The organism is SAR86 cluster bacterium (genome assembly GCA_029268615.1).
In the GTDB taxonomy this organism is placed as follows: Bacteria; Pseudomonadota; Gammaproteobacteria; order Magnimaribacterales; family Magnimaribacteraceae; genus JAQWNM01.
Genome location: JAQWNM010000009.1, coordinates 1 through 115,343, shown reverse-complemented (window position 1 = coordinate 115,343; position 115,343 = coordinate 1). Strand labels below are relative to the sequence as shown.

Sequence of the window (115,343 nt, the reverse complement as noted above, 5' to 3'; positions counted from 1 at the left end):
TAAATTCATCCGCACTGACCATAAAGACACCTTAAGTTATATTTTGTATAATAATCATACAACATATACTATATAATTGCGATACTCAAAGTTTCGTATTATAATTTCAATATATCCTAGAGTTAAGCAGATCTTTCTCTAATTTTGAATATTGGAGGCATTAAATTAAGCACAATATCATGAGTAAAGGAATAACAAAAGAAGAGCCAAAATCCAGAGGTAAGCTTGGAAGGCCTCGTGACATAACAAGAGATGAAGTTATTATAAACATTACTCTCAATCACTTGACTGAGTTCGGTTATTCTAATTTAAGCACTACAAAAATAGCTCAAGAGGCGAAAGTTAGTAAAGCAACAATATATAGACGCTGGTCATCGAAGAAATATTTAGTTATAGATGCTTTTAAGACTCTTGAAGAATTAATCATACCAAATACTGGTAATTTGGAAGGGGATTTAAGAGACTTAATATCTCAGTTACTTTTTTTGTTTACTAAAACAAATGTTCTACCGGTTCTTCAGATTTTAACTGGTGAAATGGTCAATGATAAAGAACTCTCAGAAGAACTATCTGAATGGATTCAGCAGCGTTACTATCCTGCAAGGGCAGTCCTAGAAAAGGCTATTCAGAGAGGAGAATTACCTAAAGCCACAAATTTAGAAATTGCTGAGATGGTTGTAGTGGGTCCTCTCTTAGCTTCAGTTTTTTACTCAAAAACGAAGATCACTCCTGCCTTCATAGATCAATTTGTTGAAAAAGCACTGAGAGGCTTATTAGGCAAATAAACTAAGCCTAGTAATCTAATGGATTTAGACTTTAACCAAGACCAAGTTTTACTAAGAGATTCGGTGAGTGCGATGTGTGCTCAATTCTCTAATTTACTAGAGATAAGATCTGTAGAAGGAAAAGAGCCAGGTTATTCTGAATCATTTTGGCAGCAGTTAATAGATCTTGGAATAACAGGAATGAATATTCAAGAAGAGCATGGAGGACTAGGAATGAATCTTTTTGAATCTTTAATTGTTTATGAAGAATTTGGAAGAAACTTGTCTTTTTCCCCTCATTTTATTAGTTGTTGTCATGGAGCTACCCTAGTCTCTAAATTAGGAAATGATTTACAAAAAGATGAAATACTTCCATTAATCGCTACTGGGGACTCTATCTTGACTGTTGCTTGGCTAGAAAAGGGTTCAAGTTTTGCTAAAGAAGGAATAAATATGGAGGTTCAGTCAAAAGATGATTATTTTTTTATAACTGGAAAAAAACAAATGGTTCCTTATGCAAGTTCAGCTAATAAAATGGTGTTGCTTTGTAAAAATAGCAATAGCAACCTATCAGCCTTTTTGATAGATACGAACTTAGAAGGTATTTCTTTAAATTATCAACCTAATCATGCAGGAGAAAATTTGCACGAAGTAAATTTTGATAGAGTAAAACTTGATAAATCCATGATGTTGGCTGAAGGCCAAGCTTTAATAGATGCATGGAATTCAACTGTGAATGATTGCCTTATCTTACTGGCTGCTCAGGCAAGTGGAGGCTCTGAGCAGGCTTTGCATCTGGCCGTGGAATATTCTAAAGAACGAGAGCTTTTTGGTCAACTTCTTGGAGGTTTTCAATCAATAGCACATTATTTAGCTGATGCCTTAGTTGAGGTAGAAGCTAATAAATTACTCTGTTATCAGGCCGCTTGGGCTAAAGATGAAAATATGGATATAGAAAGATTATCGGCTATGGCTAAGATGCAAACATGTCAAACTTTTAGAGATGTTTCAGCTACTACAATTCAGATCTATGGCGGACTTGGATTTACTTCTGAAGCAGATCCTCAATTATTTTTTAGAAGGGCTAAACATCTTCAGAATTCATTATGGGATAGGCGATACCTTGAAGAAAGAATTTCAAATATTTTATTAGATTAATGGGGATTTAATTAAGCGATTTAGCATGAATTTACTAGATAAAAAAATAGCGATAGTTACGGGAGGAGGAAGGGGAATAGGAAGAGGTCACTGTTTACACCTAGCTAAGTCAGGTGCTTCAGTATTAATAAATGATATAGATTTAGAAGAAGCAAAGAAAGTTGCTGAGGAGATAAATGATTTAGGAGGTATAGCTAAAACAAGTGCACAGGACATCTCTTCAAGAAAAGGTGCAGAGAGTTTAATTAATGAATGTGTTTCCCACTTCAAGTCCCTTGATGTTTTGGTAAATAATGCTGGAATCTTGAGAGATAAGACTTTTCTAAAGATGAGTGATGAAGATTTTGATTCAGTTTGGAATATTCATGTAAAAGGAACTTTTTGGTGCTCTCAAGCAGCTTCTATCATAATGAAGAATCACGGCAAAGGAGGATCTATAGTAAATACAACGTCGGGTGCACATTTTGGTAATTTTGGGCAAACAAATTACTCTGCAGCAAAAGGTGCAATTGCTTCTATGACTTATACATGGGCTATAGAATTAGCTAAATATGGAATAAGAGTAAATGCGATAGGTCCTTTAGGGACAACAAGAATGTCTGATACTTTTAGTAAAAGTGCAAATGCTGATGGTGATTATTCCTATATAGATCCAACTTTAAATGGTCCTTTAGTTGCATTTCTTTCGAGTGACAAAGCTTTCGCAGTTAGCGGACAAATATTTGGATGTGGAGGACAAAGGTTAGCTTTAATGATACAACCGCATTATGGGAAAACTCTTATGAAGGAGGAAGGTTGGTCTGTAGAAGATATAGAAGAAAGTCTATTGAGAGAATTATTACCAGAATTTGGGAATTTGGGTATGCTTTCCAAGCCTTATCCTTTCCATGCGGGCATTAAACCGCCCGAATGAATTAATTAACACTTACGGGGATCATATGGACTTAAAAACAATTCAGTATCAAGTTAAAGATAACGTGGCTTTAATTACTCTGTCTAGACCTCAGCAATATAATGCAGTTAATAGCGTTATGTCTCAGGAATTACCAAAAGTATGGCATAAGTTTGATAATGATTCTGATGCAGTGGTAGCAATTATAACCGGATCAGGAGAAAAATCTTTTTGTACCGGTGCTGATTTAGCAGATCTTCCAACTATGGATGATGAGCATGGAAAGGCAAGCTTAGATTCCATAAAATGGACTTCTTTGCAAAATGATATTTGGAAACCAGTTATATGTGCGGTTAATGGAATGACTTGCGGGGGGGGACTTCATTTTATTGCTGATAGCGATATTATATTATGCTCTAGTAACTCCACGTTTTTTGATACTCATGTGAAGGTAGGTTTGGTGGCGGGACTAGAGCCAGTAGGTCTAAGCAGAAAAGTACCTTTAGAGTCAGTTCTCAGAATGTCTTTGGTAGGAGGCAACGAAAGAATGAATGCAGAAAAAGCTCTTGCAATAGGTCTGGTTGGGGAAGTTGTAGATCAGGGGCTATTGATGGATAGAGCTTTTGAAATAGCTGATATGATTAAAGGAAACTCTCCATCTGCTTTAGAGAAAACAAAGAAAGCAATATGGAATTCTAAAGAGATGGGGATGTCAGAAGCTCTAAATAGAGCATGGGATTTAATTTCAGAACAGAATTTGCATCCAGACTTTGAAGAAGGAGGGAAGGCTTTTATTGAGAAAAGAAAACCTAACTGGAAATCTGTTAAGTAACTTCGTTAATTATGTACAAAGAAATCTCATATACCACAGTAAGAAGTTTAGCAATTATTACATTAAATAAACCTGAGAAACTAAATGCTTATACTCCTGACATGGGGGATGAAATTATAGATGCTTATCGTAAATCTATTTTAGACCCTAATATTAAATCCATTGCAATAACAGGCAACGGAAGAGGGTTTTGTGCGGGTGCAGACAAAGATTATTTAGTTAATGAAAAGGTAAGTGAAAAAGGTATTAAACTTGGAGAAGATGAATTCATTGCAGAGTTTGCTAAGGAGCTTGCAGATTCCTCGAAGGTCTTGATAGCTGCTATCAATGGTTTAGCAGTTGGTATTGGAGTAACAATGGTTTTACCTTTTGATTTTAGAATAGCTTCTAACAAAGCTAGTTTTAGCTTTCCTTTTACGCAGTTGGGTATCCTTCCAGGTCTTGGTAGTAGTCATTTCTTAACAAATATTCTTGGTTTAGCTAAGGCCAAAGAGCTTGTCTTCACTGGAGCTAAAATTGATGCAAATGAAGCCTATTCTTTAGGACTTATAAACAAGTTATCATCTGAAGAAGGTCTAATAGAAGATTTAATTGAGATTGCAGATAAAATAGATAAAAGTTCTTTAACGGCACTCTCTTTTGCTAAAGAATCACTAAACTTTGGGTATAAAGCTTCCATTGATAATGCTATCAAAAATGAAAGAGAACTAATTAACAAACTTACTAACTTAAGTTAACTAGGAGAAATAAATGGAAATCAAATCTTTAGGTTATATAGGAATAGGATCAAAAGACCCTCTAGCATGGTTAAAATTTGGCACTGAGATTCTTGGGATGATGCCCGCAAGAGCCGTGCCAGGTGAGAGTTGGGGCATGCCTGGAGGCATGGATCCAGACTTTAAGATTGCAAGTGGTGGAAAAGGAATTGCAGATGATGGTTCCGTTTATTTGAAGATGGATGATCATCAATGGAGATTAGGAATTCATCCAAATCAAGATAATGAAGGAATTTTATACATGGGTTTCGAGGTTGAAAGTGAGACTAAACTTATAGAAGCAATTGAAGATTTAAAGAGGCACAAAATATCAGTAGAGTTAGGAACAGAAGAAGAGGCTAATCTGAGAGGTGTTACAGGTCTGGCAAAGTGCAAAGATCCATCTGGTAATCTAGTAGAGATTTTTTTTGAACCTACAATAGATTATAACTTTACTTCACCTGTGCCTAATCAGCAGTTTATTGCTGGAAGGTTGGGCTTTGGACATGTCATGATGTATGCAGCTGATCGAATTGGTACTTACGATTTTTATACCAAAATATTTGGATTTAAATTAACTGATTATATTAGTTATATGGGAGGAAATGGAGCTTGGTTTATGAGGTGTAATCCAAGACATCACAGTGTTGCTTTAGCTAGGTATGGCGATGTGAATGGCATGCATCATTTAATGTTTGAGGTTGAATCTATAGACCAAGTTGGCATCACTTATGATAGGGCAGTGGCTTCAGGCATAGCTATATCGGCTAGCATAGGACGTCATATTAATGATGGAGCTTTTAGTTTTTATATGAAAAGTCCAAATGGTTGGGATGTAGAAATAGGAACCGAGGTAATAAAGATAATTGATGATAATAAATGGACTCCGAATCAGTTTGTTGAAGGTGATACTTGGGGTCATCATGGAATTATGGAATCAGTTGAAGAAGTAAGCGCTGATTTAGAAAAAGAATCTTAGAGGTTAAATATGAAAGTAGAATTAAGTAAAGAGGCTTTAGATATCGGATTAGTGACACATAATGAAATGCCTATGTTGAGTTTTTATTCTCAGGTTTTAGGTTTTGAAAAGGTTGGAGAAGTTCCATTTCCTAGTTTAGGTGTGGTGAATAAATTTAAATGTGGATTGAGCCAAATTAAAATTCTTGTATTAGAAAACTCTCCTAAGAATGAAAGTCCAAAGGGAGATTTTACTATATCCTCAGGTTATAGGTATTGCACTCTTAATATAAAAAATTTATTAGAAATAGTAGAAAACTGTACTAATAATAATCATACTGTGCAGACTGCACCAAGAGAGATTAGAGAGGGAGTAACCGTTGCTATAATAGAGGATCCCGATGGTAATCTGGTAGAGTTAATGCAAGATGATAATTTATGAATGAGATAAATAAACATTATAAACTTGAAGATCGTTTTCTACTAAATGAAGGAAGAGTATTCCTAACTGGAACGCAAGCCTTAGTTAGACTACCTTTGATGCAACGTCAAATTGATTTATCAAATAATTTGAATACTGCAGGCTATATCTCAGGTTATACCGGCTCTCCTTTGGGTGGTTATGATCATGCATTAAATAGTGTTAGTGATTTATTGAAAGAAAATCACATTGTTTTTCAGCCAGGAATAAATGAAGATTTAGCAGCTACCGCCGTTCATGGGTCTCAACAAAGCAATCTTGTAGAGAATCCAAAATATGATGGTGTGTTTGGGATTTGGTATGGTAAAGGTCCAGGGGTTGATAGATCAGGAGATGCTCTTAAGCATGCTAATTATGCAGGATCTTCTAAATTCGGGGGTGTTCTTGCTTTAGCTGGAGATGATCATGGGGCAAAGTCATCAACAACAGCTCATCAAAGTGATCACGCATTTATTCATTTTGGGATGCCTGTCCTAAATCCAGCTACAGTTCAAGATTACTTAGATTTTGGTATTTTGGGTTGGGCAATGTCTAGGTATGCAGGATGCTGGGTTGGAATGAAATGTATAACTGATACTGTAGAAAGTGCTGCTTCGGTAGATGTAGATCAAAAAAGATTTAAGATCATAATCCCTCAAGATCATAAATTACCAGAAGAAAATATTCATATTCAGTGGGGTTTTATGCCCGCAGCATCTGAACCTCGCCTTTTTCAAGTTAGATTACCAGCAGCACAAGCATTTGTGCGTAATAATAATATAGATAAAGTTATTTTTTCTAAAAAGAAAAGGTTAGCAATAGTCACAACTGGCAAGGCTTATTTAGATGTAAGACAAGCTTTAGAAGAACTGGGCCTTGATGAGCAACTTGCCCAAGAAAAAGGTATTTCTCTTTATAAGGTAGGGATGGTATGGCCTTTAGAGCCAAAAAAAATTAGTTCATTCATAGAGGGACATGAAGAGGTGCTCGTTATAGAAGAGAAAAGGTCAATAATAGAAGACCAGATAGCTAAAATACTTTTTAACAATAGTAATAGACCGCGATTAGTGGGTAAGAATGATGAGTATGGCGTTCCTTTAATTTCAAGCGAAGGAGAACTTTCTCCAAATTCCGTTGCGTTAGTTATAGGTCAAAGGTTACTTAATTTAGGAAAAGATCTGTCAATTGAAACAAAGATTTCAGAAATAGTCTCCCTTATGGATTCTTTAAAAAGTTCAGGTAATTCTCATTTATTTAGACTGCCTAGTTTTTGTGCTGGATGCCCTCATAACACTTCTACTAAAGTTCCAGATGGAAGTATAGCTTTTGGAGGAATAGGTTGTCATGGTATGGCTACGTTTATGCCAGAAAGAAATACGCAAACTTTAAGTCAAATGGGAGGAGAAGGTGTTATGTGGACTGGCATAGCGCCATTCACTGACACAGAACACTTATTTCAAAACTTGGGAGATGGAACCTACTATCATTCAGGAACTCTAGCAGTTAGATCTGCAGTAGCTTCTGGAGCAAATATTACTTATAAGATACTTGTAAATGATGCTATAGCAATGACAGGCGGGCAGGAAATAACCGGTAAAGTTCGTGTTGATAAATTGAGTTGGCAGGTCCATGCTGAGGGAGCTAATAAAGTTGTAGTCGTATCAGATTATCCAGATAAATACCCAAGCAATAGCTTCTTTGCTCCAGGTGTAACTATCCATCATCGAGACGAAATGGATTCAATTCAAAATGAACTCAAATTAATTCCCGGAGTTTCAGTCATAATTTATGATCAATACTGTGCTACTGAGCTAAGAAGAAGAAGAAAGAGAGGCCTAGCAGAAGAGCCTGATAAAAAGATATTTATTAATCCTCTAGTTTGCGAGGGTTGCGGGGATTGTAGCGTTCAATCTAACTGCATAGCCATAGAGCCGTTAGAAACTGAATTTGGAAGAAAGAGACGTATTAATCAATCCTCTTGTAATAAAGATTTTTCTTGTAAGAAAGGATATTGCCCAAGTTTTATTACTGTAATTGGAGGTAATCTTCGTAAGAAAGGAGAAGAATCTTCTACTAGCGATGAAAATTTTAATATAAGTGACTATGTTCAAGGTATTCCTGTTCCTGAAGTCGTAAACCCTTTGAAGCCATATAATATTCTGATTACAGGTATTGGCGGATCGGGCGTAATAACTTTGGGAGCTCTTCTAGGTACTGCAGCTCATCTTGAAGGAAAAGGGGCTTCTACTTTAGATGTAGCAGGTCTTGCTCAAAGAAATGGTCCAGTAACTAGTCACCTGAGGGTATCTAAAGATCCTGAAGACATTCATGCAACTCGTATCGCTTCTGGTTCAGCTGACCTTATTCTAGGATGCGATATAGTAGTTACTACAGGATTGGAATCAATATCAAAGATAAATCCATTAACTACAAATATTATGGTGAATAGTCATGTTGCACCTACTAGTGCTTTTGCAAGCGATCCTAATCTAGATTTATCTGCAGCAAGAATGAAGAAATCCTTAAAGGACGTATCTAATAATAAGCTATTAGATTTTGTTGACGCAACAAAATTAGCTTCTTCATTAATGGGAAATGCAATTTCAGCTAATCTATTTTTGATTGGTTATGCTTTGCAAAAAGGTTTGATGCCCATCTCATTACCCGCTATAGAAAAAGCCATTGAACTTAATGGTATTGCAATTGAGATGAATAAGGATAGCTTATCTTGGGGGAGATTAGCTGCCGTTAACATAGAACTAGTTAAAGAAAAGGCTTCCTCTGGAAATAATGAAATTGAAGAAGATAAATTACCAAATTTAAATGATTTAATTGAAATTCGAAAAGACTTTCTGACAGAATATCAAGATTCTAAATACGCAAATCGTTATGAAGAATTTGTAAGAAAAGTACATGCAACGGAGCAAAGATTTTCTAAGGGAAAGGAAGATTTATCTATCGCTGCGGCTAAGTATTATTTTAAAGTTTTAGCTTATAAAGATGAATATGAAGTTGCAAGACTTCATACTAGTGAGACATTTCGTAAAACTATAGAAGATCAGTTTGAAGGAGATTTTAAACTGGAATATAGTCTAGCTCCCCCAATTTTTGGTGGAAAAGATCCTAAAACTGGCAGGTACCCTAAGAGACAGTTACCAGCTTCTACTTATTATTTGTTTAAAGTACTTAAACTTTTTAAGTTTTTGAGAGGAACTCCTTTCGACTTTATGGGAATCTCTCAACATAGGAAATTAGAAAGAAAAATAATTTCGGATTATGAAAAAACATTGGATCTTCTTATGAGTAAACTCAATAAGGATAATTATTCTTTAGCCATAGAAATAGCCTCAATCCCTGAATTAATAAGGGGATTTGACGTAGTTAAAGAAAAGAATTTAGAAATAGCTTTAAAAGAACAAAACCAACTCCTTGATCGATTCTTGTCTAATAAAATACCTGCATCAGAAATTGTTTATGATAAACATGTCTCGATTAATGATAAGGTTGAATCTAACTAAAATATAACTATGATTTTTAATTATGAATAACTTAACAAGTGAATTTCTAGAACTTGATTACGGTAAGATGCATTATGTAGAAACTGGAGAAGGCGATCCTATTTTGTTTATTCATGGTTCTGGTCCAGGGGTGTCGGGATTAGCTAATTTTGAAGATAATTTACCAACTTTTTCTAATCATTTTAGATGTATAGTCATTGATTTACCTGGATACGGTAAAAGCGATCCAATAGAAGGAGACCCTATAGGATCCTCTGTTGGAAGTATTATTAGTTTTCTAGATAAGATGAATATAGAAAGTGCCCATATTATAGGTAATTCTCTAGGGGGTATGCTTGGAGCTTTAATAGCTGCAAACAATGGAGGTAGAGTTAAAAGTTTTGTATCTATTGGAGGTTTAGGGATGAATGTTTTTTCTCCCTTTCCTGGAGAGGGAATAAATTTACTCTCTGCGTTTGTTGAAGAACCTTCAAAACCAAGAATTAAGCAGTGGCTAGAATCAATGGTTTTTGATAAAGATCTTGTGACAGATGAATTAATAGAGTCTAGATATAATCAAGCAATAGATCCAATTCAGCTCGAAACTTCAAAGAAAATATATGCTAAATCTAGCTTGGATGCTATGGCAGAAAATTTTAGAGGACCTGAAGCTGCCAATAGAATTGCTCACCTTTCTTCAATTCAGGCACCAACATTATTAATTTGTGGAAGGGATGATAGAGTAACTCCTCTGGATCAAATATTGATTCCAATGAGATTGATACCAAATTGTGAATCTCATATTCTCCCAAATTGTGGTCATTGGGCAATGATAGAAAAAAAGGACGAATTTGAGAGTACGGTTTTAGCTTTTCTGCTTAGATAGTTTCTTATATGAAAACAAAAGTAGCTATTATAGGTTCGGGTAACATAGGTACAGATCTTATGTTTAAAATCTTAGATACTTCTAACTCCCTCGAGTTAGTTTCTGTCGTAGGTATTGATCCAAATTCAGAAGGTCTCAAAATAGCTAGAGATAGAGGCGTACAAACAACTTCAAAAGGAATTTCTGGTTTTATTGAATTGGAATCATATGAAGATGTAAAAATGGTATTTGACGCAACTTCAGCTTCTTCTCATGCAGAACATGATCAGGTTTTGAGAAAAGATGGTAAACAACTTATAGATTTAACTCCAGCAGCTATTGGCCCTTATACAGTGCCTGTTGTTAATATGGAAGAGCACCTAAATGAACCAAATGTCAATTTAGTTACCTGTGGCGGCCAAGCCACAATACCCATTGTTTCAGCTATTAATGAAATATCTACCGTTAGATATGCTGAGATTGTATCCTCTGTTTCTTCTAGGTCCGCTGGACCAGGAACTAGAGCTAATATTGACGAATTTACCCAAACTACTGCTAAAGGCATTGAAACAGTAGGCGGAGCTAGGAAAGGGAAAGCTATTATTATTTTAAACCCTGCTGAGCCGCCAATGCTAATGAGAAACACTGTTTTTTGCCTCTCCGATATAACTGACGAAGACTTAATTATAGATTCAGTTAAGTCCATGGTGATGAAGGTTCAAGAATATGTTCCCGGATATAAATTAAAACAAGAAATTCAATTTGAAAGATTTGGATCAAATAATCCCTGTAAGATTCCTGGTTATGGTCAATTTGAGGGCATTAAGAGTTCAGTATTTTTGGAGGTGACCGGAGCGGGACACTATTTACCTGAATATGCAGGAAATCTTGATATTATGACTTCAGCTGCATTGGGTACAGCAGAGAAAATTTCTGCGTTAAAGTTAAATTAACAGAAATGGACCCGATTAAAGACAAGATTTATATACAAGATGTGACTCTAAGAGATGGTATGCATGCCATTAAGCATTCTTATAGTATTGAGCAATGTTGTGAAATAGCAAGGGCCTTAGATGAGGCTGGGGTAGATGCAATAGAGATAGCTCATGGAGATGGCTTATCAGGGTCTAGTTTTAATTATGGTTTTGGAGCTCATACAGACGAAGAATGGATAGTAGCTGTCGCTAATACGGTAAAGAGAGCTAAATTGACTACTTTAATTTTGCCCGGGATTGCTACAGTTGATAATTTACAATGGGCTAAGGATGTTGGAGTGCATACTGTAAGAGTGGCAACTCATTGCACCGAGGCAGATGTGTCCAAACAGCACATTGAATATGCTAGGAAAATAGGGCTAGATACGGTGGGTTTTCTTATGATGTCTCACATGATTGGCCCAGATGAATTAGCTCAGCAAGCTAAAATGATGGAAGACTATGGAGCACAAACAGTTTATGTTGTTGATTCAGGTGGCGCATTAAATATGAAAGATGTTGAATCTAGATTCATTGCATTTAAAGAGGTTCTTTCATCCGATACTGCTTTAGGAATGCATGCCCATCATAACTTATCTTTAGGTGTGGCTAACTCTATGATTGCAGTGGAGAATGGAGCAAAGCGTGTTGATGCCTCTTTGGCAGGAATGGGAGCTGGAGCTGGTAATGCTCCTTTAGAGGTCTTTATAGCAGCTATTGACAGAATGGGTTGGCAACATGGTTGTGACTTGTATGCTCTTATGGATGCTGCCGAAAATCTAGTTAGACCTTTACAAGATAGACCTGTAAGAGTCGATAGAGAAACTCTATCTTTAGGATATGCAGGAGTTTATTCAAGTTTTCTACGTCATGCTGAGACTGCGGCAGAAAATTATGGATTAGATGCCAGAGAAATCCTTGTAGAACTAGGAAGAAGAAAAATGGTCGGAGGTCAAGAGGATATGATCGTAGACGTTGCATTAGATTTATTAAAACAAAAAGATGCCTCTTGACTTAAAAAAATTAGATTTAGTCGATTCTCTTCCTTCACAGATGAAAGAAGATGCTTCAAATTATGAATCTGGATGGTACAAAGTTGGTTCATCAAAAAATTTTTATGAAGGCAATCTTTTTTCAATTGAAAATTTCCCATCAAAATTAGTAATTTGGAGATCTTCATCTAACAAGATAGTAGCTTTAGATGCTTATTGTTTACATATGGGGGCAGATCTATCTTGTGGCAAATTATCAGAAAAGGGAGTGACTTGTCCGTTTCATGGTTGGAGATGGGGAGAAGATGGAAAATGTAATGAAATACCATATTCTAAAGATATTCCGAATGATGCAGAAGCAAAAAGCTGGGCGAGCAAAGAAGATAGTGGTTTTGTTTATATTTGGTATGATAAGGACGGAAAAAGTCCTATTAATGAAGCAAGTCTACTAGAAATTTAGAATGAATACGAAGATGAATTCTTTACCTTTAAGATATGCAAGGGGTTGGTATGTGATAGGCCATGCTAGGGATTTTCTTCTAAATGAACCTAAATCTATTCCATGTTTTGGCTCACATATAAATATTCTACGGACCGAACATAAGATAATTTCTGAATTAGATGGAATAGAATTACCTACCTGTGAAGAGAATAAACTTATATTTACTTGGTATGATCATGAAAAAAAATCTCCTGATTATCAGATATCACCCTTGGCAGAATGTAAAGATGACACTTGGTCTGATTGGGGAATGGAACAATATCATATAAAAAATAATTGCAGAGAACTCATTGATAATATGGCTGATAGAGGGCATTTTGGACCAGTCCATGGTTGTCCAGCAGTTGAATTTTCAAATGAAGCTAAAGGAGTTAATTATACTCAAATTATGACAGGGGAGTCTGAGGTCTTAGGCGGAGGACTCTGGTCTGAAGCCATATATACAGGTCCAGCTTATATGGTCACAATGATGAAAACAGAGGTAGCAACAAGTAGATTATTAGTCTCCCATCTACCAATTAATCATTCTAATTTCTTAATTCAATTTGGCGTTATGGTTAAAAAAGATCCCAAAGCCTCTGAAGAAGAGAATTTAGCAATTGTCCAAGCTTATGTAGATGCAAACCTATTGGCATTTGGACAAGATGTAGATATATGGCACAACAAAGTTTATGTTGAGAATCCCTTGATGTGTTCAGGAGATGGGCCCCTTCATAGATTACGTAAATGGTATAATCAATTTTATCTTGATCGTTCAGAAGTTCCTTCAGGTCTTGATATGGCAAAACGACAATTTTAAGTCAAATACTAAGTGTCTCTCATGAAACCTTTTGAGGCACAATCCCTTCCGGAACTTGTCACATTGGCATCATCATTTTATGGCAATAAAGAGGCTATAGAAGATAACGACGTTTCTGTAACATATATTGAACTTGAAGAAATTTGTAAGAAGTCAGCAGAATCACTTTTGGCTTTAAAAGTGGAACCTGGCGATAGGATTTGTATTTGGGCACCAAATAGAACTGAGTGGATAATAGCAGCTATAGCGGTTCAAATGGTTAAGGCTATATTAGTTCCTATAAACACTCGTTTCAAAGGTGTTGAAGCAAGCTATATACTGAAAAAGACTAAAGCTAAGGTTTTATTTACGGTGAATAATTTTCTAGGGGTTGATTATTCTTTGATGATAAGAGATGAGAATCTGCCCGATCTTCAGTATATAATTTTCCTAGATGAGGAGTCTGGGAAAGATTCATGGAATGAATTTAAGCAACTTAATCTTCCTAAAAATAAATCTCTAGATCTAGAGAATGATGGTTCTTTGGTTGCTGATATAATTTTCACTTCAGGAACTACAGGCAGTCCAAAAGGGGTGATGGTAACTCAAAAGCAGAATCTTAAAGTTTTTGAAAATTGGAGTAGACATGTAGGCCTTAATTCAGAAGACAGATACCTCATTGTTAATCCTTTTTTTCATACTTTTGGCTATAAAGCTGGATGGCTTGCTTGTTTAATGCGTGGTGCCCTCATTTTACCCCATCAAGTTTTTGATCCTCAATCTGTTTTAGAAAGAATAGAAAAAGATAAAGTTAGCGTGATGCCAGGACCTCCTTCTCTTTATCAGTCCATTATGGATGCAGAGAATTTTAAGTCTTTTGATATTTCATCTTTAAGATTAGCAGTAACAGGAGCTGCCACAATACCTATTCAGTTGATCAATGATATGAGAGAAGTAATGAAAATAGATACAGTCTTAACTGCCTATGGATTAACTGAATCCACTGGGGTAGTAAGTATGTGTAATCCTGGAGATACTCCAGAATTAATAGCTAATACATCAGGGGTACCAATTGATGGGGTTGAGGTTAAATGTATCACAAATGAAGGAAAAGTTTCGCCTTTAGGCCAACCTGGAGATATTTATGTCAAGGGCTATAACGTTATGAAGGGGTATTATGAAGAACCAAAACAAACTATGGATACAGTAGACGAGGAAGGTTGGCTTCATACAGGCGATATAGGCGTTATTAATGCACAAGGTTATCTGAGTATCACAGATAGAAGTAAGGACATGTTTATCGTTGGAGGATTTAATACTTATCCAGCTGAAATAGAGAATATCCTTGCATCTCATGCTGATATTTCATCATCTGCCATAATTGGTATTCCAGATAAAAGGCTTGGAGAGGTAGCAAAAGCATTTGTAGTTTTAAAAGAAGGATGTTTCTTAGAAGCTGTTGATTTAATAAAATGGTGCAGAATTCATATGGCTAATTATAAAGTTCCAAGAAAAATAACTTTTGTTTCAACTTTGCCATTAAATGCATCTGGTAAAGTGATGAAATATAAGTTACGTAAACTTTAATAAATCATGAAAGTTTGTATTAGTGAATTTATCTACAATGAATCAGGATCTTTTTTTGATCAGCTGCTTTCTGAGCATGAAATCTTATTAATTGATTCTAATGGATTATTAAGTCAAGGAGAAGGAAAGCCCCAAGTTACTTTTGTATCTTATGACGTCATGGCAAAGTGTATTAGGAATCCTGAATACAGTAAAAATTTCTTACCCTCAATGCAAGGTTGTGATTTTATACAAGGAAGTTGGGCAGGTGTAGAAAGCGAGGTAGCTCAGAAATTAATTAAATATTCAAATAATTTTTCTTATGCAGGAGGAGTGCATGCAATACCTATAGCATCTTATGTCTTTGCTCAAATGCTTAGGTGGGTTAAAGGTTTAGATCAACATAATAAGCAACAACATGATTTACTTTGGAAGCCTCTTCTTTTGACAGGCGAGTTAACAGATTTAACTATTGGGATAACTGGATTTGGGGGTATAGGCAAGGAAATCGCGAGATTAGCAAAAGCTTTTAGAATGACTGTTTACGCTACCAAACGTACAAACACAGAATCAGCTGATTTAGATAAATTATATGACCCCTCTGAAATAAACGAAATGCTGAAATTAAGTGATTTTATTGTAAATTGTTTGCCAGACAGTCCTGAGACCAATAAAATTTTTTCAAAAGATAAATTTAAGTTAATGAAACCAAGTTCAATGTTTATCAATGTAGGAAGAGGAGAGAGTGTAAATGAGGAGGACCTCGCCCAGGCTTTAATTAAAGGACAAATAGCCGCTGCATCAATAGATGTTACTTACCCTGAACCTTTAAGCAAAGAATCCCCTCTTTGGAAGATAGATAATTGCTATATAACCCCTCATGACTCAGCATGGGCTCCAAAAGGTTCTCAAAGGTTATTAGATTTATTTGCAAATAATTTTAAGAGATATTTAGAGGATAAAGATTTACTAAATTTAGCTTAAAAAAAACCGCCTTACAGCGGTTTTTTATTTAACTAGTATAGCCAATGACAGCTTTTGTTTCTAAGAATTCCTCAAATCCAAAAGGGCCCCATTCTTTTCCATTTCCAGATTGCTTATAGCCACCAAATGGAGTAGCCATGTCTGATTGAGCTCCATTTATAGCTACACTACCACTTCTTATCTTATTTGCTACCTCCTTGGCGTGCTCTAATTCTCCAGAAACATAACCATATAAGCCATAATCAGTATCATTAGCTATCTTGATTGCTTCATGTTCATTTTTGTAAGGAAGTATAGAAAGTACTGGTCCGAATATTTCTTCTCTTGCTATGGTCATATCATTATTAACATTAGCAAAAACAGTTGGCCTAACATAATACCCTGAATTTAACCCGTCAGGTTTACCTGTACCTCCTGAGACTAATTCAGCACCTTCAGCAATTCCTTTCTCAATTAGACCCTGAATTTTATTGAATTGTGTATCACTGACTACTGGGCCTATAGATGTATCTTCTCCGAAAGGATCACCTACTTTAGTATTTTCAGCTGCAGTTTTAGCTAATTCTTTTGCTTCTTCGTGACGAGCTTCTGGAACTAACATTCGAGTTGGTGCATTACAAGATTGACCACTATTTAAGAAACAGTGATTTACCCCGCCAGTTACTGAAGCAGCAAAATCTGCATCATCTAGAATGATATTTGGAGACTTACCTCCTAACTCTTGGGAAACTCTTTTGACTGTGTCTGCTGCTCCTTTTGCAACACTGATTCCTGCTCTAGTAGAACCTGTAAAAGACATCATATCAATTTCTGGATGACAAGACATAGCTTCTCCAACTGTCGGGCCATCTCCATTAATGAGATTAAAGACTCCAGCTGGCACTCCTGCTTCATCAAGAACTTCAGCAAATAAAATTGCGTTTAAAGGAGCAATTTCTGTAGGCTTTAGAACCATAGTACATCCAGCAGCTAATGCAGGAGCAACCTTGCAGGATATTTGATTTATAGGCCAATTCCATGGAGTTATCATTCCTACTACTCCTATGGGTTCTTTTCTAATAACAGTTTTTCCTCGAGTCTCCTCCCAATTGAAACCTTGTAAAATCTCTATAGCTTGAGCAAAATGACCTAGGCCTGTAGCAGCTTGAGCTGCTTTAGAAAGAGAAAGAGGAGCGCCCATTTCTTGAGATATTGTTTCAGCAATTTCGTCATATCTTGATTGATAAACTTCAAGAATTTTACCTAGTAATGCAAGTCTTTCTTCTACAGAAGTTTCACTAAAACCTTCAAAAGCTTGTCTTGCTGCGTTAACAGCTAGATCTACATCTTTTGCTGAACCCAATGAAATTTGACCAATAACATCTTCATTAGATGGATTAATGACATCAAGTGACTTGACTCCTTCTGAAGGATCTACCCACTTACCATTTATGTAAAATTGATGATGTGTTTTCATGTATTTCTCCTAAATGCTGAATTGAGATAAAGATTATATATAGCTAATATATTTCTGTCTCTAAAATAAACTTAAATATATTTCTTGAAAATTAATTTTATAACTTTAGCGTAATAATTTATTAAGAAGCAGCATTTAATGCTTGTTCAATATCAGAGATAATATCTTCCACATTTTCTATACCAATTGATAATCTAACATATCCTGGAGTTACTCCAGCTTCAAGCTGTTCTTCAGGTGATAACTGGCTATGAGTTGTGGTAGCAGGATGAATTGCTAAGGATCTTGCGTCTCCAATATTCGCAACATGATATAAAAGTTTTAAAGAATCAATGAATTTTTTTCCTGACTCTACCCCTCCAGGAAGTTCAAATCCAACTAAAGCTCCATAGCCTCCAGATAAATAACTATCTGCTAATTCTCTACTTCTACCATCCATAAGGCCTGGATAGGTAACAGAAGCAACATTATTATTTGTTGACAAGAACTCTGCAACTTTTAATGCATTCTTAGTATGTTCTCGCATTCTTAAAGGCAGCGTTTCTAGACCTTGAATGAACATCCAAGCATTAAAAGGACTCATGGCTCCTCCAAGATCTCTAAGTAGTGTTGTTCTAGCTTTCATAATGTAAGCTATTGGACCTAAAGGTTTAATAGCCTCTGTCCAAACAACTCCATTGTAACAAGCATCAGGAGTATTAAGATTAGGCTGTCTATCAGATCCAGCTTTTTCCCAATCAAAATTTCCTCCATCTACTATTAGCCCTCCAATAGATGTTCCATGACCGCCTATATACTTTGTAGTTGAATAAGTTATAACAGAGGCTCCATGGTCAAAAGGTCTACAAATTATAGGAGCGGCAGTATTATCTACAATTAGAGGGATACCGAGAGGCCTTCCTATATCAGCTATTTCTTTTATTGGTAAAACTTGTAATTTTGGGTTTGGTAAAGTCTCTCCAAAGTATGCTCTAGTTTTATCATCCGTTGCTCTTGAAAAGTTTTCAGGATCTGTTGGATCAACAAATCTTACTTCAATACCCATAGCCGAGAGGTTATTTTTAAATTGATTATAAGTTCCTCCATATAGATGAGAAGAAGATACAATATTATCTCCCACAGAAGCTAAATTTTGAATTGCATAAGCTGAAGCTGTTTGTCCAGATGCCGTGGCAAGGCTGGCCGCACCTCCTTCTATAGCTGCTACTCTTTCTTCAAGAACCGCAGTAGTTGGGTTCATGATTCTAGTATAGATATTACCCAGTTCTGACAAAGCAAATAGATTTGCAGCCTTTTCTGTGCTTTCAAATTGATAACTTGTTGTTTGGTGAATAGGGACAGCAACAGATCCTGTATTTTCATCAGCTCTCCATCCCGCATGTAGAGCGATAGTTTCAATATTCTTTCCTTCGTAAGCCATAATAATCTCCTTAAATAAAAAAAACCTGCAGCTTTCACTAAACAGGTTTATCAAAGAGAACTCTATTTAGCTGTATTTATAAAGCACCCGCAAGCTGATTCAAATCGGTGCTGAGAAAATTATAAGATAATAAATATTTTTTATCAACTCAGAATAAGTAAAATAGAAATAATTTACAACTGTCCCGTTAGCTCAGTTGGATAGAGCGCCGGATTCCTAATCCGGAGGTCTCAGGTTCAAATCCTGAACGGGACACCAGAAAATATGAATTGGAAAAAAGAAACTGACGGAATAAAAATAAGAAAAAAACTTGCAACAAAGCAAGGCGGTAAAGAAGCGGTAGATCTTCAACATGCTAAAGGTCGTTTATCTTTGAGGGAGAGGATTGAGAAACTTCTGGATAAAGGATCTTTTCAAGAACAGGGAAAGATTGCTGGTATTTCGGATATTGATGATAAAGGTGATATACAGGCTTTTACGCCAGCAAATTTTATTTTAGGGTTCGGTAAGATAAATGGTAATCAAATAGTTATAGCTGGAGAGGACTTTACAGTAAAAGGAGGCTCTCCGAATCCTGCAGGTCTCAGAAAAAGTGTTTACACTGAAGAATTAGCTCTCAATTATAAGCTTCCATTAGTTAGATTACATGAAGGGGGAGGAGGCTCTGTGGCAGGCCCTTCTAAGAAGGGAAGAAGTTCTGGAGGAGATGCAGTTTTTTCTAAATCTAGGTTCAAGTCTGTTGCAGATACATTAAAAGTTATTCCTGTAGTGTCGGCTGCCTTAGGCCCTGTTGCAGGATTGCCTGCAGCACGTTTTGTAGCTTCTCATTTTAGAGTAATGACTAAAAGAACTTCCCAAATATTAGTTGCAGGGCCAGCTGTTGTGGAAAGAGCTTTTGGAAAAAAATTAACAAAAGAAGAATTAGGTGGATCTAATATTCATAGGATGAATGGGGTAACAGACAATGTAGCTGATACAGAAGAAGATGCTTTTAATCAAATATCTAGATTTTTGTCTTATATGCCTCAAAATATTTACGAATTGTCCTCCCAAAAGATAATTGATGATCCTGTCAATAGAAAAGAAGAAGATTTACTAGCTATCATTCCAAAGGATAAGAAAAAGTCATATGAAATGAGAGAAGTCATAGAAAAGATATTCGATCATGATTCTTTTTTTGAGATAACTAGATATTTTGGACAGGGCATTATCACAGGATTCGCGAGGATTAATGGGTATTCAGTCGGTATCTTAGCCAATGATTCTAATTTTTATGCTGGTTCAATGTCCTCAAAAGGAGCCCAAAAAACTAGTCGTTTTATTAAAACCTGTGACACATTTCATATTCCAGTTGTAAGCTTAGTAGATGAACCAGGTTTTCTTATTGGTCCTGAAGCTGAGCTAGAAGCTACTATTTTGCATGGAACCGAAGCTGTATTAACAGTAACAGAATCAACAATCCCATGGTGTTCAGTAATAATTAGAAAATCTTATGGAGTAGCAGCAGCCGCTCATTATGGTCCAGATGGATATGTTTTAGCATGGCCATCAGCTGAATCTGGAGCTCTTCCTATAGAGGGAGGGGTAGCCGTAGCATTTAAAAAAGAAATCTCAGAGTCAGTAAATCCTGAAGCAAAAAGAAAAGAGATAGAGGATGCTCTTAATTCTCAACAAAATACTTTTGCAAGAGCTGAAAGTTTTTCAGTGCATGAAATTATTGATCCTAGAGATACTAGAACTTATTTAGCTGAGTGGGCTGAAAGGATTCAATCTCAATTAAGAGTTAAATGCATCCAAGTAAATCAATTATAAGATTAAAACTAGTTACTTAATCTTATAATTTAGTAGGATTTTCTGCTCCAGGATAAATATCTTCAGGATCAAATACCTTTTTATGTTCTAGAAATTTTAGTAAAACTTCAGAGCTAGTCTTTTCAATAGATCTATAAAAGCATGACCTATACCCTACATGACAACTCGCTCCAAGCCCTTCTACTTGAACTTTTAGACAAATAGCATCTTGATCATCATCTATTAGAATTTCTCTAACTTTCTGGATCATCCCGCTTGTATCCCCTTTTCGCCATAGCTTTTTTCTACTCCTGCTCCAGTAATGAGCTATACCCTCATTTATCGTTAATTTTAAAGCTTCTCGATTCATATACCCATGCATCAGCAGGTCTTTACTTTTGAAATCTATAACAACTACAGGTATTAAGCCATCATCATTGAATTTAGGAGCGAGACCGTTTCCTTCCTCTACGAACTCCACATCTGATCTTTTTAAGAATAATTTAGACATGTATATATTAAGTAATTTTAGTTATTGTAAATTATTTTAATGATAATAAGGAATATAAACCTGTACCTTACAGTAAAATATGTACCATACATTTAGATTTCTTACTTATTTTGTTAAAATAATCTTTTCTTTTTTATAATTTCTAAAATTTATGCTCGAAGTTTCTAACCTAGGATGCAATCTATCCGAAATTAATATTTTTCAGGATATAAATTTTCATTTAAATAGTGAAGAAAATATTGAGGTTATAGGAGAAAATGGTTCAGGTAAGACTACTTTACTAAAGGCTATAGTTGGTTTGGTACCAGAAGTTGATGGCGAAATAAGATGGCATGGAGAGTTGATCCAATCTTTGTTCTACCCTCAGTGTTTTTATCAAGGTCATCTTTTGGCAGTAAAGAATAATTTGACTGTATTAGAGAATTTAAGATTATTTATGCCTGAAAAGAGAGATATTTTTTCTCTCAAAGAAGCTTTAGAGAGGGTTGAGATGCTAGATTATATTAATAGATTCTGCTCTGATCTTTCAGTAGGGCAGGTAAGAAGGGTGGCTATGGCAAGATGGATCTTGAACATTAAACCTTTATATATCATAGATGAGCCTCTTACAGCATTGGATGACCCATCTATTCTTCTATTTTCTAAGATAGTAGAAGATTTAAACAATATGGGCTCTTCTTTCATTGTTACAGGGCACCGACCTTTCAATACAGAAAATAAAATAATAAATTTAAGCCAATATGAAGCATAGTTCTTTAACATCTAGTTTTGATTGGTTTTTATTGATCATAAGGCGTGATCTTTTGATTTCTAGTAGGAAGCTAGTAGGTTTTATAACGCCAGTAATTTTCTTCTTAACTATTATTACTCTTTTTCCTATTGCATTTGGGCCAGAACCAAATCAACTTAATTTAATGGCATCAAATATTATTTGGATAGCGGCATTGTTATCCTCGTTACTGGCTATTGAGGGAATTTTTAATAGTGATTATAGCGATGGTACTTTGGAACAAATCTTGATTAGCGGCGAGCCCTTATTTTTAATAGTCCTAGCAAAAGTGTTTTGTCACTGGTTAGTAGCTGGAGCACCAATAGTAATTTGTTCTTTATTGGCAAGTTTATTTCTATATTTCTCCTATGAAAATATTTCAGTTTTATTGATAAGTCTTTCTATAGGATCACTTCTTTTTAGCCTTCTTGGGGCTTTAGGCGGCTCTTTGTCTTTAGGAAAGAATGCTATCCTAAGTGCTATAATTGTTTTACCTTTTTCTATTCCAATATTAATTTTAGGCACTGCGTGTGTAGAGGCTTCCATTAATAACCAAGACTATGTTGTTTATCTTATGTATTTAGGTTCAATATTAGCAATTGGAATACCTGGATTATCTTTAGCAATTGCCGCTTCCATTAGATTAAATTATGAATAGTTGGAAAAAAATAAAGTCTTGGTTTATTAAAATGGGCTCAACACCCGGATTTTTTAATTCGACAACAAGATACGTATCGTGGTTTGGTTTATTTGCTTTTCTAATTTTAACATTTGGTCTTATCTGGGGTATTTTCTTTTCGCCCCCCGATTATAAACAAGGTGAAGTTTATAGGATTATTTATATCCATGTTCCGTCTGCAATTTTAGCTGAATCAGTGCTAATCACTATGTCAATTTTTGGTTTTTTAAACCTTGTCTGGAGAGTTAAGATCGCTGGTATGTTGGTGAGGTCAGCAGCTCCTATAGGTGCTAGTTTTACTTTCTTAGCTTTAATCAGTGGATCTATATGGGGATATCCTACTTGGGGTACTTGGTGGGTATGGGATGCTAGGCTTACTTCAACTTTACTTCTTTTCTTTATTTATGCTTCAATAATAGGCCTGTATTCTTTTTCTGATAATCAATTGAAAGGAGATAAAAGTATTTCCCTTTTATCTATTGTTGGAATTGCCATTATTCCAATAATTAAAAAGTCAGTAGATTGGTGGCAAACTCTTCACCAGCCCTCTACTTTTTCATTAACTTCCTCACCTTCCATGAGTCCTGAGATGTATATACCTTTAGCCATTTGTGTTATTGGGTTTTATTTCATTTATATTTTTATGCTTATTCAAAGGTTAAGAGTAGAAATTCTTTATAGAGAAAGAGATACTAGGTGGGTTGGCCTTTATTTCCAAAATAAATTAGAAAAAATATCATGAACTTAATTACAGATTTATTTATATTAAATGGATACGGCTATTATGTTTATAGCGTTTTAGGTATTTTCATTATTATTATTATTTTAAATATTTTAGTTCCTTTTTTTCGGTTCAAAAGACTTATGAAAGATTTTGAGGAAACTAAGTTAAGTAATTTCTGATGCACCCTTTAAGAAAACAAAGAATTTATGTAATTTCTATCATCCTCATAGGCTCATCTCTCGCACTTTCTCTTGTTCTAAGTGCATTAAGCAGAAATATTGATTTATTCTATTCTCCTTCACAATTCCATGATTCTAATTTGAAGGAAGGGGCAAAAATAAGAGCAGGTGGAATGGTTAAAAAAGGGAGTTTTGTCCGGGTACCCGACGAGCTTGAAGTCTCTTTTGTTATTACTGATTTTAATAAATCTATTTTAGTAACGTATTCAGGCATATTACCTAATCTATTTTCAGAGAATTCAGGAGTAGTTGTTAAAGGTGTTGTGGGAAAAGAGAAAACGTTAGAGGCATTTGAGGTTTTAGCTAAGCATGATGAAAATTATATGCCACCGGAAGTTCAAAAAACTTTGAAATCTAGAAGTGATTCCTGAAATTGGACATATTTTTCTTATTAGTGCTTTAGTCTTCTCTTTAGCGGGTTCTTTAATTCCTGTATATGGAATAATAAAAAAAGATGAGCTATTAATATCAACATATAAATCGCTTTTATTAGCTACTTCAGTTTTTACTTTTCTTAGTTTTTTAATTCTGATCTATTCATTCTATGTAGATGATTTTTCTTTACTTTATGTAGCCATGAATTCCAATACTAATTTGCCCTTCTACTATAAATTGACTGCCACTTGGGGGGCTCATGAAGGATCTTTAATCCTCTGGATAAGTATTTTATGTCTATGGTCGGTATTTTATTTATTTAAGAGCAAAGCCCAAGGGGAATTATTTAGATGCATGACTATCATTGTGCTATGCCAAATAATTTTTTCTTTTTTAGCATTTACTATATTTACTTCTAATCCATTTGAAAGAATATTGCCCATTTCTCCATTGGAGGGCATTGAACTCAATCCATTGCTTCAGGATTTTGCATTTACTATTCATCCTCCGCTTTTATATGCTGGTTATTCTGGTCTATCTATTCCTTTTTCAATGGCCATCGCTTCTATGCTGATAGGCTATAAAAGCACATTGTGGGCTGGATTAATAAGACCTTGGGCCCTTTTATCAAGTGCATTTTTAACCTTGGGTATTTGTTTAGGAAGCTGGTGGGCATATTATGAACTTGGCTGGGGAGGGTGGTGGTTTTGGGATCCAGTAGAAAATGCTGCTTTTGTGCCGTGGTTAATTTCTGTAGCTCTTTTTCATTCTTTAATAGTTACTCATAATAAAGGTGTTTTTAGTCGTTGGTCTCTATTATTAACCATATTAGCTTTTGCTTCATGCTTACTTGGAACATTCTTAGTTAGGTCAGGAGTTCTTACTTCAGTTCATTCATTTGCACTTGATCCTGAAAGAGGTGTCTTTATTTTATTAATCTTTGCTTATTTTATTTTATCCTCTTTATTAATATTTGCTTTTAAGAATAAGTCGGAAGGAAGGGAAAAAAGTTATTCTTTTTTATCTAAAGAGTTTGGATTACTGCTTAATAATTTACTCTTAGTTATCTTGGCCTTATCTATAATGTTTGGGACTTTGTTCCCTATGATTTATGAAGCGTTTACAGGAGGTAAGCAGATTTCGGTTGGTGCTCCTTACTATGAGATTCTCATCTTGCCTTTTGCTATAGGCTTGGCGCTCCTGCAGGGGTTAGCGATGTATTTGAGCTGGACTAAAATTAGCGATACAAGTTTTATTACAAGGATAATTTTAGAGTCAATAATAGCGTTTATTTTATTTTATCTTTTAGTTTATTTATTTTTTGGAAAAGTTACATCTGGAGCTTTTATTGCCGGGATTCTATTTTGTTGGATAATTTCAGGCAATTTAGTTGATCCTTTTTTAAGGAATCTCGGTTTCAGTAGATTAAAAAAAATAGTTTTGCATAGAATGGGTCTTATATTCTCCCACTTGGGTACAGCCGTTCTAGTAATTGGAATAGGTATGGTTACCTCTTATTCATTGCAAAATGAAGTTAAGCTTTCGAAAAATGATGATTATGTTTTAGGGGGTTATGAATTTAAGTTAAAAGATGTGAATATTTCTGAGAAACAAAATTATGAAACTGAAAGAGCAGTCATAGAGATGAAAGATTTATCTAGTACACAAAGAACATTTCTAATAACTGAAAAGAGGTTCTATCCCTCTGCAAAACAAGCCACATCTGAAGCTGCAATCAAACCAGGATTCTTTCAAGATGTTTATATAACTTTAGGAGATAATTTAGGAAAGGGCACTTGGTCTTTTAGAATTCAGATTAAACATTTTGTAAGATGGATATGGTTAGGTGCAATATTGATTTCTTTGGGGATGATAATCTCTTCTATTAAGCAATTTAAGGTAAAAAATTGAAAAAATTATTTAATTTAATGCCCTTTATTTTATTTTGTATTTTGTTGGGTTACTTGTATTTCTTACTAAAGGAAGAAAAGCAAGAGTTGAATTCCGCTCTTGTAGGTCAAAAGATTCCTTTTTTTGAACATCTATCTTTAGATAATAGAACGGCATATATAACAAATAATGATTTGAAAGATTTCCCAGCTTTAATAAATTTTTGGGCTACTTGGTGTATAGCTTGTGCAGTAGAGCATCCATTTTTACTTGAGATACGAAATAAAAAGAATATACCTATATATGGAGTCAATTATAAAGATACAAGAGATAAGGCATTGAATTATCTTATTGAAAAGGGTGATCCATTTATATTAAATATTTATGATGTTAATGGTAAATTAGGCATAGATATGGGTGTATACGGAGCACCTGAGACATTTTTATTGAATGAAAATGGAGAGATAGTATTGCGTCATGCAGGTGTTTTAGACCAAGAAGTATGGAATCAAAAGTTTAGATCTCATTTTGCTAAGTAAAATGAGTACAAGAATTTTACTAGTAGCTATCTTTTTATTTTTATTGTCAGGATTGATAGCAGATAATGAAGTAGAAATTTACCCTAACCTCTCTCAAGAAGAGTCGTCAAGGTTTACTAATTTGACCCAAGATTTAAGATGCCCTAAATGTCAGAGCTCTAGTCTAGCAGGTTCTAATTCACCTATTTCCCTAGATTTAAAACAAGTTATATATAACTTAATTATTGCTAAAAAAACTGATTCTGAAATTAAAGATTATTTAAAAAATAGATACGGGGAATATATTTCATACGATCCCCCATTGACTTACTCAACGATAATTCTTTGGTTTGGCCCTTTTATCTTCTTTTGCATAGTTATATTTATAGTGGTTTTTCTTATAAAGAAAGAACAATCTTTAAAGAAATTAGCTGATTAATAATTCTTGAAGCATGCTAATAATTCTTTTTTCATTAATATTAATTGGGTTAATCTTTTTATTATTAATTCTTAGAACGATTAATAGAGATCTTTTCCTTTTAAAAAGAGTTCAGAACCTTTATTTAAAAGCCAGTTTATTGAGTGTTATTCTAGTTTCTATTATTGGTTCAATATATTTTTTTGAGTTTAGGAGGTTAGAAGAAGCTCATTTAGCCAATAAAATTGATAAATTTTTATTATTTGAGCAAGCAGAAAAAGAAGTTCTTAGAAATGATTTACTAAGAGATGTTTCTTCCTATGTTAATAATGAGAAGATTGCTTTGGAAAATTTATACGCATTGTCACAGAAATTTAAATTAGAAGATGAGTATTTAATTTCTTCTTTGGCCTATAAGAAAATCTTAGATAGAAATATAGAGGTTATTTCTGGAGATATAATAGCTGAATATGCCCAAGTTCTTTTCTTCTTGAACAAAAATATATTTACAGAAGAAATAATAGAAATTTTAAAATTAGCACTTACCAAGAATCCAAAGGAACCTTTGGCCTTGACATTAAATGGCCTGAGGTACATTCAGGCAGGTGAAATAGAAAAAGCTAAAAAAGAATGGGAGAAGGCAATTGAGTTTCTAGAAAATATTCAAGAAAAGAATGTTTTGAAAGCGGCAATTAAGAACTTAAATACTTAAAAACCTATAGTTAAAGATTGCCAAATAGAATAAAATTATGCTTATGGAAGGCATAAAAATGCTCCTTTTTAATACATCATTTCTTGGTGCTGAATCAAACTCTTTTAAAAAAAGGAGGAATGCATGAGGTTAAAACAAATTAAGCTATCAGGATTTAAATCCTTTGTAGATCCAACCTCAATAGCCTTTCCTTCAAGCTTAACGGGAGTGGTAGGTCCAAATGGTTGCGGAAAATCTAATGTGATAGATGCAGTTCGATGGGTTCTTGGTGAAAGCTCAGCAAGAAATCTAAGAAGTGACACAATGGCAGATGTTGTTTTCAATGGTTCATCTAGCAGAAAACCAGTTTCTCGGGCTTCTGTAGAACTTTTTTTTGACAATGAAGATGGGCGTATAGGTGGGGAGTACTCTAGTTACAATGAAATATCTGTTAGAAGAACAGTTGAATTAGATGGTCAATCCAATTACTTTTTGAATTCTGCATCTTGTCGTAAAAGAGATATAACTGATGTTTTCTTGGGAACAGGTCTAGGACCTAAGAGTTATGCAATCATAGAGCAAGATATGATTTCTAGATTAGTTAGTTCTAAGCCAGAAGAAATGAGATCTTACATAGAGGAAGTAGCTGGAATATCCAAGTACTTAGAAAGAAAGAAAGAAACAGAATCTAGGATAAAAAGAACTAGAGAGAATTTAGATCGTTTGCAGGATTTAAGAGATGAAGTTGACAGAATTCTCATAAAGTTGAAACAACAGGCAAAAGCCGCTGAGAAATACTCTATTCTAAGAAAACAAGAAAATGAAGCTCGTGGAATATTAAAAGCTTTTCAATGGAAGTCTATTCATGAAAAGGTAATTCAGCATGAAGAGGAGATAAGCCTCCAACAAGTCAAGATGGAAGAAGTGAATACAATAAAAATTTCTTCTGATGCCGAGATAGATACTTTAAGAGCAAATAACTTAGAGCTGCAAACTACTATGGATAAGATCCAGCAAAGCTTCTATGAAGCAGGATCAGATATATCGCGTAATGAACAAGAATTAAGTACACAAAAGCAGAAGAATAAAGAATTAATTTCTGAAATAGAATCGCTGAAAGAGAATTTGAATCTAAAGAATTTAGAGACAGATGAATTGATCAAGGAAAGAGAGCATTTACTTTCTGTTTTAAATGAAATGACTCCCCAAATAGAAGAGTTAAGTTCGAGTCAGAATCAAGAAAGCCTAATTGGCTCTGGCTCAAAAGATTTGCTACTAGAATGGGATAAGTTGCTTCTTGTATTAAATACGTTGATATCTGATTTTATTAATATCAATCAAAACTTTAGAGATAATTTGGGATCCAAATTAGATGAGAAGAATGTCCAAGAACTTCAAAATAAAATAGAAGTCATCTCAGCAGAGTTATCAGGCCTAAAATCAGAACCGTCACTTTTAATTGAAAAAACAAATAATCTGTTAAGAGAAAGTGAAGAAGAAAATAAGGCTCAGAAAGAGGATTTACTTTATAAGACAAAAGAGTTTGCGGATATCCAGGCAAAATTAGCCTCAGTCAACACAAATCTTCATTATATTGATGCAGATTTAAAGAATATTTCTACTAAACTAGAGCTCAGAAAATCTGAGTCTATTGATTTATTAGCGCCTGTTAATTCCTTGCAAGAGAATCTAGATAAGAAGTTAGAGAAAAGGCTTTCAATAGAGGCTGATTTGCTAAAAGTTAGGTCAGAAATAGAAAAAAATTATGAATCAATTAGATCTTTAGAAAGAACTAAGGCTGAGCAGGAGCAGAATACAAATTACCAAAGGCAAAAATTAGAAGACCTTCGATTAGAACTTCAAGCAGCAAAAATAGAAAAAGAAAATATAGAAAAGAATTTAATAGAGAGTGAGTTAATTTTAAAAACTTTACTGGAATTAATAGATGATAACTCTACTGAAACTTCTTTAAGAGATAATATAGATAAAATAGAAAGAGGTATAAATCGATTAGGAGCAATAAATTTAGCTGCAGTAGAGGAATCGGGTATAGAAGAAAAGAGAAAGTTACATCTGGATGAGCAAAATAAAGAATTAGTTACAGCTTTGGAAACCTTAGAAGGAGCAATTCAAAAAATAGATAAAGAAACTAAGACTACATTTAAAGATACTTTTGATAGTTTAAATATCAGCTTATCTAAATTTTTTCCAAAACTATTTGGGGGAGGTCATGCAGAATTAGTGATGCTGGGAGAAGATCTTCTTTCTTCAGGGGTTGGTATTATAGCAAGTCCTCCTGGTAAGAAGAATGCAAGTGTTTCCCAGCTATCAGGGGGAGAAAAGGCTTTATCTGCAATAGCTTTAGTCTTTGCTTTTTTTGAACTTAATCCCGCACCTTTTTGTATGTTAGATGAGGTGGATGCACCTCTAGATGACTTAAATACATCAAGATTTATAGATCTTGTAGTGGAAATGTCTGAAAAAGTTCAGTTTATTTACATAACGCATAATAAGATTTCAATGGAAAAAAGTGATCATCTTATGGGTGTAACTATGCAAGAGCCAGGAGTCTCAAGGTTAGTCTCAGTTGATGTGAATGAAGCCGTGCAGATGGTAACGACCTGATTTATAAATCAAAATGAACTTGAGCGAGATTTTAACTATTTTTATAGGCCTTTTTCTTGGACTAGTTATAGTCGATATAACTAGAAGAGCAAATCGTAGAAGAAGAAATAACCTTAAATTTGCGAGTTCTTTTATAGAAATTGATCAGGAATTAAAACAAAATGAAATTGAAGAATCCTCTAATCTATCAAAGTCTATCGAAGAAGAGGAAATCGAAACTGAAATTGCAAACCAAGAAAGGTCAGAGGAAGGTATATTATTAATTTTATATCTTAAGTCACAAGGGCAAAATGAACTTACATTATCCTTATTTAAGGCTGAGTTAGAGACTGTAGGGATGACTTATCATGAAAAAGGCTATTTCTTTTTTAATTCCATGACCGCATCAGATATTCATTTTTCTTTACTTAATGGAATGAAACCTGGAGTGTTAGATGAGCAATCATCAACGCAACTTCTGAGTTTAGTGTTAGATACAAGAAAGAATCTTAATCCGGTAGAATCATTTGAGCGCATGATGGGCTTTGCGACTTGGTTCTCGGAAAGTTTCAAGACTGATCTCCTAGATGATAGTCGCAATATTCTTACCAAGCAGATGATCGATCATATGAGACAGAAAGCTCAAGAAGAACAAAGACAAAATTTATCAGCTGTAAATAATGAAACGTGAAAGTAATCTAGATTTAAATGATTTAGAGATAAATCAGATCATTGAATTGTTAGAAGGTTTTAATAAATCTTACAGGCAAGGTACACCAGAAATAACTGATGAAGAATACGACAGAATTTATATTCATTTAAAGTCATTGAGTCCAAATGATAAGTATTTTGAAAACATTGAAAAAGAAGAAGAAGAAACTTTTTCTTCTAAGAAGGTTCAACATTCGCAACAGATGTTGTCTATTGATAAAGCTTATAGTATCGAAGATATAGAAAAGTATTTGGTTAGAGTAACCAAGTTTGCGAAAAACACAAAAAACCAGAAGTTTTTAATTAAAGCTACAGCTAAGCTTGATGGCATGGCAGGTAACTATGAAGAAAATAAATTGCTGACAAGAGGAGATGGGGAATATGGTTTTGATATTACTAAAATTCTTAAACAAGGAGTTAAATCTATAGGAGGAAAGAATACTGGCTTAGGTGAGATTGTTTTAGATTTAAATTTTTTTAACAAACATCTATCTCAAAAATTTTCTCATCCTAGAAATGTCATAGTGGGTATTGCAGGATCAGATAAAATAAATGACGAAGCTCAAAAGGCTTTAAAAGCTGGAGCAGTTCACTTTATTCCTCATTCCTCTTTAACTGGCTGGGAAGGTAATTCAGAAGACTTAATGGAAAACTTTTACTCAATAATGAATAAAGTTAAGGTCTCTGATTTTCCTACTGATGGAGTAGTATTGGAGGTATTGGATGATGAAATAAAGCAACTCATGGGGTCAACTAATCATCATTATAATTGGCAAATAGCTTATAAAGAAAAAGGAGAGACAGCTAATTGTAATGTTGCTTCCATTTCTTGGCAGCTTGGCAGAACTGGAAGGTGTACACCTGTCTTGAATGTAAGTGAAACAGAACTTTCAGGAGCAAAGATTAAGAGAGTTACAGCCCATCATGCAGGCATGATAAAGAAACTAGGACTGGGTAAGGGGGCAGTTATTGAAATCATAAGGAGCGGAGAGGTTATTCCTAAGATAGTCAACGTTATTAAGAAATCTAAAGATTTTAAAATGATTAAATCTTGTCCGAGTTGTGGAAGTAGTTTGATTTGGCAAAATGACTTTTTAGTTTGCATAGATCATAAAAATTGTCCTGAGCAGCAGATAGCAAGTTTAGTTCATTTTTTTAACATTTTGGGCAATGTTGATTTGTTTGGTAATAGAACAATAGAAAAATTATATAAAGGCAGTTTTGATAGCTTAGAAAAGATTTATTCCATGAAAAAACAAGACTTTGAAGACCTTGGTTTTGGCCCTAAACAATCGTCAAATGCAATTGAACAATTAATAAGATCAAGACAAGAAGAGATAGATGATTGGAGATTCTTGGCAGCATTTGGTTTGCAGTATCTGGGCATAGGAGAAAGTAAACGTTTATTAAAGGCTTTTCCGCTTTCAGAATTAAATAAATTAAAGGTTGAAGAGATTCAGAATCTTTCAGGTTTTGGGCCGATAGCTTCGCCAGTAATTGTAGAAGAGATTAATCAATTATGGGCAACTATAAATAAATTATTAGATTTTAGATTTAAGTTAAGAATGACTGATACTAACTCCATTAAAGCATTAGCTTCTTCACCAATTAGTAATAAGAGAATTATCTTCACTGGAAAAATGAAGAGTTCTAGAGAAGGTATGCAAGAAAATGCATCCACCTTGGGCGCTTCTATACAGACATCTGTAAATAAAAAAACAGATATATTGGTTGTTGGTGAAAATGTAGGTGAAAAGAAACTAGAGTTAGCTAAGACTCTAGGGATAAAGATTTTATCTGAAAGTGAATATTATGACTTAATAAAATGAACTTAAATTTAATAAGTCTTATAACCTTTATCCTGATAATCGGTATTGGATGTTCAAGCTTGCCCCCTAAAAATATAACCAATGTTTGTGAGATTTTTAAAGAGAAGAAATCTTGGTACAAAGCTGCCAAGAAAACAGAAGAGAGATGGAAAGTGCCCATACCTGTAACCATGGCATTTATAAAGCAAGAATCAAGCTTTATTGCAGGAGCTAAGCCGCCTAGAACAAAGCTTTTAGGTTTTATTCCCTGGAAGAGGCCCACGAGCGCCAAGGGCTATGCTCAAGTCATAGATGGGACTTGGGAAATGTATTTAGAGGATCGTGGAGGCTGGTTCAGGGATAGAAGAGACTTTGAGGATGCGGTGGATTTTATAGGTTGGTATAATTATAAATCCCATAAAAGTATGGGCATCTCTTTAAAAGATGCTAGATCACTTTATCTTGTTTACCATGAAGGAAAGTCGGGTTTCAGAAAAGGAAATCATAGAAAGAAACCTTGGTTATTAAATGTAGCAGATAAAGTCCAAAGACAGTCAGACAGATATAATGCACAATATCAGGGATGTAAGAAAAAGCTAGGAAGAAGTTTTTTCATCTTTTTTTAAATTAAATATAAAATAACCTTATGACTAAAAATATCTATTTAACTTTTGTTTTACTTATTGCAAGTGCTTGCGCGTCAATTCCTTCTGTAGAGTCTGATTTTGATTCTTCATATGACATCTCTAAGTATAAGACTTTCCTGATAGAACCAATAGATGGTAAGAATGATTCCTCTCAGATATCTTTAAATCCAATTTTAATTAAGAGAGTCATGCGCTCCATTCAGTCTGAGTTAGACTTTAAGGGTTTTTCTAAATCTGAAGATCCAGATTTAATTATCAAGGTTCTTGTTGGCACTAATAGAGAAATTAATAAGAGTCATGAATCTTCACAATTTTTTTATTCCCCAAATGGCTGGAGGGATACAGACACTAGATATTATCCTATAGATAAAGAGGCAATAGCGATTCGAGTTTATGACAAAAAATCAAATGAAGTTGTTTGGTATGCCTTTAGTAGATTTAAAAAGAATCAGGTTTCTAAAGACCAAGAATCTATTGATGACTTAATAGGGAATATGCTGACTAACTTTTTGAATTAAATCTTTTAATTGAAATTGCATTCATTGTTTCTATATCCAAAGGAAGAGGGGAGCCAGTAATTAAATCGGCAATGTATTCTCCGCATAGTGGTGCACTTGTTGATCCTCTGGAGCCATGGCCTATATTTAAATAAAAGTTATCAGATTTGCCTGCTATTGGAAGATGATCAATTGTAGTTGCCCTTAACCCAACTTTCTCTCCTGAAGTTTTTGGGTTTAGATGAATATCAGGAAATATATCATAAAGTATTTGCAAGTTTTCCAAAGAATCTGATTCTGTAGCTATCATATCTTTATTATCGCTATATGTTGCTCCCACTAAATGCTTATCATTAATTAAGGGAGAGATATAACCCTTTCCACAAATTGGCATTTTTAACTTAGAAATATCTTTATTAGTCGGAATATAAGTTATTTGTCCCCTTTTAATCCTTGTACCTTTTATAGAAATTAGATTTTCAGCTTCGAAAGAGTTACATAAACATATTTCGTCAAAGTTATAATTCTTTTTATTGCTAATTAAATTATGTATGAAATTTTCATGGCTAATTTTTAGAACTTTTTCTTCTAAGAAGACTTCAATATTTGGATCATTGATTAAGTCTTGGCACAATTGAATTGGTTCTATCCATCCTGCAGACGGAAAAAAAAGTCCATTGTGATTGATATTTGTTCCAGACAGTGTGCTTGCTTCATCAGCTGAGATAGGTCTATAAAGATTATTGTCTTTTTTTTCTTGAATTAAATCCTCTATTCTTTTTTTTGAAAAGTCATTTGTATCTAAAAAAAGAACTCCAGTTTTATGCCAACCTTTGGATGCAAACTTCTCATAGAATTGCGTAGAGTAAATAAATGACTGAGCAGAAAATTTAGAAAAAGGAGAATCAAACGCAGAAAGTCTAGGATAAGATATTAGAGCAAGATTCCCAGAAGCGCCTCCACATAGGTCTTTATTTTGATCAAAGATCGTGCATTTATGACCTCTCTTTACCAAAGAGTGGGCTAGAGAACAGCCAGCTATTCCTGCACCCACTATAGCAACTGATTTTTTTTTAAAGTTGTTAGATTGATTCCTAGAATTAAAGACTCCGTTTGTCATGTATTTTTTATTAGCGAAACCTTTTTTAGAATTAAATGTAGCATCAAGCTCCAATAGATGATTTCTAATTTTATTTGAAGATGAAAATGTAGAAAAAGAAGTTTTAGCATGACTTTTCTTTTTAAGAACTTTAAATATTTCTTTTGACCACATTTCTGGGTTCCTATCAGGAGAAAATCCATCAAGAAACCAAGCATCAAAGAATCCCTTATGAGAATTAATAGAGGAGATAGAATCTATAATATCTGAATAGTGAAGAGTTAAATGAATATTGTATTCAGGAAAAGAGATTCTTTGGGCTCCTTTGCAGTTGATGGGATAGGAAGTAAAATAGATATCTGAAATAGATTTCAATTCTTTAAATTTAGAGATAACTTGTTTTGCATCTTCTATTTTTAAAGGATTCTTATCTATGGAATAAAAATATAAATCTTTATTTTTATAGTCTGTTTCAGACCATGCTTTCCAAGTGGATAAAAAGTTTAATCCAGCACCAAATCCTAATTCGCCAATAGTAAAAAAATTACCTTCTTTTAAATTCTTCCAGCGATCTATTAGATCATTTCCATCTATATATACGTGCCTTGATTCGCTAAATCCTCCTGAGTTAGAGAAGAATAAATCCATATATTCTAGAGAGAATGGGTTCCCTGATCGCCACTCAAGATCAGTTTCTTTAATAAATACGGAATCTAGTTTTTGCAGTTTCTTTATTTAGTACTTGTTGGAATTTCATTAAAAGGAATTCCTTTATCAGCTCTCATATCTTGCGGCATTCCTAAAACTTGCTCAGATATAATATTTTTTAGGATTTCATCTGTACCGCCAGCTATTCTAAGACCAGCTGCTCCATAAAAACCATATTGATACATGCTTTGCTCTGCATCCCTATCGTCAGATCTTAAGATTCCTGCATTATCCATGAGGTCTAGTCCAAAATTAGCTATTTCCTGTAATTTATTAGCACTTACTATCTTTGTAATGGAAGATTGAGGACCAGGAGTTTCACCTCTAGATAGAGCGGAGATATTTCGATATTTTGCAAATTTTAAACCACTTGCTTGACAATACCAGTCTGCAAGTTTTTCCCTGACAGAATCATTTTCTATAGCTAATTTTCCATTTAGATCTTGTCCACGAGCTAAATTAAATGCTTCTTCAAAGTCAGGACCAGATGCATCTCCTACTGCTAATCTTTCATTCATGAGAGTAGTTAAAGAGACTTTCCAGCCATCTCCAACTTCTCCAAGTCTTTGTTCATCAGGAATTCTCACATCAGTAAAATAAACTTCATTAAAATTAGCTCCACCAGAAATCTGTTTTATGGGTCTAACTTCAACACCAGGAGATTTCATATCTAAGAAAAAATAAGTGAGACCTTTATGTTTTGCAACATTGGGATCGCTACGTGTAACTATTATTCCATAATCACTAAAATGAGCACCCGATGTCCAAATTTTTTGACCATTTATAATCCAATCATCTCCATCTTTTTCACATTTAGTCTTAAGTCCAGCAAGATCAGATCCTGAAGCAGGTTCACTAAATAACTGGCACCATACTTCTTCAGCTTTAGCTAAAGGAGGAAGATATCTTTTCTTTTGCTCTTCATTAGCGTACATCATCATAACTGGTCCTGCCATTCCTTGGCCAATTTCAAAATATCCACCAGGAACCTTAAACTTGGAGATTTCTTGACCCCAGATAACTCTTTCTATTGGAGTAGCATCCCTTCCACCATACTCTTTAGGCCAATGCAAGCATGCCCAGCCTCCTTCGTGCAATTTAGCTGCCCATGCTTTAGCTTCCTTTAAGCCTTCTTCTTCGGAAGCAGGTTTCCAAGTATCCTTTGGGTTTTCTTTAAGTGGTGCGTTATTAGAAAGCCAATTAAATGCTTCTTCTCTAAATTTTGTCTCATCAGTAGTATCATTAAAGTCCATATCTATTCCTCTTTTATAGTGTGTTAGCTCTTTCCAGTGAGCTAATTAGTTTGTCTTTCCAGATAGCTTGACTTCCAATATTTGCAGCTAGTTGTCTGCATCTTTTATAGAACAGGTGACAGTCAAACTCCCAGGTAAAACCCATACCTCCATGTGTTTGTATGTTTTCTTTTGAACATTCATGATAAGCCTGGCTAGCGCTTACTCTAGAAGTTGCAGCTGCAGTTGGAAGTTCAGCAGAGTCCGTACTAAGAGCCCAAGCTCCAAAATAGCAATTAGATCTAGCCAATTCAACAGTCACAAACATATCAGCAAGTTTATGTTTAATAGCTTGGAAAGAAGCAATGGGTCTTCCAAAAGCAAATCTACCTAAAGAATACTCTTTTGCCATATTCATGCAAGCTTCCGCTCCGCCTAATTGCTCAAAGGCAAATAGCACTGCCGCTTTATCAAGTAAATTATTTAAGTTTGCCCAACCTTCCTCTGTTGAACCAAGTAATTCTGAATCAGCGCCATCAAAAGAAATTTCAGCATGAGATCGACTAGGATCAAGTGTATCTTGAGAAATTATTTGAGATTTTTCATTTTTTAAGTTGACTGCATAAAGACCGATTTTGCCATCTTCAACTGCAGTGACAATAGCAAAATCAGAAACATCTCCATCAGGTACGGCAATTTTCTTTCCATTTATTTTACCGTTATTCACAACTGTATTTATATTGGAGGCCGTAGGAGACGTATTTGATTCGGAATGTGCAAAAGTACCTATAATCTCTCCCCGAGCAAGTTTAGGAAGGTATTCTTTTTTTTGATCATCAGATCCTAAAAGAAGGAGAGCTTCTGTTGCCAAATATACACTAGACGAAAATGGAGTAGGAGCTAAGCTTCTTCCTAATTCTTCCGCCACCACACATAGCTCTAGATGACCTAAGCCTAAGCCTTCATATTCTTCAGGTATAGTCGTAGCAGTTAATCCCATCTCTACCAATGAATTCCAAAGGTCTTTATCATAAGATTTTTCGCCCTCCAAAACTTCTCTAGCTTTCTTTAAGGCTTCTTTATTATCAAGCATCTTCCTTACGGAGTCTCTTAACTGTACTTGTTCTTGTGAAAATTCAAAATTCATATTAGTCCTTATTTAGTATGTAATTTTAATGTAGAAAGTTTATTTTTATAGAATAATAAGGTTTTGACCATCTACTAAAAATAAAAAGTTATTATACAGATTATCTAATGAGCTATGAATATACAATACTTCAAAAAAATTAATTAATTTTAATCGTTATGAATGAAAAGAAAAAAACTGGAATTAAACCTCAAAGATCAAAAGGAGCAGCTGAGTTCAGCCAAAGATCAATAAAAGTTAGCGGAAGAATGATGATGACTTATCTTGTTGTTCTTAACCTAGTTGTTAGTCTATTTTTAGTTTTTTGGATTTATTCCTTTTCTGATAATCAAACAGAAACAGGTCAAAATTTAATAGATAAAATAAATATATTTGAAACTCAACTACTTAATGATTCTCTATCTTTAAAACAAAATAATGAAGAATCTCAGACCAAATTTAAAACTATTGATAAAGAAATAAGAAAATTATGGGACTTGAGTAATAAGAAAAATAAATTAGCAATAGTTGGATTAACAGAGAATTTAAATTCTATGAAAGAAAGCCTTGATTCTGTGCAAAAAAATTTGCTGGCAATTCAAGCAAAGAATAGAACTAGAAATTTAGAATTAAAAGGATTATTGAATGCATTAGATGAAATCAATATTAAGTTAGCCAAACTATCATCAACTCAAGATATAACTGCAATTGAAAGTCAGATATCAGATATTGAATTATCCATTGAGTCTATTGATTCTTACAGAGTCCAAATAAATAATAAGTTTTTAGAGTTGCAATCAAAAATTGACAGAATTCAGCCTAAGAGCGAAATGTAGAATTAATATTAATAGTAATATAATTTTTTTTTCTGATTATAATAAAACCCTCAGCGGATGTGGTGAAATTGGTAGACACGCCAGATTTAGGATCTGGTGCCGCAAGGCGTGGGGGTTCAAGTCCCTTCATCCGCACCAAATTTGAATTTTACTTGTTTTTAAAAATATTGCCGTAAGCAGATAGAATAGAGTTTCTCATCCAGCGATTAGCAGGATCCGCATCTCTGCTACTATGCCAGTAAAGATGCAGTTCTAGTTTAGGAACTTTAAATGGTAATTCTAGAGTTTTTAAGTTTAAGGATTGAGCAAACCCTTTTGAGGTGGTCATTACCAGATTACTCTGATCTAGAATATAAGGTGCTACAAGGAAGTGCTGAGCCCTTAAAACTATCCTTCTAGTTGTGCCAATCTTTGCAAGCGCTAAATCTACATGTCCAAGGCCTTTTCTTCTACTCGATATATGAATATGGGAAAGAGATAAATAATCCTCAAGAGTTATTTTATTTAGTTTAACTAAAGGATGATTTTTTTTAACAGCTATTACATATTTATCTTCATAAATTTTTGAATGATTTAGAGAAGACTCATTATGTATAGGCGGGTCTATGGCGAAATCTATATTTCCAGCAGCTAGTTCTCTTGGGGTTTCTTTTCTGGGTACACTAAAGCTCTCAATATCTACTTCGGGAGCTAAGGTTCCAAGTTCTTTTAGAAGACTTGGTAGTAATCTGTATTCGGAAGTATCTCCAATAGCTATACGAAAAAGAGTTTTTGCTGTGACAGGATCAAACCTTTCTGATTCAGCCACTGAATTTCTTAAGAGGCTTAATGCTTGCCTTACATCTAATATAATATTCTGCGCTGCTGGAGTTGGAGTCATTCCGTTTGAAGTTCTAATGAATAATTCATCATTAAAAGTTTCTCTTAATCTTAAAAGAGCATTACTAACAGCGGGCTGAGTTATACCAAGAATTTTACCTGCTTTCGTAAGATTACCTTCTGTATAAATAATATCAAAAGCAATAAAAAGGTTTAGGTCAACATTGTTTAGGTTCATGTCTTAAGAAATTTTCTAGACTCCTTGCTATAAGAGTATTATTATTTTGTCTTTATTTAATTATGAGTTATAAGTTTATCTTATAGAAACCATCTGTAAAACTTATTATAGTAATTTTATTTAAAACTTTAACAAATCATTTAAGAAGGAGAAATAATGGCATTTAAATTTTCAGACAGGTCGAAGGAGCTTCAACTTAGAATTTCTTCTTTTCTTGAGGAGCATATTTATCCATCAGAGGAAATCTATGCAACTCAAATGAAAGAATTTACCGAACAGGGAAATAGGTGGCAGATACCTAAAATTATAGAAGATAAGAAAGCGATTGCTAAATCAGAAGGACTCTGGAACCTTTTTTTACCAGAGAATCCTATGGGTGAAAGTATGAGCAACTTAGATTATGCTCCTCTATGTGAGCTAATGGGGACTTCTGGTATTGCTTCAGAAATATTTAATTGTTCTGCTCCGGATACTGGAAATATGGAAGTGCTCGCTCGCTATGGAACCCCAGAGCAGCAAGATCAATGGTTAAAACCCCTTCTAGAGGGTGAGATAAGGTCAGCTTTTGCCATGACTGAGCCTGCTGTCGCTTCTTCTGACGCAACTAATATTTCTTCTTCTGCTGTATTAGAAGGAGATGAGTATGTAATAAATGGAGAGAAGTGGTGGACTTCAGGAGCTGGAGATCCCAGGTGCAAAATTCTTATTTTTATGTGTGTAACAAATCCAGACAATCCAAAACATGCCCGACAATCTCAGATATTAGTCCCTATGGATACACCGGGAATAGAGCTTAAGCAAATGATGCATGTATTTGGTTATGATGATGCGCCCCACGGTCATGGAAGGATAGAGTTTAAGAATGTTAGAGTTCCAAAGGAAAATATGATCCTTGGAGAGGGAAGAGGTTTTGAAATTGCTCAGGGAAGATTAGGACCAGGTAGAATTCATCACTGCATGAGAACTATTGGGGTTATGGAAAGAGCTTTAAGATTGATGTGCGAAAGATCTCAATCTAGAGTAGCTTTTGGAAAGCCTCTAGCTGAATTAGGTGGAAATTTTGATGTCATTGCCGATTGCAGAATTGATATTGAGACATCTCGTCTTCTTACTTTAAATGCTGCTGATAAGATGGATAAGTTAGGCAATAAAGAGGCTAGGAGTGATATTGCTCAGATTAAGGTCCATGTGCCTATCGTGGCTCAAAGGCTAATTGATAAAGCAATTCAGATTTATGGAGCAGGTGGAGTAAGTCAAGACTTCCCATTAGCAAGCATGGCGGCACATATGAGAACATTACGACTAGCTGATGGTCCTGATGAAGTGCATAGAAGAACAGTAGCTAAAGAAGAGCTAAAGAAGCATCCAATAAATTAAAAATATAAACCCTGCTCTGAAATAAGGGCAGGGTATTTATCAATTATTTGAACTATGATCAATATGATGAGATAGTATTTTCATCTGGGTAATTTTAGTCTCTTATTAGCTTAGAATTTTTGTTAAATTAGTTACGATTAATCCAGATTTTTATAGTACATGGAGCTAAATATGAAAAGAATTATTTCAATTATGTCATTCATAATATTTCTGACTTCTTGTGATGTTGATAGTAAGTTAGGACCAGTACCAGAATTAAATGCGTATACGGATGAGCAAAATTTTACTTTAGAGAAATTCCAGTGGCTAGGATTTGATCCATCTTTATTAAAAACTGAATCACTAAAAGATGGCCTAAATGTCATCTTTGGATACGGAGGCAACATCCTTGTATCTGTAGGAGAGGATGGCGTCTTAATAATTGATAGTCAGTTTCCAGAAGTGTATGACACAATTCTAAAAGAGATAGAGAAGATGGGTGGTAGTTCAGTAGATTATGTGATAAATACTCATTTTCATTTTGATCATGCTGAAGGGAATAGAGCTTTTGGTCCCTTAGGAGCAGATATTATTGCTCATGAGAATTCTATGGATTACTTTAGGCAAGGAGCTAATATTGATATGGTTGGGATAGCATGGCCCCAGCAACCTTATGAGCAATTAGCTATACCTAGAATAACTTATTCAGATGTAATGACCTTAAATTTAAATGGTCATACTATAGAAGTTATGCATTTTGGTCCTGCTCATACCACAGGGGACAGTTTTATATACTTTAAAGAATCCAACGTCATTCATATGGGAGATGTTGCTAACCTTACTGGTCTTCCTTTCATAGATGCAGGAAATGGAGGTACGATTGATGGAATGATTTATTCTATAAGAAGAGTAATGGAAATAATTAATGAAGAAACAATTGTTGTGCCAGGTCATGGAGAAGTCTCAACTATCCAAGACTTAGAGGAGTATGTTTCTAAGATGGAAACAGCAAGAGATAGAATTGCTAAGTTAATAGATCAGGGTATGACGTTAGAAGAAGTGGTCTCAGTAGATCCAGCTTCAGATCTATTTCCATCCAGTCCTTTTGATGGTGCAACCGGAATGTCAGCTTCAAAAGCCTTTGCCGACAGAGCTTATGTCTCTATGAAAAAGTGAAATTTAAGCCTATTGAAATATATATATGGTGAGATAAATTTATGATCAGATTAGTTATTTTATGGGTACTAATTTTAAGTAATTCTCTCTGGTCTCATGGCACTGTGCGAAGTGTTTCAAAAGATCAAGAATTAGAGGGAAAGATTATTTTTCCAAATACCGATGGTTTTATAACCTTAGTCTCTGACCTGCATACTCATTCAGTATTTTCCGATGGCCATGTTTGGCCCAATGTGCGTGTTGAGGAAGCTTTAAGAAATGGTTTGGATATATTAGCTATTACTGAGCATTTAGAGTATCAACCTCACATTGCATACATACCAAATAAAGATAGGAATGCTTCGTATCTTGAAGCTGTTGAGGCCTCTTCTACTAGTAATCTTATAGTTCTTTCAGGATCAGAAATAACCCGAAGTATGCCTCCTGGGCATATGAATGCTATTTTCTTAAAGGATTCAAACAAACTTTTAAATCTAGATAAAAGAAATGAAAAGAAAGCACAAAAATTAATAGAAGAAGGGGGATTTGGGTTTGACCTTAGGGAACAGGATATGCCTATGGCCAATCATTATGCTCTTGCAAGCATATGGCCTGTTGAAGAAGCCGTCTTGGAAGCAAATAATCAAGGTGCCTTTGTTTTCTGGAATCATCCAATGTGGACCTCTCAAGCCTCAGATGGGGTTGCTCGCTTATCAGATTTGCATAAGGAGTTTATCAAGAATAATCAACTTCATGGAATAGAGATCGTTAATGAAGATACTTTTTCTGAAGAAGCTTTAGAGATTGGTTTGAATAATAACCTGACTTTAATTGGAACATCAGATGTGCATAATTTAATAGAATGGGATTATCAGACTAGAAAAGGAGAGCATAGGCCGGTCACACTTATTTTTGCTAAAGAACGAACAAAGCCTGCCATTAGAGACGCATTGTTTAATGGCAGAACAGTAGTTTGGTTTAAAGATATTCTTATAGGCAAAGAAAAAAATCTAGTACCTTTACTTGAATCAATGATTTCTATTGAATCTTTAGGTTACAGAGAAGGAACGCAAATGGATGTAAATCAAGAAACATCAATATTGACTGTGTCCATTAGGAATAAATCATCAGCTGAGCTAAAAATTCAAAACCAATCGGCATTTTCTTTTATAAAGCATACAAATTTAATAGTATTGCCAAGTGAAGGAGAAATGGAACTTCAAGTAAAAACTTTAAAACAATTAGAAGATATTAAGCTTGATTTTTTAGTTCTTAATGCCCTTATAGAGCCGGACAAAAATCCTATAATTAATTTCAAGATAAATATTTAATTTAAAAATTAAATATCTTGTTGGACTTATCTGCAAAGAAAGTTTATTTAGACCTTTCAGTTACTTAATTTTTAATCTTAATTCAAAATCTAATTCCCCTGTTTTTGAATGTTCTTCTTGCATTTTTATCAAATGACTTAGTAAGTGTTCGGGCATCGCAGATGATTTTCTAACTTTCATATCAATATGCACTAACATATTTTCAGTTGTTGCAGATAATTCTCCATGTTCAGTTAATATGACTCCTCCGTAATGGATTAATTTGGGGCCAACATCTATTAATCTAAAGTATGGAAAGGCCTTGTCTCCTTCCTTCAATTCCTTAAGATATCTAATATTCATCTCCAAGGTAAAACTTGAAAATCCTTGATTAAAGTAGTCTTCAGTAAAGCCCATATCTGCATATAGTTCGCTGCAACAATCTTCAAATATATGTGCATAATAAACAACATTCATATGACCATTTACATCACACATTTCATTAGTAACAGTCACTGCATCACATTTATATGGAAATTTATTTTTCATATCAATCCTTTTATTATGAGACGTTTAATTAAATTAATAACTTAGTACCCTAAAATATAGCCTGAAAATACATTAGATTAATAATTAAAGATACTTAAACTTTACAAGTATTTGAAAAATATGAATGATTTAATGTAATATTGATTTTAATAGATCAATGAAGACAAAAGGATATGTATTATGAAAATTAGTAAATCTAGCTTTATTTTATTATTGGTATTATTTAACTCTTTTTCACTCTATTTAGAAGATTCAGAGAGTTGATTAGACCTATTTCTTCCTGCAAACATTAGACACGTAGCTCAGTCTGGTTAGAGCACCACCTTGACATGGTGGGGGTCGGTGGTTCGAGTCCACTCGTGTCTACCAAGGTTTAGTCAAATTGCTTTTCTACACTAGAAAAAAAGAAATAGAAAATCATACCAAAGAACATTACACCTGAAACTACATAAAAAACTGCATCCCATGAATTAGTTGCGTTGAGAATTAGACCAGATAAATAAACACCAATTATTCCTGGAATAGCTCCAATCATATTAGTAATTCCCATTAAAGTACCAGTGTATTTAGGGCCAATATCTGCGTGATTGACTATAAATCCTCCTGCAGCGAAGCCAGAAAATGCATTTCCAATGCACATAATAGTTATTACTGAAGCTACTGTTTCAAAGGAGGGAACCAGTGCAAGACATATACCTGCTCCTCCAAACCCTAAAGTGTTGCAAACTTTCCTAACTGTTAAGAGTTTGATACCTTTGCTTAAAAGGAAATCACCAAAAAAACCACCTATATTTAGAAATATAAAAGAAGTGAGGTGTGGGAGCATAGCCAGAAGGCCTACAGAAGAAAATTCAACTCCTAATCCTTGATTAATAAATATAGGGAGCCAGGCAAGAAATACAAAGAGTGAATAATTGCTGCAAAAATGAGCTACTGCGATTGCCCATAAAGCTTTGTTAGTCAATAAAATTTTCCACGGAGGATTTTTTGCTTCTTCATTTGTAGGAGCATTTTCCTCTATTAAATTTAATTCCTCTTTAGATATGCTTGCATGTTCTCTGGGGTTTGAAGTGACATATTTATTCCAAAAGTAGAACCAAATAAACCCAATGCCTCCAAAGAGATAAAAAGCCCACTCCCATCCAAGATTTATGACAATTATAGGTGTTGTGATAAGTGCAAAAACCGTCCCAATGAAAAGTCCACTATTAGTCAATGCGACAGCTCTAGACCTTTCTCCAACAGGAATCCATCTAGCATAAAGACTATGCCATGCAGGAAAGGTTATACCTTCTCCTAATCCCATTCCTATTCGGGCAAGAATGAGTAAAGTAAAACTCATATAAGAAGCTAGGGGTGTTAAGATAGTAAATATAGACCAAATAATTAATCCATATCCAAGTACCTGCTTCGCTCCAAACTTGTCTGATAAATAACCTCCAAGAACTTGAGTCACAATATAACCCACAAAGAAAGAAGCCGATACTAGGCCTATTCTTTCATAGTCCCACCCTAATTCTTTAGCCATTGGAATGATGGTAATAGAAATATTGACTCTATCTATATAACAAATGAAGACGGCAAGAACAGAAAGAAAAACAATATTAAATCTTACGGGCATTACTTATTAAAGCATTGATTGGTATGATTTACTTAAATATCTTAATAATCGAGATTAATTAGGCTTCTTCTTATGAAATCAAAAAATTCAATAGATATCAATGCGGATTTAGGAGAGTTTCAAAATGACAGTCAACTTACTAAAGAACTGAAAATTTTGAAATATATTAGTTCCTGCAGTGTGGCCTGTGGCGGACATATAGGCGATGAGATAAGTATTAGGCTCATTCTCGAGGAATGCAATAAATATGATATTGCTGTTGGTCCTCATCCTTCTTATCCAGATAAAGAAAACTTTGGAAGAAGAAAAATGAATATCTCATTAGGAGATTTAGATACTTCTTTAAGACTACAGATTCAAAATTTTTTAGACATTGCTGATGATTTATCTATACCAGTAAGACACATTAAGCTTCATGGTGCTCTTTATAATGAAACAGCAAAAAAAGAAGAACTTACAAATTTACTAATTCATATTGTTGAATCTATTGATCGGAAGTTAGCCATTATCGGACCAATGAACTCTCTATTAGAAAATGAGGTAGCGAAGACATCTATTTCCTTCATTTCAGAGGGTTTTATTGATCGTCGGTACAGAGAGGATTATAGCCTTGTGGATCGCAGAACTCATGGCGCTATTTTGGAATCAATCGAAGAACAAATCGACCAGGCTAGAGACATAGCAGTTAATCAAAAAGTAACAACCGACAATAATCAACAAATTAGCCTACATGCAGACACATTGTGTTTCCATGGAGACAACCAAAATTCTTTAGAGCTTATAAAGGGTGTGAGTAATATGCTGATAGAAGAAGATATCAAAATTCAAAAAATTTCTTTTGATTAGTTCAGCCTCACTTAAAATTTCTGATTTTTCAGAAAATATTTTCTTAATTTCATTATACGAGATTGTTGACGGCATAGAGATGAGCCATTTTTTTTTCTCATTGTCGGAATACTTAAGGAATTCAAATCATTGGATAGAGGTTGTTTCAGGTGAAGATTCTCTTATTGTTAAATACAGTTTATTCAATAATTCCAAGGGTAAATCTCAGGAGACTTTAGAAAAACAAATAAAAGATTTTAATTATTTAGAGGAAAAAAAAGAGGCCACTGTCCTAAGAGTGCCTATTTGTTATTCAGAAGAATTTGCCTATGATCTCCAAGACTTAAAAATTCAAAGCTCTTTATCAAGTCAGGATATTATAAATTTACATTCTAGCCTTACCTATAAAGTAAAAATGATTGGGTTCACGCCAGGTTTTGCTTACCTAGGAGACTTACCAAAAGAGTTGATGATAGAAAGGTTAGCAAAGCCAAGAGTTAACTTAGTTCCTGGATCTGTAGGAATAGCAGGTAATAGAACTGGTATTTATACTTTGGGAGGTCCTGGTGGCTGGAGGATTATAGGCAGAACACCTTTGAGTCTTTTTAATCAAAAGAAGAAAAATCCTTTTATTATTCTGCCAGGGATGGAAGTTAAGTTTGAACCTATTGATAAAGATGAATTTAAAAATTTTAAGGTTAATGAGTCTTATGACTATTAAAATAATTTCTCCAGGTTTGCAGACAACTGTCCAAGATATGGGAAGAATAGGATGGCGGCATATGGGAGTTCCAGAATCAGGAGCAGCTGATAAATTCTCTATGAAGCTTGCAAACCAGCTTTTAAAGAAGAATCTTAATTCTCCAGTACTTGAATGTACTTTAACAGGACCTATTTTAAAGTTTTTAAAACCTCTTACCTTTGTTATAACGGGAGCTAATATGGAGTCTAGAATAAATAATAATTTTATTGAGAACAATGTGCCTTATAAAGTGAAGGAGAATGATGTGCTTTCTTTAAGCAATTGTTCAACCGGGTGCAGAAGTTATATCGCTTTTTCAGAAGATATAATTTGTAATTCTTTTCTAGAAAGTTACTCCACTTATTTACCTGCACAGCTAGGAGGTATTAATGGGCTAGCATTGCAAGCAGGCTTTACTTTAAAAACACAACCTTGTGAACTTACTCTTTCTAGAGAAGAGAACATAGATATAAATCAAGTACATTCTTATCAAAATGAATGGAAAATAAGAGTGCTAGTAGGGCCAGAATTTAATTTACTTGCAGATGAATCCAAGGAAACTATCTTTAAGAGTAATTACCTCGTTACTAATGATACCAGTAGGATGGGGACAAGGATTAAAGGAATTAATTTACAATTTGATAATAAGTATCATATGCTTAGTGCTCCAGTAAATACCGGCACCATTCAATGTCCAGAAAATGGATTACCTATAATTTTAGGATGTGATGCTCAGACTCTTGGAGGATATCCAAGGATTTTACAGATAGCAGAAATTGATCATCCAATAATAGGGCAATTAAGGCCTAACGATAAAATCTCTTTTATAAATATAACAATTGAAGAAGCTAGTAAACAGCTAGTATTTTAAGTTTCTATTGCCTGTCAGATATAGAGGTTATTTCTTTCTCAATAAATTCCACCACTCTTGAAAGAGGACTGCATGATCTTTGTCATATTGTAAGGCTAATTCAGGAGAGTCCGATGGTACTTCCTGAATGTCGGTAGGCCCTAATTTTGAAGCTCCATCAACTGGGTCAATCCACTCCAGATCAATATCATCAATTACGCCATCATATTTTGCTGTCACTTCTTCATGATGATCGGTTATTTGATGGGTTAGCATAAAATCTAAATAAGAAGGATATGCCAGCAGGGCATAATAAGTACCTCTATCTCGACCTCGCCAATATTCATAATGTATTACTTGATCTTCATTTGTGTGAGTCTTTTCAAATAATTCCCTAGACAAGTCCTCAAAGAATTCTTCTTTTCCTTGAACTACCTTAATGTGAGCTAGTAATGTCGCCATATTTTTTAGGTCTTTTTAAAGTTCAGATTTAATTCCAGCGTGCCAAGCATGATTCCTGGTTGATGCATAAAGCTATTATTCTTTGCATAACTCATTTCATCTAGCCTATCAAAGATACAATTCCATGCTATAACTTGTTCCAATCTAGATATTCCTGCTCCTGGACAAACTCTTGGGCCGGCTGAAAATGTAAGATGTCTAGTGACCGCTTTTCGATCTAGTCGAAGTTCCATAGGGCATTCAAATTCGTCAGGATCAACGTTAGCGGATGCCCATCTTAAATGCAAGATAGAGCCCTTAGGCACTTTAACTCCTTGGAACACTTCATCTTGACTAGTTTCTCTGGTAGATAATCCTTGAGTTGGAGAGCGCATTCTCATGGCTTCTTCAGTAAATTGCCTAATTAGACCCCTATCTTTTTTTAACTTAGTGAATAGTCCTTCATGTTCGCATATAAGTTGAGCTTGCTGTTCAATAGCATATTGAGTAGTTTCAAGGCCACCTATAACCATTGCGTAAACTACACCATTGATCTCAGGATCTGTTAGTTTTCTACCCAAAGCTTCATAGGTTAGTTCAGTTAAGAAAGTAATCATGTCATCTTTTGGATTTTTCCGTTTATCTTCTACTTGTTCTTGAACATATTCTTTAAAACCATCAAGGAGTTTGAATTGTTCGTCAGCTTGCTCTTTTGATAATACATTCATATGTCCTTTACCATATACATATGGAGCGACTTGAGCTTCACCCCATTTCGCTAGGAGAGGAATATCTTCAAGAGGAAATCCCAGTACATTAGCAAGAACTATTTGAGGAATGGGTCTTGCAAATTCACTAACAAAATCTATTTCATTTTTATTAATCCAATTATCAATGACTTCATTGACTGTCTTGGTGATCATTTCTTTGTGTCGTTTAGCTCCAGGACCTACCCAAGGGTCTGTCAGTTCTTGTCTATGCGCCCTCCAAAGATCCATATTAGGCCTTAGCGTAAGCATAGAAACCAACATTGCATTCATTTTTGATCTAGCTTTTTCTGAAACCTCAGCCATTTCTTTTAACGGTTGAATGGTACCAGGTGGAAAGCGTTCGGGATCTTTTACAACTCTAGAAATATCTTCATGTTTGGAAAGAATAAAAGCATCATGCTCAGCAGTAGTGCCTTCTCCAGGGATTATGTGGACGGGAGCTTCGTTATGAAGAATCTCATAAGCTTCATACCAGTGTTCTTGAGCACCTGGAGCAAATAGATCAACATCACTAAGTGACATTGGGCATTTCATTTCACTTAAGTCATGATTAGGTAATTTACTATTCATCTCTATTCCTTCAGTATATTAGTTATATAACTAATATCACAAACAAAATAATAAATTTAATTGATTGCAAGTGGATGCATTATTAACTGGCATTTTCATATATATTTTATCTTTGACAAAAGTATGATTTACTAATCTAAGAAAAATAATGAGCAAAGCTATAAAAGAAGATCAACCCATTAAAGTATTCACGGCTAAGAGTATAATTACCATGAATCCATCACTACCTAGAGCTAATGCAGTAGCTGTAAGAAATGGCCAAATTTTAGAGACAGGCACATTAGAATCTATGCAACCTTGGTTAAGTAGAAACAATCATGTTATCGATGATCAATTTACAGATTTAATCATAGTACCTGGACTCATAGATCCACATCTTCATCCTTCTATGGCAGCAGTTTTGCTACCTATGCATTTCATTACAGCCATGGAATGGAGGATGCCTTGGGGAACTATTCCAGCAACAACTTCCGAAGATCAATTTGATCAACGCTTAACAGAGGCTATGGTCAATCCTACGCATCAAGAACTTTTCATTACATGGGGTCATCATGAGCTTTGGCATGGACCTATATCTAAATCAAGATTAAACACCATTGAATCAGAGAGGCCTCTAATTGTTTGGAATAGGTCTTTTCATGAACTTTGCATGAACGATGGAGCGTTAGAATTTTTAGGGATAAAAGAGTCTGATGTAAAAGATTTAAGTCAAATTGATTTTGAGCGAGGTAGATTCTTTGAAATGGGTCTGGGTTATGCCATTCAAAAGTTAAATCCTTATATATTAGCACCTGAAGTATTTAAAGAAGGACTTACAAAACTTAAGCAAGTGGTGCATTTTGGGGGTCAAACCACTATTGCTGATATGGCGGTGGGTCTTTTTGACTTTGAAACTGAAGTCCAATCTCAAATGGCCCTTTATGATAACAAAGAGACACCCTTTAGGGTGGAGCTTGTAGCCCAATCAATAGCCTTGTCCGGAACTACAACAACTTCTGAGGCGGAAGCGATAATTGCTAAATTACCTGAACGGAATAAGCATAGATTAAAGTTTCGAAAACGAGTAAAACTATTTACTGATGGAGCATTTTTTTCCCAAGTTGCTCAATTGCTTGATCCAGGCTATATAGATGGGCATCAAGGGGAGTGGTTAAGTACACCAGAACAATTTGAAGAGGCTACAAGGGTTTATTGGAACAAAGGTTATACAATTCATGTCCATGTCACTGGTGATTTAGGTTTGGAATTAGCAGTTGATGTCTTGGAAAAAATGCAATTTGAAAGACCACGTTTTAATCATGGTTTTACTATAGAACATTTTGGATTTTCTACCCCTGAACAAGTACATAAATTGGCAAAGCTTGGAGCAAATATTTCTGCAAATGTTTATTATCTTCATGAATTATCTAATATTTATGCCAATAATTCTGTTGGCTTTGAACGAGCTTCATCCATGGCAAGAATTGGGACAAGCTTCAGGGAAGGTATTACAACCACATTCCATTCTGATTTTACGATGGCGCCTGCACAACCTTTAATGAGTATGTGGGTGGCAGTAAATAGAATAAATGAGAAGGGCAAGGTTATGGGAAAAGAGGAGTGCATAACTCCCCAACAAGGCCTAGAGGCTATTACTATAAATGCTGCTAGAGTTTTAGGTCTAGATCATGAGATTGGAAGTATTAGAGCAGGTAAAAAAGCAGATTTTACAGTGCTTGCAGAAGATCCATTGGAAATAAATCCTATAGACATTAAAGATATTAGAATTGAAGCCACTGTATTTGAAGGAAAGGTCTTTGATATAAAATCATCATGATACCCATAACAATTGTCGCTGGATATTTGGGCGCAGGTAAGACTACTTTCATAAATAAAGTCTTGAAGGAAACTAAATCTCCTTTAGGCATTCTTGTGAATGATTTTGGGGATCTAGCTATAGACTATGATTTAATCCAAAATGATGATGGCTTAACCTATTCTCTTGCCAATGGCTGTGTGTGTTGCAAATTAAATGATGACACAGGTGCGGCTCTAGAGAGTATTAAAAACAAAGATATATCAGGGGTATTGCTGGAAGCAAGCGGTGTTGCTATACCTGTCAAAATTGCTAATTATGGTCTTAGTTGGCCAGGGTTTTCTTTGAATGGCATCTTATCTCTTGTTGATGGCCAAAGTATTGAAAGTTTATTGCATGATAAATATGTAAAAACTACTGTCAAAGATCAATTAATTCAAGCCGATAGAATAGTATTAAATAGATATAAAGATGGCATACAGAAGAAGTTGTTAGAATTAAATTCTGAGATTTATAAGGACCAAGAAATTCAAAATTATCCAGAATTCATACAAGATAGTTTTTTTTCAAAGAAAGAGGTGGGTAATTTTCAAAAAAATCACTTCGCGTTTAAAACATGCAGCTTAATTTCTAAAGAATCAATTGATAAAGACCAACTGGAAGACTTTTTGTCGAGTAATCCATATATACATAGAGCAAAAGGCTGGATAAGAGATCGACAAGAAAAATCATGGTTAGTGCAAATGAATAAGAGTGGATGTAAATTTCTTCCCTGCACTTATCAAACGCAAACTAGACTGATTTTTATTTCAACAAAACCGATAAACTTTCAATCTACGTAATTGGTTTGTTTAATATTGATTAGAGTAGATTATATTAAATCTTAATTTCTTTGGTAGGCTGGATCACTACGGTCACGCATTCCTTTAGGGCCTTCATCGTTTACTTCGCCTTTATCACAAGCCGGCTCAAATCGAGTCCAGTCATGAATCCCTTGTCTTTTAATTATCTTCCATTCCCCACTTCTTTTTTCGAATTTATCGATATACCTACCGCCAACAAACACGTCTTCATCAATGGTGACATCATGCTTTCCAATAAATCCTGCATCAGATTCAAGCCCTTTAGCAATGCGATGATAGGCCGTCCAATAGGATTCAGACCATGCAAAATCTCCATCAACTTCGATGAGAATATTTCCGATTAAATGCTGAGATTGGTCTAGTTTGGAAAGAATGTCGAAGGCAAAGTCGCAAAATTGGGCAGATGGACCTTCATAGGATCCGTGATGGTGAACAGAATCTTCATGAAATACAGATTCCAATAGTTCTCGATCTAATCTATCAATTGCCCGGCAATACTTGTAGACAACATCGCTAATGGCTATTTTTTCAGCCGCCAATTCTAGATGATCTTTCATTACTTTCTCCCTTCTTGATTAAAACCTTTTCAGAAATTATAGTTAAGTTTAATATAATTACATATGACAAGTAAGTTAGTAGAGATTTTATTCGCGCACATTGCAAACTGGCGAAAAGTTTGGTTTGGTTTAATCTTTTGGGGAAGCATTTTTAATGCTGTAGCTCCTAAAATTGGAATATTGGAAAATCAACCTTATCTCACTTTAGTTTGTTTTGGAGCTGGATTTTTAATAGGATTAGTAGCGAAAATAAGAGGGACATGGTTATGGCATCTGAAGACATAGCTGCAGAGTTTTCCTTTGAGCGAGAAAAGGAAATAGCTAAGAATCTATCCCAAAGATTTCAGTGGGAGATGATGGCAATAGGTCTTGGACAGGCACTTATATGGCTTACTCTATGGCCATTAGTGATATACGAGATTTTACCTCTTTGGCTTGGTTTTGTGGTTGCCATTTTATGTGCCTGCATGGCTTATTTGCCTTCGCATGAGAGTCAGCATGGAAATTATTCAAGAGGCAAGGCAAATTTACGATGGCTCGATTCTTTTATCGGAAATATTTCTCTAATTACCCTTAGCTTTCCATACGAAATTATGAGAGCCACACATATGAAGCATCACGCCTACACTAATCAACCGGATAAAGATTTTGATTACGATGTAAAAGACTCAAAGAATATAGGAGAAGTGGCATTGAAAGTGTGTGATGGTGCTCAAAAATATGACGCTATGATGGAAAACTTTGCTAATGACAAGGCGTTTATTAAGGCCTTTCAGAAAGGATCCATAGCAGCAAGTATATTAGGTTTAACGCAATTAATTTTGGTAATTCTATTTCCACTACAGACCTTATTCTTATGGTGGATACCTAGAAAAATTGGTACTTTTTATACGTCAGTATTTTTTTCGTGGTACCCACATTACCAATTAGATGTAGGTCGTTATAAAGACACCAGATTTTGGAGTCACTGGATGCCTCGATATATTAATCACTCTATGCAACTTCATTTTATCCACCACCTTCATCCAAGTATTGGGCATTTTGATGAGCCTAAAGCAATTGAATTATTAAAACCTTTTTTGATTGCTAGGGGCGTTCCAGGAGCAGAAAAAATACCGGAAAAGGTTACTTATAACCCAATGATCAATATCTAAATACAAGGTATAATTATTCCTTTTAATAGGAATTTAGGATGAATTCAATATTAGATCTGATTGGAAATACCCCCATACTAAAACTTTCAACTTTTGATACCGGCTTATGTGATCTATATGTTAAATTAGAATGCCAGAATCCAGGTGGATCCATTAAAGATCGAATTGGACTTTCTATTATTGAAGAGGCAGAAAAGTCTGGCAATCTTAAACCCGGCGGAACCATAATTGAAGCAACCGCAGGAAATACTGGGATTGGTTTAGCTCTAGTAGCTGCTTTAAAGGGTTATAAGATTATTTTAGTTATTCCTGACAAAATGAGCAGGGAAAAGATCTTACATTTAGAAGGATTGGGAGCAGAGATTATTTTAACTAGATCTGATGTTGCAATAGGACATCCTGAATATTACCAAGATTTAGCAAAGAAAATTGCCGAAGAAACACCAGATTCTTTCATAGCGGATCAATTCAGTAATCCTGCTAATCCCTTGGCGCATGAAACTACAACAGGTCCAGAGATATGGAACCAAATGGAGGGTAGGCTTGACGCAGTTGTGGCTGGAGTAGGTTCAGGAGGTACCTTGACAGGGTTAGCAGAATTCTTGAAAGTTAAAGATAACTCCATCCAAATGGTAGTTGCTGACCCAGAGGGTTCAGTAATAGCAGATGCGGTAAAAAATGGAAATTTTAAATATGAAGGAGGGAGTTGGTTGGTTGAAGGTATTGGAGAAGATTTTATTCCACCAAATTTAAATCTAAATAAATTAGACGATGCTGTCACTGTCTCAGACCTAGATGCTTTTACGACTTTGAATAAACTCCTTGTAAATGAAGGTATTTTAGGCGGTTCTTCAAGTGGCACTTTGCTGGCAGGGGCTATAAAATGGTGTCAAAAACAAACCTCGCCTAAAAGAGTAGTGACATTTATTTGCGATACAGGGAATAAGTATCTTTCCAAAGCATTCAATCAATCTTGGCTTTTTGATAATAATCTGACTAATAAAAAGACGCATGGAAATTTATTAGATTTAATAAATAGAAGGGCAGATTTGAATCAGATGCTTAGTGTGTCGCCATCGGATACATTATTAATTGCATACAACAGAATGAGAAGTTTGGATGTCTCGCAACTCCCAGTATTAAAAGATTCTCAAATAGTTGGGATAGTAGATGAAGAAGATTTACTCTTCTCTCTCGAAGGAAATAAAAATAATTTTCAAACAAAGGTTGAGTCTTTTATGGTTACTCAACTTGAGTCTTTTCAGGTAAATGAGAAAGAACAAAGTATCATGCCTATACTGAAACAAGGAAAAGTAGCTATTATTATGGATAATGATATTTTCTTAGGTTTTATAACTAAGGTAGATCTAATAAACAGATATAGAAATAAAATGAGGCCTGATTGATAGAAATGAGTAAAAAAAATAAACAAGGTTTTGAAACTAGGGCTATTCATGACGGACAAGAGCCTGACCCTTCAACTGGAGCCATCATGACTCCAATTTTTGCTACTTCAACTTATGTGCAAGAGAGTCCTGGAGTGCACAAAGGTTATGACTATTCAAGAAGCGGAAATCCAACTAGAAAAGCTTTAGAAGATTGTATGGCTTCTTTAGAAAATGGCGAATCTGGCTTTGCCTTCTCTTCGGGCTTGGCAGCAATGTCTACTATCTTAGAAATTTTAAGTTCAGGAGATCATGTCATTGCAATGGATGATCTTTATGGAGGAACATACAGGCTATTTCAAGACGTAAAAAAAAGATCTTCTGGTCTTGATTTTACTTTTACTGATTTAAGCTCTTTGGAAAATCTTGAAGCGTCTCTTCAACCTAATACTAAAATGATTTGGGTTGAATCTCCAACAAATCCTTTATTAAAGATAGTAGATCTCAAAGAGATAAGTAATTTTGCAAAGAAACATAATCTAATATCTGTATGCGATAATACCTTTTGCTCTCCTTATCTCCAAAAACCTCTTGATTTAGGTTTTGATATCGTCGTGCATTCTGCTACTAAGTATTTAAATGGTCATTCAGATGTAATTGGAGGTATGGTTGTTACTTCTCCTTCTAGAGAAGATTTAACCAAGGAAATGACTTTTTTAGCTAATGCCATTGGTGCTGTCATGGGACCGTTCGATAGCTTTTTAGTCTTACGCAGCTTAAAAACGTTAGCAGTAAGGATGGAGTGTCATTGTAAAAATGCTTTGGCCATTGCTCAATTCCTTGAAAAGCATGAATCTATTGAGAAAGTAATTTACCCTGGATTAGAAAGTCATCCTCAGAATGATATAGCAAGAAAACAAATGCCTTTATTCGGGGGTATGATCACAATTATTATTAAAGGCGGATTAGAAAAAGCTTCTCAATTTTTAGAAAGGACCAATATATTTTCATTGGCAGAAAGTCTAGGAGGAGTAGAGAGTCTAATAGAACATCCAGCCATCATGACTCATGCTTCAATGCCAAAAAAACTTAGAGAAGAAATAGGGGTTGTAGATGGCTTGGTCCGTATTTCAGTTGGTATAGAATCTTTAGATGATTTGCTAGATGACTTAAACCAAGCCCTGGCTTAATCAAGACTTAGATGGTGTGTACCAATTTACGTCCCTGGTATTAGTATCAATTTCATCAACAACATCTAAAACAAGAGCAAAAAGAGCCATCCTAATCAGCACTCCATTGTCTGCTTGCCTATAAATCGCAAGGTTTGGATTATTGTAAAGATCTGCATTAAGTTCATTTGCATCTTTTCTTGAATCTCTGGGAAGAGGGTGCATGATCACTGTGTTTGGTTCGCAGTTCTGGGTATAAATATTCTTATTTAAGCTTAATAGACCTTTATATTTTTTAGCTTCTTGTTTATTTTTGAATCTTTCTTCTTGAATTCTAGTCATGTAAATAATATCAACTTCGGAAATTCCTTTTTCTAGATTTTCTGTTTCTTCTATGGCAATACCTCTGGTCATTAAAAGATCTTTGTACTCTTCTGGAAGTCTTAGTCCATCAGGAGAGATGAGATTAAATGAAACATTTTCATAGAGTGACAATACTTTGCATAACGAATGGACAGCTCTTCCATATTTTAAATCACCCACAAGAGCTATTCTAAGAGAATCAATATTCTTATTATTGGTTGTTAATTCCTGCTGTATGGTAAAAAGATCTAATAATGCTTGGGTAGGGTGTTCATTTGAACCATCTCCTCCATTTATAACAGGAACTCTACTAGCTTCAGAGAACTCTTTTACGGAGTTAGTTTCTGGATGTCTCATAACAATAATATCGCTATATCCACTAAGAACTTGAGCCGTATCTACCAAAGATTCTCCTTTAACTAAAGACGAGGAGCCTACTTCGGTTGTTTCCCTTACAGCTCCACCAAGTAAGTTAAATGCTGAACCAAAGCTGATACGAGTTCTCGTGCTGGGTTCAAAAAACATATTTCCTAATATGGCGCCTTCTAGCACCCTAGTTACTTTCTTTTTTAAGGCAAAAGGTTCTAATTCTTTAGCAACAGAGAAGAGTGTCTCGATGTCAGATCTTTCGAATTGATCTATTGATAGAATATGGTTACCGCTAAAATTCAATATATTTTTTTATGAACTTAGAACTATTCTAACATTATTCTTGATATATATGTCTCAAGATTAAATCACCTTTTATTTTTGAGATTTATTTGAGGAGTATTGTGTGTAAGAATAGATTAAATAAATAGCGGAGAATAAATATGGCAACATTTGATGAAATTAAATCACAATTGGAAAGTTCATTTAATGCAGATGGAGCAGAAGGAATTGAGGCCACAATTCAACTAAATATTGAAGATCTAACCAATTTCTATGTGGATATTAATAATGGGAAATTGACTATAGAAGAGGGAACCCATGACTCGCCAGGTTTGACTCTAACTTTTGATACTTTTGATACGGTAACAAAAATATTTTCTGGAGATCAAGCGGCAGCAATGCAAGCATTTATGCAAGGCAAAGTTAAATTTGACGGTGACATGGCTCTCGGCCAAAAACTTGGCGAAGTTTTTAAAGCCTAACAGTTAAGATTTATATTTTACTGAACAACCGTAAGGCTTAGTTGTGTGATCTTTTATTTCTTGGTTATTAGTCAAATTATTTAAGGCATTTAACACATAATTATTGGCTTTAAGTAAGTTTTTGGACATAAAACCTCTCCCGCCTGCATCGTCTATGGCTCCTTGGTACTTGAGAAAGCCCTGAGGGTCAATAACATACATGTGAGGAGTTGTCTTAGCATCATAAAGTCTTCCGATCGTTCCTTCCTCATCAAAAAGAACATGATCAGGAGAAGCATTTCTAGATTGAGTGAGTTCATTAGCTTCTTTATTCGTAACATATCCTTGGGTACCAACGGCAGAAGAAATGATGCTAATCCAGACGGCTCCATAATCTTTGGCTCTGTCTTGAGTATTTTGCATATTACCTGATGAATAGTGCTTAGCCACAAAGGGGCATCCATGATTAGTCCATTCAAGAATTATGGTCTTTCCCTTATATTTACTTAGAGAAACTTTTTTGCCATATGAATCTAATAAAGTAAATTCCGGAGCGTCTGTATTCGTTTTAATGCTGGCTGTAATAGCAGTAAAATAAATGCTTAGTAAAAAGAATAAAATAAATTTAATAAATTTCATTTCGGGACCTCCATAAGATATTTCATCAAAATATCTTCAGTTAGAATCTCAGGCAAAATTATCGGCTCTTTTCCTTTTGAAAATAACAGGTATAAAGGTACTCCTGTTCGGCCATACTCAGCAAGTTTATTTGCAATCACAGCATCTTTTTTTGTCCAGTCTGCTTTTAAATAGGTTATTTCTCTGTCTGTTAAAGTACTTTTAACATTTTGTCTACTAAGGGCAACTGCTTCATTTACTTTGCAAGTAATACACCAATCAGCAGTAAAATTTAAGAATATAGATTTATTTTCTTGACGAAGTGCAGATACTTTTTCAGGAGTATAAAAATTACTATTTAAAGATGAAGCCTCATTATTCCTATACTCAGTTGGAATAAGCCATATTGAAAAAACAACAAGAATCAAAGCAAAGAATTGCGCAAATCTTTTCTTATAACCAGTTGTTAATTGAGTCTTTTCTAAGATCCATAGACCTACTGAAATAATTAGAGCGCCTAAAAGGACTAAAATAACTGAAAGAATCTCAACTTGACCGCTAAGAACCCAAAGAAGCCAAATAGCCGACGCCCACATTGGAAATGCCATAAATTGTTTCATGGTTTCCATCCACTCTCCTGGTTTCGGAAGAGATTTTAAGAGAGATGGATTGAAACTTAAGATTAAATAAGGTGCAGAAAAACCAAGACCTAATCCTACAAATATAGATATTGAGGACAAGCCTGGTTGTAATAGAGCTAAGCCCAAAGCAGAGCCCATAAAAGGTGCAGTGCAAGGGGAAGCAACAATGACAGCCAACATTCCAGTAAAAAAAGAAGATCCAAGGTCTGACGAATTTTTTGTCAATCCTCCAAGTTGCGCTAATTGACCTCCTATTGCTAAGTTATTCATAAACACAATTCCTATTGCAGTAAAAAGGTAAATTAATATTGAGACAACAATAGGAGATTGAAGTTGATAACCCCATCCAATTGACTCCCCCGTTGACTTGATAGCCAGTAATAAACCTGCAATTAACAGAAAAGTAAACAAGACTCCTGCTGAAAAAATTAGTCCATGTTGAGCTAATTTTTTTCTTGAACCATCGCTTTGCTCAATAAAGCTTAGTATTTTGATAGATAGAATAGGGAATACGCACGGCATGACATTAAGAATTAGGCCCCCTATAAAAGCAAAGAAAATTGCTGTTAAGACTCCTATGGATTGATCTAATCCTTTATCAGGTTGATTTGTTAAAGGACTCTTTATTGCATAATAATTTACGCTATCAATTTCTTGAATATATAGAACGCCCTTTAAAAATTTCTGATCTGATTGGTTATCTGCTATTGGTAATTCTAAACTTACGCTCAGATTGTTTTTTTCAATATTTTGAATTTTTGAATAATTAATAACTCCATAGTCTTCAGGAAAAAAATAACTTTCTACAATGTTACCTGGTTTATCAAATTGAAATTGCAGGAAGTAATTATTATCAAGTTCTTCTAATCTATATTCATAGGGAAAAGGTTTGGATAAACTATTTAATACTTTTTCTAAGATGAGAGTATTTTTAGTCGTGGTTTTTTGTCCTTCGATAATCTGAATATCTACTTCTGCTTCTTGGGGTATGCAAATATCCTTGCATGTAAACCAACTTACTTTTGTTGAAAGGTTGATAGGGAAGTCTATATCCTGATCAGAAGATATTTGGGTCAGCAAGATGACTTCATCTTCGTAACCAAAAGTCATTAATGGATCAACAGGAATTGTCTCCGGCCCTGGCCAAAGGATATCTGATGCATTTACTCCGTCTGGTAAAGTCCATGTTATAGATGCACCTTCACCAGCATCACCAGGGTTTTTCCAATAGGTATGCCAACCAGGGTTCAGTTTAAATTTGAGACCTATGAGAAGATCATCCCCTGCTACTAGTGTTTTAGATTCTGTAATTATTTCAATACTAGACTCACCTGCATCCTGATACTCATAAGCCTGCATGGAAGGAACATAAGCTAAACCTAAAAGTATTAGAATATAAAATTTTGAAATTAAGGATCTTAGTCTTATCACAATGTTTCTCCTTCAAAGTGCTCTTTAAGAATTGGTTTAACTGTCTTAGTCCAAAGTGCATACCCTTCTTTATTCATGTGCAAACCATCTTCAGTAAAAAAAACAGGGTTAGCTTTCCCATCAGTCATCATGCTTGGAACGATATCAATGAAAACAAGATTTTCTTCGTTTTTGGCAAACCTCCTCACTGCTTCATTCCAAAGATTTTGTTTTTTTCTTTGATGATCACGTGCAATGGACGGTTTAATGCTAATAACAAAGACTTTTGTGTCTTCAAAAGCTAACTGAGTTTTGGCATAAAAATCTCTGAATTCTTCAACTACTTTCATGGGGTTCTTAAGAGCATTTATATCATTACTCCCACAGAAAAAAATTATAGCTTTGGGCATATAAGGCTCAACTATATTACTGAAATGCTTGTTTACATGCGCAATATGGGCTCCACCAAAGCCTCTGTTAATCACTAAAAATGGTGCCATATCTTCCTTAAGGGATTCCCAGTATCTTATGCTTGAACTTCCTATAAAGAGAAAAGAATTCAGAGGCGGCATTTTTTTAGAATCTTCAAATACAAATTTAGAAATATCATCATCAAATCTATTCATATCACTGTATTTTCTTAATTCATCAATTCTTTCTTTTATTTCTGTTTTTGTGAGAGTTGTATTTAAAATTGTTGCTTCCTCTAAAATTCTTTTTTCATATTCTTGATCAGTCAGCGTGTTGAATGAATCGTCAGAACAAGACATGATTAAAAAAATAATTAGTAGAAAGTGTATAAATTTCATTCTATTAAGCTTTACCTGGTTTAGGGCTAACCATTTGAATATCAAATCCCAATACTTCAGATACCCCTCGAATCTTGTCTTCAGGGTTCATTTTAAAGAGTACTTTATAGTTACTAGGAGCTACAAGCCAAGCATTTTCAAGAATCTCTTGTTCTAATTGTTCTTGAACCCAACCTGTATACCCTAAAGTAATTAGATAATCTGCCGGACCGTCTCCATTTGCAATGGCTCGCAATATATCTATGGAGGTGCTTAAGCTCACATCTTTATTTATGGGCATTGTTGACTCCCATTCTGTATCAGCGCTGTGCAAAATAAAAACAGCTCCAGGGTTGACCGGTCCTCCCATAAGAAGAAAGTCCTGTGACAAAGAACCAAGAATTTTTATATTCATACTTTTAAAGAAATCAGTCATGCTAATTTGTAATGGCCGGTTAATGATAAGACCAAGAGTACCTTCATCGCTATGCTCGCATATATATATCAGGCTTTTAGAGAAATAAGAGGTTTCTTCTTCCGTAGGGGAAAAGCAAAGAATTTTATCTTTATAATCAGAACCTATATCTTTGCCTGACATTTTATAAGTAATTATTTTTTTTAAATCTTTCGTAAAAGTAAAAAGCGCTTATTACCAAAGAATGGTCTATTGTTTTATCATCTATTAAAAGAGGAATATCACCTAGATTAATTTTGACAACCTCTATATCTTCCATGGTGTCTAAATTTTGTTTTTCGATAAATTCCACATCCAGAGCTAAGTATGAAATTACCTGATTGGACATTAATGCAGGATTAGGAGAAGCTGAACCAATTTCTAGAACGTTGGTTGAGGTATATCCAGTTTCTTCAAGCATCTCTCTAATAGCAGCTTGCATAGGATCTTCTCCCTGCTCAGACATTCCTCCCGGTATTTCAAGGGTAATTTCTTTATTCCCAAATCTATATTGCTTTATCATGATCACTTCCCGGTCTTTAGTGATAGGAATTATATTAATCCAAGCTGGTGACTCCATAACCCAGACGGGAAATTCATTATTTTCTGGTGATAAAACTTTTTCTTCTTTTAAATCAAAAAGTTTATTATGTATAAGAGTTTTCGAACTCAGTGTTTTCCATTTACTGACCATATTAATTTTTAGTATATAAGTAAAAATAGTAGTTTAGTTATGTAATTATAATCTTTAAAAGAGCAGATTTTATGAGTTTTGAAGAAATCATTAATTGGATATCTCAAAATCCGGAATACGGAAGTTTAAGTATTGGCTTAGTTGGATTTTTTGAATCTTTTATTTTAGTCGGAACATTTTGGCCAAGTATTATTTTACTTTTAGTTGCTATGGCTCTTAATGAGGCTGGTTTAAATATTGTTATTCTAAGTATTTATGCTGGCCTGGGATCTTTGATCGGAGATGTATTGAGTTATTATTTAGGTCTTTCCTTAGGGCCTCAAATAAAAAAAACAAATTTTCTTAAAAAAAGAGAAACCCAAATAAATAAAACAGAAGCCTTTATAACTAAATATGGTTGGGGAGCTGTTTTCTTAGGTAGATTTATTCCAGCCATCAGGCCATTTATTCCTTTTTTTACAGGTCTTTCATCTATGCCTTGGAGAATTTTTATTTTAAGTGATTTCTTTGCATGTTTTTTATGGGCAATTTCACTAGCATTAATCTTGTTAGGAATAGATAATATTGTTTTATTTTTTTCATAATTTAAGGATATAGAAATGACAAAACATAATGCCCTCTCTACTTTTGGTAGATCAGGTAATCCTATGTTTAGAGCTAATTCATTTCAAGAAGATGCTCAATTCAAGGATTTACCTATATCTGAGAAGATGACTTTAGCAGGGTCTGTTAATAAAACTGCTACTCTTTTAATCCTTTGCCTGATCACAGCAACTTGGACTTGGAATCAATTTTTTTTGACTGGAGATCCAGCTTCTGTAATGGGTCTCACAATGATGGGGGCTATAGGAGGCTTAATTGCTGCATTAGTAACGATCTTTAAGAAAACTTGGGCACCAATTACTGCACCTATTTATGCGCTTCTAGAAGGTTTTGCTTTGGGAGGTATTTCTGCAATATTTGAAGCCCAATATTCTGGAATAGTTATTCAGGCGGTAGGCTTAACTTTTGGTACTTTAGCAGTATTACTTTTAGCCTATAAAACAGGCCTCATTAAACCTACTGAAAATTTTAAACTGATGATTGTTTCAGCTACTGGCGGAATCATGGTGCTTTATTTAATTAGTTTTGTAATGAGTTTTTTCGGTTCAGGAATAGGGTTTATCCATTCAAATGGATTATTCGGTATTGGTTTTAGCCTATTTGTGGTCGCTATAGCAGCTTTGAATTTAGTATTGGATTTTGATTTTATAGAAGAAGGATCAGAAAGAGGGCTGCCTAAATACATGGAATGGTTTGCAGCTTTCAGCCTGATGGTAACTTTAGTTTGGTTGTATTTAGAAATACTTAGACTCCTAGCTAAGTTAAGATCTCGATAAAAATGGATATTAATACTCTTATCTTTGGAGGCATAACTTTTGTCTCTTTAGTAATCTTTTTATATTTGGGGAAATTCAAGGCCTCAGAAAGTCAAAGAAATAGAGAAAATAAAATTAAATGGTTTAGGAGAAAATAGTCTAAAGTTTCTTCAATTTAACTTTTAACCCATCTGAAGGCATGGGCATTGGGAAGGATTGAAAGTAGGGATTATAATCTTCATCTATCTCTATAGAATATTTTTTTAAGGTTTGGAATATAAATATTCTCAAGTTAAGCAAGGCAAAATGCATTCCTATACATTTATGTGCTCCTCCTCCAAATGGTATATAGCTAAATGGATGCCGTTTATCTTCTGCCCTTGAATCACTAAATCTTTCGGGATCAAATTTCAAAGGATCATCCCACCATTCTGGCATTCTGTGAACAAAGCTTGGAGATAGAGTTAAAATTGTGTCCGCAGGTATTTTATGACCTTCAATTTCTGTTTTATTTATATTCCTTCTTGTTAACATCATTACTGACGGATGTAATCTGAGTGTTTCCTTGAAGGCTAGCTCAGTATCTGACATGGAATTTAAATCTTCATAATCAAGCTCTTTTTTATTAATCGAAAGCACTTCTTCTCTTAGCCTGTCTTGCCAATTCTTATTCTTGCCAAGATAAAACATCAGATTTAATAAAGTGCTAGTCGTGGTATCGTGAGCAGCAAAAAGTAGAAAAGACATATGACCTGATATTTCTTGATTTGTTAAATATTCATCTTCTTCAGTCTTGGCTTTAGTGACTTGGGTAAAAATATCTGGATTGTCAGAATCTCTTCTAACATTAATTTTTTCTTCGAAGAATGCCTTTAATTTAAGTTTAGCCTTTTGTCCTTTCCAATATTTAGAGAATGGAATAGGGTAGGGAAGTGGTGTTATTAGACCATCACTGACTTTAATAAAGTTCTTACTTAATTCTTTAGCTTCTTTATCTGAAGCGTTAATTCCAACAAAAACATTAGAGGCTACATCTAACAAAGTTTCTTTTACTAAAGGAAAAAGGCTAATCTCTTCATTTGTCGGGAGTTTATCTATATGAGACTCTTGGATTGGTTGGACCATTCTTACGTAGTCTTTCAATGAGTCTGTTTTAAAAGCTGGTTGCGTAGCTCTTCTTAGTTTTTTATGTTCATCAAAGTCTTTTAAAAGTAAACCTTCTTCATAAAAGTGTCCTAAGCTGCCAGCATATCCTGTTTTGGAACTAAAATTTCTATCTCTATCAAATAAAATTGGTTGATTGTATTCTGGTCCTAGCATCAATAAGGACCTCTGACCTCTTACAAATGCCATTCTAGAAACTGGACCATATTTGTCATAATGATCTTGCATTAATATATAAGGATCTTTGACTAAGGAGACAGTCTTGCCTAGAAACGGATAGCCGTAATCCCCATCAAAATCTTTTAATTCTCTATTATCTTTTCTTTGATCATATGATTCTGATGTTGTGCTCATCCAATGGCCTCCATAAAAAGTTTTTCATAATCTTGAACTGTGACTGATCTTGGGTTGGTAAAGTTGCATACATCAGCCATTGAATGTTCTACCAGACCAGGAATCATATCATTAGTTACACCCATTTCTTTTAAATTAGCAGGAAGACCTATTTGCTGATTTAGTTTCTCTATTTCTTCAGATAGATCTACAGACTCATCCTTGCCCATTGCTCTTGCTATTCTTTCATATTTATTACCAACATGCCCATAATTAAAGCGTAATATGGTAGGAAGAATTACCCCATTTAAAGTTCCATGATGTAATCTTAGTTCTTGGTTAGCTCCTAAGGCATGACTCATAGAATGGACTGCTCCAAGACCCTTAGTAAAAGCCATGGCGCCTTCCGTTGCTGCCATCATCATATTCCATCTCGCTTCAGTATTGCTTCCATCTTGCACTGCCTTTATTAAATTCCCTTCCCTGACAACCTTTTCAATTCCATCCAAGCCAACACCTTCTGCAGGAGGATCGATGACCGGTGAGAGTATTGCCTCTATGCAATGAGTTAAAGCATCCATTCCACCTCCAGCTGTCATTGCAGTTGGAAGTCCAAGAGTAAGAGATGGATCGCATATAGCTGATGCAGGTATCAATTCTTTACTGACTAGGATTAATTTTCTGCCGTCATTCATTACGATAACTGATCCGCTCGAGACTTCACTTCCGGTTCCAGATGTTGTTGGTATAGCAATTAATGGTGCTGTTTTCTTTATTTTTTCCATTCCCCCTTCGTTAGCAGAATAATCACTTAAGCAACCGCTGTGGTTTGCCATTAAGCAAACCGCTTTTGCCAGATCTATACTAGAGCCACCTCCAAAACCTATAACTCCATCACAACCCTCTGATTTGTAAGCTTCTAAAGCTATTAATACTGCTTCCTCTGTTGGGTTAGCTGGAGTTTTATCAAAAAGTATGGGAGAAAACTTATTAGAGATTTGATTATTTAGCTTATCTAAAAGACCTGCATCTTTAATGCCTGGATCCGAACAGATAAGAGGTTTTTTAATATTATGATGTTCAAGAATGTTTGAGATTTGATCAAGAGCGCCATAATCAAAAAAAGGACTATTAATAAAGTTTAAATTTGTCATTAATATTTAAAATATTGATTTAAAGTTTACATGGATATAGATAAAAGGAATAGTGAGATCTGATAATTAAATTTATCTTTAAATATAATTAGATTTTTCTTACTTAGTGAATATTTATTACCTATACTTAAGTTAATGATGGAATTAGATTCTTCAAAAGATATAAGAGTAAAGATAATGGATTATCTGGCAAGAAGGGATCACTCTAAAAAAGAGATATTAAAAAAAATGACTTCTAAAGTAAGCTCATTAGAATTATTATTAACAGAGATTGATAAATTAGAAGTAGAAGGCTACATAAACGAACAGAGATTTGCGGAAGATTATGTAAATGCAAGGGTTTTTCGTGGAAATGGGCCTTTAAAGATCAAAGCTGAACTCAGAAATAAGGGGATAAATGATAATGTTATTCTAGCTGCGACGTTACTTCATGAAGAAACGTGGGTAATAAATGCTCATAAAGCATTGGTAAAGAAATTTGGACATATAAATGCTGAGAGTTATGAAGAGATTCAAAAACTTAAACTTAAAAAACAACGTTTTCTTGGCTCTAGAGGGTTCAGTTTTGAAGCTATTAACGCAGCAATGAAGAAGGACGTTTTAATTGATAACTAAAGAAAATAGTCAGTCACATAACATAGGGAATAGATTAAAAGAATAATGAGTTACCAAGTATTGGCAAGGAAATGGCGGCCTGCATCTTTCAAAGAAGTGGTAGGACAAGACCATGTTGTGAAAGCTCTCTCTAATTCTTTGACGCAAGATAAACTTCATCATGCTTACCTCCTAACGGGCACCAGAGGTGTTGGTAAAACCTCAATTGCTAGGATTCTAACAAAATGCTTAAATTGTGAAACTGGGCTAACTGATTCTCCTTGTGATGAATGCAGTACATGTCTATCGATAGCTCAAGGAACTTCTATGGATTTTCAAGAGGTAGATGCAGCATCTAGGCGTGGAGTGGAAGAGATGCAGAGCCTTTTAGAGACAGTGGTTCATATGCCTGGATCTTCTAGATATAAGATATATCTAATAGATGAAGTCCACATGCTGACCAAGCATAGCTTTAATGCTCTTTTAAAAACTTTAGAAGAGCCTCCACCCCATATCATCTTTATTTTAGCAACTACGGAACCAGAAAGCGTGCCAGCGACAGTTCTTTCAAGATGCTTACAGTTTCATCTTAAGAATTTAGCCCCTCAATTACTTGTGCAGCAAATAGAGCATATTTTAACTGAAGAAAATATTGATTTTGATGCTGGAAGCGTTGCCTTGATAGCAAGAGCAGGGAGAGGTAGTTTAAGAGATGCGCTTACTTTATTAGATCAAGCTATTGCCTATGCAGATAATGTATTAACGAGTCAGAAAATTTCAGAAATGTTAGGTATTCTTCCATACGATGAAGTCTATAGGCTTCTTAATTTTATTATATCTGGTAAATCTGACCTGTTATTTCAAAAATTACAGGAAATATCAGAATTTTCTATAGATTATCATCGATTATTAGACTTAATATTAGAAAGCATTCAATTCATTTCTATTGCTCAAATAGAAGAAGATGCCTTAGTTAATGCACCTGTTAACAAAGAAGAGATTATTAAATTAAGTTCCGAAATATCGCAAGAGGATGCGCAAGTTCTTTATCAAATAGGAATTATGGCAAAGCGAGATCTAGATTTAGCTCCAGATTTAGCAAGCGGCTTTGAAATGGCTTTAATTAGGATGATGTTATTTTTACCCACTTTAGACAAAGACCCCGAGGGAGAAATTAAGGCCGAGGTAGAAGATGTTGCTTCGTTAGAAAAACTAAGAAATTCTGAAACTATAATTGCAGGTAATGAAGTTCATGGGTCTCAGGCTAAAAAGGCAAAAGATCAAATTAATAAATTAGATCCTTCAGATGAAGATAATACAAAAGTAGAGGAAACCCAAAATCACTCCAATATATCTTCATCAATACCACTCGATAAGAATTCTTGGAATGAAGTTTTTCTATCCTTAGAATTGCCGGCTGGAACTAGACAACTTATTTCTCATTGTTCTTTTGTAAAAAAAGAAGACTCAATAATTTATTTTTCAATGCCAGAAGATAAGTTGAATCTTTTGTCCGGATCGCACAGGAAAGATTTCCAAGAAAGCCTTTCAAAAGCACTTAATCAAACTGTTAACTTATTCTATGAGCCAGCCTCCAAGAAGACAGATTCACCAAATGCAATTAAAGAGAAAGATGCATTGAAAAAGAAACAAGATTTAGAAGATTCAATAAAAAATGATCCAAAGGTTAAATTAATGATAGATGAGTTGGGGGCTAGTGTTTTAGATTCTTCAATTAAAGAAATTAAATGAATTACTTAAGTCCTGTCATAGAACAATTGATATCATCTCTTCAATGTCTTCCAGGCATTGGACCTAAATCAGCTAGAAGGTTGGCTTTATATCTTTTAGATCGAGGAAGGGATGGCGGTGTTATTTTATCTGATTCTATTAAGCTAGCCTTAGATGAAATAAGTAAATGTAAACAATGTAGATTTTTTACAGAAAAGGAACTATGCATTATATGTAGAAGTCAAATGAGAGATAATTCTTTGATTTGTGTCGTTGAATCCTCAACAGATTTAATAGCTATTGAAGAAAGTAGTCATTTTAATGGTATTTATTTTGTCTTACATGGTTATCTATCGCCAATAGATGGCGTGGGACCTGAAGACTTAGGCTTGGATGCACTACATGAACTTGTTTTATTAAATAAATCTAAAGAGTTAGTGCTAGCAATTAATCCTTCACTTGAAGGTGAGGCCACTTCACATTATATTTATAACTCAATGAAAGATTTAGATGACCTTACAATAAGCTCATTAGCCAGAGGGGTACCTCTTAGCAGTGAAATCGAGTATTTAGATGAGGGGACATTAACTCATGCTTTTCAGCAGAGAAAAGTATTAGATCAGGGTATTTAATATCAAATGAAAATTTATATTGGAGTTTTTTTATCAACATTCATTTTATTCTTTTTAGGCGTTTTAGGTAATAAGTTGTTTTTATATTTTGGATATGATTTTTATGGTATTCAGAATTCATCAGAAAAAATTCTTTCAGGATATGTTCTTTATTTTATCAATAATTTAATCGTGATATCTCTCTTGACATGGATGATAACAAAGGTGATGCCCCTTTTAGATAAACCTAGAAAAAGAGTTTTATTTATCTTTATTTTGGGCATAATTTTTTCTTTGTATTCAAGAAGTGCTATCTTGTTATCAGGACAACCTTGGATCAATTTGTATTTAGGCCTTGCCTTTGATGCTTTGGTCTGGTTTATACTTTCAATTATTTTAGCCCAATTTATTAAACCTAAGCACTTAGGCGCATCTTAGTAGATAAAATATGACAATAAAATCTGATAAATGGATTAAGAGGATGTCAAATGATCATGAAATGATTAATCCTTATGAACCAAATCAAATAAAGCACAACAACGAAGATAAATCCAAAATAATTTCTTATGGCACTTCATCTTATGGTTATGATGTGAGATGTTCAGATGAATTTAAGATATTTACAAATATAAATTCAGCAACCGTAGACCCAAAATTTTTTGATGAAAAAAGTTTTGTAGATTTAAAAGGAGAAGTTTGTGTTATCCCTCCTAATTCTTTTGTCCTTGCAAGAACAGTTGAGTATTTTAAAATTCCCAGGAATGTTCTGACAATTTGCGTAGGAAAGTCAACTTATGCAAGATGTGGAATTATAGTTAACGTAACTCCTTTGGAGCCAGAATGGGAGGGCCATGTTACGCTTGAGTTTTCAAACACAACTAGCTTACCTGCTAAAATATATGCTAATGAAGGCGTAGCCCAGATGTTATTTTTAGAGTCAGATGAAGTTTGTGAAACAAGCTATAAAGACAGGAATGGAAAATATCAAGGCCAAAAAGGAGTAACTTTGCCTAAAGCTTAACTTCCAATATCCTCGTAAGAAGAAATCATTAGTTCTCTTTTTTCTTGTCCATCATCATTTATAACTTTAATAAGGGCAAAATCTAGATCAGGTGCAAACCAAAATTCTTGTTCTCTTGGATCTGCTTCAGATCTAACTCGGACTACTTTTATGGCTTGGAATGTACCTAATGATGTGTTGACGGTTTCTAATCCTTTTATAGAAAAATTTCTATGCTTTATTTCTCCTTTAAAATATACATCAAGTTCTATTTTTTCCGGAAGATTATCAAGACCTGATTTTCTTAATTTGAGTCTTAGTAATAATGGTCCAGTTGCAGGACCAAGATAATTAGGTAGAAGGTCTAATTTACCTTTATTACCATCTTCATTAAAACTAATAACAGAATTTAACCAATCAAAAGTAACTAGATAATTCTTTTTACTAAATAGAATTCTTTCTTTTCTACTCCATCTTAAAGGTTTGATTGAGTCAGCATTAATCTCAAATGAGGCACTCTCAGTTCTTGAAAATATTCCTCCTCCTGCCTTTATAATAGATTTAATTTTCCACTTATTTCCTTCAACATTAATCATTTCTACATCCATCTTACCGCCCGACATTTTTAGACTTGCTACTTCGGCGTCTATGGTATTAAAAGGTTCAGAAAAGATCCATAATGGAAAAATCAAGATCAATATGCTTAAAAACTGTTTCATCTTAGATCCTCAAAGATGATTACTTCATTTTCTATATCTTTATTTAAGAATGTAACTTTATTATTGTTTATTCGCATATCTCCTCGCGCTATCCAACTTATTACTTCAGGATATATTTTATATTCAAGCATGTGTACTTCATGTTCTAATTCTACAGGATTCGAAGTCTTAATGTTTAGAATAGATTGTGCACATATAGCTCCACTATCTAGATGTTCATTAACATAATGAACAGTAACGCCATGTATTTTATCTTTAGCCTTAATTGCCTGATCATGAGTATTTAATCCTGGATATTTTGGAAGAAGAGAAGGGTGTATATTAATAATCTTTCCTTCAAATTTTTCTATAAATGTTTGGCTGAGAATTCTCATAAACCCAGCCAAGACTATTATGTCTGGGGAGAATGGTTCTATTTTTTTCAACAATACCTTGTCAAATTCCTCTCTTGAAGGAAAATTTTTATGGTCAACTATTATATTTTTAATATTAGCCGCTTTTGCTCTTTCCAGGCCATATGCCGATTCATTATTACTTATTACACAAGCAATATACCCATTTATTTGTTTATTGGAAATAGCATCGATGATGGCCTGGAGATTGGAACCATTACCTGAAATTAATATTACAATAGAAGCCCTTCTATTCCACATTCTTTATTTTTTAAAAATAATTTGTGATTCTTTTTTTTCTCTTTTTCTTACATAACCTAATTTATTTGCTACTTCTCCTTTTTTACGTAGATTATTTATTACTGATTTAGTATCTTTAGGGTCGCAGGCCAAGACCATGCCTATTCCGCAATTAAATGTTGCAAACATAGAGCCTAAAGAAAGGTTTGAAGCTTCTTTTATAGTATTAAACAGGGGTTGATTCGGCCAATCTTTTGAATCAAATTCTATAATGAATGATAGATTATTGCCTGTCATCCTAGGAATATTTTCTGTTAAGCCGCCTCCAGTTATATGGGATATGCCATGTAAACTTATCTTTTTAGAAAGGTTAAGAATGTGCTTAACATAGATCTTAGTTGGCTCTAAAAGCCTATCACCAATTTTTTTTCCATCTATTTTCTGATTTAGATTTATTTTTCTATCTAAGATTAATTTTCTTATCAAAGAGAATCCATTTGAATGAATTCCAGAAGAGCTAATTCCAATTAAGTCATCACCATCTTTCACTAAACTTCCATCAATAATTTTTTTTTCATCAACTATTCCAACTGAAAAGCCTGCTAAATCAAAACTATTTTTAGGAAAAGTACCAGGATGTTCAGCTGTTTCTCCACCTACTAAAGAGCAATTAGCAATTTTGCATCCATGGGCTATTCCAGCTATTACTTCAGACGCGGTCTTAACATTTAATTTGTCTGTAACATAGTAATCTAAGAAAAGGAGAGGTTCTCCACCACAAGTAATAAGGTCATTTACGCACATGGCCACGAGATCAATACCAATTGTTTTATAATTCTTTACTTGCTTAGCTATCTCTACTTTAGTACCTACACCGTCAGTACAACTTACAAGTAAAGGGTTTTTTATATTCTTAGGTAATCTACTGAGTGCAGCGAAAGAGCCCAATCCGGATAGTATTTCAGGTCGTTTAGTTTTAGAAACAGACGATTTTATTTTTTTTACTAATTCATAGCCTTTATCAACATTTACTCCAGCTCTTTTATAAGTTATTTGGCTTTGTTTTCTTTTTGACATTGCGACTTATATTTATTTTAGATGAAACCATCAACAAATAGTAGATTATCCTATAATGACTTTGAGATAAGAATTTTTAAATGAAAAGAATCACTTTTTTTATAGCATGTATATTTTTTAGCCCTCTAGTACTTTTAGAGGAGCCTATCTTGGAAGATAGGATCTTTTCTTTCAAATATGATATTACTTCAACCGAAAGATTAGCAATAAATGAAGCAATGTCTGAATCTTTTAAGGGTTTACTCCTTAGGTTAACTGGTAATTCATTGATATTAACTAAAAAAGGAGTCAAACAAGGGATTATCGACGCAGAAGATTATGTAGATGAATATGCATTAATCACCTCAGATACTACTTCGCAGACACAGGTCATTTTTTCTTTTAACGAGGCTTTGGTAAAAGAATTGATAGAAAGAAATAATCTACCATTATGGATAGGTCAAGGGACTCAAGTTTTATTTTATTTACCTTGTAGTAACGATATATCTTTAGATCAAGGAGCAAATGAATTGTTCCACGACCTATGTTTAGATATAGAAACAGAGTTAATTAAACAATCAGAATTGAGATCTATAATTATGATTAAACCTGCATTAGATTTTCTTGATATATCTTCAGTGAATATATTTGATTCAGAACAACTTTCCTTTTCTCTAGATAAAATAGGAGCCCGTTATGGGTTAGAGCATTGGTTGGCTTGTTTTATAAAAAATGAGTTCGGAGAAAGACTGGATCAACCCTTTTGTCAATCTAATGCAAATAATAATATTAAGAGCCCTTATAAAGAGGCCATATCCTTATTAGTTGATAATATATCCAGAGATTCTCAACTATTTATATCTTCAGATTCTAAGCAAGATATTCCGGTGACAATAAAGAATGTTTTAAATTACACAAGTTATCAAGATCTTGAGAAGCTTTTATCCTCATTGTTAGTAATAGACTCCTTTAATTTAGCAGGGCTCAATGGGTCAGATGTTTCCTTTATTATTTCTATAAACTCTGATTATAAAGACTTAGAAAAGGTTCTAAAATTAAACTTAGAGCCATTCGATCAGAATAATATGAGACTGGGAGGCAAGATGTTAACATTCTTATACCGACCTATAGAAAGAGTATCTCCCTAAAATCAATGATTGCTGCTTTACCAAATATAATAACAACATTTAGATTTATTCTAGTTGTCCCTATAAGTGTTGCCATTTTTCAGGGCAATGATTTATTGGCTTTGATTTTATTTGCTTTAGCAGGAATATCAGATGGAATGGATGGCTTTTTAGCCAGGAGATATGGCTGGCAAAGTAAGTTTGGTGAATTTGCTGATCCTCTCGCAGATAAATGTTTAATTATAACTACTTTATTAGCGCTGGCATTTTCTGGAAGACTTCCTATGTGGCTCGTAACAACTTTATTAGCTAGAGATGGAATAATAGTCATAGGTGTTTTATTGCATTTATTATTATTTGAATCATATAACTTGCTGCCAAATAGATGGGGTAAGCACTATACTGGCTGGACTATTGCTTTATTTGTAATAGTTTTATTAAGAGGAATAAATCCTGAAATTCCATTATTCTTGGAATATATTGCGACTGGAGGAGTTTTAATATTTATTTTCCTTAGCATCACTAATTATTTTTTAGCAGAAGGTAAGGCTATCTTTAAGCAGATAATTTAAGTCATGGGCTATCCTAGACAACTATATTTAGATGTTAAGTTGGATGAGGCAGTTTGTTTAGATAATTTTATTTCTTGCAGTTCAACCCACCTCACTTTAAAAGCCCTTAATAATTTTCTTGAGGATGGCGCTATGATAACTTCCTTGTTTCTTTGGGGTCTATCAGGAACTGGAAAACATTATCTTTTGGAGGCGGTAAACAGGGGGTGCATAGATGCTTTAAAAAAGACTGGATTTATATCCTTTTCAAAACCAATAATTGATCCTTTAGAGGCAACTCAAGGATTCGATTTTTTAGATGTAATATTTATCCAAGACTTACATTTAATGCCTCAAACTAAAGATTGGGAAAGGGCGATATTTAATCTTATAAATACTAGTCTATTAAATGGCATAAAGATGTTTATTAGTTCCGGTAAGGTTGTGATGGATTTAGAAATTGAACTTCCTGATTTAAGGTCAAGACTCCTTGCCTTTACTGCGGTTGAAATACCTGAAATTTCTGATAATGAAAAAGCATCGGCACTTAGTGAATTTTCTGAAAGGAAAGGGTTAAGCATCGATGAAAGGACTATTGACTATATATTAACCCATACATCGAGAAGCCTAACTGATCTGATGAATTTGATAACTGAATTAGATGGATTTTCACTCGAAAAGAAAAGAAATTTGACCATACCTCTGGTAAGAGAATTATTACTCAATAAGTAAGGCAATCTGAACAAATAGCATAAATTCCCCTTGGGTCTTTAAATTTTTTGAAATCTTTAATAATAAGGCTAGGTTGTTCAATCATTAAATCTAAATCTAGCATGCTCAATATGGATTTAATGGATTTACTTAATAACCCTTCAAGAAGTAATTCTTTCCAATCTGACGATTCTTCAGGAAAGAACGGTTGATATTCTATTAATTCAGCTAAATTAGCTGCTTTACTAATTGCATCTGAAAGATTACCTAAGTTATCCACTAGGCCAATATTCAATGCTTGATTACCTGACCAAACTCTTCCTTGTGCAATTTTTTCTACCTCTTCCGTTGATAGATTCCTTTCTTCTGCAACTAAAGTAATAAATCTTTTATACCCATATTCAACAGAGGATTGAAAGATTTCAGAAATTTTTGGATTTATACTTCTAGAAAGGTTTTGACTCCCAGCAAGCTCGCTAGTACCTATGCCATCAGAGTGAATTCCAATATGATCCAAGCTTTTTTCAAAGGTTGGAAATGCTCCAAAAATCCCAATAGAACCAGTTATCGTATCGTGTGAAGCCCAAATCTCATCTGCGCTTGCAGCTATCCAGTATCCTCCTGATGCTGCTACATTTGACATAGAGGCAATAACTGGAATATTTTGTTTTTTGGCCTCAATTATCTCTTCTCTAATCACCTCAGAAGCAAAAGCGCTACCTCCTCCTGAGTCTATTCTTAAAACTATGGCTTTTACATCTTTATTATTTCTAGCATCTCTGATGAGTCTTGCTGTTGAATCGCCACCTATTTGTCCCGGAGGTTGGTTGCCATAAACAATTTCGCCCTTGGCAACAATTACAGCTATGTTCTTTAAGTTTGGCTTATCTTTTTCAGATTCAATGACTTGCCAATATTCATTAATAGAAATATTGTCAAAGGATTCATTGCCTTGTTCAGAGTTAGATCCTACTAATTCCTCAAGATATTCCCTGATTTGGGTTCTGTTTAGAATTTTATCAATTAAGTTAGCTTTCTTAGCAGCTTTTGCCATGTCTCCAAATTGATCCTTTATCAAAATATTAGCATTATCTGCATAGAACTGAATATCAGCTGGTTCTAAGCCTCTATTAATTGATACGTCTTCTTTCCATGATGACCATAAATCACCCATCCAAAACATACTAGCTTCTTTATCTTCAGCAGACATAGTATCCCTAATAAATGGTTCCATCGCAGACTTATAAGAACCTACTTTAAATAAATTAATACTTATTTTTAATTTATCTAAGAAGCTTTTATAGTAATTTCTATATCTAGAATATCCTTCTATTAATACAACTCCATCAGGATTTACAATGACTTCATCGGCATAGGATGCAAGGTAATAAGCACTTTGACTATAAGAATCTCCTATAGCAAGTATTTTTTTTCCTGAATCTTTTGCCTTTTTTAAAGCCTGACCTAGATCAAAAAGTACAGTTTGACCAGTACCCTGTATATTATCTAACTTTAAAACTATATATCCTATTCTAGGATCATCTTTAACTGCAGTAAGAACGTCTAATGCTTTTCTTGAACTTAATTCTATTGATTGATTGTCTGCAAATAATTCAGAAAAAGGATTAGCATTGCCCGTTATTTGCTCAACAATTGGGCCGTTTGGAGAAAAAAATAAAGCTTTATTAGACGGATCTTTAGTCGAATCAGAAAAGATAGAAAATAGAATGCTTAAAACTATAAGAATAGTAATAATAAGAAAAAAGGTATTAGATATAAAAACCCTGACAGATGATATGAAATTCCAAACTCTAGATGTCTTCTTTATTTCTGTATTCATTTTAATTTATTAATTTAAAAACATTTTCTGGAGGTCTGCCTACTATAGCAAGGTTACCTCTTGTTACTATAGGCCTTTCGATAAGTTTAGGGTTTTTTTGCATGAATTCTATTAATTCATTATCTGATAGATTCTTATTAGAAAGTTTTAGCTCTTTATACTTTTGTTCAGATTTTCGTAAAATATCTCTTGGATTTTTATTAAGTTTTATTAAAATTTCTTGGATTTCAGCAGAGGATAATGGATCTTGAATATATAAAACTATAATAGGATCAAAATTATTTTTTAATAAAATATCTAGAGTTTGTCTAGATTTACTGCATCTAGAGTTGTGATAAATGGTAAAATTATTCAACGTTATTCCTGATAAAACATAAATATACTACAAAAAACTATGTATTTTTTTAAATTAAGTGCCAAATTTACTTTCTTGTTAATTATTGGATTATTTTATTCTTGTTCTGAACCTGATTATCGTCTTTTAGATGGAAAAAATGGGTCTCTAGAAGATTTTAAAGATAAATGGTTGGTAATCAATTATTGGGCTGATTGGTGTCCTCCATGCATTAAAGAAATGCCTGAATTAGAATCTTTTTATAATGCCAATCAACAAGAAGTCTTAGTTTTAGCTCACAACTTTGATCAGTTAGAAGGAGAGGAGTTGAACGAACAAATTTTGAGATTTAAAGTAAATATTCCAAGTTTGCTAACTGATCCTAAAGACTTGTTCGGCTGGCCTATGCCAGAAAGTCTTCCGGCTACCTATTTCATAGATCCCAATGGCGAGGTAAAAGAAGTACTAATTGGGCCTCAAACTAGAGAATCATTAGAGGCCATTCTAAAAAAACTTAAAGTTAAGTAGCCTCATAGCAAGAATATTTCTGGATCTATAGAGGTTCCTTTTAGGTAAATTTGCCAATGAAGATGAGGTCCGGTAACCCTTCCAGTTTGACCAACTTCACCTAAAGTTGTTCCCGGAATAACTTTTTGATTTTTTCTCACATTTATTTTATTTAAATGGGAATATGAAGATATAAGACCCTGGCCATGATCTATAAAAATTACCTTTCCTCTATAGAAAAAATTACCTATTAGCAATACTTTTCCTGCCATAGGAGCTTTAATTGCAGTTCCAGTATCAGCTACAATATCAGTTCCTAAATGATTGCTTCTTGGAGTTCCATTTATATATCTTCTTACGCCAAACTCACTACTTATGATACCTTCTACAGGTAGTCTCATCCTGAGGTCAGAGAAAAATACATTTGAAGAATTATAATTAATAATTTCTGAAATTAAGGCGCGCTCTTTAGAGGCTCTAATAAGATTATCTTTGGAAGGGGCATTGAAATCATTATTGGTAATTTCTATCTTTGATATTCTGTATTCTTTAGGAGTAATTAAAAAATCTTTATAGGAATCAAAATTAATTTTTACACGAATGGTTTTGTCTTTATAAGATAAAGGAATTGGTTTAATGATGCGAAGTTGATTAGAAGATTCTATACATAGAAGTTGATCATCTGTTGAGGTGTTCTTACTATCATAGTCAAAACTTAATAAATCTACTTTGTAATTTACCAATCCTCCTGGAAAAGGTGAGTGAGAGGGAAACTGACAATTAACATAAGATTTAACGCTCAGCACGCAACTCGTTAATATATATATTAAAAGAAATGAGCTAAGAATCTTCAATTGATTCTTTTGAAATAACTTTTGCTTTAATTTTACCATCAGTTAGTCTTGCAATAATATTCTTACCTTCAGCTGTATTATCTTTCGATCTAATAATTTGACCATCAGGAGTTGTCAAAATTGAGTAACCTCTTGAAAGAACAGCTAAAGGACTTACAGCATCTAGAGTAGCTATTTGATTACTTAGTTTAGATTTATGACTATCAATTATTTTCTCTATTAAACCTTTCATTCGAACTAGTCCTGAATTAACAAGAAGTTCTTTAGATGAGATAGATTCTTTAGGGGAGGCAAAAGTAAGCCTGCTAATTAGGTTTTTAGTTGTTTGATTTTTATAGATAAAAATTGAATTTATCTCCTTTTTAATTTTACTTTCGTTTTCATCTACTCTTTGTGAGATTTCTCTTAAACGATCTCCCGGATGTCGAATCAATTTCGAAAGGTTCTTTAATAAATCATTTTTTCTGGATAAGATGGAGTGTAATGATTTTGACAGATTAATTTTCTTTTTTTCAAGTAGATCTGGCAAAATGCTTTGAGACTGACTAATAATTTCTGCAGCTGCAGATGGAGTGGGAGCTCTTAGATCAGCTACAAAATCAGCAATAGTAAAATCTGTTTCATGTCCAATTGCACTAATGATAGGTATCTTGCATAAAAAGATACTTCTTGCCACAGATTCAGTATTGAAAGCCCAAAGATCTTCTATTGATCCTCCTCCTCTTGCTAAAATAATTAAATCTATCTGACTAGACTTAGATGCAAGTTCAATGGCTTTGCAGATATTTTTAGATGCTTTTTCACCCTGGACCAAGGTAGGTATTAATATAAGTTCTAACATCGGCGATCGTCTTCCTAGAACATTGATAATATCTTGCAGTACTGCTCCATCTGGAGAAGTTATGGCAGCAACTCTAAATGCAGAAATAGGAATTTCTTGTTTATTACTTGTATCAAATAAACCTTCTTGATCTAATTTTTTCTTAAGATCTTCAAAGGCTCTGAGCAAGGCCCCTTCACCAGCAAGCTCAATATGTTTGACATTTAATTGGTATTTTCCTGTAGGTTGATAGATACTTATTTTTCCATTAAGAATTAGACGGTCTCCAACTTTTGGTTCAAATTGCATTTTATTATTTTCATAGCTCAACATTACACAACTGAGAGAAGATCTTTCATCTTTAATTGTGAAATACCAATGGCCGGATGAATAGGCTGTAAAGCTAGAAATTTCCCCTTCAATCCATGTTTGGAAAAATTCTTTTTCCAGTATGTTCCTAGACCTTTTATTAACTTCTGATACAGAAATTATTTCTTGGCTGTTATCTAGATAGTTTTCCATGATAATAGGCAGTATAACTGAGAGTTAAAATATTTCATTAATGGAAAAAACAAAAAATTCTGCTTGGGCACTAACAGCTATATTGGCTGGTGCTACCTTACTTGGGCTTTCTGCAATTTTTGTTCGTTGGAGTGAAGCCTCTCCATCTATTACTGCATTTTATAGAGCTCTGCTTGCCCTTCCTTTTCTTTTACTATGGGTTTATTTTGGAACTTCAAAAAAGAAGGTTAGTTTTAACTTTGAAAAAAAAACGTGGATATTTTTTATACTATCCGGAGCATTTTTTGGTGTAGATATGGCTTTATGGAATTGGTCAATTTATTTTACTTCCGTTGCTCATGCAACTTTAATGGCAAATACTGCCCCTGTTTTTGTATGTTTGATAAGTTTTTTTATTTTACGTAATCACATTCAGCCAATTTTTTTTATAGCTCTAATATTAGGATTATTAGGAGTCATCATTGTTATAGGTGCAGGTAGCGGGTCTAATAGTTCTAGACTTTTGGGAGACTCTTTCGGTCTTTTTGCCGCTATATTTTATGCTGGATATATTTTAAGCATTAAAAGATTAACAGTTATTGTAGAGCCTCCACAGGTGCTTCTAGTCTCAACTTTTTTTACTGCTTTATTTCTTTTACCTGTAAGCCTTATTGAATCAGGAGATTTTTTCTCTTCATCATATTTAGGTTGGCAGATACTTTTTGGCTATGCTCTAGTTAGTCAAGTTTTTGCTCAGGGATTAATAACATTTGGTATTTCTAGACTATCAGCTCATTTTTCTTCATTGACCTTATTAGTTCAGCCTATAGCGGCAACTATTTTTGGAATTGTGTTATTAGGTGAATTTGTTAATAAATGGCAAATTATAGGAGGGGTAGTAGTCCTCTCAAGCATATATCTGGCCAATGCAACCGAGAAGACTAGTCCCAATTAGGTTTCCTTTTTTCTAGAAAGGCTGTGATACCTTCTTTGGCATCATCGCTTTGAACACAAGCAGCTATTTGTTTTTGCAAAAAAGGAAGAGCTTCATCAAAACTCATTGCATCTTGTTCATTATATGCTGATAAGCCCATTTGCATGGTAGTAGGAGCTAAATTGGCTAGTTCTTTAGCTAGGTCATCGACTACTTCATCTAGTTTTTCTTTAGGTACAGATTGATTTACCAAGCCCCATGATTCAGCTTGTTTAGAGTCAATCGCCATACCTCTCATTACAAAATCTAACCCCGCTCTTTTTGGCATAACTCTAAACAAACCTGCCATAACCATAAAAGGCCAAATGCCTCTTAATATTTCTGGAGCAGAAAAGGTTGCATGATCTGCTGCAATAGCGTGAGTAGAATTAGTGACCATTAATAAAGCTCCGGCCAAGACTTTTCCTTGAATTTTAGCAATTACTGGCTTATTTAGATGTCTAATTGATAAACTTATATCTGAATTTCCTTTTAATTGAGGTACAGCAGATTTCGGCTGTTTTTCTCTACCTGACATATTCTTTAAATCAGCTCCAGCGCAAAATACATCACCTTCAGCAGCTAGAATCACAACCCTAATAGATCTTTCTTGCTTTGCAAAAGCTAGAGCGTAATTAATTTCATTTGTCATAACAGAATTTAATGCATTTTTTCTTTCCGGTCTGTCTAAAATAATTGTAAGAATATTTCCTTCAATATTTAATTTTGTTGCTTCAAAAACTAATCCATCTAATGATAATTTTTTTGTTGTATTCATAAATTCACCTAGTTCTCATCTAATAAAAAATCAGGAACTTCAATATTCTTTGCTCTAATATACTCCCCAAGTGATTTAGCTTGCCCATCTAGCCTAGTAGATGAAGATACACCATCTTGTAGAATGTCATGTACATAGAAATTTAGAGAAAGTATATTAGGTAGTTCATATCGATCTATATTAAATTCCTGAAGATCTGGTAATAATTCTTTAACTTTTTCTACTGTCAAGAATTCGTATAAGTAGGAATAAGAATCAGCTGTTTTAGCCCAAACTCCTAGATTTGCACAGCCCCCTTTATCTCCTGACCTCGTTCCATAAAGTTTTCCAAACGGAATATTTTTTGTTGTTTCTATCTCTGGTAATTCATTTTTATAAGGTATTTTTTGGTAAGAAACTTCATCTAATCCAAGTTGGCTAGTTGGGATAATTTCAATAGTTTTCCCATCAAGGTGTACTTTTTCTTTAATATATTGACTGTCTACCAAAGCAGGCCAATACTCTATATATGCTCCTGATGGCATGCCCGCTCTCCCAGTGTAACCAGGGATACTTGCTAAAGCCAATTCTGTAATTTTTGCGTTGAATAATCTCCCTACTAGATCAGGATTTTTAGACATAACAGAGATTCTCAAAGATGCTTGCGCTTCTTCATTCGAAAAGGGGTTTATTTTCTCAGTTCTATTTAGTTGAATATCTACTTTATCAAATTGCTCCTTTCCACCTAAATTATCAAAAATAAGATCAGTAACTAACTTAGATTTTTCTTCTATATCAAGTCCAGTTAACAAAATTTCTGTACCGTTTCTAAAACCACCTTGAAGATTAATACAAACTTTATGAGTTTGAGGGGCGCTGCTTCCTCTACAGCCCGAGACATGTACTCTATTATCTTGCTCTTGTTCTATTTTTAAAGTATCAAAATGGCCAATAACATCTGGGTTTAAGTAGGCCGGAGAATTAATCTCATAAAGTAGCTGAGCTGTAACAGTTCCAACAGAAACTAGGCCACCAGTATTGGGATGTTTTGTTATAGTAAAGCTGCCATCTTCAAATATTTCTGCTATTGGGTATCCAATATTAAAGAAAGAAGGAACTTCTTCGAAGAAAGAGTAATTTCCTCCTGTTGCTTGAGCTCCACATTCTATAATATGACCAGCTGCTAAGGATCCTGCTAGTGCATCATAGTTATCTCTGGACCAATTAAATCTCCATGCAGCAGGCCCTATAACTACAGCAGCATCTGTTACCCTTGGACAAACAACAATATCTGCACCATTATCAAGAGCTTCCTTGATTCCCCAAGCTCCAAAATATGCATTTGCAGTCAATGCACTTTTTCCATAATCTTTAAGTGAAATATCTTTTTCTATACTTTTCAGCAATACTCCCTTGTCGTGTAATTCATCGAGTCTAGGTATTAGATCATCTCCATCAATATATGCTACTTTCAAAGATAAATTTAGATCATTAATAATTTCTTCTATTTTTTGAGCCATGGATTCTGGATTCAATCCTCCAGCATTAGTTACAACTTTTATATTTTTTTCTTGGCAGGTTGTAGCTATTTCTTTGAATTGTTTTAGAAAAGTCCCGACATAACCATGTTCATCACCTCTTTTCATTTTTTGGCCATAAAGTATTGTCATAGTTAATTCAGCTAAATAATCTCCTGTTAAAATGTCAAGAGGACCGCCGTCAACCATATCTTTTGCCGCAGAAAGTCTATCTCCATAGAAGCCACTGCAATTACCTATTATTATTTTATTACTCACAGCTTTCCTCCTTATTTAAACTCAGTACATGAGTTTTTTCTTCTAAACCAATAAAGATAATCTCACTTATAGCCATAGCTGTGCTAACTGGATCTTGCTCAAAAGAGGAGTTTGCATACTGACGATTAAAGTCCCTTCCAAGTCCTGACAAGACATGAGCAAAAGCAGCTGTATCTACATCTCTTATTTCTTTTTCTTTTATTGCTTCTTTTAGGAGGCTTTGAGTAAAAGCTATTACGAAATTTTCATGGGCATCAACAAGCTCTTTGGCACCTTTCAATTCGCTAAAATCTCTAGAAAAGGCAAGGGTAGTAGGATGTAATGCCTTAGTGGTTATATTTAAATACTTTTTAAGTTGAGTAAGAGGAGAATCATTTAAATTTATTGAATTTTGAGCTTCTTTACCAATTTTAAATAAAAGCCTATCTACGGCTATTAAGACTAATTCTTCCTTACTCGGAGCTAACTCATAAAGTGTCCTTAAGGATACTTTCAATTTATTGGCTATTTGAGACATAGTGAGGTCTGGGATACCTGTTTTTATAAGATTTTCTAATTCATTTAGAGCTTCAAGTTGGCGTTTAGTTAAATTATTTTCATCTTTCTTTGATAAAAGAGGGCGAGGTGCTCTAAGGTTCTTAGATACAATAAAGTGATTTTTAAGAGAAGATGATCTTACGGCCATATTTTTATTGATTTGCTTCAACCACCATTAGCAATGCACCATTTTCTATTTGGTTACCTTCTTTTATAAATACTTCAGTAACTTTTCCATTTTCTGTTGCAGTTATCTGATGTTCCATTTTCATAGCTTCTAAAATAACTAGAATATCTCCTTTCTTTACTTTACTACCAACTTTTATCTTCAAGTCTATAACTTTTCCTGGCATTGGAGCTTTTAGACCTCCTGTTTCTATGTCTGATCCAGGAACTAGAAAACGAGGAAGAATCTCTAATAAAACATCTCCCCAAGGCATGTGAACTAAAATTCTATTTCCCTTTTTTGTAACTTTTGAAGAGAAGCGTTTATTATCTATTTCAACGTCTATTTCTTTTTTGCTCCACTTAATAATCCTTGCCGTTGAGTTTTTATTAAGATCAAAAAAACCATTTCGATTAGATCGGTATGCAACAGTAATATCCTGTTCTAGGTACTTAAATGAGGTCGTTTGTAGAGGAAGTCTAGAGTTTCTCCATCCAGAAGGTATTTCATTTAATAAGAGAGCATCATTCCTATTTTCACCTTGAATCCATAATGCAGCTATTGAAGTAGCATGATTGAGATCTTTCCCCTTTAAAATGATAGATCTTTTGGGGTTAGCTTTCTTAATGAAATCAGAAGTAGTAAGCCCTTTATGAAATTGTTTTGTTCTTAAAGATGCCACTAAAAAATCTCTATTAGTGGTTAGTCCTCCAATGTGAAGAGTTTCTAGTGCAAAAGCAAGCTTATTTGCGGCATCAGTTCGAGTACGAGCCGTAGATATAACTTTTGCTATCATTGGATCAAAGTCTGTGCCTATTATGGACCCTTTTTCTACACCAGTATCCCATCTAACTTTAATATCGGGATTAGCTTCAAAAGCTATTAGTTCTCCGGTAGCCGGCAAGAAGTCATTAGCTGGATCCTCGGCGTATAGCCTTGCTTCTATTGATGAGCCGCTCCAAGATATATCTTCTTGCGAGTAACCTAATTCTTCGCCTCTTGCGATCCTCAATTGTTCATAGACTAAATCTTTACCTGTGACTCCTTCCGTCACTGGATGCTCAACTTGAAGTCGAGTGTTAACTTCTAAAAACCAAAATTCTCCTGTTTTATCATCTACTAAGAATTCAATAGTTCCGGCGGATTCATATTTTAATTTCTTAGCAAGTTTTATGGCTGCTTCACCCATGGCATTTCTCATTTCGAGATCTACTCTAGGAGAAGGAGATTCCTCAATAATTTTTTGATGCCGTCTTTGGATAGAACATTCTCTTTCACCTAAGTGAACTATGTTACCTTTAGAGTCTCCTAATATTTGCATCTCAATATGTCTTGAGGCGTCAACATAACGCTCAATAAAAATCCTATCATCCGCAAATCCTGTCAAAGCTTCTCTCTTTGCTCCAATAATTGCTTCTTTAAGATCTTTTTCTGATTTAACTATCCTCATTCCTTTACCACCTCCTCCAGCTGCAGCCTTGATGAGTATGGGATAGCCAATATTTTTAGCTTTTTTAGGATCAGTAGTCATTGGCAAAGTTGGTACGCCCACTTTGTCAGCTATTTCTTTTGCTTTAAGTTTGTCTCCCATCGAAGATATGACCCTAGAACTCGGGCCAACCCAGATAAGTCCAGATTTGATAACGTCTCTTGAAAATTTAGCATTTTCTGATAAAAAACCATATCCTGGATGAATAGCTTGAGCTCCACAACAAAGAGCTGCTTCTATGATTTCTTTACCATCTAGATAATCTTCTTTTAGTTTAATGGCCTCATCTGCTTGTTTCACATATGGAGAATTAGTATCAGCATCAACATAAACAGCAACACATGTTATGCCCATTTCATGTGCACTTCTTATAATTCTGCAAGCAATTTCACCTCTATTTGCAATAAGTAATTTATGAAACGTCATAGTCTATACACTCCGTAACCCGATGTACCTTCAACAAGTTTCCCATTTACAATTGATAAGCACATACCCAGTACAGTTCTAGTATCTCTTGGGTCAATAATTCCATCATCACTAATAGCTCCAGTTGCCCTTAGAGCTAAAGAACCTTCTTCTTGAATTTTCTCTGCAAAAGCAACCATTTTAGCGTCTTCTTTTTCATCAAATTTTTCACCAGTTCTTGCTGCTCTAGCTCTCCTTACAATAGACATAACACCGGCTATTTGCTGCGGGCCCATAACAGCAATTTTTGCAGAAGGCCATAGAAACGTAAATCTATTATCAAATGCTCTTCCAGACATTGCATACGTTCCAGCCCCGTATGAATTTCCTAAAATTATAGTCAAATGAGGAACGGTAGAATTTGAAACTGCATTTAAGAATTGAGCCCCTTTTTTTATTTGACCATCTTTTTCATAGTCTTTGCCTACTACAAATCCAGTTATATTCTGCAGAAAAATAATGGGCACATCAATCTGGTTACATAGCTGGACAAAGTGAGCTCCTTTAGAGGCCGTGTCTGGAAAAATAGGACCATTATTTCCTAAAATTCCAACTGTGTAGCCATGTATAGACGCAAAACCGCAAACCATTGTAGATCCAAATAAAGGTTTAAATTCTTCAAATCTTGATCCGTCAACGACACGGCTAATGACTTCTTTGACATCAAAAGGTCTTTTTAAATCTGGATCCACTAAACCAAGTAAATCCTCTATCTCATTTATTGGTTCTTCAGATCTGTGGAGAGGTTTGTTACCTTCTTTTCTCCAATTAAGATGAGAAACTACTTCTCTGGCAATCCTGAGAGCATCCATTTCATCTTCGGCTAAATAGTCTGCTAATCCAGATTTCTCGGCATGCATTTGACCTCCGCCTAAAGTTTCATCATCTGATTCCTCTCCCGTTGCCATTTTTACCAATGGAGGACCTCCTAAGAAAACCTTAGACTGTTTTTTTATAAAAATATTATAATCTGACATCCCAGGTTGATAGGCACCTCCAGCTGTTGAAGATCCAAAAACAATTGAGATGGTTGGTATTCTTAGTTTAGATAATTCTGTCACGTCATAGAATGTTCTTCCTGATTCAGCAAAATGGCCTCCTCCAAGCATAGTACCTCTTTCTTTCCCTTTACCGCCTCCCATCCTTAGATCGCCTCCAGCAGATTCTACAAATTGGACATAAGGCAACTTATTTACTCTGGAGATTTCCATAGCTCGTGTCCATTTTTTTCCTGAATAAGCGTGCATGGCTCCCGCAAGGACAGTAGGATCATTAGCAAATATTACACATTCAGTTCCGGCTATAATACCAATACCAGCTACGCAGCCTCCACCAACAGGATAATCTGAATCATAAGCAGCTAAAGCGCTGATCTCTAAAAAAGGTGTATCAGGATCAAGAAAATTAGCGATTCTCTCCCGAACCGGCATCTTTCCTCGTGCAGCTAATCTTTCGTGGTGATGCATGCCACCACCAAGTTCAACATAATCCAAAAGGTCTTCTATATTTTCAAGTTTCTCAAGCATTGATTGCTTATTCTTTTCAAATGCTTCGGAACTAGTATTTAGATTAGTTATGATTGGAGGTGCAAGCGACATAATTTTTTTTATTTTTTAATTATTAAATCTAGGTCAATTTTTTTGAGTCTTGCAGAGTCCTTTCAAGGCCTTCAACTAATTCAGCCATGATTTCTGCGGCTGGCCTAACTTTTTTAATCATGCCTATACCTTGTCCTGCAAAACCAGGATTAATATCTTGTCTGCCATCAATATCTGCAGCTGCTAACACCTTGCCGGCAATAGCAGATTGATAGGGCATAGGAAGGGGGTCATGATCAGATCTTTCCCAAAAATCTGTCCATGCACTCCTTATAATTCTGGCTGGTTTTCCAGTAATAGAACGAGAAATAACCGTTCCTTCTTCAGTAGAATCTACAATTGCTTGTTTTTGGTGTGGATGAATTCCTGATTCTTCAGCGGCCAAAAAAGCTGAACCAATCCATACTCCCTCAGCGCCTAGCATGAGTGCAGCTGCTATACCTCTTCCGTCACTGATACCACCTGCTCCTAGAACTGGTATTCCATTAGCTGCATCTACAACTTGAGGCAGTAAAGCCATGGTACCTATTGGAGAATTATGGCCTCCAGCATCGTGACCTTGGGCTACAATTGCATCAACATTTGCAGCTGCTACTTTAACTGTATGCCTGACAGCGCCGACAACAGTCATTACTTTAGTATTATTTGCTCTCATTCTTTCCATCCAAGGGTCAGGGTTACCTAATCCAGCTGCATAGACAGGAACTTTTTCCTCAATTACTACTTCCATTTGGGCTTCAAAAAATTCTTTTGTAAACAGACCTACACTTTCAATGGCAGTTGCTTCCCTGTCTTCCTCAACTATCTTAAGTCCTTGTTCAGTCATGAATTGCATAGCCATTTTCTTATAATCAGCTACAAGATCCGCAGGGTCTTGACCTTGATTTTGCTTAATATTTCCTCCTCCTCTTACAGACATGGGAAGTAAAGTATCTACACCAAAAGGTTTGTCAGTTAACTCCCTAGTTTCTTTTATCCATCGCCTCATTTGCTCGGGTGTGCAAGCTGCAGCTCCTAGTACGCCTAGGCCTCCTGCATTAGAAACGGCTGCTGCTAATGCCGGATTAGCAGCTCCTCCCATGCCAGCTAAAAAGATGGGATATTTAATTCCAAAAGTGTCACAAATCCTGCTTTTGATAGCCATAATTCTCTCCTCTTAAAATGATTTTTCTATATGGTAATATCTTAATATAAATATTACCAGTTTCAAACTAATTGATTTAATTAAGTCTTAGTGAGAAAAGCTTTACATATTTTTTATGTATGACAACATCAGATTAAGTAAATTTCTAAAAAGAGGAAAAAAAATGAAAAAAATAAAATTGCTAATTATAATTTCAATAGGATCTCTATCCTTGAATGTGCTCTCTATGGGGCATGCAACCAGTCCAGAAGCAATAGCAGAAGAATGGGTGGCTGCTACCTTTACCGGCAAAGAAGAAACAAGATCTATGGTGACTAATCATTTAGCGGATGATGGAATTCAGTCCCCAGGTAGATATGTAGGTTTTGGTTTTCAGTTTGATCCAAATGCTGATAAGGGAAAAATGAAAGTTACTTACATAACTCCAGGAAGTCCAGCTTCAGAGGTACTAAAAGTAGGCGATGAATTTGTTTCAGTTAGAGGAGTGCAAGTAAGAGAAGGGAATATGGATAAACTTTCTTTTAGAGGAAAGCCAGGAGAGAAAGTAAAAGCTCGCATTAAACGTGATGGAAGAGCCATGAATATAGAAGTTGCCAGAGGAGTTATAGCTGGGGAATATTCTAAATCTGGTATTTTAGATAATATAAATAGTGGTGATGGAGATAATTGGGCTGCCGATGAGTTTGAAATTATGGAAGTTCTCAGCAAAGGTAATATTGTATATGTGCTTGATAGGTCAACAAGAACAGAGCAGGCTACTGGTCTCCCTTATAAAGCATACAAAGTCACAAGATTTGTATTCAATGAAAATGGCATGGTGTCGGAATTTGGCGCATTAACTGAAGATCGTTTTATACTTGAACAACAAGGTTATACTATTTCAAGATAGATATTCATATAGTTGGACGCAGTATTTTATTCAATAGTTGTGGGCCTAGGAAGCCTCTGGCTTGGTTTCCAAATAATTTGGATAGCCGGACTTCCTAAGCAATTACAATCTATTAAAGATTCAAGAGTTTACTCAGAAGGAAGCAAGGAAGCATTTATGGCGTTTTGGTTTAATCAGTACGCTTGGATTGGGTTTATTTTGATCCTGCTTGGATTGATTTCAATTACTGTGGGAGCTATATTGTGATTCCTATTACCTTATTATACGCTGGTATTTTAGGGTTATTATCAGTGCTTCTTGCTAACCAAGTTATGTTAGTAAGAGTCAAGGGGAAATCAGAGGAATCATGGCGAGCACATGCAACAGAAAGAGTGCAAGCAAATTTTGTTGAGAATGTTCCTTTGGCAGTTCTTTTATTATTTATATTCGAATTCTCTTCTGGTGCTTTTCTTGCCACACATCTTTTTGGTGTCTTTTTAGTTTTATTTAGATTACTTCATGCATGGGGCATGAGTAAATACGAAGGAGCAAACTACCCCAGACTAATAGGGGCACAAGGTACTTTCCTTCTTATTTCTATTTTATCTTTTAGTTGTATATATCAAGCAGTTTTATTTTTATAAATCACTCACCAAACTATACCCTTTAATTAAATTATTAAAACTTAGAGAAAGCTCAATCTAAAAACGAACTCGTGACTTCTAGAAACTTGGATAATATAATTCTCGCTTCTTCTGGGCGATTAACTCAATTGGTAGAGTGCCACCTTTACACGGTGGAAGTTACAGGTTCAAGTCCTGTATCGCCCACCATTAAAAGCCTTTCTAAATAAGCTTAAAAAATAAAGTAAGTCTTGAGTTTTCAAGGATTTGATAGAGGCGTATAGTTAAATGATGTTAAATAAAACTATCTTCTTATTAGCATTTTGGCTTTTGTCTTGTTGTTCAAAGCATGAAGATTCATTAGAGAATAATGATCCACAGAAATATGTATTAGAAGAAGATATTGTATGGGCTTCTCCTGAAGGGTTTGATCTCACTTTAGATATTTATACACCTAGTTCCAATAAAAAATCTTATCCTGTTTTAGTTATATTTCATGGAGGAGGCTGGCTAGTTAACGATAATTCTATTATGGATCAAATGTCTCAATACCTAGCTACTAATAGTGAATATGTAATATGCAATGTGAATTATAGATTGTTATCAGATAAGGATAACACCATAACTCTAAATGAGATTGTTGAAGATGCTTTTGGGGCGCTAATTTGGATTAAGCATAATATATCAAGATATAAAGGAGATAATTCAAAAATAGCTGTTACTGGAGATAGCGCAGGAGCTCATTTATCAGCCATGATTGTAAATTCAGGAGTCAAACTTAGTTCACAAGGAAGATTTGAAAACAGTTTAAGCTTTACGCCTACTTATCTCCCAAAAGGTAAGACAGCTGAGCAAACTGGTTTAGATAATGACCTTAGTGTGCAAGCTGCCATTTTAAGCTATGGCACTTTTGATATTTATAATTCAGCTCTTGAAGGGTTTGAAACTTTTAAGAACCCTTTCTGGTTAATCTCAAAGTCTAAAGCCAGGGGTGTATTTGGAAATCAATATAATGCTACAAAAAATCCACAAATGTATAAGGCTCTTTCGCCTATCTACAATATTCCAAAGCAAGAATATATGACTCTTCCTCCTCAATTTATTCTAGTTGGATCAAAGGATAAACTAACTACCCCAGCCTCTGTAAAGGATTATCTATATAAGCTGCAATCTTTTGGACATGAAGCTCAATATTGGGAATATAAAGATAGAAATCATGCTTTTCTAGATTCAGGTTCTAACTTTTTCTTAGACTCCAGTTTTGAAGAAGATGCCCCGGAAGCAATCGAGATGATGATTAATTTCTTAGATGGCGTATTTGCCAAGGAAAAAATCTAATAATAAATTAAGGTCGTGATTTCTTGCTTTTATAGGATGGAAGTTAAAAATTTTAAAATATATCGTTTGTGAAGAATATGATTTATCTTAGGCGAGTGAGCAAAAGCCAAATATACCTTAGAGAAAGGAAGCTAGTTAAGGCGCCTATTATGTAAGTAAATGCAGCTGCATTTAGAACAGATTTGCATTGCTGATGATATTCAGAAGGAATTTTTTCTTGCAAGATAGGCATGGCTTTTTTAAAGCTTGCATCAATTTCAACATCCAGTGTAATCAAGTGAATGAACACCCCTAAAAGTACTGATACTAACACTGCTATCAAACATATTTTTATCAAGCCAAAAGAGCCTGTAGCTAGAATTAAGGGTAACCCGCTGTATAGAATAACTCCACCAATTCTGGATATCCATTGAGTCTTCTCAACTATCTTTGTTCTTTTCATCAAAGGTCCGTATTGCTCTTTATGCTGAATTGCATGCCCTATTTCGTGACACACTATTGCAATCGAAGTAAGGCTTTTTTTTGCCAGCCGACCTTTTTGAACTCTCACTTTTTTTTCATTTAGGTCGTAGTGATCAATCAGCTCTGTTTCTTCAATTATGACGTCAGAAATACTATTTTCTTTTAAAATTAGTTTTCCAAATTCAGCTGCATTAAAAGGCATATTTTCAAGTTCTTTATCATTTTTTTTCATTGCGTAAGAGAGCCATATTTTAGGAAGGAAAAAAACAATAAAAAAAATAAATAAATAAAAAACCATGAGATCTACAAGAATAATTATTCCATTAAGTTCATTAATTAAGATAGAGCAAGTTATTTAATCTAATTTATCTACTCATCTAGAATAATAAGTTTAAAGCCTATGAACCTGAACCGGAAGATTTGTGATACCCCTTATGAAGCTAGACGATAAATATTCCTGTTCACCTGTTATCTCAATATGAGAAAATCTATTTAATATTTCTTCCCACAAAATTTTAAGCTGTAATTCCGCTAATCTATTTCCAAGACATCTATGAATACCAAATCCAAAGGATAAATGTTGACGAACATCTTTCCTATTTATTAGTAGATGGTTAGGATCATTAAATTTAGATATATCTCTATTTCCTGAAACATACCAGATTGCAACTTTGTCCCATTTTTTAATCTTTTTTCCTTTAATTTCTATATCTGACATTGCAGTTCTACACATGTGTGCAACTGGCGATTGCCATCTTATTATTTCAGAAACCATACCAGGAATTAGAGAGCTATTTAATTTAACTTTTTCTAATTGTTCAGGGAAAGAGCTAAAGGCACTAATGCCTCCACTCATCGAGTTCCTAGTAGTATCATTCCCGGCAACGATTAGAAGCAGTACATTTCCTAGAAATTCGTTTGGCGACATATTTTTTGTAGCATCTCCTCTGGCTAGCATGGAAATAAGATCATTTCCCCCAGAGTCATTTGCTTTTCTTTCTTCCCAGACAGAGTTGAAGTATTCAAACATTTTCCAAAGTTCTTGAAATCCCTCTTCTGGAGTTTCAAAGAAGTTAGGGTCAGAAATTCTTTCAACTGTATCGGACCAATGAACCAATTTAAGTCTATCCTCTTGCGGGACGTCAAATAAAGAAGCCAACATTCTACTTGTAAGCTCAACTGATACTTCCTGAACCCAGTTAAATGTCTTTCCATCAGGAAGATTATCAAGAATTCCACAAGTTCTAGATCTTATTAGCTCTTCAAATTTTGTTAAGTTTGCTTCAGTGAACATCGGAGCGACTTCTTTTCTTTGTTCTGTATGTTTCGGTTGGTCCTGCATAATAAACATAGGAAGATGAAAAAGTTCATCAGGAGGTTCTTGCATTGGCAGACCTCCCAATCTAATGCCGCCATTCATAATATCTGAAGAAAAGTTTCCATGATCCATGTCTATAGATTTAATATCTTCGTAAGAAGTTATAGACCAATAAGAACCAAATTGACTGTCTTCAGTTAAGTGGACGGGATCTTCATTCCTTAATCTCTCAAATACTTCTAGTTCTTGATTTCTGGCAAACCAATCAGTATTGCCTGGATTAATGTTTTCAAGTGCAATGGTTTTAGGGTCAGCATCTTCAGGCAAGCCCCATTTTTGTTTCACTTCTGCATTTGAAATATATTCAAATGTTGGATCTTTATCATTTTCTGTACTCATAAATAATCACCTAATTAGAGGAAAAAAAGAAGTATTATGCCAAGAACTAGGCAATTACTCAGCTTTTATTCATTCAAGTTATTTTACAAGCTTACTTTATAAATGAATACTGAGATTAAAGTCAGACATGTTATACATAGTAAGTAACAAAATAAGATATTAATATATTGCAATGATTTACCAAAAAAAGTTTTAAAGGAATATTAAGACCTTTATGTGGTTGCAGATACAGGTTAAAGTTCTGCATCACCCATCACTCAAATTAAAATTAAATGCAATTTACTGAACTAGGTCTTACTCAAGAGCTTTTGGAAGCAGTTAAAAATAAAGGATATTCCAAGCCTTCAGAAATTCAATTGCTAGCTATTCCTGAAATATTAAAAGGTCACGATATTTTGGGTGGAGCACAAACAGGAACCGGCAAGACCGCTGCTTTTGCATTACCCATTCTAAAAATGCTACAAGACTCAGAATCTAAAAACAGGAAAATAAGGGCTTTAATTTTAGTTCCCACGAGAGAACTGGCAGTTCAGGTAGGAGAAAGTTTTAGAGATTATGGCGATACCTTAAGATTTAAAACATCAGTTCTATATGGAGGTGTGAGCATAAATACACAAATAGCAAAGCTTAAAAAAGGTGTTGATATTGTGGTTGCTACAACTGGTAGACTTTTAGATCATTTGGACCGTCAGACTGTAAATTTGTCTGAGATAGAATTTCTTGTTTTAGATGAAGCAGACAGAATGCTTGATATGGGCTTTATTCGAGATATTAAAAAAATCTTAAAGTCTCTTCCTTCTAAAAAACAAAATCTTCTTTTTTCTGCCACCTTTCCAAAGGAAATTAGGTCCTTAGCTAATAACCTCTTAAATGCCCCAAAAAAAATACAAGTTTCTTCTGATAATCAAACTGCCGATAAGGTAACTCAAATAGTACATCCTGTGGACAAATCTAGGAAAGCAGATTTGCTTTCTCATTGCATAAAAGAAGAGGGTTGGTTTCAAGTATTGGTTTTTGTTAAAACAAAACGTGGAGCAAATAAGTTATCTCAGCAGCTAATTAAGAAACGAATAAATGCAGCTGCATTCCATGGAAATAAATCACAAGCTACAAGATCAAGGGCTCTCAGAGATTTTAAAGATTCAAAAACACAAGTATTGGTAGCTACTGACATAGCTGCAAGGGGAATTGATATTAATTTACTCCCACAGGTAGTTAATTTTGATCTACCTTATGTTCCGGAAGATTATATTCATAGAATAGGCAGGACGGCTAGAGCTGGACAAGAAGGAAAAGCCATCTCCTTAGTAAGTGCTGACGAGCATAAATTACTGCATGATATAGAGCGTTTACTCAAAGTAGCTATACCTAGGAAGGTCATTGAAGGTTTTGAACCAGATCATAATTTAAAATTTGGACCACCAAAACAAAAAAAGAAACGAAGAAATCCAAAAGGAAGTTCTGGACAAAAAAAATATTTATCTAAGAAGAGATTTTTACAAAACACAAAAGGTAAATAAAAAACTATATATTTAATTCGCCAATGCATTCATAAGTTTTATTAATAAGAGCAATGGATCGACTGTCCCCTGCAAAGTTTCCTTCCATTTTATTCATGACATAAGAGATGCCAAGATTATTTTTTGGATCTCCAAAGGCACACGAACCCCCATAGCCTGAGTGGCCAAATGTGTTTTCTTCGGGGCCATATATAATCTTATGCATATTCATTACAAAACCTGCTCCCCAGCTTGTTACCACACCTAATACTAAATCTCTTCCTTGGATTTGAGATGAAGTCATCTTAGAGATTGTGTGTTCTTGAAGAATCTTAATAGATAAGTCATTAGTTACAACTAGACTATAAAGTTTTGCTAAGTTTGAAGCATTTCCTTGTCCATTCGCAGAAGCAATCTCCGCCGCCCTCCATTCTCTAGTATTTTGAGCAGCCAATAGATTGGGTCCAAGGTCTGAAGCTTTTTGTATTTCAGTTCTTTGAACTTTTTTTTGATTGTTCCTTTCCATCGGAATCATTTCAGCTGAACGATGATCCTCTTCTTCAGGCAGTCCTATGTAAAAATCTATTCCATTTGGATTTGATATTTCTTCCTGATAATAAGTACCAAGGTTTTTACCGGTCACTCTTAATATTAATTCTGAAACCAACCACCCATATGTCATGGAGTGATAACCAGATGCAGTACCAGGTTGCCAAATAGGGGTCATATTGGCTAATTTAGAAGACATTAATTCTTGATTATAATAGTCTTCTATATTCATTGTTTCAGCCCCACATATTCCTGCTTGGTGAGATAAGAGCATTCCCACTGTAATGTTCTCTTTACCGTTGCAAGAAAATTCAGGCCAATAATGGGCAACTTTTTGATCATAGTCTAAAAGACCGCGTTCTACTGCAAGAGCACAAGTTAAGGCAGCAACCCCTTTAGTAGTTGACCAAACAGTTGCTAAAGTATTTCTTTTCCATGGTTGAGTTTTTTTTGCATCAAAATAACCACCCCAAAGATCAATTATAGGTTTTCCATCTTTATAGAGAGCAAAAGATGAACCATTTTCTTTCCCGCTTGAATGGAGATCTGTAAATAGTTCTTTTACAGGTTTAAATTGGTCGTCGCATTTACCTTCTATTTTCATCGAAACGCCTCACTTTTTTTTGATAATACTATTAAATTAGCATCGTATGACATATTTGATATAGTTAACAGATGATAAGAAGAAATATTTTTTTATTATTGAGCCTTATGTTTGCCCTTGCTCTAAGCTCTAAGAACTTAGTTATAGATGTTCGTACATTAGATGAATGGAATGAAGGTCATTTATCCTCGGCTGTAAGAATCGAATGGCAAGAGATAGCACAAATACAAGATTTAATATTAGATAGAAATCAACAAATTACTCTTTATTGTCGAAGCGGCACTCGGTCTGGAAAAGCTCTAAAGATTTTAAATAAATTAGGGTATTCAAATCTTACAAATGCCGGTGGGTTGATCGAGGCCCAAGAATTATTAGGGGATAAAATAGTTACTCATGAGCATTGATAGGAATTATTAAGCTAATTTAATGATTCTTTAGAAGGGTATTATCAATATCAGAATAAACAAAAATTTTTTTAGTTCTTACTTTAATTTCTTGAGTATCCAAAACCCTAGCCAGGTTGAGAATATTGCCCTAAATGTTTGAGTTAAAATTAAAGGTAAAGAAAGAATAAAATCAAGGTAAGGATTCCAAATCCAAACATAAAGCCAGTTAATAATAACCTTTAAAAAATTTAGATAATTATCTATAAATTCAATTTGGCTAAGGGATAGAAGGCTGAAATCTGTTGTTAAAACAATCCATGTCCCCCAAAAAACAAGTACTACCTGAAAAGGGGTAGTCCAAATACAAAATAAGGCAAAATATCTTAAAAACTTTTTCATTATTAAGCACTATTTTATCAGACACTTTTTTAAAGAATGTTATATTTATATTATTTAACAGTAGTAGATATGATTAAAGTAATAAGCCCGATGAAAAGAAGGTCAGGAATGTCTGTAAAAGACTTTAGAGAGTACTATGAAACAAGACATAAGATTATTGGTGAAAAGTATTTGCATGGTTTTGCAGTAAAATATATGAGACGTTTTACTGACCCTTTAATGGATAGATCTGGAAAATTAAGTGAAGCAGAATTTGATGTACTTCTTGAGATTTGGTATCCAGATATGGAAACGTTCAATGCTTGTAAGGAAAAACTAAGTGAACCCGATGTAATCAAAGAAATCCGAGAAGATGAAGAAAAACTTTTTGATACAAGGTATATGAGAACTTATATTGTAGATGAACATGAATCTGATCTATAAAAATATTAAGTTCTAAGAAAAACTATCTAATACAGCTTCCTTTTACAGATTGTTGACCTATGCCAAGTGATTTAATAATTGCATGATATATGTCTGTGTTGTCTAGAGTTCCAGTAAAATTTTCAGCTCCAGGCCCAAAGGCATATACAGGAACAGGAACTCCTGTATGATTTCCTTTGCCGATGTCCGTGTTATAGGAAAACTTTACTTTATTTCCTGTATAAGAAAGTCCTTCACTTTCTATTAAAAGTCCACCCGTTTCATGATCTGACGTAACTATGACTAGGGTTTCTTGATTATCTAATGCGAACTTATAAGATAAATTAATTGCATCATCAAGGTCATCCATTTCTCTTTCAAGATATTTTAAGTTATTTGTATGGCCTGACCAGTCTACTTGAGAGCCTTCGGCCATGATAAAAAAACCTTCACAACCTCTTTCCTTATGATGATCAAAACGATCCAAAGCAAATTGGAGCATTTCTGATAAAGAAGGCTCCTTGGGATGATTTGATAAGTCTTCCATATCCCTAAGATGATTATCAGCAAATAATCCAAAAACTCTCCCTTCTTTAGAGAGATCAAAATTCATTAAACCCTGTTTGGTAGTTAAGAGATTAGTAGAGGATTTAAGAGTTTCGTATAAGTCTTCCTTATCTTTTCTTACTCCTCCATTTGATTCAGTATTAAATACGTTTCTTCCACCACCTAGAAGCGTTGCCACTTTAGAACTGACTAAATCTTTAGATATTTGATCTGTGTCCCATCTAGATTCAACATGAGAGGCAAATGCTGCAGGCGTAGCATGCGTTATCTCTGAAGTTGCAATTAAAGAGCTTACAAATTTATACCGATCAAGAGTCTCTGTTAAATTCTCAAGAGAATTATTTTTTGAATCTAAACCCAAGTACCTATTTTTAGTTTTTTGACCAGTGCTATAGGCTGTTGCGGAAGATGCAGAATCAGTTATTAAAGCATCCTCAGAGTGAGTTAGTACGATACCGCTGAAAGGGAACCTATCAAAAGAAACTCTGTGATTTGGGCCTCCTTTAAGCAATCTATAAACTGAAATCTGGCTTACGCTCATTCCATCTCCAATTAAAAGAATTACATTTTTCGCAGGGTTTTTTATATCCTTTAATTCTTTTTTGGGTACTTCTATATCAAGGACTATTTTTTTGATATTAAAATCTTTTTCTAGTTTAGTTTGAAGCCCCAAAAGGTCAGAAAAGAAATGACCTCCAATTAGACCTGTCAGTAAAAGAGATAAAGGAATAAATATTTGCTTGGCATTCATATTCAGTAACTTTAGTTTTTTTATTAACTAACTCCTCATAATAATCAAATTTATATATAAATAAGAAATAATATATTAATAGGAGCTTAATCTTTAGGTGCCATCAACAGGAGAGCTTACCCTTGTCCTGTTTCTATTCTGTTCTCTTTTAAGGGCCTCTTTACTTTTCTTTTCAATAGTCTCTTTCATTCCTTTTTCATAACAGACTCTCTTAGGAAGTCTTGAACCAGCTGTTATAACCTTTTCGCAGATTAGATTTGCAGATTGATTAGATTGGACATTATTTGATGAGTTTTTATCACTCGATGCACAACTAATAGCAAAGAAGATAATCGAAATTAAAACATAATATATTTTCATGTATTTTTAGTTCCTTTTAAAAATTTACAGTATTATAAAGTAATAAACTAAAAAAAATAACTTCTAAAAATAAAACTCTCAATTGATTGATTTTTGTACAGTTAGTCCCCATATATATTTTATGAAAGAAAAATATATTCATCCCATCAGAAAGACTTCTTTGCACTTGGTTCCTAATGCAATTGAAATGCCTGATTTGCTGTCTATCAAAAAAGTAAAGGCTTATCCGCCCACTCAAAGATTCGCCAAAAAATTGGGTATTGAAATTTCTAATGTTTATGGGACTGGTAAAAATGGGTTAATAACTAAAGAAGATGTGAAGAGATATTATGATCTTAGAAAGAAATAAGATTTATCCTCCTAATTTGTATTCACCTCCTTTCTCTAGAGCAACTTGATAGTCTGACCTCGATTGATAAATAGCTAGAGTGTTTTTGAGGTTGGGAAAGTCTTTTAATTGATCTGACACATCTGCAGCTTCTAGGACAAATGAGAGCATAATATCTGTTCCTGAAAAAGTGTTTCTAAAGAAAAAATCATTTGAACCAAGTCTAGTAGATAGGTATCCAATATGATTTTGCATCTCAGAAAAAATACGATCAACCAAAGGAGCTGCCGCTGCACCTAAAACACTTGAGTACAAGAAAAGTAAAAAAGGCAGCATGGCTGAACCTTCAGCATAATGCATGAGTTCATGATATTGATAGTAATCTTTGTCATCCGGGTTAGGACTAAAGTCCTTTGGGGCATATTTATCTATTATGTAAGTGCAAATTGCTGCAGATTCCATGATCACTTCTCCGTTATCTACAATGACAGGAGATTTGCCTAATGGATGAATTTCTTTTAAAGCATCTGGAGCTAAGTTTGTTTGTGGGTCTCGAAGATGTTTTATTAACGTATAAGGAGCATTCAATTCTTCTAAAAGCCAAAGAATTCTTTGCGATCTAGAATTGTTTAGGTGGTGAACTTCAATCATTATTCAGGGTTTTTCTTTAATTGTAATACTTTTTTCTAGTCAAACAAATGTGTACTATGCTGACATGGAATCATCTACTATAACTTTAATTTTTCTTTTAGGCGGAATAACCTTTTTAGTGAACTGGTGTTTAACCATATTTAATGCTTCAAAGAGAGAACAAGATGCAGACAAAATAATCTTTAAAGATTTAATTTACTTAGGAAAACTATTAATGATAAGTATTCCAGGCGTTCTAATAGTTGGAATCGTCTTTGTGACGGCGTTGGTTGTATCGCATGGATAAGATTCATCATATCGCAGTACAGGTAGAAAACTTATCAGAATCATTGGAGTGGTATGAAAAAGAATTTGATATCAAAATCCTATACCAAGATGATAGCTGGGCAATGATCCAATTTGAAAACATGAAGCTTGCTTTAGTTCTTCCAGATAAGCATCCCGGCCATTTTGCAGTAGAATCAGACAATGCTTCAGAATATGGTAAATTAATAAAGCATCGAGATGGAACTGCATCAATTTATATTGAAGATCCTGCTGGAAATAGTATAGAAATGCTGGAGCTTCCTAAAAGTTAATCTGGCTCAGTTTCTATAGTCTAATGGTGGTTTTCTGTCTCCAAGGAGAGCTTCATATTTAAAATTCTTGCCCACATTTTCAATTAATTCAGCTTTTGCTTTTTTAACAATTTCTGGATTTAAGAAAATTTCTTGTGCCGTTTTAGATAAAACCTGCGCAGCCAGTTTAGTCCCTTTAAGGCCTATGGAAGTTCCTCCAGCAGCAACTGCCTGCCAAGAGTGTGCAGAAGTCCCTGGCACCCAGGTTGCTATCCTTGCTCCTGCCGTTGGGACTAGCCAACTAAGATCTCCTACATCGGTAGAACCATATCCATGTTTAGGTTGAAAAGTTAGAATATTTTCTTGATCACCAACTTCAGCACTTGGATTTAAGAGTGTTCTATGCAAAGTTTTAGCATATTCATTCTCTTCTTGAGAATAAGATATACCTCCTAATTCACTTAATTTATCATGCATTATTTTTTGAAGGATATTATTTGGCAATAATGAGTAATTGCCGTGCATTACTTCAAAAGTCATTGTTGTACCAGTTCCTAAAGCTGCTCCTTCTGCAGCCTTCACAACTCTATTAAAAAGTTGCTTGACCATTTGACGTTTTGGATGCCTAACATAATAATAAACTTCTGCTTCGTCAGGTATTACATTAGGGGCTAGGCCTCCTTTAGTAATGACATAATGAATTCTAGAGTCCTGAGGTACATGTTCACGCATTAGATTGACCATCATATTCATGGACTCAACTCCATCCAAAGCAGATCTACCTTTATCAGGAGCACTTGCCGCATGCGCAGAAATACCTTGAAAATTAAATTTAGCTGATTTATTGGAGTTTGAAGTTCTTGGCGAAGCATGATTTACACTTCCTGGGTGCCAGTGCAGAACTACATTAACATCATCAAACAGTCCTTCTCTTACCATGTAAACTTTACCTGAACCGCCTTCTTCAGCGGGCGTTCCATAGAATCTTATAGTTCCTTGTTTATCATTAGTTTCCAGCCATTCTTTAATGGCAACTGAAGCCCATGCTGATCCAGCTCCAAATAGGTGATGTCCGCAAGCATGTCCTGCCGTATTATTTTTATATTTTTCTTTGAAAGGGGAGGCGCTTTGTATTACTCCTGGAAGAGCATCAAACTCTCCAAGAATTGCAATAATTGGATAGCCTCTCCCATACTCAGCCGTAAATGCGGTAGGTATGTTGGCTACATTATCTTTTATTATAAAACCTTCATTAGAAAGTTCTTTTTTTAGAAGATCAGAACTTTGATACTCTTGATAGCCAACTTCTGCATAATCCCAGATTTTCATTGCCACCTCTTCAAATTGCTCTTGATGCTTAGCAATATTTTCCTCTATATTATTATCAGCAAAAGTATTTTGACTGACCATTAAGAATGAAGTTAATAAGCTTGTATAGAAAATAATTTTATTCATACTACTCCTCCTATGAACCATAATAAGTGTATCACTAAATGAAGAAACAGATTATTGCTATTGGAGGAGGTGGGTTTGGAAGAGATCCTGGTAAAAGGATTATCGAGAAATATATCTTAGAGCAATCCGAGGCGAAGAATCCAAATATATGTTTTATACCAACTGCTACAGGTGATAATGAAGCTTATAAAGTCAATTTTTATAGTGCATTTAGCCAATTAAACTGTTCCCCAGTTCACCTTGATTTTTTCAAACGGACTCCTGATCTAGAAAAGCTTATTCAGGACCAAGACATTATTTATGTGGGCGGAGGTAATACAAAAAGTATGCTTGCTGTTTGGAAGGATTGGGGTTTAGACTTAATTTTAAGAGAAGCTTATGACAGAGGAGTGATTATGTGTGGTGTCAGTGCAGGCGCTATTTGTTGGTTTCAAAAAGGAATTACTGATTCCTGGGAAGATAAATTAAATATTATGGACTGCTTGGGGTTTGTTGATGGCAATTGTTGTCCTCACTATGATGAGGAGAAAGAAAGAAGGCCTTCGCTTCACAAGTTTATTAATGGAAATAAGATGATTTCATGCTATGCAATTGATGGCGGATGTGCATTACATCTTTTAAATGGAGAAGTTCATCTTGCAGTTGGATTTGACAAGAATAAGAATTCATACAACGTTGTTAAGCAGAATAATAAAGTGGCCGAAAACCCTTTTACAAAAAAAGACATTAGTTAAAAATATTTTTTTAAATACCCCCTTCTTATTAGGGGCTAAGACCTGTTAGAATGCACTTTTCTTTGGACCGGTAGTTCAGTTTGGTTAGAACGCCGCCCTGTCACGGCGGAGGTCGCGAGTTCGAGTCTCGTCCGGTCCGCCAATGAAAATTTTTCAATCAATGGAGTATTCATTTTTTATCTGGATAAAGCTAAAAAGGTTCCTTCATTCCTTTTACTCAATTGTCGCATGAAATGAGCAAATGTTCCGCTGTCAGTTTGCACGATTCAGAAACCAGTTAAGATTTTATAGAAGATATAAAATTTCTTGCATTATAATGCGCTTTTTTTAACAAAGCGCATCTATGCTCTCTTTTACAAATTTAGCACTAAGAAGAGGTTCAAAACTTTTATTTGAAGATGTTTCTCTCACCATACATCAAGACAAGAAAGTTGGCTTTGTCGGCGCAAATGGTACGGGAAAAACTAGTTTATTTAATTTAATTTTAGGCGAGCTTGAATCTGATCAAGGAAATTTCACTTATCCTTCAACACTCCGTATTTCATACTTAGCGCAAGAACTGCCTTCAACTAATGAATTGTCATTGGACTATGTATTGGCGGGAGATCATAAACTAACGCAGGTTTCAGAAAATATCAAACAAGCGGAAGATAACAAGGAGTATGATAAATTAGGAGACCTACACGACCTATTTGAAACCTTAGATGGTTATACATCGAAGTCCAAGGCAGAACAACTAATGATAGGTTTAGGTTTCTCGGAAGATGATTTTAGTAAATCCTTGAAGGATTTTTCGGGAGGTTGGAGAGTAAGATTAAATTTAGCTAGAGCACTTATGCAGCCTTCAGATTTACTCTTATTGGACGAACCTACAAACCATTTAGACTTAGATGCAATTATTTGGTTGAGTGATTGGATAAAACGTTACCAAGGAGCCATGATACTCATTTCTCATGATCGTGATTTTTTAGATGACTGCGTGGATAGTATTATTTATCTTCACCAAATGAGGATAGAATTATTTACAGGTAATTATTCTCAATTTGAAAAATTAAAAGCGTCCAAACTGGCTGAACAAGAAAGTAATTACAAGAAGCAACAAAGAGAAGTAGCTCATATCCAAAAATTTATTAAACGATTTAAAGCCAAGGCTACTAAGGCAAGACAGGCTCAAAGTAGAATAAAAGCACTAGAGAAAATGGAATTAATTGCTCCTGCACACATTGATTCACCTTTTAGTTTTATCATCCCTGAATCTAAGAAAGTATCCAATCCATTATTAACTTTAGACAAAGCTAATCTTGGCTATTCTTTGCCTGTATTAAAAAATGTAAATATACAGTTACATCCAGGAGATAGGATAGGATTATTAGGACCTAATGGAGCAGGTAAATCAACTCTGATAAAAAGCTTGGTAGGAGAAATTTCTTTACTAAGTGGAAAAAACCCAAAGGGAACGCATCTAAAAATAGGGTATTTCTCTCAACATCAAATAGATGATCTTGATCTGGAGCAATCTGCTTATAATCATATTCAATTATTAGATAAAGCTGCTAGCGAACAAGAGATTAGGTCTTTTTTAGGAGGGTTTAATTTTAAAGGAGATAAAGTTAAAGATGCAGTTCGTCTTTTTTCTGGAGGAGAAAAGGCCAGGCTTGCCTTGGCTATGATAGCCTTTCAAAGACCTAACCTTTTACTAATGGATGAGCCTACGAATCACTTAGACATGGACATGAGGCAAGCTTTAACCCTAGCTCTTCAATCTTTTGAAGGTGCTTTATTATTAATTTCCCATGACCGTCATCTACTAGCAAATAACGTAGATAGATTTTTACTATTAGAGAGAGGCAAAGTAGAAGAATTTAAGGGCGATCTAATAGATTATGAAAAGTATGTGAGATCAGGAGATGCGTTTTCTTTAAATCAAAAGACCTCTTTAAATATTGCATCTAATGAACAAAAACCTAAAGAAGATACACGGCAACTAAAGAAAGATATTCAAGGTATAGAAAAAAGATTAAAGCGCCTTCACAAGAAGTTAAGTGAAGTAGAACTTAATCTTAGTTCCTCTGAAATTTATGCTAATGAAGATAAATCTGATTTACAGGATAATTTAAGAGCGCAGATGGAACTAAAAAATGAAATAGAAGAGACAGAAATAGAATGGCTAAATCTCAACACTAAATTAGAATCCTCTATCTGAATATTTAAAATTAAAGATAAATGACTGAATTTATAAAAGAAGAAAGTGATCTAGTAAGAGAAGAAAAGCAAATCATCTGGGAGATGTTTGTAGATTGGTACCCTTACCTAAAAAAAAATATTTCCATAGATCTTCAAGAAATAGATTTATCTAAAACTGAAAAAGAAGTTTTCGAGTTAGTTTTTGTATTAGGCTTCATTTTAAGTATTTTTGATTCCATGAAACTTCTTAGGCAAAAACAAGGTAAAAAAACTGAAATAGAAATGGGAGATATGCCTTCCGTACTTCAAGTAATCTTAAATCATAATATGGGGTATAGTTTTTCTTCTGAAAAAACTACAAGAATCATATCATTTCTTTTTTCTTCTACGTTCTTAGGGGAGGAGGAGTTTTTAGAAATTTTTAGAGTTGGAGCTATTCATTTTACTAACTGGGGAAAAATGAAAGCCAAGACCCTGTCTAATATTTCTTTAGGCATTGATCAATTAATTACGAAAGATGGTTGGCTTACTAAAACTCAACCTAAACTTAAATCTTCAAGTCTCTTAATCAGTGAAATAAACTAATTATTTTTTAGAGACTCTCATATCAAGATCTTTTCTGATTACTGAATAGGCTTTTTCATCTAATTTAAACCTACTAAATAAAATAGCACCAATCGTGTAGCAAATTAAAGGTAGCAACCCATAAAGGCTGACCATGGATATCTTAACTTCCATGGTTTGATCTTGATTAGGGATAAATCCTGCTATTTGCAATACAAAACCTGTCATTAATAACATGACACCGTAGGCGCTTTTAAAAATAAAATTCCAAGCTGCAAAATAAGTACCTTCTTTTCTTTCATAGGTTGTGTATTCATCATAGTCAATTACATCCCCTTGCACTGAAGGTCCAATAGTTCCTCCGCATCCAGACGCAAGTCCTGCAAAAAAAGCTAAAATAATTATAAGAGTAAGCCTTTCCTCCATGGAACTAATAAAAGGTAAAAAGAACATTCCTCCAAATGATGCTGCAGTGAGCATCATGCTTGATACCCAAACTTTTATTTTCCCAAAGTAAGTAGACAATGGAAGCCATAAAGGTACAGAAAGTATTGATGGGATCATGTAGGCTAGAATAATAATAGGTGCCCATGCAGGAGCTCCAACAACATATTGAGATATATATAGGGTCAAAGTAGCAATTGCAGCTGATCCAATATTTTCAATGAAAGTTACAATAATTAATAATTTTGCATGAGGGTTAAGCCAAACATCTCTAAAAGCTTTTAAGGGATTGGCTTTAACCCTTCCTTGGAATTCAGTTTTCTCGCGTAATTTAAAAACACTAAGACTGATTAGTATGGTCATTATCAGAACAGCGAATATTGCTTGATCTTTTGCAAGCTGCCTTACATCTCCATTTAAGCTGAGTTCTTCGTTAATTAATAAGTAAATGGTTCCTAGAGAAATACTCGACCCGATCGTATAACAAATATGGCGTATGCCAAATAACTTGCTTCTTTCATGATAGTCATTTGAAAGCTCTGCACCTAGGGCCATATGAGGTACAAAGAATAATGTCATTGCGGAATAAAAGGTCAATATAGATAAGGCCATCCAAAAGATTAAATATTGTCCCTGAAAATTTTCAGGAGGAGAAAAGACTGCATAAAATCCGATTGATATAGGTATACAACTAGCTAATATCCAACTGCGTCTTCGACCAAACTTATTTTTAGTTCTGTCGCTTAAATAGCCAACTAGAGGATCGGAGATAGCATCCCAAATTCTTGAAATACTAAATATTAGCCCCATAATTGCTGGAGCAATTAAAAGTACATCGGTAGAGAATTTCATCACATATAAACTGAGTAATAAATACATATATCCAGCTCCAATAGCTGGAATTCCAAAAGAAAAAATCTGTGATTTATTCATCTTAGTAGTTTAATTTATGTCTATATATTTAATAAATTATTTTTAATCAGGGTGTATTTACTCTATAGGTAACGGTACATTCACTGCGTAAAAATTTAGCTTCATCATTCCTGATAACTTCGAGTATGTCTGGTTTAATAGCATGAGCCATAAAACTTTCTAAATCAGAATCATCTTTAAACCACAACTCAGTAATAACATCATACGGCTTTTCTTCTTTTTCTGATCCTAAAGAAAATTCACCAAATAATATGCTTGAAGCAGGTAAAAAAGTTCTTTCATAACGACTCAACATTGGAAAAATATTTTTTATTAGAGGGGCGTGATGAGTTTCATAATATGATGCAAAATCTTCATCTGATAATTGACTTTTTTTCTTGATCAGCGATATTAATTTAGGCATGGAGTTTTTTATTGATTCTTAAATTATAGTATTGATAATAACAAAACTTGGAGGACATTGAAGAATATAGGTAATATATGAATATGAGTATATTTCTAGTGTCAATCTTATGTCTTTTATTTCTAACTTTAGGGGTATCCATAGGTCTTTTCTTTTCACCAAAAATAATTAAAGGTACTTTCCAATCTTTATTCTCAGATACAGCTAAAGCAGTATTAGAAAATGTTGCAGAGGAAGAAGAAAAAAAAGCTATCCATAAGAATGAAAAACATGACCTAGTTATGTCTTCTAAAATGGCAGATGTCGAAAAAACAATTACAAAATCTATAAAAAATTTAGAAGAAGCTGTTTCTAAGGCGGATACAACATGGAAAACTCAGACCGAAAAACTAGATAAAGGCTTTGAAGGTTTATCTAAGTCCCATACAGCTTGGGCCGAAGCTCTTTCAAATACTAGAATTCAAGGGTCATTAGGTGAAGAGTCACTCAAAACACTTTTAAAAGATGCTGGCTTTGTAGAAGGAGTTAGTTTTGATATTCAAAGGACCTTTAAAAATCAAGAAGGGGAGCAGTTTAGGCCTGATTTTACAATTAATACCGCAGATGGTGGAATAATATTTATAGATAGCAAGGTGCCTATAAATGCATTTCAAGAAGCTATGCAAGTAGATGATGAAATAGATAAGAAAAAGCTAATGAAGAAACATGCTGAGTCTCTCTTAAGTCATGCTAAGCAGTTAGGTTCAAAGAAATATCAAGACTTGGATGGTGGTTCGCCAGACTTTACGATTATGTATCTTCATAATGTAGCTCTTTTTATTTCGGCCATTGAAGAAATACCCGATTTAGTAGAACAAGCAGCAAAGTTGAAAGTAATTATATGTCCGCCAGTTTTGGTATATGCAACTTTAAAAACAGTCATGCTTGCTATGGTTCAAAGGGATCTTGAAGATAATGCAAAAGAAGTTGCACAAGCTGGAAATGAATTGCATAAGAGATTAAAAAACTTTCTTTCAAGGTTTTCTAAGATAGAAAAAGGACTTAGTGATGCTGTTAGTGGATTTAATAGCGCAAAGTCTTCATGGGACTCTCGACTAATGCCACAAGCAAGAAAATTTGAATCTTTGATATCTCTTGATTCTAAAGATAGTATTGAGGAACTAAAGTCAGTTGAAACTCTTTCATCAGAGGAAACTCATTCTCTTGGAATGGATAAAGAAGAATAGGTTTTTTTAGCAATCTATTTCTGTAAGACTAAGTTTGATATTTTAAGAAATCTCTAGGTAAATAGGATAGTATCCTGTTTGTGATATCAAAAAGCCCGCTTTCTTCTTACGAAGATATTAAAGAGTCAGTTGTAGATTTATTGAATTCTTCTGGTAAAAAGAAGCAAGAATTTATTTTTGTCACTGGGCCAGCTGGGACAGGAAAATCAACTTTAATTGAAGACGTAAAAAAAGAAGTCACAAAAAAGAAAATAGTGGTAGCGCCTACTGGTATAGCCGCATTGAATATAGGGGGTAAAACAATTCATTCAGTTTTTCGTTTAGGTTTTGAACCTATTCCACCTGTTAAGGAGTATAAAGATCCTAGATTTAGAAAACTCATAAAGAATTTAGAGATTTTAATTATAGATGAAATATCAATGGTAAAAGCTCCAATACTTGATGCAATTTCTAGAAGCCTTCAATTACATAGAAAATCAAAAAAACCTTTTGGAGGAGTCAGCGTCTTAGTTTGCGGTGATCTTTTTCAACTTCCACCAGTCATGAATCAATATGACGAAAAGATAATTCTAGACCTCTATGAATCACCTTTCTTTTTTGATGCTGCTTGTTTTTATGAAACAAAAGATCCTAAAGTATACGAATTGACCGAATCTTTTCGACAACAGGACGACAGTAATTTTTTAGATCTATTAAATAACATTCGTTTAGGTCTCAATTTAGAAGAGACGGTAAAAATAATTAATCGAGCTTGTTTTGATCCTCAATCCGAAGAGGAGACAGCTATGACAGTTACTTCAAGAACTAGACGTTCTGAGGACTTGAATAAATATCAACTTCAACAGATAGAAAATTCGGAAAAAGTATTTAAAGCAAAAGAAAGGGGAGAATTTAAGGAAAGTGAATTGCCTGCTCCTAGGGAGTTAATTCTAAAAAAGGAGGCCCAAGTTATTTTTACCAAGAATGATTCTGAAGGAAGATGGGTTAATGGTTCAATAGGTAAAGTTTTGGATGTGTCTTCTAAGAAGCAAATTGAGGTAAAGATTCAGAATATTCCTTATAAAGTTGAAAGAGAGAAATGGGTAAAAGAAAGTTATATCTATGATGAAGTAGCTGATGAGATACATACAGAAGAAATAGCTGTCTATGAACAATTTCCATTAAAATTAGGTTGGTCAGTTACTATCCATAAATCTCAAGGGCTAACTTTAGAGAGTTGTTCAGTAGATCTAGGCAGTGGCGCTTTTGCTCCAGGGCAGGCTTATGTGGCCCTCAGTAGGTGTAAGACGCTAAGTTCTTTGCAACTTCATACTGAATTAAGAGTTTCAGATATTAAATTAGATCCGCAAGTTATAGAATTTTATAGATATCTTTCTTCTTGAAGATATATAGTAAAATAACTCTTCATAAAGATGTTTATTAGCTGGGGAGGTATTTTATGAAAGTTAGTTCCTTTTTTCCGAATCAAAAGAAATCTGTGTTTTATGCTTTATCAGCTGATGACTTAGAACTTCATTTTTCTAGGGAAGACCTCACTGAAAAGCAGTTAATAGATGACTTAGAAAATAAGAGTTTAATGTGTTGTTTGCAAGTAGCTTCTTTATATTTTGGGAAACCAAATGATCATACTTCTTTCTATGAAGCTTTTTTAAAAGATGAATGGCCAGAAGTTTTGTTTCGATACCATCATTTTTTTAAAGAAATGGGTATGCACCCTATATCTTTAGATAATTTACACTATTATCCTCAAGATTGTTTCTATCAATCTATAGAATCAGACAAAGGAGAGTCGGAACTAGTATCTATTCATCTGATCAGCGGTTCTAATCAATGTTTACATTCTGACAAAACTAAATTGAGAATAAGTCAGGAAGTAAATTCTAAAATGCGCTTTGCTGAGATAGCTAAACTAAATGATATACCGGTTCCAGAAACTGTTGTAACAGATAAGAGCTCTCTTGATAGTCAAGTCGTAAAAGAGTTTATGACTAAATATTCTCCACAAGTTATGTTAAAAGTTATGGGTTTATCCGGTGCCAGAAACGTCATATCTATTAGTTCTATAGCAGAAGCAAAATTATATTTAGATGAATATCAAGATGATTTAGAGCTAGTTCTTCAAGAGAAATTAGATACTTCCGTGTGGTCAGAAATGACTGTAGACCTTCTCATTGATGATCTAGATATCTCTATCGCTAACACTAGAAAGATACTTTTTAGTGAAGGGATATGGATCGGAAATTATCTAAATTCAAAAATATCCTTATCAGATCAACAATTAGCAGCTTTGATAAAAGTAGGAGAGTGCATGAGGGGCTTAGGTTATTCAGAAGAGGAAGGTTTAAATTGTGGAATAGATTTTTTTGTAAACGGAGATGAAATTAAAGTCATAGAAGTAAATGCCCGTTATACAGGCGGTTTATTTCCTGCTGAGATTCTAAAGAGAATAGGAGTAACGTCGACCGAAATAGGTTCTGTTGCTTTTTTTGATGTAGTTTCAAGAGAAAAATTAGGTATATATTTGGATTTTGTAGAAAGTTGTTTGCATGGCAAGTCGCCATATAATTTTTCTATAGCTCCTATGGGATTTAGTCCTCAAACAATTGAACTTGAAGGTGAAAAAGTTAATGTTTGGCAAGTAATAGTTGGAGACTTGGAGGAATTTAAATTAATCAAAGAAAGTTTTCTGGGTGAAGGAGAGATGCCTACTTGCGAAAGAATAATTGTGGAAACTATTTAATTGTTTAGAATATATCTAATCTAATTATAGAAAATAGAATTCTAAATTTATGAAATGGCATTATACAGAAGGTAAATTGCATGTAGATGTTGATGGATCTAAACATCAATTTACCCTTGAAGACATCATCAAAGAAAGTTCTGCCTACAAAGAAAGGCGAAAAAAAACAATCATAGCTTTTGTGATTAGTTTTATAAGCTTCATAAGCTTGCAGCTTGCAGGGGGCGGAGTGCCAGTTGATCAAAATCTATATTTTTATATCGGTTATTTTCTTACACCTTGTCTCTTCGGTGCAGTTATTGCTGGATTAGTCTCTTTGTATATTAAAATGACTAAAAAGGAAGTAAGTGAATTAGATACAATGTTTCAAAAAAATCTAAGTTAGAAAAAAGACCTTGTAGCACCTCCATCAACCTGGATCACTGTGCCAGTTGTGAATCCAGATCGTTCAGACGCCAAAAAAGCAATTAAAGCAGCTAACTCTTCTGGTTCACCTATCCTTTTAGCTGGTATAGAATTATTTATAGCTTGTTCTATATCATTTGGATTCTGATCTGTTGCTTGGGCCTGCTTAGCAAATATATCAACTAGTCTTTGGGTGCGAGTTTCACCAGGACAGACTGTATTTACAGTAATTCCATGTTCTGCAACTTCATCTGAAAGGGCTTTGGCCCATCCAACAGCAGCCAATCTCATGCTATTGGAAAGAAATAGTCCCGGAACTGGTGACTTTACCGATCTTGATTGGATATTGATTATTCTTCCCCAATTCTCTTTCTTCATATTTGGAAGAACTAACTTTGAAAGTGAGATTGCAGACATTAAAGTTAAGTTAAAGGTTTGTTGCCAATCTTCATCACTTAAGCTATCAAAAGATCCAGGAGGAGGTCCTCCTGCATTATTAACTAGGATCTCTATTGGACCAATTTCTTGCTCAGTTTTATTTACTAATGATTTAAGAGAATCTTTGTCATTTAGGTCTATTGCAGAGGTAATTACATCTGTTTTTACTTGAGATCTTATTTCCGATGCGGCTCTTTCTAAATTCTTACTATTTCTAGCACACATTGATATTTTACAACCTTCTTTTGCAAGTTCTAATGCAGCGGCTTTTCCCAAGCCTTCACTTGATGCACAAACTAGAGCCGTTTTATTTTTAAGTTTAAAATCCATATTATTAACTATTTTGCCTGTTGTTATTTAAAGACATTATGACTAGGATATATTAAATTAAGCCCTTTAGAAAAACCTTTATTGGAGAAATAATTGAAAACTTTTTTACTTAAGACTTTCCAGTTTTATTTAATCTTATTTGTGACGTTTAATTTAAGTGCTGGAGCTTATGAAGCAAAACAGGCTGGTATGTCTGAAGATAGACTGAAGAAAATTATCAATACATTTTCTCAGGATGTTGATAGTAAGATAATTCCAGGATTTATCTCCATGATTGTTAGAAAAGGCAAGGTGGCTCAATTTGAAGTCTATGGTTATGCAGACATGGAAAATAAGCTGCCGTTAAAAAAAGACTCTCTTTTTAGAATTTATTCTATGACAAAACCAATAACAGGAGTTGCCTTAATGGTCCTGATAGAAGATGGGAAACTAAGACTTGAAGATCCGGTAGAAAAATTTATACCTGGTTTTGCTAATACTGAAGTTTATAAAACAATTGAAGAAGGTGTGATGATTACAGAACCGTTAAATAGACCTATCACTTTGAGAGATTTAGCTACACATACATCTGGATTGAGTTATGCCATTAATAAAGTAAATCCAGTAAGTGATCTTTATAGAGCAAAGAATATTTTTCCTTATTATATGGTTGATTCTCAAGGCGTTTCATTAGGTACTAAATCTTATAAAAATATTTGCGCTTTTGCTGAGGAGCTCTCTACCCTTCCTTTAAAGCACCAGCCAGGTAGTTCTTGGACTTATAGTGTTGGAATGGATGTATTGGGCTGTGTTATAGAAATCGCCTCTGGCATGCCTTTTAACCAATTTTTGAAGACAAGAATTTTTGATCCTCTTTCTATGGATGATACCGCATTCATGGTTGGTAAAGATAAAGTTGATAGGTACACAAATCTTTATGGATATATGCCCTTAATAAATAGATTAATGCCTGGTCTTGCAGCTGCATTTCCTCCAGGAACTATAACAGGCTTGTTATCTAAAAGAGAAGTAGATCCTTATTTAATGAAACCCACAGTCTTTGATGGTGGATCAGGTTTAATTTCATCAACAGAAGATTATATGAAGTTTGCGTTAATGTTATTAAATAAAGGAAAATTAGGCAAAACAAGAATCTTAAGTAGAAAGAGTATTGAAATATTATCCTCAAACCATCTTTCAGAAACTATAACCCAAAAAGAAGGTTATCCATCTGGTAAGGGTTTTGGTATTACAGTGGGAGTGACTCTAGATCCAGCGCAAGCTGCAGAGTATGGTTCTAAAGGTAATTATTATTGGGGTGGTGCGGCGAGTACATCTTTTTGGGTTGATAATGAGGAAGAAATGGCGGCAGTATTTATGACCCAAGTATTGGCTGGCCCACCAAATCTAGGCGATAGATACAGAACTCTTGTCTATCAAGCAATAGACGACTGATCATGATTAAGAATCTTTTTAAAATTTTCATATTGTTTTTTTTCAGTTTAAATTCTTATGCTGAGAAAACTTTACTTCCTATATTCGATTATCAATCTGTATATCATCCTACTATTGGTACTAATGGGATGGTGGTTAGCCAAAGGGAATTAGCTAGTAAAATTGGTGCAGATATTCTTAAAAAGGGTGGCAATGCAGTTGATGCAGCTGTTGCTACAGCATTTGCCTTAGCTGTTGTTTTACCTCGAGCAGGTAACTTAGGTGGAGGGGGTTTTATGCTTGTCTACTTAGCTAAAGAAGATAAAACAATAGCTATTGATTATAGAGAAAAAGCTCCTTTGAGAGCTACGAGAGATTTATTCTTAGACTCTGCAGGAAATTACGACAAGACAAAAGCAAGATTTTCGCTTCTTTCAGCTGGAGTTCCTGGAACTGTTGCTGGATTGTCTCATGCATTAGAAAAATATGGCACTATGTCTTGGAGTGAAGTGATAAC

The 115,343-nt window shown here is 34.4% G+C and carries 119 protein-coding genes and 5 tRNA genes (1 of these 124 running past the window's edge); 79 read left to right on the top strand and 45 right to left on the bottom strand.

Annotated elements, in window-relative coordinates:
* Positions 1-22, bottom strand: the 5' portion of a protein-coding gene (locus P8J93_04265) for a nuclear transport factor 2 family protein (protein MDG2061016.1). The gene continues 443 nt to the left of window position 1, outside the view; 22 of the gene's 465 nt are visible here — the first part of the coding sequence; it begins with the start codon at positions 20-22; its stop codon lies beyond the left edge, outside the window.
* 157 nt (positions 23-179) lie between these two features.
* Between P8J93_04265 and P8J93_04260 the strand changes: the two genes are divergently transcribed.
* Genes P8J93_04260 through P8J93_04190 form a run of 15 tightly spaced genes read left to right on the top strand, consistent with a single transcriptional unit; the run spans position 180 to position 15,976 of the window.
* Complete coding sequence (locus tag P8J93_04260; protein ID MDG2061015.1) at positions 180-785, top strand: TetR/AcrR family transcriptional regulator; 606 nt, start codon at positions 180-182, stop codon at positions 783-785.
* A gap of 18 nt (positions 786-803) precedes the next feature.
* Entirely contained in the window at positions 804-1,922 is a 1,119-nt protein-coding gene (locus tag P8J93_04255) for an acyl-CoA/acyl-ACP dehydrogenase (GenBank protein ID MDG2061014.1), read from the top strand.
* A 25-nt stretch (positions 1,923-1,947) separates the two neighbouring features.
* Positions 1,948-2,835: an SDR family NAD(P)-dependent oxidoreductase gene (locus P8J93_04250; GenBank protein ID MDG2061013.1), complete on the top strand. Its 888-nt coding sequence runs from the start codon at positions 1,948-1,950 to the stop codon at positions 2,833-2,835.
* A 25-nt stretch (positions 2,836-2,860) separates the two neighbouring features.
* Positions 2,861-3,646, top strand: a complete 786-nt coding sequence (locus P8J93_04245) for an enoyl-CoA hydratase-related protein (GenBank protein ID MDG2061012.1) — start codon at positions 2,861-2,863, stop codon at positions 3,644-3,646.
* 11 nt (positions 3,647-3,657) lie between these two features.
* Positions 3,658-4,383, top strand: a complete 726-nt coding sequence (locus P8J93_04240; GenBank protein ID MDG2061011.1) for an enoyl-CoA hydratase/isomerase family protein — start codon at positions 3,658-3,660, stop codon at positions 4,381-4,383.
* Between the two features lie 13 nt (positions 4,384-4,396).
* Positions 4,397-5,380, top strand: a complete 984-nt coding sequence (locus P8J93_04235; protein MDG2061010.1) for a VOC family protein — start codon at positions 4,397-4,399, stop codon at positions 5,378-5,380.
* 9 nt (positions 5,381-5,389) lie between these two features.
* A complete protein-coding gene (locus tag P8J93_04230; protein MDG2061009.1) occupies positions 5,390-5,800 on the top strand; it encodes a VOC family protein in 411 nt (136 codons plus the stop codon).
* Positions 5,797-9,336 carry an indolepyruvate ferredoxin oxidoreductase family protein gene (locus P8J93_04225; GenBank protein MDG2061008.1) on the top strand — a complete coding sequence of 1,180 codons (3,540 nt, stop codon included), beginning with the start codon at positions 5,797-5,799 and terminating at the stop codon, positions 9,334-9,336. The genes P8J93_04230 and P8J93_04225 overlap by 4 nt, the downstream gene beginning before the upstream one ends.
* 22 nt (positions 9,337-9,358) lie before the next feature.
* Positions 9,359-10,201, top strand: a complete 843-nt coding sequence (locus P8J93_04220) for an alpha/beta hydrolase (protein MDG2061007.1) — start codon at positions 9,359-9,361, stop codon at positions 10,199-10,201.
* A gap of 8 nt (positions 10,202-10,209) precedes the next feature.
* Positions 10,210-11,133, top strand: coding sequence for an acetaldehyde dehydrogenase (acetylating) (locus tag P8J93_04215; protein ID MDG2061006.1), 924 nt, complete (start codon positions 10,210-10,212; stop codon positions 11,131-11,133).
* Between the two features lie 5 nt (positions 11,134-11,138).
* Positions 11,139-12,167: a 4-hydroxy-2-oxovalerate aldolase gene (gene dmpG / locus P8J93_04210; GenBank protein MDG2061005.1), complete on the top strand. Its 1,029-nt coding sequence runs from the start codon at positions 11,139-11,141 to the stop codon at positions 12,165-12,167.
* A complete protein-coding gene (locus P8J93_04205; protein ID MDG2061004.1) occupies positions 12,157-12,606 on the top strand; it encodes a Rieske 2Fe-2S domain-containing protein in 450 nt (149 codons plus the stop codon). Before dmpG ends, P8J93_04205 begins: the two co-directional genes overlap by 11 nt.
* 13 nt (positions 12,607-12,619) lie before the next feature.
* A complete protein-coding gene (locus P8J93_04200) occupies positions 12,620-13,447 on the top strand; it encodes a hypothetical protein (GenBank protein ID MDG2061003.1) in 828 nt (275 codons plus the stop codon).
* A gap of 21 nt (positions 13,448-13,468) precedes the next feature.
* A complete protein-coding gene (locus P8J93_04195) occupies positions 13,469-15,013 on the top strand; it encodes a FadD3 family acyl-CoA ligase (GenBank protein ID MDG2061002.1) in 1,545 nt (514 codons plus the stop codon).
* Positions 15,014-15,019: 6 nt separating this feature from the next.
* Entirely contained in the window at positions 15,020-15,976 is a 957-nt protein-coding gene (locus tag P8J93_04190) for a D-2-hydroxyacid dehydrogenase (protein ID MDG2061001.1), read from the top strand.
* A gap of 28 nt (positions 15,977-16,004) precedes the next feature.
* Here P8J93_04190 and P8J93_04185 read toward each other — a convergent pair whose 3' ends face one another.
* Together P8J93_04185 and P8J93_04180 are read right to left on the bottom strand one after the other, a co-directional pair.
* Entirely contained in the window at positions 16,005-17,432 is a 1,428-nt protein-coding gene (locus P8J93_04185) for an aldehyde dehydrogenase family protein (GenBank protein MDG2061000.1), read from the bottom strand.
* A gap of 121 nt (positions 17,433-17,553) precedes the next feature.
* Positions 17,554-18,852 carry a PLP-dependent transferase gene (locus P8J93_04180; GenBank protein MDG2060999.1) on the bottom strand — a complete coding sequence of 433 codons (1,299 nt, stop codon included), beginning with the start codon at positions 18,850-18,852 and terminating at the stop codon, positions 17,554-17,556.
* Between the two features lie 181 nt (positions 18,853-19,033).
* Between P8J93_04180 and P8J93_04175 the strand changes: the two genes are divergently transcribed.
* Together P8J93_04175 and P8J93_04170 are read left to right on the top strand one after the other, a co-directional pair.
* Positions 19,034-19,110 (top strand) — tRNA-Arg (locus P8J93_04175).
* 6 nt (positions 19,111-19,116) lie between these two features.
* Complete coding sequence (locus P8J93_04170) at positions 19,117-20,664, top strand: carboxyl transferase domain-containing protein (GenBank protein MDG2060998.1); 1,548 nt, start codon at positions 19,117-19,119, stop codon at positions 20,662-20,664.
* A gap of 22 nt (positions 20,665-20,686) precedes the next feature.
* Here P8J93_04170 and hisI read toward each other — a convergent pair whose 3' ends face one another.
* Complete coding sequence (gene hisI / locus P8J93_04165) at positions 20,687-21,154, bottom strand: phosphoribosyl-AMP cyclohydrolase (GenBank protein MDG2060997.1); 468 nt, start codon at positions 21,152-21,154, stop codon at positions 20,687-20,689.
* A gap of 151 nt (positions 21,155-21,305) precedes the next feature.
* Between hisI and ccmA the strand changes: the two genes are divergently transcribed.
* The 13 genes from ccmA to P8J93_04100 all read left to right on the top strand — a co-directional run bounded on the left by ccmA (position 21,306) and on the right by P8J93_04100 (position 33,745).
* Positions 21,306-21,905 (top strand): heme ABC exporter ATP-binding protein CcmA, encoded by a 600-nt coding sequence (gene ccmA, locus P8J93_04160; protein ID MDG2060996.1) that lies wholly within the window; start codon positions 21,306-21,308, stop codon positions 21,903-21,905.
* Positions 21,895-22,581 carry a heme exporter protein CcmB gene (ccmB, locus tag P8J93_04155; protein MDG2060995.1) on the top strand — a complete coding sequence of 229 codons (687 nt, stop codon included), beginning with the start codon at positions 21,895-21,897 and terminating at the stop codon, positions 22,579-22,581. Before ccmA ends, ccmB begins: the two co-directional genes overlap by 11 nt.
* Positions 22,574-23,344 (top strand): heme ABC transporter permease CcmC, encoded by a 771-nt coding sequence (gene ccmC, locus P8J93_04150; GenBank protein MDG2060994.1) that lies wholly within the window; start codon positions 22,574-22,576, stop codon positions 23,342-23,344. The genes ccmB and ccmC overlap by 8 nt, the downstream gene beginning before the upstream one ends.
* A gap of 160 nt (positions 23,345-23,504) precedes the next feature.
* Positions 23,505-23,936 carry a cytochrome c maturation protein CcmE gene (gene ccmE / locus P8J93_04145; protein MDG2060993.1) on the top strand — a complete coding sequence of 144 codons (432 nt, stop codon included), beginning with the start codon at positions 23,505-23,507 and terminating at the stop codon, positions 23,934-23,936.
* Positions 23,926-25,851: a heme lyase CcmF/NrfE family subunit gene (locus P8J93_04140; protein MDG2060992.1), complete on the top strand. Its 1,926-nt coding sequence runs from the start codon at positions 23,926-23,928 to the stop codon at positions 25,849-25,851. The genes ccmE and P8J93_04140 overlap by 11 nt, the downstream gene beginning before the upstream one ends.
* Entirely contained in the window at positions 25,848-26,369 is a 522-nt protein-coding gene (locus tag P8J93_04135) for a DsbE family thiol:disulfide interchange protein (GenBank protein ID MDG2060991.1), read from the top strand. Before P8J93_04140 ends, P8J93_04135 begins: the two co-directional genes overlap by 4 nt.
* A gap of 1 nt (position 26,370) precedes the next feature.
* On the top strand, positions 26,371-26,787 hold the full coding sequence (locus P8J93_04130; protein ID MDG2060990.1) for a cytochrome c-type biogenesis protein CcmH: 417 nt from the start codon (positions 26,371-26,373) through the stop codon (positions 26,785-26,787).
* 139 nt (positions 26,788-26,926) lie between these two features.
* Positions 26,927-27,478: a hypothetical protein gene (locus tag P8J93_04125; protein ID MDG2060989.1), complete on the top strand. Its 552-nt coding sequence runs from the start codon at positions 26,927-26,929 to the stop codon at positions 27,476-27,478.
* Between the two features lie 123 nt (positions 27,479-27,601).
* Positions 27,602-30,082: an AAA family ATPase gene (locus P8J93_04120; protein ID MDG2060988.1), complete on the top strand. Its 2,481-nt coding sequence runs from the start codon at positions 27,602-27,604 to the stop codon at positions 30,080-30,082.
* A gap of 13 nt (positions 30,083-30,095) precedes the next feature.
* Positions 30,096-30,752 (top strand): cell division protein ZipA C-terminal FtsZ-binding domain-containing protein, encoded by a 657-nt coding sequence (locus tag P8J93_04115; protein MDG2060987.1) that lies wholly within the window; start codon positions 30,096-30,098, stop codon positions 30,750-30,752.
* Positions 30,742-32,601: a DNA ligase gene (locus P8J93_04110; GenBank protein ID MDG2060986.1), complete on the top strand. Its 1,860-nt coding sequence runs from the start codon at positions 30,742-30,744 to the stop codon at positions 32,599-32,601. Before P8J93_04115 ends, P8J93_04110 begins: the two co-directional genes overlap by 11 nt.
* Complete coding sequence (locus P8J93_04105) at positions 32,598-33,206, top strand: transglycosylase (GenBank protein ID MDG2060985.1); 609 nt, start codon at positions 32,598-32,600, stop codon at positions 33,204-33,206. Before P8J93_04110 ends, P8J93_04105 begins: the two co-directional genes overlap by 4 nt.
* Before the next feature lie 20 nt (positions 33,207-33,226).
* Positions 33,227-33,745: a DUF4136 domain-containing protein gene (locus P8J93_04100; GenBank protein ID MDG2060984.1), complete on the top strand. Its 519-nt coding sequence runs from the start codon at positions 33,227-33,229 to the stop codon at positions 33,743-33,745.
* Here P8J93_04100 and mnmC read toward each other — a convergent pair.
* Genes mnmC through P8J93_04085 form a run of 3 tightly spaced genes read right to left on the bottom strand, consistent with a single transcriptional unit; the run spans position 33,729 to position 37,910 of the window.
* Positions 33,729-35,525, bottom strand: a complete 1,797-nt coding sequence (gene mnmC, locus P8J93_04095; GenBank protein ID MDG2060983.1) for an FAD-dependent 5-carboxymethylaminomethyl-2-thiouridine(34) oxidoreductase MnmC — start codon at positions 35,523-35,525, stop codon at positions 33,729-33,731. The two genes, P8J93_04100 and mnmC, sit on opposite strands and share 17 nt — an antisense overlap.
* A 29-nt stretch (positions 35,526-35,554) precedes the next feature.
* A complete protein-coding gene (locus tag P8J93_04090) occupies positions 35,555-36,784 on the bottom strand; it encodes an acyl-CoA dehydrogenase family protein (protein ID MDG2060982.1) in 1,230 nt (409 codons plus the stop codon).
* Between the two features lie 13 nt (positions 36,785-36,797).
* Positions 36,798-37,910 (bottom strand): acyl-CoA/acyl-ACP dehydrogenase, encoded by a 1,113-nt coding sequence (locus P8J93_04085; protein ID MDG2060981.1) that lies wholly within the window; start codon positions 37,908-37,910, stop codon positions 36,798-36,800.
* A 158-nt stretch (positions 37,911-38,068) separates the two neighbouring features.
* On the opposite strand from P8J93_04085, the gene P8J93_04080 reads away from it, so the two are divergent.
* Positions 38,069-38,725 (top strand): hypothetical protein, encoded by a 657-nt coding sequence (locus P8J93_04080; GenBank protein MDG2060980.1) that lies wholly within the window; start codon positions 38,069-38,071, stop codon positions 38,723-38,725.
* Between the two features lie 53 nt (positions 38,726-38,778).
* Positions 38,779-38,863: transfer RNA gene (locus tag P8J93_04075), tRNA-Leu, on the top strand.
* A 10-nt stretch (positions 38,864-38,873) separates the two neighbouring features.
* Here P8J93_04075 and P8J93_04070 read toward each other — a convergent pair.
* A complete protein-coding gene (locus P8J93_04070; GenBank protein MDG2060979.1) occupies positions 38,874-39,782 on the bottom strand; it encodes a LysR family transcriptional regulator in 909 nt (302 codons plus the stop codon).
* A 156-nt stretch (positions 39,783-39,938) separates the two neighbouring features.
* Between P8J93_04070 and P8J93_04065 the strand changes: the two genes are divergently transcribed.
* From P8J93_04065 to P8J93_04055, 3 genes are all read left to right on the top strand, one after another.
* Positions 39,939-41,159, top strand: coding sequence for an acyl-CoA dehydrogenase family protein (locus P8J93_04065; GenBank protein MDG2060978.1), 1,221 nt, complete (start codon positions 39,939-39,941; stop codon positions 41,157-41,159).
* Between the two features lie 171 nt (positions 41,160-41,330).
* Entirely contained in the window at positions 41,331-42,314 is a 984-nt protein-coding gene (locus tag P8J93_04060) for an MBL fold metallo-hydrolase (GenBank protein MDG2060977.1), read from the top strand.
* Positions 42,315-42,355: 41 nt separating this feature from the next.
* On the top strand, positions 42,356-43,624 hold the full coding sequence (locus P8J93_04055; protein MDG2060976.1) for an Sb-PDE family phosphodiesterase: 1,269 nt from the start codon (positions 42,356-42,358) through the stop codon (positions 43,622-43,624).
* Positions 43,625-43,684: 60 nt separating this feature from the next.
* Here the strand turns inward: P8J93_04055 and P8J93_04050 are convergent, their stop codons facing one another.
* Positions 43,685-44,152, bottom strand: coding sequence for a thioesterase family protein (locus P8J93_04050; protein ID MDG2060975.1), 468 nt, complete (start codon positions 44,150-44,152; stop codon positions 43,685-43,687).
* Between the two features lie 291 nt (positions 44,153-44,443).
* Here P8J93_04050 and P8J93_04045 point away from each other — a divergent pair.
* Positions 44,444-44,521 (top strand) — tRNA-Val (locus tag P8J93_04045).
* A 4-nt stretch (positions 44,522-44,525) separates the two neighbouring features.
* Here P8J93_04045 and P8J93_04040 read toward each other — a convergent pair.
* Positions 44,526-45,773: an ACS family MFS transporter gene (locus tag P8J93_04040; GenBank protein MDG2060974.1), complete on the bottom strand. Its 1,248-nt coding sequence runs from the start codon at positions 45,771-45,773 to the stop codon at positions 44,526-44,528.
* Between the two features lie 72 nt (positions 45,774-45,845).
* Between P8J93_04040 and P8J93_04035 the strand changes: the two genes are divergently transcribed.
* From P8J93_04035 to P8J93_04025, 3 genes are read left to right on the top strand one after another with little or no spacing between them, the layout of a single operon-like run.
* Complete coding sequence (locus tag P8J93_04035; protein ID MDG2060973.1) at positions 45,846-46,619, top strand: LamB/YcsF family protein; 774 nt, start codon at positions 45,846-45,848, stop codon at positions 46,617-46,619.
* Entirely contained in the window at positions 46,612-47,319 is a 708-nt protein-coding gene (gene pxpB, locus P8J93_04030; protein MDG2060972.1) for a 5-oxoprolinase subunit PxpB, read from the top strand. The genes P8J93_04035 and pxpB overlap by 8 nt, the downstream gene beginning before the upstream one ends.
* Positions 47,309-48,211, top strand: a complete 903-nt coding sequence (locus tag P8J93_04025) for a biotin-dependent carboxyltransferase family protein (GenBank protein MDG2060971.1) — start codon at positions 47,309-47,311, stop codon at positions 48,209-48,211. Before pxpB ends, P8J93_04025 begins: the two co-directional genes overlap by 11 nt.
* A gap of 27 nt (positions 48,212-48,238) precedes the next feature.
* Here P8J93_04025 and P8J93_04020 read toward each other — a convergent pair whose 3' ends face one another.
* Together P8J93_04020 and P8J93_04015 are read right to left on the bottom strand one after the other, a co-directional pair.
* Positions 48,239-48,652: a hypothetical protein gene (locus P8J93_04020; protein MDG2060970.1), complete on the bottom strand. Its 414-nt coding sequence runs from the start codon at positions 48,650-48,652 to the stop codon at positions 48,239-48,241.
* Positions 48,653-48,657: 5 nt separating this feature from the next.
* On the bottom strand, positions 48,658-49,971 hold the full coding sequence (locus P8J93_04015) for a cytochrome P450 (GenBank protein ID MDG2060969.1): 1,314 nt from the start codon (positions 49,969-49,971) through the stop codon (positions 48,658-48,660).
* 148 nt (positions 49,972-50,119) lie between these two features.
* On the opposite strand from P8J93_04015, the gene P8J93_04010 reads away from it, so the two are divergent.
* Positions 50,120-51,787 carry an amidohydrolase family protein gene (locus tag P8J93_04010; GenBank protein MDG2060968.1) on the top strand — a complete coding sequence of 556 codons (1,668 nt, stop codon included), beginning with the start codon at positions 50,120-50,122 and terminating at the stop codon, positions 51,785-51,787.
* Positions 51,784-52,608, top strand: a complete 825-nt coding sequence (locus P8J93_04005) for a GTP-binding protein (protein ID MDG2060967.1) — start codon at positions 51,784-51,786, stop codon at positions 52,606-52,608. Before P8J93_04010 ends, P8J93_04005 begins: the two co-directional genes overlap by 4 nt.
* 41 nt (positions 52,609-52,649) lie before the next feature.
* Here P8J93_04005 and P8J93_04000 read toward each other — a convergent pair whose 3' ends face one another.
* On the bottom strand, positions 52,650-53,186 hold the full coding sequence (locus P8J93_04000; protein ID MDG2060966.1) for a nuclear transport factor 2 family protein: 537 nt from the start codon (positions 53,184-53,186) through the stop codon (positions 52,650-52,652).
* A gap of 63 nt (positions 53,187-53,249) precedes the next feature.
* Here P8J93_04000 and P8J93_03995 point away from each other — a divergent pair, with 63 nt between their 5' ends.
* The 4 genes from P8J93_03995 to P8J93_03980 are packed head-to-tail and all read left to right on the top strand — an operon-like array spanning position 53,250 to position 56,915.
* Entirely contained in the window at positions 53,250-53,471 is a 222-nt protein-coding gene (locus P8J93_03995; GenBank protein MDG2060965.1) for a hypothetical protein, read from the top strand.
* Positions 53,447-54,340: a fatty acid desaturase gene (locus tag P8J93_03990; GenBank protein MDG2060964.1), complete on the top strand. Its 894-nt coding sequence runs from the start codon at positions 53,447-53,449 to the stop codon at positions 54,338-54,340. Before P8J93_03995 ends, P8J93_03990 begins: the two co-directional genes overlap by 25 nt.
* A 38-nt stretch (positions 54,341-54,378) precedes the next feature.
* Positions 54,379-55,746, top strand: coding sequence for a pyridoxal-phosphate dependent enzyme (locus P8J93_03985; GenBank protein MDG2060963.1), 1,368 nt, complete (start codon positions 54,379-54,381; stop codon positions 55,744-55,746).
* Positions 55,747-55,751: 5 nt separating this feature from the next.
* Positions 55,752-56,915 (top strand): PLP-dependent aspartate aminotransferase family protein, encoded by a 1,164-nt coding sequence (locus P8J93_03980; protein MDG2060962.1) that lies wholly within the window; start codon positions 55,752-55,754, stop codon positions 56,913-56,915.
* Here the strand turns inward: P8J93_03980 and P8J93_03975 are convergent, their stop codons facing one another.
* The gene (locus P8J93_03975) at positions 56,916-57,929 is read right to left on the bottom strand and encodes an aspartate carbamoyltransferase (GenBank protein ID MDG2060961.1); all 1,014 of its coding nucleotides are present in this window, start codon (positions 57,927-57,929) and stop codon (positions 56,916-56,918) included. It lies immediately after the preceding gene.
* A gap of 140 nt (positions 57,930-58,069) precedes the next feature.
* Here P8J93_03975 and P8J93_03970 point away from each other — a divergent pair, with 140 nt between their 5' ends.
* On the top strand, positions 58,070-58,390 hold the full coding sequence (locus P8J93_03970; protein MDG2060960.1) for an SCP2 sterol-binding domain-containing protein: 321 nt from the start codon (positions 58,070-58,072) through the stop codon (positions 58,388-58,390).
* 3 nt (positions 58,391-58,393) lie between these two features.
* On the opposite strand, the gene P8J93_03965 is transcribed toward P8J93_03970, so the two are convergent.
* From P8J93_03965 to P8J93_03945, 5 genes are read right to left on the bottom strand one after another with little or no spacing between them, the layout of a single operon-like run.
* Complete coding sequence (locus P8J93_03965; GenBank protein MDG2060959.1) at positions 58,394-59,008, bottom strand: redoxin domain-containing protein; 615 nt, start codon at positions 59,006-59,008, stop codon at positions 58,394-58,396.
* Entirely contained in the window at positions 59,005-61,059 is a 2,055-nt protein-coding gene (locus tag P8J93_03960) for a protein-disulfide reductase DsbD family protein (GenBank protein MDG2060958.1), read from the bottom strand. The genes P8J93_03965 and P8J93_03960 overlap by 4 nt, the downstream gene beginning before the upstream one ends.
* Entirely contained in the window at positions 61,056-61,808 is a 753-nt protein-coding gene (locus P8J93_03955) for a GDSL-type esterase/lipase family protein (GenBank protein ID MDG2060957.1), read from the bottom strand. The genes P8J93_03960 and P8J93_03955 overlap by 4 nt, the downstream gene beginning before the upstream one ends.
* A gap of 43 nt (positions 61,809-61,851) precedes the next feature.
* Positions 61,852-62,424 (bottom strand): YqgE/AlgH family protein, encoded by a 573-nt coding sequence (locus P8J93_03950; protein MDG2060956.1) that lies wholly within the window; start codon positions 62,422-62,424, stop codon positions 61,852-61,854.
* 1 nt (position 62,425) lies between these two features.
* The gene (locus tag P8J93_03945; protein MDG2060955.1) at positions 62,426-62,974 is read right to left on the bottom strand and encodes an NUDIX hydrolase; all 549 of its coding nucleotides are present in this window, start codon (positions 62,972-62,974) and stop codon (positions 62,426-62,428) included.
* Positions 62,975-63,045: 71 nt separating this feature from the next.
* Between P8J93_03945 and P8J93_03940 the strand changes: the two genes are divergently transcribed.
* Together P8J93_03940 and P8J93_03935 are read left to right on the top strand one after the other, a co-directional pair.
* Positions 63,046-63,558 carry a DedA family protein gene (locus tag P8J93_03940; GenBank protein ID MDG2060954.1) on the top strand — a complete coding sequence of 171 codons (513 nt, stop codon included), beginning with the start codon at positions 63,046-63,048 and terminating at the stop codon, positions 63,556-63,558.
* Between the two features lie 15 nt (positions 63,559-63,573).
* Positions 63,574-64,353: a Bax inhibitor-1/YccA family protein gene (locus P8J93_03935; protein MDG2060953.1), complete on the top strand. Its 780-nt coding sequence runs from the start codon at positions 63,574-63,576 to the stop codon at positions 64,351-64,353.
* A gap of 138 nt (positions 64,354-64,491) precedes the next feature.
* Here P8J93_03935 and P8J93_03930 read toward each other — a convergent pair whose 3' ends face one another.
* Both P8J93_03930 and P8J93_03925 read right to left on the bottom strand, forming a co-directional pair.
* Complete coding sequence (locus P8J93_03930) at positions 64,492-65,850, bottom strand: cytochrome P450 (GenBank protein ID MDG2060952.1); 1,359 nt, start codon at positions 65,848-65,850, stop codon at positions 64,492-64,494.
* Complete coding sequence (locus P8J93_03925; GenBank protein MDG2060951.1) at positions 65,847-66,983, bottom strand: iron-containing alcohol dehydrogenase; 1,137 nt, start codon at positions 66,981-66,983, stop codon at positions 65,847-65,849. Before P8J93_03925 ends, P8J93_03930 begins: the two co-directional genes overlap by 4 nt.
* Before the next feature lie 135 nt (positions 66,984-67,118).
* Between P8J93_03925 and P8J93_03920 the strand changes: the two genes are divergently transcribed.
* From P8J93_03920 to dcd, 5 genes are read left to right on the top strand one after another with little or no spacing between them, the layout of a single operon-like run.
* Positions 67,119-67,598, top strand: a complete 480-nt coding sequence (locus P8J93_03920) for a regulatory protein RecX (GenBank protein ID MDG2060950.1) — start codon at positions 67,119-67,121, stop codon at positions 67,596-67,598.
* Between the two features lie 45 nt (positions 67,599-67,643).
* Positions 67,644-69,329 carry a DNA polymerase III subunit gamma/tau gene (dnaX, locus tag P8J93_03915; GenBank protein MDG2060949.1) on the top strand — a complete coding sequence of 562 codons (1,686 nt, stop codon included), beginning with the start codon at positions 67,644-67,646 and terminating at the stop codon, positions 69,327-69,329.
* Positions 69,326-69,940: a recombination mediator RecR gene (gene recR / locus P8J93_03910; GenBank protein MDG2060948.1), complete on the top strand. Its 615-nt coding sequence runs from the start codon at positions 69,326-69,328 to the stop codon at positions 69,938-69,940. Before dnaX ends, recR begins: the two co-directional genes overlap by 4 nt.
* A gap of 6 nt (positions 69,941-69,946) precedes the next feature.
* Positions 69,947-70,357 (top strand): hypothetical protein, encoded by a 411-nt coding sequence (locus P8J93_03905; protein ID MDG2060947.1) that lies wholly within the window; start codon positions 69,947-69,949, stop codon positions 70,355-70,357.
* Positions 70,358-70,367: 10 nt separating this feature from the next.
* A complete protein-coding gene (dcd, locus tag P8J93_03900; protein MDG2060946.1) occupies positions 70,368-70,940 on the top strand; it encodes a dCTP deaminase in 573 nt (190 codons plus the stop codon).
* Here the strand turns inward: dcd and P8J93_03895 are convergent.
* Genes P8J93_03895 through purM form a run of 3 tightly spaced genes read right to left on the bottom strand, consistent with a single transcriptional unit; the run spans position 70,937 to position 73,347 of the window.
* Positions 70,937-71,638: a DUF3108 domain-containing protein gene (locus tag P8J93_03895; GenBank protein ID MDG2060945.1), complete on the bottom strand. Its 702-nt coding sequence runs from the start codon at positions 71,636-71,638 to the stop codon at positions 70,937-70,939. The genes dcd and P8J93_03895 overlap by 4 nt on opposite strands.
* On the bottom strand, positions 71,635-72,291 hold the full coding sequence (gene purN, locus P8J93_03890; GenBank protein ID MDG2060944.1) for a phosphoribosylglycinamide formyltransferase: 657 nt from the start codon (positions 72,289-72,291) through the stop codon (positions 71,635-71,637). Before purN ends, P8J93_03895 begins: the two co-directional genes overlap by 4 nt.
* A gap of 3 nt (positions 72,292-72,294) precedes the next feature.
* Positions 72,295-73,347: a phosphoribosylformylglycinamidine cyclo-ligase gene (gene purM, locus P8J93_03885; protein MDG2060943.1), complete on the bottom strand. Its 1,053-nt coding sequence runs from the start codon at positions 73,345-73,347 to the stop codon at positions 72,295-72,297.
* An 80-nt stretch (positions 73,348-73,427) separates the two neighbouring features.
* Between purM and P8J93_03880 the strand changes: the two genes are divergently transcribed.
* From P8J93_03880 to P8J93_03870, 3 genes are read left to right on the top strand one after another with little or no spacing between them, the layout of a single operon-like run.
* Positions 73,428-74,474, top strand: coding sequence for a DUF2066 domain-containing protein (locus P8J93_03880; GenBank protein ID MDG2060942.1), 1,047 nt, complete (start codon positions 73,428-73,430; stop codon positions 74,472-74,474).
* A 5-nt stretch (positions 74,475-74,479) separates the two neighbouring features.
* Positions 74,480-75,025, top strand: coding sequence for a CDP-alcohol phosphatidyltransferase family protein (locus tag P8J93_03875; protein ID MDG2060941.1), 546 nt, complete (start codon positions 74,480-74,482; stop codon positions 75,023-75,025).
* A gap of 3 nt (positions 75,026-75,028) precedes the next feature.
* A complete protein-coding gene (locus P8J93_03870; GenBank protein ID MDG2060940.1) occupies positions 75,029-75,736 on the top strand; it encodes a DnaA/Hda family protein in 708 nt (235 codons plus the stop codon).
* On the opposite strand, the gene sppA is transcribed toward P8J93_03870, so the two are convergent.
* The gene (gene sppA / locus P8J93_03865) at positions 75,726-77,555 is read right to left on the bottom strand and encodes a signal peptide peptidase SppA (protein MDG2060939.1); all 1,830 of its coding nucleotides are present in this window, start codon (positions 77,553-77,555) and stop codon (positions 75,726-75,728) included. The genes P8J93_03870 and sppA overlap by 11 nt on opposite strands.
* A gap of 1 nt (position 77,556) precedes the next feature.
* On the bottom strand, positions 77,557-77,910 hold the full coding sequence (gene arsC, locus P8J93_03860; GenBank protein ID MDG2060938.1) for an arsenate reductase (glutaredoxin): 354 nt from the start codon (positions 77,908-77,910) through the stop codon (positions 77,557-77,559).
* Positions 77,911-77,949: 39 nt separating this feature from the next.
* On the opposite strand from arsC, the gene P8J93_03855 reads away from it, so the two are divergent.
* Entirely contained in the window at positions 77,950-78,417 is a 468-nt protein-coding gene (locus tag P8J93_03855; protein ID MDG2060937.1) for a TlpA disulfide reductase family protein, read from the top strand.
* Positions 78,418-78,419: 2 nt separating this feature from the next.
* Here the strand turns inward: P8J93_03855 and P8J93_03850 are convergent, their stop codons facing one another.
* Both P8J93_03850 and xseA read right to left on the bottom strand, forming a co-directional pair.
* Entirely contained in the window at positions 78,420-79,139 is a 720-nt protein-coding gene (locus P8J93_03850; protein MDG2060936.1) for a M23 family metallopeptidase, read from the bottom strand.
* 97 nt (positions 79,140-79,236) lie between these two features.
* Positions 79,237-80,592 (bottom strand): exodeoxyribonuclease VII large subunit, encoded by a 1,356-nt coding sequence (gene xseA, locus P8J93_03845; GenBank protein ID MDG2060935.1) that lies wholly within the window; start codon positions 80,590-80,592, stop codon positions 79,237-79,239.
* Between the two features lie 40 nt (positions 80,593-80,632).
* On the opposite strand from xseA, the gene P8J93_03840 reads away from it, so the two are divergent.
* A complete protein-coding gene (locus P8J93_03840) occupies positions 80,633-81,526 on the top strand; it encodes a DMT family transporter (GenBank protein ID MDG2060934.1) in 894 nt (297 codons plus the stop codon).
* Here P8J93_03840 and P8J93_03835 read toward each other — a convergent pair.
* Genes P8J93_03835 through P8J93_03810 form a run of 6 tightly spaced genes read right to left on the bottom strand, consistent with a single transcriptional unit; the run spans position 81,513 to position 89,496 of the window.
* A complete protein-coding gene (locus P8J93_03835; protein MDG2060933.1) occupies positions 81,513-82,322 on the bottom strand; it encodes an enoyl-CoA hydratase-related protein in 810 nt (269 codons plus the stop codon). The two genes, P8J93_03840 and P8J93_03835, sit on opposite strands and share 14 nt — an antisense overlap.
* An 8-nt stretch (positions 82,323-82,330) precedes the next feature.
* Positions 82,331-84,097 carry a DUF1446 domain-containing protein gene (locus P8J93_03830; protein ID MDG2060932.1) on the bottom strand — a complete coding sequence of 589 codons (1,767 nt, stop codon included), beginning with the start codon at positions 84,095-84,097 and terminating at the stop codon, positions 82,331-82,333.
* The gene (locus tag P8J93_03825; GenBank protein MDG2060931.1) at positions 84,090-84,782 is read right to left on the bottom strand and encodes a TetR/AcrR family transcriptional regulator; all 693 of its coding nucleotides are present in this window, start codon (positions 84,780-84,782) and stop codon (positions 84,090-84,092) included. Before P8J93_03825 ends, P8J93_03830 begins: the two co-directional genes overlap by 8 nt.
* Before the next feature lie 4 nt (positions 84,783-84,786).
* Positions 84,787-86,715 carry a biotin carboxylase N-terminal domain-containing protein gene (locus P8J93_03820; protein MDG2060930.1) on the bottom strand — a complete coding sequence of 643 codons (1,929 nt, stop codon included), beginning with the start codon at positions 86,713-86,715 and terminating at the stop codon, positions 84,787-84,789.
* Positions 86,712-88,352: an acyl-CoA carboxylase subunit beta gene (locus tag P8J93_03815; protein ID MDG2060929.1), complete on the bottom strand. Its 1,641-nt coding sequence runs from the start codon at positions 88,350-88,352 to the stop codon at positions 86,712-86,714. The genes P8J93_03820 and P8J93_03815 overlap by 4 nt, the downstream gene beginning before the upstream one ends.
* Before the next feature lie 28 nt (positions 88,353-88,380).
* Complete coding sequence (locus P8J93_03810) at positions 88,381-89,496, bottom strand: nitronate monooxygenase (GenBank protein ID MDG2060928.1); 1,116 nt, start codon at positions 89,494-89,496, stop codon at positions 88,381-88,383.
* Between the two features lie 163 nt (positions 89,497-89,659).
* Between P8J93_03810 and P8J93_03805 the strand changes: the two genes are divergently transcribed.
* The 5 genes from P8J93_03805 to P8J93_03785 all read left to right on the top strand — a co-directional run bounded on the left by P8J93_03805 (position 89,660) and on the right by P8J93_03785 (position 92,325).
* On the top strand, positions 89,660-90,385 hold the full coding sequence (locus P8J93_03805) for a PDZ domain-containing protein (GenBank protein ID MDG2060927.1): 726 nt from the start codon (positions 89,660-89,662) through the stop codon (positions 90,383-90,385).
* 12 nt (positions 90,386-90,397) lie between these two features.
* Positions 90,398-90,631, top strand: a complete 234-nt coding sequence (locus P8J93_03800; GenBank protein MDG2060926.1) for a hypothetical protein — start codon at positions 90,398-90,400, stop codon at positions 90,629-90,631.
* On the top strand, positions 90,628-91,008 hold the full coding sequence (locus tag P8J93_03795) for an MAPEG family protein (GenBank protein MDG2060925.1): 381 nt from the start codon (positions 90,628-90,630) through the stop codon (positions 91,006-91,008). The genes P8J93_03800 and P8J93_03795 overlap by 4 nt, the downstream gene beginning before the upstream one ends.
* A gap of 113 nt (positions 91,009-91,121) precedes the next feature.
* Positions 91,122-91,197, top strand: a tRNA-Val gene (locus P8J93_03790).
* 78 nt (positions 91,198-91,275) lie between these two features.
* The gene (locus tag P8J93_03785) at positions 91,276-92,325 is read left to right on the top strand and encodes an alpha/beta hydrolase (protein ID MDG2060924.1); all 1,050 of its coding nucleotides are present in this window, start codon (positions 91,276-91,278) and stop codon (positions 92,323-92,325) included.
* Positions 92,326-92,407: 82 nt separating this feature from the next.
* Here P8J93_03785 and P8J93_03780 read toward each other — a convergent pair whose 3' ends face one another.
* Positions 92,408-93,085, bottom strand: coding sequence for a zinc metallopeptidase (locus P8J93_03780; protein ID MDG2060923.1), 678 nt, complete (start codon positions 93,083-93,085; stop codon positions 92,408-92,410).
* Between the two features lie 93 nt (positions 93,086-93,178).
* Positions 93,179-94,504 (bottom strand): cytochrome P450, encoded by a 1,326-nt coding sequence (locus P8J93_03775; protein ID MDG2060922.1) that lies wholly within the window; start codon positions 94,502-94,504, stop codon positions 93,179-93,181.
* 272 nt (positions 94,505-94,776) lie between these two features.
* Between P8J93_03775 and P8J93_03770 the strand changes: the two genes are divergently transcribed.
* Complete coding sequence (locus P8J93_03770; GenBank protein ID MDG2060921.1) at positions 94,777-96,024, top strand: DEAD/DEAH box helicase; 1,248 nt, start codon at positions 94,777-94,779, stop codon at positions 96,022-96,024.
* Between the two features lie 4 nt (positions 96,025-96,028).
* Here the strand turns inward: P8J93_03770 and P8J93_03765 are convergent, their stop codons facing one another.
* Positions 96,029-97,156, bottom strand: a complete 1,128-nt coding sequence (locus tag P8J93_03765; protein ID MDG2060920.1) for a serine hydrolase — start codon at positions 97,154-97,156, stop codon at positions 96,029-96,031.
* Between the two features lie 71 nt (positions 97,157-97,227).
* Between P8J93_03765 and P8J93_03760 the strand changes: the two genes are divergently transcribed.
* Complete coding sequence (locus P8J93_03760) at positions 97,228-97,560, top strand: rhodanese-like domain-containing protein (protein MDG2060919.1); 333 nt, start codon at positions 97,228-97,230, stop codon at positions 97,558-97,560.
* 78 nt (positions 97,561-97,638) lie between these two features.
* On the opposite strand, the gene P8J93_03755 is transcribed toward P8J93_03760, so the two are convergent.
* Positions 97,639-97,941 (bottom strand): hypothetical protein, encoded by a 303-nt coding sequence (locus tag P8J93_03755; protein MDG2060918.1) that lies wholly within the window; start codon positions 97,939-97,941, stop codon positions 97,639-97,641.
* A gap of 69 nt (positions 97,942-98,010) precedes the next feature.
* On the opposite strand from P8J93_03755, the gene P8J93_03750 reads away from it, so the two are divergent.
* Positions 98,011-98,364 (top strand): EthD domain-containing protein, encoded by a 354-nt coding sequence (locus P8J93_03750; protein MDG2060917.1) that lies wholly within the window; start codon positions 98,011-98,013, stop codon positions 98,362-98,364.
* A gap of 22 nt (positions 98,365-98,386) precedes the next feature.
* Here P8J93_03750 and P8J93_03745 read toward each other — a convergent pair whose 3' ends face one another.
* The gene (locus P8J93_03745; GenBank protein ID MDG2060916.1) at positions 98,387-99,661 is read right to left on the bottom strand and encodes an alkaline phosphatase; all 1,275 of its coding nucleotides are present in this window, start codon (positions 99,659-99,661) and stop codon (positions 98,387-98,389) included.
* A gap of 93 nt (positions 99,662-99,754) precedes the next feature.
* Positions 99,755-100,021 (bottom strand): hypothetical protein, encoded by a 267-nt coding sequence (locus tag P8J93_03740; protein MDG2060915.1) that lies wholly within the window; start codon positions 100,019-100,021, stop codon positions 99,755-99,757.
* A gap of 121 nt (positions 100,022-100,142) precedes the next feature.
* On the opposite strand from P8J93_03740, the gene P8J93_03735 reads away from it, so the two are divergent.
* Positions 100,143-100,370 carry an E3 binding domain-containing protein gene (locus P8J93_03735; protein MDG2060914.1) on the top strand — a complete coding sequence of 76 codons (228 nt, stop codon included), beginning with the start codon at positions 100,143-100,145 and terminating at the stop codon, positions 100,368-100,370.
* Between the two features lie 3 nt (positions 100,371-100,373).
* On the opposite strand, the gene P8J93_03730 is transcribed toward P8J93_03735, so the two are convergent.
* Positions 100,374-101,000: a glutathione S-transferase gene (locus tag P8J93_03730; GenBank protein MDG2060913.1), complete on the bottom strand. Its 627-nt coding sequence runs from the start codon at positions 100,998-101,000 to the stop codon at positions 100,374-100,376.
* A gap of 64 nt (positions 101,001-101,064) precedes the next feature.
* On the opposite strand from P8J93_03730, the gene P8J93_03725 reads away from it, so the two are divergent.
* Both P8J93_03725 and P8J93_03720 read left to right on the top strand, forming a co-directional pair.
* The gene (locus P8J93_03725) at positions 101,065-101,286 is read left to right on the top strand and encodes a hypothetical protein (protein MDG2060912.1); all 222 of its coding nucleotides are present in this window, start codon (positions 101,065-101,067) and stop codon (positions 101,284-101,286) included.
* Entirely contained in the window at positions 101,279-101,578 is a 300-nt protein-coding gene (locus P8J93_03720) for a VOC family protein (GenBank protein ID MDG2060911.1), read from the top strand. Before P8J93_03725 ends, P8J93_03720 begins: the two co-directional genes overlap by 8 nt.
* A gap of 6 nt (positions 101,579-101,584) precedes the next feature.
* On the opposite strand, the gene P8J93_03715 is transcribed toward P8J93_03720, so the two are convergent.
* On the bottom strand, positions 101,585-103,012 hold the full coding sequence (locus P8J93_03715; protein ID MDG2060910.1) for an amidohydrolase: 1,428 nt from the start codon (positions 103,010-103,012) through the stop codon (positions 101,585-101,587).
* 38 nt (positions 103,013-103,050) lie between these two features.
* Here P8J93_03715 and P8J93_03710 point away from each other — a divergent pair, with 38 nt between their 5' ends.
* The 4 genes from P8J93_03710 to P8J93_03695 all read left to right on the top strand — a co-directional run bounded on the left by P8J93_03710 (position 103,051) and on the right by P8J93_03695 (position 106,515).
* Positions 103,051-103,746 (top strand): peptidase E, encoded by a 696-nt coding sequence (locus tag P8J93_03710; protein MDG2060909.1) that lies wholly within the window; start codon positions 103,051-103,053, stop codon positions 103,744-103,746.
* A gap of 64 nt (positions 103,747-103,810) precedes the next feature.
* A tRNA-Asp gene (locus tag P8J93_03705) sits at positions 103,811-103,888 on the top strand.
* Between the two features lie 201 nt (positions 103,889-104,089).
* Positions 104,090-105,949 (top strand): ATP-binding cassette domain-containing protein, encoded by a 1,860-nt coding sequence (locus P8J93_03700; GenBank protein MDG2060908.1) that lies wholly within the window; start codon positions 104,090-104,092, stop codon positions 105,947-105,949.
* A 20-nt stretch (positions 105,950-105,969) separates the two neighbouring features.
* Positions 105,970-106,515: a hypothetical protein gene (locus tag P8J93_03695; protein ID MDG2060907.1), complete on the top strand. Its 546-nt coding sequence runs from the start codon at positions 105,970-105,972 to the stop codon at positions 106,513-106,515.
* On the opposite strand, the gene P8J93_03690 is transcribed toward P8J93_03695, so the two are convergent.
* Positions 106,516-107,871 carry an MFS transporter gene (locus tag P8J93_03690; protein MDG2060906.1) on the bottom strand — a complete coding sequence of 452 codons (1,356 nt, stop codon included), beginning with the start codon at positions 107,869-107,871 and terminating at the stop codon, positions 106,516-106,518. It lies immediately after the preceding gene.
* A 46-nt stretch (positions 107,872-107,917) separates the two neighbouring features.
* The gene (locus tag P8J93_03685; protein ID MDG2060905.1) at positions 107,918-108,274 is read right to left on the bottom strand and encodes an EthD domain-containing protein; all 357 of its coding nucleotides are present in this window, start codon (positions 108,272-108,274) and stop codon (positions 107,918-107,920) included.
* Positions 108,275-108,357: 83 nt separating this feature from the next.
* Between P8J93_03685 and P8J93_03680 the strand changes: the two genes are divergently transcribed.
* The 4 genes from P8J93_03680 (at position 108,358) to P8J93_03665 (ending at position 112,625) form a co-directional block, all read left to right on the top strand.
* Complete coding sequence (locus tag P8J93_03680) at positions 108,358-109,500, top strand: DNA recombination protein RmuC (protein MDG2060904.1); 1,143 nt, start codon at positions 108,358-108,360, stop codon at positions 109,498-109,500.
* Between the two features lie 80 nt (positions 109,501-109,580).
* The gene (locus P8J93_03675; GenBank protein MDG2060903.1) at positions 109,581-110,882 is read left to right on the top strand and encodes an AAA family ATPase; all 1,302 of its coding nucleotides are present in this window, start codon (positions 109,581-109,583) and stop codon (positions 110,880-110,882) included.
* Positions 110,883-110,938: 56 nt separating this feature from the next.
* Positions 110,939-112,240: an ATP-grasp domain-containing protein gene (locus P8J93_03670; protein MDG2060902.1), complete on the top strand. Its 1,302-nt coding sequence runs from the start codon at positions 110,939-110,941 to the stop codon at positions 112,238-112,240.
* A 49-nt stretch (positions 112,241-112,289) separates the two neighbouring features.
* Positions 112,290-112,625 (top strand): hypothetical protein, encoded by a 336-nt coding sequence (locus tag P8J93_03665; GenBank protein MDG2060901.1) that lies wholly within the window; start codon positions 112,290-112,292, stop codon positions 112,623-112,625.
* On the opposite strand, the gene P8J93_03660 is transcribed toward P8J93_03665, so the two are convergent.
* On the bottom strand, positions 112,622-113,413 hold the full coding sequence (locus P8J93_03660) for an SDR family oxidoreductase (protein MDG2060900.1): 792 nt from the start codon (positions 113,411-113,413) through the stop codon (positions 112,622-112,624). The two genes, P8J93_03665 and P8J93_03660, sit on opposite strands and share 4 nt — an antisense overlap.
* A 141-nt stretch (positions 113,414-113,554) precedes the next feature.
* On the opposite strand from P8J93_03660, the gene P8J93_03655 reads away from it, so the two are divergent.
* The gene (locus tag P8J93_03655; protein MDG2060899.1) at positions 113,555-114,847 is read left to right on the top strand and encodes a serine hydrolase; all 1,293 of its coding nucleotides are present in this window, start codon (positions 113,555-113,557) and stop codon (positions 114,845-114,847) included.
* A 2-nt stretch (positions 114,848-114,849) separates the two neighbouring features.
* Positions 114,850-115,343, top strand: a 494-nt coding sequence (locus P8J93_03650) for a gamma-glutamyltransferase (protein ID MDG2060898.1), incomplete at its 3' end; no start/stop codon positions are given.

Coding starts and splice junctions, on each gene's coding strand:
- P8J93_04260 (MDG2061015.1), top strand. CDS start 180: ATGAGTAAAGGAATAACAAAAGAAGAGCCAAAATCCAGAGGTAAGCTT.
- P8J93_04255 (MDG2061014.1), top strand. CDS start 804: ATGGATTTAGACTTTAACCAAGACCAAGTTTTACTAAGAGATTCGGTG.
- P8J93_04250 (MDG2061013.1), top strand. CDS start 1,948: ATGAATTTACTAGATAAAAAAATAGCGATAGTTACGGGAGGAGGAAGG.
- P8J93_04245 (MDG2061012.1), top strand. CDS start 2,861: ATGGACTTAAAAACAATTCAGTATCAAGTTAAAGATAACGTGGCTTTA.
- P8J93_04240 (MDG2061011.1), top strand. CDS start 3,658: ATGTACAAAGAAATCTCATATACCACAGTAAGAAGTTTAGCAATTATT.
- P8J93_04235 (MDG2061010.1), top strand. CDS start 4,397: ATGGAAATCAAATCTTTAGGTTATATAGGAATAGGATCAAAAGACCCT.
- P8J93_04230 (MDG2061009.1), top strand. CDS start 5,390: ATGAAAGTAGAATTAAGTAAAGAGGCTTTAGATATCGGATTAGTGACA.
- P8J93_04225 (MDG2061008.1), top strand. CDS start 5,797: ATGAATGAGATAAATAAACATTATAAACTTGAAGATCGTTTTCTACTA.
- P8J93_04220 (MDG2061007.1), top strand. CDS start 9,359: ATGAATAACTTAACAAGTGAATTTCTAGAACTTGATTACGGTAAGATG.
- P8J93_04215 (MDG2061006.1), top strand. CDS start 10,210: ATGAAAACAAAAGTAGCTATTATAGGTTCGGGTAACATAGGTACAGAT.
- dmpG (MDG2061005.1), top strand. CDS start 11,139: ATGGACCCGATTAAAGACAAGATTTATATACAAGATGTGACTCTAAGA.
- P8J93_04205 (MDG2061004.1), top strand. CDS start 12,157: ATGCCTCTTGACTTAAAAAAATTAGATTTAGTCGATTCTCTTCCTTCA.
- P8J93_04200 (MDG2061003.1), top strand. CDS start 12,620: ATGAATTCTTTACCTTTAAGATATGCAAGGGGTTGGTATGTGATAGGC.
- P8J93_04195 (MDG2061002.1), top strand. CDS start 13,469: ATGAAACCTTTTGAGGCACAATCCCTTCCGGAACTTGTCACATTGGCA.
- P8J93_04190 (MDG2061001.1), top strand. CDS start 15,020: ATGAAAGTTTGTATTAGTGAATTTATCTACAATGAATCAGGATCTTTT.
- P8J93_04185 (MDG2061000.1), bottom strand. CDS start 17,432: ATGAAAACACATCATCAATTTTACATAAATGGTAAGTGGGTAGATCCT.
- P8J93_04180 (MDG2060999.1), bottom strand. CDS start 18,852: ATGGCTTACGAAGGAAAGAATATTGAAACTATCGCTCTACATGCGGGA.
- P8J93_04170 (MDG2060998.1), top strand. CDS start 19,117: ATGAATTGGAAAAAAGAAACTGACGGAATAAAAATAAGAAAAAAACTT.
- hisI (MDG2060997.1), bottom strand. CDS start 21,154: ATGTCTAAATTATTCTTAAAAAGATCAGATGTGGAGTTCGTAGAGGAA.
- ccmA (MDG2060996.1), top strand. CDS start 21,306: ATGCTCGAAGTTTCTAACCTAGGATGCAATCTATCCGAAATTAATATT.
- ccmB (MDG2060995.1), top strand. CDS start 21,895: ATGAAGCATAGTTCTTTAACATCTAGTTTTGATTGGTTTTTATTGATC.
- ccmC (MDG2060994.1), top strand. CDS start 22,574: ATGAATAGTTGGAAAAAAATAAAGTCTTGGTTTATTAAAATGGGCTCA.
- ccmE (MDG2060993.1), top strand. CDS start 23,505: ATGCACCCTTTAAGAAAACAAAGAATTTATGTAATTTCTATCATCCTC.
- P8J93_04130 (MDG2060990.1), top strand. CDS start 26,371: ATGAGTACAAGAATTTTACTAGTAGCTATCTTTTTATTTTTATTGTCA.
- P8J93_04120 (MDG2060988.1), top strand. CDS start 27,602: ATGAGGTTAAAACAAATTAAGCTATCAGGATTTAAATCCTTTGTAGAT.
- P8J93_04115 (MDG2060987.1), top strand. CDS start 30,096: ATGAACTTGAGCGAGATTTTAACTATTTTTATAGGCCTTTTTCTTGGA.
- P8J93_04110 (MDG2060986.1), top strand. CDS start 30,742: ATGAAACGTGAAAGTAATCTAGATTTAAATGATTTAGAGATAAATCAG.
- P8J93_04105 (MDG2060985.1), top strand. CDS start 32,598: ATGAACTTAAATTTAATAAGTCTTATAACCTTTATCCTGATAATCGGT.
- P8J93_04100 (MDG2060984.1), top strand. CDS start 33,227: ATGACTAAAAATATCTATTTAACTTTTGTTTTACTTATTGCAAGTGCT.
- P8J93_04090 (MDG2060982.1), bottom strand. CDS start 36,784: ATGGACTTTAATGATACTACTGATGAGACAAAATTTAGAGAAGAAGCA.
- P8J93_04085 (MDG2060981.1), bottom strand. CDS start 37,910: ATGAATTTTGAATTTTCACAAGAACAAGTACAGTTAAGAGACTCCGTA.
- P8J93_04080 (MDG2060980.1), top strand. CDS start 38,069: ATGAATGAAAAGAAAAAAACTGGAATTAAACCTCAAAGATCAAAAGGA.
- P8J93_04070 (MDG2060979.1), bottom strand. CDS start 39,782: ATGAACCTAAACAATGTTGACCTAAACCTTTTTATTGCTTTTGATATT.
- P8J93_04065 (MDG2060978.1), top strand. CDS start 39,939: ATGGCATTTAAATTTTCAGACAGGTCGAAGGAGCTTCAACTTAGAATT.
- P8J93_04060 (MDG2060977.1), top strand. CDS start 41,331: ATGAAAAGAATTATTTCAATTATGTCATTCATAATATTTCTGACTTCT.
- P8J93_04055 (MDG2060976.1), top strand. CDS start 42,356: ATGATCAGATTAGTTATTTTATGGGTACTAATTTTAAGTAATTCTCTC.
- P8J93_04050 (MDG2060975.1), bottom strand. CDS start 44,152: ATGAAAAATAAATTTCCATATAAATGTGATGCAGTGACTGTTACTAAT.
- P8J93_04040 (MDG2060974.1), bottom strand. CDS start 45,773: ATGCCCGTAAGATTTAATATTGTTTTTCTTTCTGTTCTTGCCGTCTTC.
- P8J93_04035 (MDG2060973.1), top strand. CDS start 45,846: ATGAAATCAAAAAATTCAATAGATATCAATGCGGATTTAGGAGAGTTT.
- P8J93_04025 (MDG2060971.1), top strand. CDS start 47,309: ATGACTATTAAAATAATTTCTCCAGGTTTGCAGACAACTGTCCAAGAT.
- P8J93_04020 (MDG2060970.1), bottom strand. CDS start 48,652: ATGGCGACATTACTAGCTCACATTAAGGTAGTTCAAGGAAAAGAAGAA.
- P8J93_04015 (MDG2060969.1), bottom strand. CDS start 49,971: ATGAATAGTAAATTACCTAATCATGACTTAAGTGAAATGAAATGCCCA.
- P8J93_04010 (MDG2060968.1), top strand. CDS start 50,120: ATGAGCAAAGCTATAAAAGAAGATCAACCCATTAAAGTATTCACGGCT.
- P8J93_04005 (MDG2060967.1), top strand. CDS start 51,784: ATGATACCCATAACAATTGTCGCTGGATATTTGGGCGCAGGTAAGACT.
- P8J93_04000 (MDG2060966.1), bottom strand. CDS start 53,186: ATGAAAGATCATCTAGAATTGGCGGCTGAAAAAATAGCCATTAGCGAT.
- P8J93_03995 (MDG2060965.1), top strand. CDS start 53,250: ATGACAAGTAAGTTAGTAGAGATTTTATTCGCGCACATTGCAAACTGG.
- P8J93_03990 (MDG2060964.1), top strand. CDS start 53,447: ATGGTTATGGCATCTGAAGACATAGCTGCAGAGTTTTCCTTTGAGCGA.
- P8J93_03985 (MDG2060963.1), top strand. CDS start 54,379: ATGAATTCAATATTAGATCTGATTGGAAATACCCCCATACTAAAACTT.
- P8J93_03980 (MDG2060962.1), top strand. CDS start 55,752: ATGAGTAAAAAAAATAAACAAGGTTTTGAAACTAGGGCTATTCATGAC.
- P8J93_03970 (MDG2060960.1), top strand. CDS start 58,070: ATGGCAACATTTGATGAAATTAAATCACAATTGGAAAGTTCATTTAAT.
- P8J93_03965 (MDG2060959.1), bottom strand. CDS start 59,008: ATGAAATTTATTAAATTTATTTTATTCTTTTTACTAAGCATTTATTTT.
- P8J93_03955 (MDG2060957.1), bottom strand. CDS start 61,808: ATGTCTTGTTCTGACGATTCATTCAACACGCTGACTGATCAAGAATAT.
- P8J93_03950 (MDG2060956.1), bottom strand. CDS start 62,424: ATGTCAGGCAAAGATATAGGTTCTGATTATAAAGATAAAATTCTTTGC.
- P8J93_03945 (MDG2060955.1), bottom strand. CDS start 62,974: ATGGTCAGTAAATGGAAAACACTGAGTTCGAAAACTCTTATACATAAT.
- P8J93_03940 (MDG2060954.1), top strand. CDS start 63,046: ATGAGTTTTGAAGAAATCATTAATTGGATATCTCAAAATCCGGAATAC.
- P8J93_03935 (MDG2060953.1), top strand. CDS start 63,574: ATGACAAAACATAATGCCCTCTCTACTTTTGGTAGATCAGGTAATCCT.
- P8J93_03930 (MDG2060952.1), bottom strand. CDS start 65,850: ATGAGCACAACATCAGAATCATATGATCAAAGAAAAGATAATAGAGAA.
- P8J93_03925 (MDG2060951.1), bottom strand. CDS start 66,983: ATGACAAATTTAAACTTTATTAATAGTCCTTTTTTTGATTATGGCGCT.
- P8J93_03920 (MDG2060950.1), top strand. CDS start 67,119: ATGATGGAATTAGATTCTTCAAAAGATATAAGAGTAAAGATAATGGAT.
- dnaX (MDG2060949.1), top strand. CDS start 67,644: ATGAGTTACCAAGTATTGGCAAGGAAATGGCGGCCTGCATCTTTCAAA.
- recR (MDG2060948.1), top strand. CDS start 69,326: ATGAATTACTTAAGTCCTGTCATAGAACAATTGATATCATCTCTTCAA.
- P8J93_03905 (MDG2060947.1), top strand. CDS start 69,947: ATGAAAATTTATATTGGAGTTTTTTTATCAACATTCATTTTATTCTTT.
- dcd (MDG2060946.1), top strand. CDS start 70,368: ATGACAATAAAATCTGATAAATGGATTAAGAGGATGTCAAATGATCAT.
- P8J93_03895 (MDG2060945.1), bottom strand. CDS start 71,638: ATGAAACAGTTTTTAAGCATATTGATCTTGATTTTTCCATTATGGATC.
- purN (MDG2060944.1), bottom strand. CDS start 72,291: ATGTGGAATAGAAGGGCTTCTATTGTAATATTAATTTCAGGTAATGGT.
- purM (MDG2060943.1), bottom strand. CDS start 73,347: ATGTCAAAAAGAAAACAAAGCCAAATAACTTATAAAAGAGCTGGAGTA.
- P8J93_03880 (MDG2060942.1), top strand. CDS start 73,428: ATGAAAAGAATCACTTTTTTTATAGCATGTATATTTTTTAGCCCTCTA.
- P8J93_03875 (MDG2060941.1), top strand. CDS start 74,480: ATGATTGCTGCTTTACCAAATATAATAACAACATTTAGATTTATTCTA.
- P8J93_03870 (MDG2060940.1), top strand. CDS start 75,029: ATGGGCTATCCTAGACAACTATATTTAGATGTTAAGTTGGATGAGGCA.
- sppA (MDG2060939.1), bottom strand. CDS start 77,555: ATGAATACAGAAATAAAGAAGACATCTAGAGTTTGGAATTTCATATCA.
- P8J93_03855 (MDG2060937.1), top strand. CDS start 77,950: ATGTATTTTTTTAAATTAAGTGCCAAATTTACTTTCTTGTTAATTATT.
- xseA (MDG2060935.1), bottom strand. CDS start 80,592: ATGGAAAACTATCTAGATAACAGCCAAGAAATAATTTCTGTATCAGAA.
- P8J93_03840 (MDG2060934.1), top strand. CDS start 80,633: ATGGAAAAAACAAAAAATTCTGCTTGGGCACTAACAGCTATATTGGCT.
- P8J93_03835 (MDG2060933.1), bottom strand. CDS start 82,322: ATGAATACAACAAAAAAATTATCATTAGATGGATTAGTTTTTGAAGCA.
- P8J93_03825 (MDG2060931.1), bottom strand. CDS start 84,782: ATGGCCGTAAGATCATCTTCTCTTAAAAATCACTTTATTGTATCTAAG.
- P8J93_03820 (MDG2060930.1), bottom strand. CDS start 86,715: ATGACGTTTCATAAATTACTTATTGCAAATAGAGGTGAAATTGCTTGC.
- P8J93_03815 (MDG2060929.1), bottom strand. CDS start 88,352: ATGTCGCTTGCACCTCCAATCATAACTAATCTAAATACTAGTTCCGAA.
- P8J93_03810 (MDG2060928.1), bottom strand. CDS start 89,496: ATGGCTATCAAAAGCAGGATTTGTGACACTTTTGGAATTAAATATCCC.
- P8J93_03805 (MDG2060927.1), top strand. CDS start 89,660: ATGAAAAAAATAAAATTGCTAATTATAATTTCAATAGGATCTCTATCC.
- P8J93_03785 (MDG2060924.1), top strand. CDS start 91,276: ATGATGTTAAATAAAACTATCTTCTTATTAGCATTTTGGCTTTTGTCT.
- P8J93_03780 (MDG2060923.1), bottom strand. CDS start 93,085: ATGGTTTTTTATTTATTTATTTTTTTTATTGTTTTTTTCCTTCCTAAA.
- P8J93_03775 (MDG2060922.1), bottom strand. CDS start 94,504: ATGAGTACAGAAAATGATAAAGATCCAACATTTGAATATATTTCAAAT.
- P8J93_03770 (MDG2060921.1), top strand. CDS start 94,777: ATGCAATTTACTGAACTAGGTCTTACTCAAGAGCTTTTGGAAGCAGTT.
- P8J93_03765 (MDG2060920.1), bottom strand. CDS start 97,156: ATGAAAATAGAAGGTAAATGCGACGACCAATTTAAACCTGTAAAAGAA.
- P8J93_03760 (MDG2060919.1), top strand. CDS start 97,228: ATGATAAGAAGAAATATTTTTTTATTATTGAGCCTTATGTTTGCCCTT.
- P8J93_03755 (MDG2060918.1), bottom strand. CDS start 97,941: ATGAAAAAGTTTTTAAGATATTTTGCCTTATTTTGTATTTGGACTACC.
- P8J93_03750 (MDG2060917.1), top strand. CDS start 98,011: ATGATTAAAGTAATAAGCCCGATGAAAAGAAGGTCAGGAATGTCTGTA.
- P8J93_03745 (MDG2060916.1), bottom strand. CDS start 99,661: ATGAATGCCAAGCAAATATTTATTCCTTTATCTCTTTTACTGACAGGT.
- P8J93_03740 (MDG2060915.1), bottom strand. CDS start 100,021: ATGAAAATATATTATGTTTTAATTTCGATTATCTTCTTTGCTATTAGT.
- P8J93_03735 (MDG2060914.1), top strand. CDS start 100,143: ATGAAAGAAAAATATATTCATCCCATCAGAAAGACTTCTTTGCACTTG.
- P8J93_03730 (MDG2060913.1), bottom strand. CDS start 101,000: ATGATTGAAGTTCACCACCTAAACAATTCTAGATCGCAAAGAATTCTT.
- P8J93_03725 (MDG2060912.1), top strand. CDS start 101,065: ATGGAATCATCTACTATAACTTTAATTTTTCTTTTAGGCGGAATAACC.
- P8J93_03720 (MDG2060911.1), top strand. CDS start 101,279: ATGGATAAGATTCATCATATCGCAGTACAGGTAGAAAACTTATCAGAA.
- P8J93_03715 (MDG2060910.1), bottom strand. CDS start 103,012: ATGAATAAAATTATTTTCTATACAAGCTTATTAACTTCATTCTTAATG.
- P8J93_03710 (MDG2060909.1), top strand. CDS start 103,051: ATGAAGAAACAGATTATTGCTATTGGAGGAGGTGGGTTTGGAAGAGAT.
- P8J93_03700 (MDG2060908.1), top strand. CDS start 104,090: ATGCTCTCTTTTACAAATTTAGCACTAAGAAGAGGTTCAAAACTTTTA.
- P8J93_03695 (MDG2060907.1), top strand. CDS start 105,970: ATGACTGAATTTATAAAAGAAGAAAGTGATCTAGTAAGAGAAGAAAAG.
- P8J93_03690 (MDG2060906.1), bottom strand. CDS start 107,871: ATGAATAAATCACAGATTTTTTCTTTTGGAATTCCAGCTATTGGAGCT.
- P8J93_03685 (MDG2060905.1), bottom strand. CDS start 108,274: ATGCCTAAATTAATATCGCTGATCAAGAAAAAAAGTCAATTATCAGAT.
- P8J93_03680 (MDG2060904.1), top strand. CDS start 108,358: ATGAGTATATTTCTAGTGTCAATCTTATGTCTTTTATTTCTAACTTTA.
- P8J93_03670 (MDG2060902.1), top strand. CDS start 110,939: ATGAAAGTTAGTTCCTTTTTTCCGAATCAAAAGAAATCTGTGTTTTAT.
- P8J93_03665 (MDG2060901.1), top strand. CDS start 112,290: ATGAAATGGCATTATACAGAAGGTAAATTGCATGTAGATGTTGATGGA.
- P8J93_03660 (MDG2060900.1), bottom strand. CDS start 113,413: ATGGATTTTAAACTTAAAAATAAAACGGCTCTAGTTTGTGCATCAAGT.